The organism is Agrobacterium tumefaciens (assembly GCF_009649785.1).
GTDB classification, from domain to species: Bacteria; Pseudomonadota; Alphaproteobacteria; order Rhizobiales; family Rhizobiaceae; genus Agrobacterium; species Agrobacterium tumefaciens.
Map to the genome: position 1 here is coordinate 283300 of NZ_WJOK01000001.1, position 110871 is coordinate 394170.

Consider the following 110871-nt stretch of genomic DNA (forward strand, 5'->3'; position numbering starts at 1 on the left):
GAAGAACTTTCAGTTCCTGGGCGAGCTTCTTTTGCTCCTGGCGAATGCGTGACATTTCCGCGAGGCGGGCTTCGTCGCCTTCGAGCAGCAACAGGCCGTCATCGGAAACAACGACATCCCAAAGCCAGAAGGCGTTGGTGGCGCGGACAAATGCCTTGAAGCGCGGCATGCTGATGTCGTGGGTGGTCTTGCTTTCGGCGGTGTAGCTGTCGAGAGCGGACTTCGAGACCTTGTCCAGGCCGAGATAGTAGGCCATGCGTGCCGCGATCGTGTCGCGGTCGTACTGGCATTCCCGGATGGCACGCGCCATTTCGCGTTTCAGGGTCGAACGGAAGCGGTCGATATCGAGACGTTCCGATGCAGAGCGCACCGGGAAAACTGTCTCTTTGAAAAAGTCCATCTGGTTGGGATCGCGTTTCGTGCTCATGCTGCCTCCTCGCGGATCGCAGCCATGAGGGCATCCGGCGTGTTCGACATGCCGATGTGCTCAAGGAAGCTGTCGCGGGTTTCCTCGCTCGCCTCGTCCCAGGCGGCGATCAGTTTCGTGAAGATGATGGATTGAGAAGGGGCGGGTGGCGTGGTCACCAAAGCCGGGGGCTTGGTGAAGGCCAGTACCTTTTTCACATCCGGGGTGTGCTTCAATGCGGCGGCCACAGCGATCTGGTCTTCACGAGGAAGCTTTGCCAAGGTCAAAAGCTGCGATTGATCGTTTTCCGCCGTGGTGCCGCGTACCGCCTGTCTCAGCACCGGATCGAGATTTTTCCCGATGCTGGTCACCTTTTCATAGGTGCTCTGACCGAAGCCGAAGCGCTCTTTTACGCGCTCGGAAAGCTCCCGCCCACCAGCGAAGATAACTCCGTAATCGTTACGGTGTTTCTCTGAAGGTCGCCCACCCTTCGGATTGATCTTGCCGTGTTTCTCTTCCCACAGCTCGCGGTACTTCATGACGAAGATGGCGCGATCGAGTGGGTTCAACTCGTTGCGATAGAGGTTCTCGGAGATTTCGAGCAGCTGCGCCTCAACGGCGTCAGCTTTGACGACAATCGCGTCGATCTCCGTCCAGCCGAGCAATGTTGCGGCGGTGGTGCGATAGCCGCCCGCGACCAGCGTGTAAGGTGTCCCCTTTTTCGCGGGCGTCTTGCGGATCATGATCGGGCTGATCTGCCCGTGTTCGGACATCGAGGCGGCAATGGCCTCGGCATAATCCATGTCGATCGGGCGCAGGCGCTCACCGATATGGATGCTGGATACGGCAACGCGAATGAACTCAGCCATATGCTGCGTCCTGTCCGGCTGCTTCGTGCAGCATGGTCATGAAGTTGTCTTTTGCCCGCGCGGCAATCCGCTCGTAAGCTTTGTCAAATACCGGCTCGAAGCGTCGCGCCTCGACGATGCGCACCGCCTGCATCACGGTCCAGCGGGCCACGCCGAGCAACACGACCAGGCGACGGCGCGGCACGTTGAAATCGACATGAAGCACATAGATCGCCAACTGACGGGCAAGCTTCGCATCGAACATTTCGGCAGGGGGATTGATGATATGACGAAGGGGAAGGTGATTGAAGTGAGAGCGTGTGGCGCGGTAGCTGGACGCCACCATCGCCTGCAGGCGCTCTTCATCGGAATACGGATTTACCATCGAAAACCTCGGGTTCGTCGCGCGGCGACGGTATTGCGGCAGATCGATGCCGGAGCGGTGGGGACCGGGATTTTGGCCGCCCCGGCATCTGGCGTCGCTCCATGGGGGTAACAGAGCGACGGTTCGGGAAATCAGCAGGATTTGGCGGCCTCTGACCGCGAGAGGAGGCGGCAAAGCTCGGGCTGCATGTCCATGGTGAGGCAATCGACAAGCTTGGCGTCGATATCTTCATCGCCTTCGCCAAGAAGGAGATCGACCAGCTTGTTTCCGGGTGTCATGTGGACATCGGCGTCCATGACGGTGGCGCTCGCCTCTGCAGAGAGGACTTCCTGCAGGGCTTCCTGCAGGATAGTGTCATCGAGCAGGATGGATGCAGGGGCGTAACCGGCTGCCAGCTTGGCCTGGTTGAATTCGTACGCGGCCTTTACGATGGCGCGGGCCTGCCGCAAACGTTCGGTATCGACAGCTTCAAGATCAACGACGCAGGCAACGGCGTGCGGTTGTTTGACTTCGCGTTCTTCTACTGTTTTCGGCGAAGGCGTGAAAAGAAGCACGTCGGAAGGATGCGGGCGATCGATCAGGCCGTTTTTGACGCGTTCGTGCCAGTGGGCGAAGTCGTCAAACGTTGGCCCTTCGAGATTGCGCTTTTTCACGGCGTTGCCGAAGAAATAATAGGCTTCACGGACTGACTGCCCGCGCTCGACGATGTTGTCGAAAGTGGTGATTACCAAGTCCATGATGCGCGGCGGGACACGGTCAAAGAAAGGCACGGCGACGTAGTTGCGAACTGCTGCGGTCATTGAGCTGCTCCAGAGTTTTTGAGGATGGTGAAAAAGACGGCCGAAACGCCTGCGAACGCAGGACTAAAAATCAGCAGGGTTTCGGCCCACCGGCACACGCGAGAGCGGGCCGGAATGAAAATCGGGGTGTCGAAATTGGCATGCGGTTTCGTCATTGTGGGGTGACTGCTGATCGGCGATTGTCGGGGTGTGGAGCGGTCGAGAGATTGGGACTGACAGCCGGGGCGAACGAACGCCTTGCACTCGTGCGGTAGGCTAGAGCAGCAATCCCGAACCGTTCCACGCTTCATGCTGCGGCTTGCTCCGCTTCGGCGGCACGACGGCCGTTCCGGTAATTCTCCGACGGCTGCGGGCTGAGCCTGCTGCCATCGCCGTGATAACGGGAGAACCAGAGAAGGTGCGGCCGGGTGTTCAGGGCCGCCGCGATTGCGCGTTCACCAGCAGCGTGTGGCTCGTGAACGGCATTGCCGGCTGTGCCGGTCGGCAGGCCATATTTCTTGTCGATCTCGGCAAGCGTGATTTTGGCAACGATGAGCTTGCCTTTAATACGGGCAATTTCTTCCAGCCTTCGGCGTTCGGCACGGCTTGTCTTGCCGCCGTCAGAGACACGGTGCATAAAGGATTCCTTCCAGAAGGGAGGCCCTGACCGGCCTCCTTTTTTGGGGTTATTAATTCTGCGAACACAGAAAGGTATAAGCACTTTTGTGCCTATTGCAAGCACAAAAGTGCTTATCGCGAGCGATGGGTAATACCGCTACGACCGAAATTGGCGCACGAGCTAAACTTGTGCGCGACGAAAACGGACTTTCTCAACAAGAGATGGCCGATAGGCTCGGCATGTCTTTGCGGGGATGGCAGAAAATTGAGAGGGGTGAAGGCACGCCCAACGGAGAAACCCTTCTTTCGTTCGAGAGGTTTGAGATCAATCCTGGATGGGTTTTGACGGGTATTGGCCCAAAACATCTGGGCCGCCCTCAAGAAAAAGGGTTGGTAGCCGAAACGCTGATTAAGCGTGCCGTAGAAGAAATGAAATCAGTAGCCGCGACTGCCACGGAAATGGTTCGTGAAACCTTTGAACCCGTGGCCGCGCCGACGATAAAGTTCCTTCCGCTAAAAGCATCCGCGGGCGGAGGTTCTGCAGTGCTTGATGAGTCTCGGGGTATCGATCTGGATATGGACGCCCTTGCAGCTAAAGTACTCGGCGTTCGTCGGAAGCATCTCCGGCTGCTTGAGATTAAGGGAGACAGCATGCTTCCGGCGCTGGCGAGTGGCGACTTTGCAGTCATTGACACTAGTCAACCAAATACCGGCGAGGACCCCGCTAACGGTCGAGTTTATGTCGTTTCGCTCCACGGCGATATCTTTGCAAAACGCGCATTGTGGGTTGATGCGGAGACCCTACATTGGTGCTCAGATAACAGCGACCCACATTACGCTCCTATAGTGTTGCACGGAGACGACATCAACCAGGTGAAAATTATTGGGCGGGTAATTTGGTCATGGAAACCTATCTGAGGCCTGAGTTTTTGAACTCGCTTGGTGTTGTCCTGCAAGGGTTCGGCACAATATTGGGAGCTCTCGCTGTCTGTTATGCTGGATACGTGGGGTCCAGTACGATCAACAAGTGGCGAACACAGAAATTAGAAGAGAGAAAAATCGAAGAAGCGGAAAAGATTGTCGTCGCTGCGTACAACGCGAGACGTTACCTGTCCTATCTGCGCTCACCCTATATTGCTCCCCAAGAGCTTGCCGAGGCAGAACGGCAACTCGTGACATCCGGATTTGAACTGAGCAATGATCCCTCTCAACGAAAGCGCCTGATAAGCACTCAAGTCTATTACCGTCGGCTTGAAGCCTCGCATGACAAAATAATGGATTTAGATGCTCGATTTCCCATGGCCCGAGCGCTATTTGGCGATGCCTTGGAAGGCGCATTGGAAAAATTGGGGGCACAATTCAACGTCCTAAAGGCGTTCGTTGACAGTCATGCGCAATTTAATCCAGCCACTGACGACATTGAGTTCGGGAAGAAAATCCAGTCTGCTCTGGTGAGAGGGTACCCAACCGAGGACAAAGACGAGATCGCTCGAACCGTCGATGACCAGATCAAGATCATAGAGAGCCTGTGTTTGCCAGTTCTTAGGCTAGTAGCCGGAAAATCTTGAAGGAAAGGGGATCAGCGGAGTTGCGTTCCGACAGTACCCTCTCTCCGATATGATGGGGATCGCTATAATCGTTCGGCAAATTCAAGAGAGAGGAAGATGGGCCAGTCTCGGAAACGTTTGCAGCAGATGAAGGAAAAACATCCGCGATGCGCTTTTTGCGCCGGGCAAGCTGATACAACTAGCGTCGAGCACATGCCATCTCGGATACTGTTTGATGACAAATGGAGACCGCGAGGACTAGAGTTCCCTTCCTGCCAGCCTTGCCAAGATTCAACTCGCAGAGTTGAACCCATTATGGCAATGATCACCCGCTTTTTTCCGGGTCCCAAGGATCAGAGCCATGTTGATGCGTTTCGGAAACTTACTCGTTCTGCGGAATACAATAATCCAGGCATCTTGGCCGAGATGAAAGTCGACCAAGCTTCAGTTTTACACCGCTTAGGTAGCTCTGCGTTCAACCTTCCTAATTGGAACTTTGTGAATCTCGGAGGGCCAATTGTAAGTAAAGCTATTGATGCGTTCTCGCGAAAAATGGCTATGGCTCTTCATTTCGAACTCACTGGCAACATTGTGCCAAAGAGCGCTTATCTCTTCGTGGAGCATTATAGCAATGTTGATGCCCTAACTGACGACCTCCCGGCCGATATGATGGAACATCTTGGACCGGGACGGAGCCTGCAAATGGGTGAGAAGCATGTGTATGACCAGTTCGCCTACCGAAACGCTCAGGTCGATGGGTCAAGCATAACGATCCACATGGTTTTCTACCGGCAAGCGCTTGCCACGCTTCTTATTGTTTATCCCAATGCCAGCGATCTCACCTCTGAAGACCTTGAACACACTTTTCCCTTTTTCCCGACGAGCGATCTAACCAATCTCGTTGGCGCTACGGCGAGTGAGAGCAAAGCCAACTAACGCAAAAAGCCACCTTCCAACTTCTGGAGGATGGCTTTTTCTATAACTAGCTTGATATCACTAGGTATTTTGGAATTTTTGGTAATGATGGTATGAGGTTCCAACTTCAAATTAGAAACCGGAGGCTCTCTCGACCTGTCCGGAAGAGATCAGCCTACGAGTTTAGATTTTCAAAATGGCAAGTTTTCCGGGCTTCAAGGGATATTAAAGGACCGATAAGGTGGTTTTTGAAGAGTTGTTGAGGAAGGCCTGAATTTGCTAGAATATCGCCAGTGCCATCGACAGAACGTTTCGCTGACTTGTCAAACTGGATTTTGATCGGTGGTCACTGAAGCCTTCGAAAGCCCTTGATTTGCAAAGCTTTATCGGCAGTTCCCACATATTCCCGGATATTCCCAGAGATTCCAGTAGGTGGTGACAAAGTACAGCCAAAAAAAGGGAAACCCGCTTGCCGTATCGAAACAGCCAGCGGGTCTCAACCTTTACCCCCTCCCACAAGGGCGAGCGAACAAAAGCACATCAAATGAATTATGACAAGATCAAGGCGACCATATTGTTGCGGTAGAAGACTCTGTTTGCCAGTTTAGCGGCGGATGGCAGAGAGTAACCACTTCCGTATGCCGCTCGTAAGGGGAGCGGTAAGACACGATATTATCGTTGCAGCGTAAGGGCGCGCCGGCAGCATAGACATTTGCAACGGCACGTGGATGATGGTGCACTCTGTATTTCGGGGCCGTTTCCCTTCCGTAAGTGATCATGTCGGCAGCGAAAGAGGCAGCCGGGATGGACAGGACGGCAAATACGGCAACCACACAAGTTCGTCTGAGATTTATGGACATGAGCTATCCCCTCGTGTTGACCAACGCAGGAAAACGCGATGCGCCCGGGAGCTGTTCCCTGTGCCAAATGGTATTTTCACGGGGTGACAAAAAAATGCCCGCTCGCGGCGGGCAATTCAGAGGGGAACTGAGGTTAGGAGCCTCGCGTCAAGAACGGATATCCTCGCCATAAGTTCCGCCTGATTACACGTCGCCCGATAAAAATCATGCACGCCAAGCCGACAGACCGGGAGCGGCGTCTTCATAAGCAATCGAAATAACGCAAATAACTGTGTTCTGGGAAATTTGGAGCGGGCGAAGGGATTTGAACCCTCGACCCCAACCTTGGCAAGGTTGTGCTCTACCCCTGAGCTACACCCGCTCAAATCCATCGGTCCGGGGTAGTGCGCTGAACCGTGGGCCACCGCAATGCGGCGACGGGCGCTATATCGCTCAATCGATTTTGGAATGCAACAGGGAAATGACAAAAACGCGAAAATTTCTTTGAGAAATGCGACAAGCGGCGGAAATGATTGGGAATTTTCGCGCCGTCGCTTTTTCACGCGTTGCCAAGCCGCGGTTGCCCCCTTAATCATGACGGAGAGGATATCGGAATCGGCAAAGGCAGGCGGCAGGATATGGCGGAAAATTCTCCGAAGACGGCAGCGGACTTGTTCGCGTTTCTGGACGGGCTCGGCATCGAGCATAAGACAAAACAGCATGAGCCGGTCTACACCGTTGCTGAATCCCAGTCGTTGCGTGATCTAATCCCGGGCGGCCACACGAAGAACCTTTTTGTGAAGGACAAGAAGGATCAATATTTCGTTCTGACCGTTGAGGAGAACGCGGTCGTCGATCTGAAAAGCGTTCACAAGACGATTGGCGCGGCAAGCCGCGTATCCTTCGGCAGGCCGGAAAAAATGCTTGAATATCTGGGTGTCGTGCCGGGATCTGTCACGGTTTTCGGCGCCATCAACGACACGGGTGGGCAGGTCACCTTCGTACTCGACAGCGATCTTCTGGAAAACGAGCTTATCAACGGTCACCCGCTTTCCAACGACCAGACGACGACGATAGGAAACAAAGACCTCATTCGCTTCCTGGAGGCGACCGGCCACACGCCGCTTGTCTTGAAAGTCAGCGAGTGAGATACGATCTTTGCTTCAACCAAGACAATACGACAGAGATTACGGGAGACCGGCATGAGCGGCACGAACAATCCTTACGGCAGTTCCTATGGCGGGCAGATGTCCGGCAACGCGCAATATAGCGGGGAGCTGAACGGCGCGTCTTCCGGTCACATCAAGGACACCACAACAGCGGCCTTCTCCAAGGATGTTCTCGAGGAATCGCGCCACCAGCCGGTTCTGGTGGATTTCTGGGCACCGTGGTGCGGCCCGTGCAAGCAGCTGACGCCGGTTCTCGAAAAGGCAGTAAACGAGGCGAATGGCCGCGTGAAGCTTGTGAAACTGAATATCGACGATCACCCGTCTATTCCGGGACAACTCGGCATCCAGTCCATTCCCGCTATCGTCGCTTTCCTGGATGGCAGGCCGGTGGATGGCTTCATGGGCGCGGTACCGGAAAGCCAGATCAAGCAGTTCATCGACAAGATCGCCGGACCTGATGCGGGTGATCCGAAGGCTGAGATCGAAGCGGTTTTGGCAGAGGCAAAGCAGCTTCTGGCGGATGGCGATCATAATGGCGCGGCACAATTGTTCGGCGCGGTTATGCAGGCCGATCCCGAAAACGCCGCCGCAATCGCTGGTATTGCCGAATGCATGATTGCCGTTGGACAATATGAACGGGCAAGCGAACTCCTCTCGTCCCTGCCGGCGGAAGTGGCCGCAGATGCTGGCATTCAGCTCGTCTCGAAAAAGATCGCGCAATATGAAGAAGCCCGCAAGATTGGCGACCCGGTGGTGCTGGAACGTGATCTCGCGCTCGATCCCGATAATTACGAGGCTCGTGTGAAGCTTGCCAAGGTCCTCAACGCTCAAGGGCGGCGGGATGAGGCAGCGGATCATCTGCTCTATGTCATGCGCAAGGACAGAACCTTTGATGATGACGGCGCGCGCCGCCAGCTTCTGGAGTTTTTCGAGGCCTGGGGCTTCAAGGATCCGGCAAGTGTGGCCGGGCGCCGGAAGCTTTCGTCGATCTTGTTTTCGTAATGCGGGCATATCCCGGCCATGGCGGTTGATCCGCCGGCCGGGCAGCGGTGAACAGGGGGCTTGATCCCATGCATGTCGGAAATGCGAGATATGTGAAGAACAATGATTTGCCGGAAACTGTGCCGGTATTTCCATTGTCGGGCGCGTTGCTTTTGCCGGAAGGCCACCTGCCGCTCAATGTCTTCGAGCCTAGATACCTCGCCATGATTGATATGGCACTGGCCGGCCACCGGGTCATCGGCATGGTGCAGCCGGCCCTTCACGTCATTGAGGGGGGGCATGATGGTGGTCCTTTGAGCGCTGTCGGATGTCTTGGTCGCATCACTTCCTTTTCGGAGACCGGGGATGGGCGTTATGTCATTTCGCTCACTGGCATCTGCCGCTTCCGCCTGCTGGAAGAGGTGGATGTGGGCAAACCCTATCGCAGTTTCCGGCACGCGCCCTTCATCGCCGATCTTTCCGGCGAGTATGATGAGGACGCTGTGGACCGCGAAAATCTGCTGCGGGTATTCCGTGCGTTTCTGGATGCGAACCAGCTGGAAGCCGATTGGGAAAGCGTGGAGCGCGCAGGCAATCGTGTCCTCGTCAATTCGCTTTCCATGATGTCTCCCTTTGGTCCTGCCGAAAAGCAGGCGCTGCTGGAAGCGCCTGACCTGAGGACGCGGGCCGAAACATTGATCGCCATCACCGAGATCGTTCTTGCCCAGGGCTCGGGCGAGGCCGGTACTGTGCTGCAGTAGGATCGCCGCCATGGACGACAGGATGAGCAATGCCGATCCCAAGCTGCTTGAGCTGCTGGTCTGCCCCTTGACGAAGGGACGTCTTTCCTACGATCGCGCCCGCAACGAGCTTGTGTCCGAAAGCGCAGGGCTCGCCTACCCGATCCGCGACGGGGTGCCGATCATGCTGATTTCCGAAGCGCGCAAATTAGAAGACTAGCGTTAGCCCTGCCTGCCGCTCTCTCCACAGTGTCACGTCGCAAATTGACGATGATGCGTTGACAACCGTGCGTGGATTTGACCAGAGTCCCGCCCGACATGTCTGTTGCGGGGAGAAAACTGATGTCGTTGCGCGCGCTCGTCCGGATCTCGTTGATTGCGGTCTCAACCGCCATTACTTTTATTCCAGCTGTGGCGGCGGAACCTTCCCGCAAGGTGGTTACCACCAAAAATGGCGATTATTTCGGGTTCGATCTCAGAACCGAGCAGAATGTCTCGCTTGAGCAGTGCGGCGAGATTTGCGTCGGCGATACCGCCTGCAAGGCGTTCACCTACAATCCCAAGGTGCAATGGTGTTTCCTTAAATCGGATTTCAATCAGCTCAATGCCTTCCCCGGTGCCGTCGCCGGCAAGATCGTGCAGGTTGTCGCTGAAGCCGATATCGGTGCACCGCAGCGTCTTTCTTTCGTGACTGATAGCCTGCAGCAGGAAGCGCGTCGGCTGAAATCGGGCCTTGCGGCAAGCGCGGAGCAGCAGAGCCAGGGACTGGAGAACCTGCTGCAAACGGCAAGGCAGCAGGCGGCAGCCGACGCGATCGAAACCTACAAGGCGGCTCTTGCGATTTCGCCCGATGACGGTGCTCTCTGGGCCGAATTTTCGCAAAGGGCGGCGCAGGTTACCGACAATTACGCGATTGCGGGCCAGGCCGCTTCCGCTGCCATCAATGCCTATCAGTTGAGCCGCACGGTCAGTGCCCGCACCGAGGCGTTGAACCGGCTGGCCCAGGCTTTCGAAAAGACCCAGAATTATCGTGCGGCGCTTAATGCCTATAAGGAGAGCCTCACACTTTCCGATAATGCGCAGACGAAGGCGGCCTATGCCGATCTGCGCACGCGCCAGGGATTCCGCGTCATCAACAATACGATTGATACGGATAGTGTCAGCCCGCGCGCATGCGTGCAGTTTTCCGAACCGCTGGTGAAGAACGGTGTCGATTATTCCTCTTTCGTCACATTGGATGGTGCTGCACCCAAGGCGATCGAGGCGAAGGGCAGTGAGATTTGCGTCGAGGGGCTGACCCATGGTCAGCGTTACAAGATTGCGTTCCGCGCCGGCCTGCCGTCCTCGGTGGAAGAACCGCTGGAAAAGCAGGTCGATCTCGATATCTACGTGCGTGACCGTGCAGCGAGCGTCCGCTTCACCGGCGAGAACTTCGTGCTGCCGGGCACGGCGCGGCGCGGCATTCCCATCGTTTCGGTCAATGCCGAAAAGGCCGATCTGAAGCTTTACCGTATTGGCGACCGTAACATCACGTCGGTCTTGGCAAACTCGCAGTTTTTGACGCAGATGGACGGTTACAACGCCGACCGTATTGAAAACGAGATCGGCGAGCTGGTCTGGCAAGGTTCGATAGACATTCAGCCGGACCTCAACAAGGACGTAGTGACGAGCTTTCCGGTGGACGAAGCCTTGCCGGAGCGGAAGCCCGGCATCTATGTGCTGACCGCCGTACCGCCCGGCACCGCACCGGAGACATGGGATTCGCGCGCCACGCAGTGGTTCCTCGTTTCCGATACGGGCATCACCACCTATGCCGGCACCGATGGCCTGAACGTATTCGTGCGCTCGCTCGGCAGCGCCGCACCGCTTGGCGGGGTGGACTTGCAATTGCTCGCCAAGAACAACGAAGTGCTCGGCACGGCAAAGACGGATGCAGACGGCAGGGCAGTATTTTCGGCAGGCCTGATGCGTGGCACAGCGGCGCAGGCGCCAGCCATCCTCACAGCGCGCAACGGCGACAAGGACTACGTCTTTCTGGACATGACGCGCGCCGGTTTCGATCTTTCCGACCGTGGTGTGACTGGCCGCGCGGCCCCCGGCGCCATCGACGTGTTCAGCTGGACAGAGCGCGGCATCTACCGCGCCGGCGAGACCGTGCACGCGGCAGCGCTGGCCCGTGATGTTGACGGCAAGGCGATCGAGGATCTGCCGCTGACCTTCATCTTCTCGCGTCCTGATGGCGTCGAGGACCGGCGTTTCGTGAGTGACGGCAAGGCGCTCGGCGGCCATGCGGTCGATCTGCCCTTGCAGGCGAATGCCATGCGCGGCACCTGGACGCTGCGCATTCATACTGATCCGAAAACGGCTGCGATCAGCGAAAAGAGCTTTCTGGTCGATGATTTCGTGCCTGATCGCACCGAGTTTGATCTTTCCAGCAAGGTGAAACAGATCGAGCCGGGCGCGGAAACGCCAATCGACGTCGATGGCCGTTATCTCTACGGCGCGCCCGCAGCCGGCCTGACGCTGGAAGGTGAGGTCGCCGTCAAGCCGACCCGCACGAGTACCGACTTCGAGGGTTATTTCTTCGGTCTGGCCGATGAGGAAAGTGAAGAAGAAAATCGCACCGCGCTTGCCGATCTGCCGGCGCTGGACGAAGAAGGCAAGGCAAGCTTCAATGTCGATCTGACGGATTTGCCTTCCACCACGCAGCTGCTTTCCGCCAACATCATCGTTCGGATGCGCGAGGCCGGTGGCCGCGCCGTCGAACGATCTCTGACGCTGCCGGTGAAGGCGCAAGCACCTGTCATCGGCATCAAACCGCAGTTTTCGGGTGATCTCGCCCAGAATTCCGTTGGCCGTTTCCACATTATCGGCGTGACAGCTGATGGCGCGAAACAGGCGATGAGTGGCCTCAACTGGAAGCTCATCAAGGTAGAGCGAAACTATCAATGGTATCGTCAGGGTAACTCCTGGCGGTACGAACCGGTGGAATATACCAAACAGACCGAAACCGGCACGGTTTCCGTCGATGCCAATGGCGGTGAGATTTCCGTGCCTGTCACCTGGGGCCGCTACAGGCTGGAAGTGGAAGGTGCCGGCAATGGCGCACCGGTTTCGAGCGTCGAATTCGATGCTGGTTTCTACGTCGAGGCAAGCTCGACAGAGACGCCGGATGCGCTGGAAATCGCGCTGGACAAACAAAACTACAAGATCGGCGATACCGCAAAACTCAAGGTATCGTCGCGTTTTGCCGGTCAGCTGATGGTCACGTCAGGTTCGGAAAAGCTGATTTCCGTGCAGAATGCTGAGATCGGTGCGGATGGCGGCGAGATCGACATTCCCGTTACCGAGGAATGGGGCGCGGGGGCGTATGTGACGGCCACGCTGTTCCGTCCGGGCGATGCGCAGGAAAGCCGCATGCCGATGCGCGCCATAGGCATCAAGTGGCTTGCCGTCGATCCCGCCGAGCGCAAGCTTGCGGTAACGCTAGGCGCGCCGCAGAAGACGCTGCCGCGTCAGCCGCTTGAAATTCCGATCAGTGTCGCCGGCGCGGGCGTGGGCGAAAAGGCCTATGTCATCGTCGCGGCTGTGGATGTCGGCATATTGAACCTCACCCGCTATGAACCGCCGCAGCCGGATGAATGGTATTTCGGTCAGCGACGGCTCGGGCTGGAAATCCGCGACCTCTATGGCCGCCTGATCGACGGTTCGCTTGGCGCCACCGGTCGCCTGAGAACGGGCGGTGATGGCGGGGGCGCAGCACTGCAGGGCAGCCCGCCCACCGAAAAGCTCGTGGCCTTCTTCTCGGGACCTGTCGAACTTGACGCAGACGGCAAGGCGACGGTGAGCTTCGATATTCCTCAGTTCAACGGCACGGCCCGCATCATGGCTGTCGCCTGGACGAAGACGGGCGTGGGACATGCGGTCTCCGACGCCGTCATTCGAGACCCCGTGGTAGTGACTGCCAGTGCACCGAAATTCCTCGCGCCCGGCGATGTCTCGCAATTGCGGCTCGATATCGCCAATACCGATGGCGAGGCCGGCGACTACCGGCTGGATGTCACCAGCAACACGGCACTTACGGTCGATCAGGGTGAGATGTCGCAGACCCTGGCACTGCAAAAGGGCGGCAAGTCGTCGCTGACCGTGCCGTTGACAGGCGAACAGCCGGGCAATGGCGCAATCACCATTAAGGTCTCCAACGCCGCCGGTCTTTCGCTGGAGCAGGTATTGAATGTTCCCGTGCGTCCAGCCGTTCTGCCGGTCACGACGCGGCGTGAAATCAAGATCGCGCCCAATAGCAGCCTGACGATCAATGGCGACCTTCTGGCCGATAGCATGCTTCTCGGTTCGTCCGTCGCCGTCAACGTCACACGCTCGCCAGCCTTCGATATTCCGGCGCTGGTGATGATGCTCGACAAATATCCTTACGGCTGCGCCGAGCAGACGACGAGCCGCGCGTTGCCGCTGCTTTATCTCTCGGAAATGACCAAGGATAGCGGCATTGCCGAGGACCCGGATACCCGCCGCCGCGTGCAGGAGGCGATCTACCGGGTGCTGTCCTTCCAGTCGAGTTCCGGCAGTTTCGGCCTCTGGTCTCCCGGTTACGGAGATCTGTGGCTGGATGCCTATATCAGCGACTTCCTGACCCGTGCGCGCGAGCAGGGTTACGATGTTCCCGAACAGGCGATGGTGCAGGCTTTGAGCAACCTGCAAAACGGTCTTTCCTACGATAGCAACGTCAAGGATCGCGGCAACGAGATCGCCTATTCGCTTTACGTTCTGGCGCGCAACCGCAAGGCGGCGATCAACGATCTCAGATATTATGCGGATACGGCGCTTGCCGATTTCCCCACACCGCTTGCCAAGGCGCAGGTTGCCGCAGCCCTTTCGCTTTATGGAGATCAGGCACGCGCGAAGACTGTGTTCGGTGCCTCGCTCGATATGGCGAGCCGTGCCACCAAGGTTAGCTTCGCAAGGGCGGATTACGGTTCCGCCCTGCGTGATGGCGCAGCGACGCTGGCGCTTGCGGCGGAAAGCCGTCCGGTTCCTGCCGTCGTGCCGCAACTTGCAGGTGCCGTGGCGAAGGAATGGGAAAAGAAACCCTATACCAGCACCCAGGAACAGGCATGGATGCTGCTTGCCGCCCGCGCCGTCAAAGGTGAGGACAAGGATATCCGTCTTGATGTGAACGGCGATTTGCAGACCGGCGGTTTCGGCAAGCGGATGACCGGCGACGAATTGCTGGCGGCACCCTTGAAGATCGCCAACGCGTCGGCTGATCCGGTCACGGCGGTGGTCACCACGGTCGCGCCCCCGGCACAACCGCTTGCCGCCGGTGGCGAGGGCTTCACCATTACCCGTACCTATTATTCCATGGATGGCGAGGAGGTGAACGCGAGCGAGGTGGTGCAGAACGAGCGTTACGTGGCGGTGCTGAATGTCACGCCTAAAAATGACTGGCAAGCACGCATTCTCGTGACTGACCTTCTGCCTTCCGGTTTCGAGATCGACAATCCGAGCCTCGTCAATTCTGCCGCCCTTTCGAATTTCGACTGGTTGCCGGAAACCGAAGCTGCGCATACCGAATTCCGCTACGACCGGTTCGTTGCGGCCTTCAACCGCACGGCTGGCGACAGCTCGGAAATCACGCTGGCCTATGTGGTCCGGGCCGTCACCCCGGGCACTTATGATCATCCGGCCGCCTCGGTCGAGGATATGTACCGGCCGCAATTTTCCGCCCGCACGGCAACGGGCCGCATGGAGGTGCGTTCGGCAACCCCATGAGGCGAAAAAAGGCGATCATCGTCGGCATCGTGTCGGCCGCTCTGTTTGTAGGCGGTGCGGCCTTCGGTCTCGATGCGCTGGACAAGGCCTATCCGCCACCGCTGGAGGCTGCGCAGCAGCGGTCCTTCGAGGTGCTGGATAGAGACGGGCGGTTGCTGCGCGCATTTGCGACACCTGATGGCCGCTGGAGGCTGAAAACCAGCGCTGCAGAAGTCGATCCGCAGTTCCTGCGCATGCTGATCGCTTACGAGGACCAGCGTTTTTACGACCATCACGGCATTGACCCTTGGGCGCTGCTGCGCTCCGCCTGGCAATTGGCAAGCAACGGCCGGATCGTCTCCGGCGCCTCGACGCTTTCCATGCAGGTGGCGCGGCTGATCGAACCGCGCACCGACCGGTCGTTTTCGGCGAAATTTCTGCAGGGATTGCGAGCGCTCCAGATCGAAAGACGGCTCGACAAGGCGGAAATCCTCGATCTTTATCTGAATATCGCGCCTTATGGCGGCAATCTTGAGGGTGTTCGTGCCGCAAGCCTCGCCTGGTTTGGCAAGGAGCCCGCCCGGCTCGACACGGCGGAGGCGGCTCTTCTGGTGGCGCTGCCGCAATTGCCGGAGAAACGCCGACCGGACCGCTTTCCGGATGCGGCAAGGCAGGCGCGGGAGAGGGTTTTGCAGCGCCTTGCCGTAGAACGCGTGGTGGGTGAAGGGGAAGCAGAGCGGGCGACCCTTGCAGCCGTTCCCGCCAACCGGCGTGATCTGCCGGCCTATGCACCGCATATGGCGGCTGCCGCACGCGTGAAGTTTGCCAATGCCACCGAGGCGCACTCGACGCTCAGATTGCCGATCCAGCGGGAACTGGAAGCCGTTGCCCGCCATGCAGCGGAAAAACTGACAGAAAAGGTCTCCGTCGCCATCGTCATGGCCGACGCGCAGACCGGTGATATTCTGGCTGAAGTTGGTTCCGCTGATTATCTCGATACTGCAAGGCGCGGTTTCGTGGAGATGAGCCGCGCCGTGCGCTCGCCGGGCTCCACCCTCAAGCCGTTCATCTATGGCCTTGCCTTTGAAAATGGTCTCATCGGGCAGGAAACCATCATCGAGGATCGCCCGGCGGATTTTTCCGGTTACCGCCCGCGAAATTTCGATATGCATTATCAGGGTGATGTCAGCATCAGGCAGGCACTGCAACTGTCGCTCAATGTGCCCGCCGTAAAGCTTCTGGATGCTGTCAGCCCGTCTGCGCTGATGGTGCGTTTTCGCCGCGCGGGCGTGAAGCTCGTGCTTCCCACCACCGAGCCTCCTGGGCTTGCCATTGCGCTGGGAGGTGCTGGTATTTCGCTGGTTGATCTGGTGCAGCTTTATGCGGGCCTTGCCGGCGGCGGCGACTCTGTGCGGCTGGGGGACGGTGTGCGCTCCGCGCCGCAACCGCTTGCCGGAGATCGGCTGTTTGCCGACGCTGCGATCTGGAACGTCTCCGACATCCTGTCCGGTGTGCTGCCGCCACTCGGCATGAAGCAGCGCGGCATCGCCTACAAGACCGGCACCAGCTACGGTTACCGTGATGCCTGGTCGGTAGGTTATGACGGGCGGCATGTCATCGGCGTGTGGGTCGGTCGTGCCGATAACGGCGCCGTCCCGGGCATTGCCGGTTATGCGACGGCAGCCCCGATCCTCTTCGAGGCTTTCGAGAAATCCGGCGTAGCGATCACGCCAATGCCTGCTGCACCCTCTGGCGTCGCGCGGGTGGCCGTGAGCGACCTTCCCGCCAACCAGCGGCGTTTCACATTGACCGCAAGCGGCCTGCTTTCGGCCTCAAGGCGCGAAAGCGCGCCGCGCATCGTCTATCCACCGGAAGGGGCTAGGGTGGAGCTCTCTAGCCAGTCAGGCATTTCGCCGCTAGTGCTGAAGCTGCAAGGCGGCCGCGCGCCCTTCCGCTGGCTCGCCAACGGCAGGCCGCTCCCGGATTCTTCGCTCCGCCGCAACAGCGAATGGCGACCGGAAGGGCAGGGGTTTTCAACGCTGACCGTGATCGACGCCGATGGCCGCGCTTCGAGCGTGCGCGTTTTCATCGAGTGAGTTTTTTACGGCTTGCGCACCACGCGGCTGAACGCCGCGTCGCAGGCAGCTTCTTGCCCGCGTCATAGAAGTTCATTTGCAGAGACCTGATGCAACGTGGAAGGAGGAACGGCGATCACGCAACGTCGAGTGAATGACGATCGATACGCTCCTGAAGTGCGACCACAACCGCATGCAGGAATTCTCTGCATCGAGGGTCGACGGTCTTCGCCAGTGTCATTTCCAGCCGGCTGCGGATCTTGTCCATGAACCCAACATGATCGAAGCTGTCGGCGGCGATATTTACCTCGACTTCTTCCATATAGTGCAACAGGTGCGGTTCCAGTGCGAGATTTGGGTCCATCCGGTATCGGGTGGCCATCTGCTCTGCAAGCGTTCCCATCTGTACGTATGGGCCATATTCGTTGATCATTCTGTCTCCTTCATCGGGTGTGAGCATCTTAGATAGGTGCTGTTTGTGGATGCACGATATGTGTTTGCGATCAAACGCGCAAAAGACCGGAGCTAATTGGTAAAACGAACGTGACCAATCGATGCTTCGCCGTTCGAACATGCCGGTGTGCACGCTGAGCGAAACGGGACAGCTATTATGTTTGTCTAGGACTAGAGCCGCATGGCCAGCAGTGAAGCGGGTCACGACATTCCGCTCTTTTTTATATTATTGTTTTAAACTGAATTTACAGGAAAATGGTGTCCACGAGAGGATTCGAACCTCCGACCCCAGGATTCATACCACTTCGGCTTTAGCCGCCGCCCATCTCCATTGGATAGGACGTTCGTGGTCTGGACTGTCCCTTCACCATGAGCCTTTCGGCTTTTAGGTGCTGCCCATCCAGTCTCTACACCTTCACCGGATTTCTCCAGAGCTTGGCTCGGGATTGGCATGCTGGAAGACCAGCGAAGCTTTCCCCGACTTTGAGCAGATCGATTGCGTCGTTTCCGGGCGCAACCCCCAATTTGTCTTAGGAATCCTGTGCTCTATCCTGCTGAGCTACGTGGACACTGAATTGCTCTTTAACCTGCCGTAGCCGGCGGATCAACCGCGTTCTTTATCGCGGTTGACCTGTTCCTCTGCTTTCTTTGCGTCCCGGTAGTCAGTTCGTCAGGCGTTGCTCGGCAAGTTTCACCCAATAGGAAATGCCGTAGGCGATGGCGTCGTCGTTGAAATCGTATCCAGGGTTGTGAAGGCCGGCCGAATCGCCGTTGCCGATGAAGATGAAGGCACCCGGCCTTTCCTTCAACATGAAGGAAAAATCCTCGCCCGCCATGGAAGGGTCGACATCGGGGTCGACGTTGTTTTCACCAGCCACATCGCGGGCGACGTGGATGGCGTGGTCGGTCTCGTCCGCATGGTTGAAGGTCACCGGGCAATAACGTTCATAGACGACCTCGGCTTCCGCTCCATTGGCAAGCGCTATGCCTTCCGCCATCTGCTTGATGCGATCCTGCGCGAGATCGCGCACCGTCTCGTCCAGACTACGCACCGTGCCGGCAATCAGCGCGTCGTTGGGAATGATGTTGTGGCTGGAGCCGGCGTGAAAGCGGGTGACGGACACGACCACGGATCGGATCGGATCGGCATTGCGCGAGGCGATCATCTGCAGATTGCCGACGATCTGTGCGCCGATCGTGATCGGGTCGATCGTGCGGTGCGGCTGGGCCGCATGGCCGCCACGACCTTTGACAGTGATCGAGAACTTGTCCGGTGCCGCCATGATACCGCCCTTGCGGATGGCGAACGAGCCGAGCGGAATACCCGGCATATTGTGCATGCCGTAGACCTCATCGATGCCGAACCGCTCCATCAGGCCGTCCTCGACCATGGCGAGCGCACCCGCACCGCCTTCTTCGGCGGGCTGGAAGATGACCGCGATGGACCCGGCGAAATTGCGGGTTTCCGCGAGATATTTGGCGGCGCCAAGCAGCATGGCGGTGTGGCCGTCGTGGCCGCAGGCATGCATGGCGCCTGCGGTTTTGGAAGCCCAGGGTTTGCCGGTTTCCTCAAGGATGGGAAGAGCATCCATATCCGCCCGAAAGCCGATGGTGCGATTGCCTGGAATATTGCCTCTGATGATGCCGACCACGCCCGTGCGGCCAAGACCGGTCACGATTTCGTCAACGCCGAAAGATTTCAGCTTGTCCGCAACGAAAGCTGCGGTGTTGTCGACATCATACAAAATCTCGGGATTTTCATGCAGGTGACGCCGCCATTCGCTGACTTCCTGCTGAAGTTCGGCGGCTCTGTTCAAAATCGGCATTCGTTCATTCCTGGGTTCATCGGTGCGGCATGGCGTAAAAGCCTATCCTCCGCGGTGGATAGTGCGCCGCATAATTGACGTAATCAATGTACTTTGCCATTGCTAGGACATATATGGTGAATATTGCCATTCCCTGACTGAAGACGGGAATTCGAGGATAAGCCTTGCCACAGAATCTTAAATCGCCAAACGCCGCCCGACGGCTCTCCGCAGCCATTGCCGTCATGACCGCCGGCCTTGTTGCCGCTGCACCCGTGGCGAATGCCAATCCAAAAATGGTGGTCGATGTCAAAACCGGCAAGGTGATTTCCCACCAGGAAGCGTTCCGCAAGTGGTATCCGGCCTCGCTGACCAAGCTGATGACCGCCTATATCGCCTTTTCGCAGATGAAGGCCGGCAAGCTCAGCCCGCAGACGGAAGTGGTGATGAGCAAGAAGGCCGCCGACCAGCCGGCCTCGAAAATGTATTTCAAGCCCGGCCAGAAGCTGACGATGGACAGCGCGCTGAAGCTGCTGCTCATCAAATCCGCCAATGATATCGCTGTGGCGATTGCCGAAACCATCGGCGGCACCAGCGATAATTTCGTGGCGCAGATGAATGCGCAGGCGCAGCGGCTGGGCATGAGCTCCACCCGTTACATCAACGCCAACGGCCTGCCCGGCAAGGGCCAATATACGACGGCGCGTGACCTTGCGCTTCTGGCGTTGATCATCAAGCGGGAATTCCCGGAATATGCCCATTATTTCTCGCTGGAAGGTGTCACCACCGGCAAGAAGGACTACGCCAACTTCAATATGCTCGTTGGCCGCTTTGATGGCGCAGATGGCATGAAGACCGGCTTCATCTGCGCATCCGGTTTCAACCAGGTGTCCTCCGCCGTGCGCAACGGCCGTTCGGTCATAACTGTGGTGCTGGGGGCAGATAGCCTTGCCGGGCGAACCGACCAGTCCGCTGATCTGCTGCAGATGGGACTGACGGCGCCCTCGGGCCAAGGCGTTTCACTCGCCTCGCTGGCACCCTATGGCGATACCGCCGAGGTAAACGACGTCAGTGCCGAAATCTGCAATCCGAAGGCGGCCAAGGTGCGCAGCGAAAGCCGCGACGAGACCGGCCGCATGGTCATCCATTCGCCCTACGTTACGGAAATGACCCGTCCGCCGGAATATTCTTTCGCGGGTCTCATTCCCGGCAGTGAGACGGTGGCGGTCAACACCGCCAAGGGTGCGAGCGCCAAGGGACAAGTGGCCAACGTGCCGATTCCGATCCCGCGTCCGACATTCTGATTTCGCCTAACCGCACTCTTTATGGATGAGGGCGCGCGCGAAGCCTGAACGCTGCGCGGAATCTGTATTCGCAGCTTCGGTTTGTTATGATATTACAGTGTCGCTCGTGGCCTTCAGGCCCCGGGCGATTTTTTGTGATTATTGCGCGGTTCCGGATCTAATATCGGCCAACGATCTGCCGGAGCGGCCATCAAAATACAGGCAAGACATGTCTCGCGATCGCATACCGGTTTCAATCATCACCGGATTTCTCGGCGCCGGAAAATCGACGCTGCTCAACCGGCTTCTCAAAGACCCCGATATGAGCGACGCCGCGATCATCATCAATGAATTCGGCGATGTCAGCATCGACCATATGCTGGTTGAAAGTGCAGGCGAGGGCATCATCGAACTGGCGGAAGGCTGCCTTTGCTGCACCGTTCGCGGCGAGCTGGTGGATACTCTAGCGGAACTGATGGACGGCATCCAGACCGGCAAGCTGAAGCCGGTGAAGCGTGTCGTGATCGAAACCACTGGTCTTGCTGATCCCGCTCCCGTCATGCAGTCTGTCATGGGCAACCCGGTGATTGCGCAGAATTTCGTTCTGAACGGCATCATTACGGTTGTGGATGCCGTGAACGGCCTGTCCACACTCGATAATCACGAGGAAGCGGTGAAGCAGGCGGCGGTGGCCGATCGGCTGGTGATGACGAAGCGCGCGCTTGCCGATGCTTCCACAATTTCCACGCTGTCGGCCCGCCTTCAGGCGCTAAACCCGCGCGCGACGATCGAGGATGGTGACCGGGCCGACTGGAGTGCTGCCGCACTGCTGGATAACGGTCTTTACGATCCCGGCAGCAAAAATGCCGATGTCGGCCGCTGGCTGGGGGAAGAGGCGGAACACGATCACCACGACCACGACCACGATCATGACCACCACCATCATGGCGACCACGATGGCCACCATCACCACCACGATGTGAACCGGCACGACGCGTCGATCCGTTCCTTCTCGATCATTCACGACCAGCCGATAGCCCCGATGGCAATCGACATGTTCGTGGACTTGCTGCGTTCGGCGCATGGGGAAAAGTTGTTGCGGATGAAGGCCGTCGTCAAGCTGTCGGACAATCCGGACCGACCCCTTGTGCTGCACGGGGTACAGAACATTTTCCACACACCCGAGCGCCTCGCGGCATGGCCGGACCCGTCTGACCAGCGCACGCGCATGGTGCTGATTACCAAGGATTTGCCGGAGGCGTTCGTGCAGGACCTGTTTGCTGCTTTCACCGGCACGCCGGGCATCGACCGTCCGGACAGGCAGGCGATGACGGACAATCCGCTGGCGGTTTCGGGGTTGAGGTTTTAGGTCGCAAAACGGTGGTTGAAACCCGCGGGCGGGGCACCCCTTTACCTTGTCGAGTATCTCACCCTCAAGGGGGAGATCGAGTGGAGTATTCTCGGCAGCGAGGGTAATTACGCTCCCTTCACGATCCTGAATCGGTGTCCTTTGGTCAACGTCGTAGTTTCAACCAGGCTATGCCCATCCTGGTTGCACATATGGGCAATATCGATAACCGCCAGCGGGTCGGTCGTCTCTACAACAAGAACATCGCCCGCCTGCAGGCCAGCGAGTTTTTTACGGCTTCTTAAAACCGGAAGGGGGCATTTAAGCCCCCTCAAGTCGAAAACTATGTCAGCCGTGTCGGTCATTCCTTGGCCCAGAACTTCCAGAACGGCTTCTTTTCCGGTGCTTCCGCTGGCGGTGCTGCGGAAAAAGCGAGCGGGTTCATGGCCGGTACAGGGACCTGGGCGGCAGTTCCGTTCTGACCAGGCCCCGAAGCCGCAGGCGTAGCAGCGGCAACCATTGTCGGGGCCGCCGGGGCAGGGTTCGATTGCGGAGCTGCGGGCTGGGTTGCCGAAGGATGCGGGGTCCGCAGAGAAGACGCGGTTGCGGTGGTCGCCGGCGAAGACGAGGTCACCTGCTGCGCCTTCTTCTCCATCAGCGCGGCATATTCCGTTTCCTTCATCAGCTTGCCGGCCTTCAGCGCCGAGCCGGTCGGAGCATAAGCGGGTTCGCGGCCCTTGCGCTTTTCGGCAACCAGCGCTTTGCGCTCCGCCTCGCTCGGGTCGTACCAGGCCATGCCGTCATATTTCTTCATCGCCTTTTCATAGGCGAGATCATAGGTCTTTTCGTAGCTCGAAAGCGCGCTCACCAGTGCCGGCGGCGTGCTCATGGCCGGGCATTGCGCAGATGCGTTGAACGTGCCGCCTTCGGTCTGCTGGTTGAAGACATATTTCTTCTCGCAGACATTCACTTCCGGCGGGCGTTTCGTGACTTCGAAATTGTCGTAACCGACCTTCAGCATCTTCCAGAAATCGAGATGCTCGCTCTGGCGGTGGCGGGCCATGTTTTCCGCGGTCATGCGGAAGGGAAAGGCCTGCAGCTGAACGGTCTTCTGGCCACCCTTGAAGGCGTCGCGGGCGAAACCGTAGATTTCAAGGATCTGCGCGTCCGTCATCGAATAGCAGCCGGATGACGAGCAGGCGCCATGGATCATCAGGTTGGTGCCGTTGCGGCCGTTGGCGGCATCGTAGCGGTTCGGAAAGCCGGTGTTGATGGCAAGGTAATATTTAGAGTTGGGATTGAGGTGCGCGGGCGTCAGGTTGTAGAAACCTTCCGGCGCCTGCCGGTCGCCCTCTTTCACCTTGGGGCCGAGTTTGCCGGACCAGGCGCAAATCTGGTATTCGGCAATCTTGTCGAAGCGGTTGTCGCGCTTGGCCTTCCAGATTTCCAACGCGCCTTCTTCCTTGAAGATGCGGATCATGATCGGCGAGGTGCGATCCATGTTCTTCTTGTCGATCTCGGCAAGAATGGACGGAGAAAGCGGGTAATCAACCTTGTTTTTAACGTGGGAGACGTCGCGTTCGACGGTTTCGAGCGTATCGTTGCAGCCGCTGAGAATGAGCGCGGTGCAGGCAAGAAGTGCAAAATGTGTCAAACGCATGATCTGATCCGAAAGACGATGGCACGGGCGACGGAGTTCTACACCGTCCCGCGTGTATTTTAAATACGGTATTAACCGTTTACATCTTCTTAACTCAAATCGGACCCGCCCCTGCGGCCGCCGATACATCTGTTGATGTGACCGGACTATGGCCGAGTTGGGGCGAGATTCAAGGAAAATAAGGCTGGAGCTAGATTGTTTTGGCTTCTTTTTGATCCACCAAAAAATCTAACTGCCTCTTTTTGCGCATTTCCGCACGTAAACCGCTGCGCACTTTTACTGGAAACGCTCTAAAGGTTTCTGCCGATATCCAGGAATTTCTGGCGGCGTTCGGCGCGCAGCTGCGTGCCCGAGCGCTGCGAAAGATCGGCGAGCGCCTTGGCGATAACGTCGCCGGTGGCACCAATCACGGCCGCCGGATCACGATGCGCGCCGCCCATCGGCTCGGGAATGATGCCGTCGATGACGCCAAGCGACTTCAGATCTTCCGAGGTGATTTTCATGTTGGTCGCGGCTTCCTTGGCACGGGTCGAATCGCGCCAGAGAATGGAAGCGGCACCTTCCGGCGAAATCACCGAATAGATCGCATGTTCGAGCATGTAGACGCGGTTGCCCGTGGCGATCGCGATTGCGCCGCCCGAGCCGCCTTCGCCGATGACGACGGAGACGATCGGCACCTTGACGTTGAGGCACATTTCCGTCGAGCGGGCGATGGCTTCTGCCTGACCGCGCTCTTCTGCGCCGACACCGGGATAGGCACCAGCGGTATCGATAAGGGTCACGACCGGCAGCGAGAAGCGGTCAGCCAGTTCCAGCACGCGGATCGCCTTGCGGTAACCTTCCGGACGCGGGCTGCCGAAATTGTGCTTCAGGCGGCTTTTGGTGTCATTGCCCTTTTCCTGGCCGATAATGGCGACGGGCTGGCCATTAAAGCGGGCAAGGCCCGCCTGGATGGCAGCGTCTTCGGAAAATTTGCGGTCGCCTGCAAGTGGCGTGAAATCCGTGAACAGCGCCTTGGCGTAATCGACGAAATGCGGGCGCTGCGGATGGCGCGCGACCTGCGTTTTCTGCCACGCGTTCAGCTTGGAATAGATATCCTGCATCGCGTCATTGACGCGTGATTCCAGGCGATTGATCTCCTCCGAGGTGTCTATGCTCTCGTCTTCATCGGCAAGCTTCTTCAGCTCGATGATCTTGCCTTCAAGGTCCGAGATAGGTTTTTCGAAGTCGAGATAATTGTGCATGAGATCCGTTTCCGATCGTTTTGCGCAAGGTTTGAGCCGGATTATCCGGCGGTTCCGGTCGCTCTAATCAAGGTTTTTGCCCTGTTTGGCAAGGGGGTGATGTGTTTGTACCAGCTCTTGCAGGCGTTCTTCCAGCACATGTGTATAGATTTGTGTCGTGGAAATGTCGGAATGGCCGAGCAGTTCCTGCACGGCGCGCAGGTCGGCGCCGTTCTGCAGAAGGTGGCTGGCAAAGGCGTGGCGCAGGACATGCGGTGACACCGCCGAGGGATTGAGGCCCGCGCGAATGGCAATGTCCTTCAGGTCGCGGGCGAAAACCTGTCGCGGCAGATGCCCTTCCTTGCTGTTTGAAGGAAACAGCCACGGACTTTCCGGACTGTCAGCCTTTTTGGGGGACGCGGGCGTCCTGCTTTTCTCAGGTACGAGCGACTTCCTGGCCGCGTCGTATTTTTCCATCGCCTCGATGGCCGCGCGAGACAGCAACACCATGCGGTCCTTGTTGCCCTTGCCGCGGATCATCAGGAAGCGTCCCTCCTGGCGCAAAACCTTGACCGGCAGCGAAACGAGTTCGCTGACGCGCATGCCGGTCGCGTAGAGAAGTTCGAGCAGGAGATGCATGCGGATGCGGGCAAGCTGGCCGGGGCCGGTTAAGGCGGCCTCTTCAGCAGCGATGCCAAGAAGTTTTGTCACGTCCGCGACGCTCATCGTCTTGGGCAAGGTGAGGCCCTTCTTGGGTGCATCGATGGTACCGGTCGGGTCGTCGCCGCGAAGTCCTTCAGAATAGAGGAACCGGTAGAATTGCCGCATGGAAGACAGGCGTCTTGCCTGCGACGTGGCTGCAAAGCCCTGAGTGGAAAGATGGGTCAGATAGGCCGACAGGTCTGCCGTGGCGGCTTCCATCAAGGACTGGCCTCGGCCACCGAGAAATTCACGCAGATCGGAAAGGTCGCGTTCGTAAGAAGAGAGCGTATTGGCGGCGGCACCCCGTTCGGCGCTCATCATTTCCAGAAAACTTTCGAGCCGCGCGCCGTCCCGCCCGCTCATCTCTTTGCTACTCATGGGGTGCGCCTTGCCGGCTCCGCCGACGGCGGGTTCAGCCGCTCGGAAGGAATGCGCACCGTCACCTCGCGATCATTGGGCTTGACGAACATGACCAGCAGCACCATGCCGCCATAGATCAGCCCCGCGATGGTTGCCAGTATCATCGTGAAGCGGAAGAGGGTTGGCATGGCGGCTCCGTGAGGGTGGCTGTCTGAAGGTATATGCGGTGCAGCGAAAGCGGCGACAAGATCAAAAAGCGGTAGTCCGCCGCTGCCGCATGCGGCGATGAATGTGATTCAACGCAATTCAGTCAGCAATTTGGCTTGACGCTTCGTAAACATTTGCAGATATCCATGCCAAACGGGCTTTCAATTTTATGAATGAAAAGAATTTATCTGTCCCGGTCACACTCGGGGAGCAAGCGCGGGCCAAGCTCGCCGGGCGCAACGTCGTCTTTGTCGGACTGATGGGGGCTGGAAAGTCCGCGATCGGTCGCATGGTCGCCCAGCAGCTCAAGGTCTCCTTCATCGACACGGATGTCGAAATCGAGCGTGTTTCCCGCATGACGATAGCCGAACTTTTCGCCACCTATGGCGAGGAGGAGTTCCGGGCGCTGGAAACGCGGGTCGTCAAGCGGCTGCTGCGCGGTGGCCCCAAGGTCATTTCTACCGGCGGCGGCGCTTTCATCAACGACAATACCCGCCGGCACATCACGCGCGGCAGTGTGTCGCTGTGGCTGAAGGCCGATATCGAGGTTTTGTGGGAAAGGGTCAACAAGCGTGATCATCGCCCGCTTCTCAAGACCGAAAACCCCAAGGCCACGCTGGCGGCTCTGATGGAGAAACGTTATCCGATCTATGCGGAAGCGGATCTGACCATCGAATCCCGCGATGTCCGCAAGGAGATCATCGTGACCGAAGTGCTGGCCGCCATCGCCGGCCTTGAACAGAAAGACTGAGCATCATGACGCCTTCCGAAATCCACACCGACGAACGTCTTGTCCATGTGCCGCTCGGTGAGCGCGCTTACGACATTCTGATCGGACCGGGCCTGATCGGCAGGGCGGGCGGCGAGATTTCGTCGCGGCTGAAGGGCAGGCGTGCCGCTATCATCACTGACGAGCATGTTGCACCGCTTTACCTCGAAGGCCTGATGGACGGCCTGCAGACGGATGGCATCGAGGCCGTTTCGCTGACCTTGCCTGCGGGCGAGAAGACCAAGAGCTTCGAACATCTGGTCACTGTTTGCGATGCCGTTCTCTCCGCACGGGTGGAGCGCAACGATGCGGTGATTGCGCTTGGCGGCGGTGTTATCGGCGATCTCGCCGGTTTTGCGGCGGGCATCGTGCGTCGCGGCGTGCGTTTCGTGCAGATACCGACCTCGCTTCTGTCGCAGGTGGATTCCTCCGTCGGCGGCAAGACGGGCATCAATACCCGCCAAGGCAAGAACCTTGTCGGCGTTTTCCATCAGCCCGATCTGGTGCTGGCCGATACGGCGGTGCTCGATACGCTGAGCGAGCGCGAATTCCGCGCCGGTTACGCCGAGGTGGTGAAATATGGCTTGATCGACAAGCCGGACTTCTTCTTCTGGCTGGAAAAGAACTGGGATGAAATCCGCACCGGCGGTCCCGCCCGCATCCAGGCGATTGCCACAAGCTGCCAGGCGAAGGCCGATGTGGTGGTGGCCGACGAGAAGGAAAACGGCGTACGCGCCCTTCTGAACCTCGGCCACACATTCGGCCACGCGCTGGAGGCAGCAACGAATTATGACAGCAAGCGGCTGGTGCACGGCGAAGGTGTCGCCATCGGCATGGTGCTGGCGCACCAGTTTTCCGCCCGCCTCAACCTTGCAAGCCCTGATGATGCCGCGCGCGTCGAAGCGCACCTCAAGGCGGTTGGTCTGCCAGTGTCAATGAAGGATATTCCAGGTGAACTGCCGCCGGTCGAGATGCTGATGGCGGCAATTGCGCAGGACAAGAAGGTCAAGGGCGGCAAGCTCACCTTCATCCTCACCCACGGCATCGGCCAGTCCTTCGTGGCCGACGATGTCGCGACGTCCGAGGTGCAGTCTTTCCTGTCGGAAAAGCATCCCGGCTGAGGCTTAAGGCGCGCGTTACCTAGAACCGCGTCGGCTCCCCCGGCGCCGCCGCCTCGATGGCGAGGGCATGCAGCCCGGCGTCGAGTTCCTGTTTCAAAAGTGCATTGATCGCCCGGTGGCGGTCAATGCGTGACTTGCCTGCGAAGCTTTCAGACACTATCTGAACACGCATATGCGTCTCGCCGGTGCCGGTTATGTCCGGCTGATGGCCGGCATGCATCTGGCTTTCATCGATCACCACCAGGCGTTCCGGCGAAAAGCTTTGCCGAAGCTTTGTTTCTATGCGTTCTCGCAGGGACATGCGATGGGCTCCAATCCTGTTGGCTGGTCTTTAAAAGGGGCTACCTAAAAGCCTGCAACATTCCGCTTTGTCAATTCTTGTTGTGCGCCTTTTCGCACCCCATAATCAGGGCATCATGAAACTGGATTCGAAATATTTCGACCGCATCCGTACACGCAGAAAAAGGGACAGGGAACCTGAGGTTCAGGCCCCGACCTGCCAGTGGGACGGATGCGACAAGCCGGGCGCTCACCGTGCACCTGTCGGCCGCAATGCCGAGGGGCAATTCTTCCTGTTCTGTTTCGAGCATGTGAAGGAATACAATAAGGGCTATAATTATTTCTCCGGGCTGTCTGACACCGAGATCGCCCGTTACCAGAAGGAAGCGATCACCGGCCATCGTCCCACCTGGACGGTTGGCGTGAACAAGACTGCGCGCGACAGCCCGCTGCACTCCACGCTGCGTTCCGGCGCGGCGGGCGCGGCCAATGCCCGCATCCGCGATCCTTTTGGCTTCACGAATGGTTATGCAAACGGGGCAAAGGCCGGCGGCCAGCGCCTGCAGCAGGACCGCAAGTTGAAGACGCTGGAGGCGAAAGCCTTCGATACGCTCGGCCTTTCTGCGGGTGCAAAGCAGGAAGAGATAAAAAGGCGCTATAAGGAGCTTGTCAAAAAGCACCATCCTGATGCTAATGGTGGCGATCGCGGCTCTGAAGAACGTTTTCGGGCTGTTGTTCAAGCATATCAATTGTTAAAGCAGTCAGGTTTCTGCTAAGCCAACGTTCGTGTTTACCGCCTGATTGATGATGTGGCCGGGTGGCCGCCGCCCGCCTTGGAGACGTGATGAGCAAAATCGACCTTGATATTTCCAACCTGCCCGACACGACGGTGTCCGTGCGGGAGGTTTTCGGCATTGATACGGATCTGCGGGTTCCCGCCTATTCGCAGGGCGACGCCTATGTGCCCGACCTTGATCCCGACTATCTTTTCGACCGCGATACGACGCTCGCTATTCTTGCCGGTTTTGCTCACAACCGACGCGTCATGGTTTCCGGCTTTCACGGCACGGGCAAGTCCACCCATATTGAGCAGGTAGCTGCCCGCCTGAACTGGCCCTGCGTGCGCGTCAATCTTGACAGCCACGTCAGCCGTATCGACCTCGTCGGCAAGGACGCCATCGTCCTCAAAGACGGCAAGCAGGTCACCGAATTCAAGGACGGCATTTTGCCCTGGGCCTACCAGCACAATGTCGCGCTTGTCTTCGACGAATACGATGCCGGTCGCCCGGACGTGATGTTCGTCATCCAGCGCGTGCTGGAATCCTCGGGCCGCCTGACGCTGCTCGACCAGAGCCGCGTTATCCGTCCTCACCCCGCCTTCCGCATTTTTGCGACCGCCAACACGGTCGGCCTCGGCGACACGACGGGCCTTTACCACGGCACGCAGCAGATCAACCAGGCGCAGATGGACCGCTGGTCCATCGTCACCACGCTGAACTACCTGCCGCATGAGCAGGAAGTGAACATCATTGCCGCAAAGGTAAAGAGCCTCAACAATCCGAAGGGTCGCGAAACCGTCTCCAAGATGGTGCGTGTGGCCGATCTTACCCGTTCGGCCTTCGTCAATGGCGACCTTTCCACGGTCATGAGCCCGCGTACCGTCATTACCTGGGCGGAAAATGCGGAAATCTTTGGCGATCTCGCCTTTGCGTTCCGCGTGACCTTCCTCAACAAGTGCGACGAACTGGAGCGCACGCTGGTTGCCGAACAATATCAGCGGGCTTTCGGCGTCGAGCTGAAGGAAAGTGCTGCGAACATCGTTCTCAGCGCCTGATCTTCCCCGGCTTGTCCGGAGAACATCACCGATGACTTGAAGACGCCGGCGGGCCGCGCATCCTTGGATGGGCGGCTCCGAAGCGTCGACAACTGACAGGAAAGACAATGGCAGCGCGCGGCGACAATTCCAGAGCAAAACCGGGTACGGCGGTCGATACCGAACCGTTGCGTCAGGCGATTGCCGGATGTGTGCGATCGGTTGCCGGCGATGCAGAGGTTGAGGTCGTTTTCGCCAATGAGCGGCCTGGCCTTGCCGGAGAGCGCATGCGCCTGCCGGAAATTTCCAAGAAACCCACCGCGCAGGAAATCGCCGTCACCCGTGGCCTTGGCGATTCCATGGCGCTTCGCCTTGCCTGCCATGACGCTGACACCCATGCGGTGATGTCGCCGCAGGGTGCCGAGGCGCGGTTGATCTTTGACGCTGTTGAGCAGGCGCGGGTGGAATCCATCGGTGCACTGCGCATGCCGGGCATGGCCTCCAACATTCAGGCCATGAACACGGAAAAATATGCCAAGGCGAATTTTTCGGGCATCAACACGAAGGACGATGCACCGCTTGCCGAAGCCGTCGCCCTTTTGGTGCGCGAGAAGCTGACCGGCGAAAAGCCACCGGCCAGTGCCGGCAAGGTTCTCGACCTGTGGCGCGACTTCATCGAGGACAAGGCCGCCGGCGACCTGAGCGACCTTTCCAAGGTGATTGGCGACCAGAAGGCTTTTTCGCGGCTGGTGCGCAAGATGCTGACCTCCATGCAGATGGCGGAGGAATTCGGCGACGACGATAACGAGCCGGAAAGCCAGGAGGCAGAATCCGACGAGGAGCAGCCGCGCACTAACGAGACCGAAGAAGAACAGGTCGAGGAAGAAGCCGGTTCCGATGCGACGCCCGCTGATGAAAGCGAGGCCTCGCAGGAGGAGATGGAAGAAGGCGAGATGGACGGCGCCGAGATGTCGGACGAGGAAATGTCCGACGATCTCGATGAGGATTCCGAGACGCCCGGCGAGACCCGCCGCCCCAACAGCCCCTTCGACGATTTCAACGAGAAGGTCGACTACCGCATATTCACCCAGGAATTCGACGAGGAAATCCACGCCGAGGAACTGTGCGACGAGGCGGAGCTTGACCGCCTGCGCGCGTTTCTCGACAAACAGCTCGCCCATCTTCAGGGCGCCGTCGGACGTCTGGCGAACCGGCTGCAACGCCGCCTGATGGCGCAGCAGAACCGTTCGTGGGATTTCGATCTGGAAGAGGGCTATCTCGATCCGGCTCGCCTCGTGCGGCTTATCATCGATCCCATGCAGCCGCTCTCCTTCAAGAAGGAGCGCGACACCAAGTTCCGCGACACGGTGGTTTCGCTCGTCATCGACAATTCGGGTTCGATGCGTGGCCGCCCGATCACGGTTGCGGCCACCTGCGCCGATATTCTTGCGCGTACGCTGGAACGGTCGGGTGTGAAGGTGGAGATTCTCGGCTTCACCACCAAGGCGTGGAAGGGCGGTCAGTCGCGCGAGCAATGGCTGGCCAGCGGCAAACCCGGCTCGCCGGGTCGGCTCAATGATTTGCGCCATATCATCTACAAGTCGGCGGATGCACCCTGGCGGCGTGCACGGCGCAATCTTGGCCTAATGATGCGTGAAGGCCTGCTGAAGGAAAACATTGACGGCGAAGCGCTGATGTGGGCGCATAACCGCCTCATCGGCCGCCCCGAGCAGCGCAAGATCATGATGATGATTTCGGACGGTGCGCCGGTGGACGATTCGACGCTGTCGGTCAATGCGGGTAACTATCTGGAGCGGCACCTGCGCGCCGTTATCGAACAGATCGAGACACGTTCGCCGGTGGAGCTTCTGGCGATCGGTATCGGCCATGATGTGACGCGTTATTACCGTCGCGCCGTGACGATCGTGGATGCGGACGAACTGGCTGGCGCGATGACCGAACAGCTTGCTGCTCTCTTCGAGGATACCAATACCGCCAGCTCGTCCCGCAAGGTTCGCCGTGCGGGATAAGCGGGGCCGGGCTTTTCTTTCCTGTAAATCGCTGGCGGTAGCTGCAGTTCTTGCGGTCGCAGCGCTCGTTCCGGTTCCCATCGGCGCGTCGACCATCGATGTTCCGGTCAGCGTCCGTCTGTTGTCAGGCTTCGAGGTCGGCACCAGCGCCAGGCGTTTCGGCAAGCTGGAATTTATCGGCGGCATGGTGATGAGCACGCCGGAAAAACTATTCGGTGCCATATCCTCCATCCGCTTTCGCCCAAACGGGCAGGAATTCGTTGCTGTGCTGGATACCGGCCACTGGCTCACGGGCAAGATCGCACGCGGCCCGTCGGGCGCGCTGTCCGGGTTGGCTGACGTGCGTATCACTGCCATGCTGGATGCCAGCGGCGGTGAACCCTCCCGCAAGATGGAAATGGATGCGGAAGGTCTGGCGCTGCGGGATGGCAAGGTATTCGTCAGCTACGAGCAGCGGCACAGGATCGACGCCTATCCCGATCCGGGGTTCGAGACCTCAAAGCCGCTCAGCCGCCTGCCTCATCTCATTCCCAACAGCGAACTGCGCCACAATGGCGGCATGGAGGCCCTTGCGGTCTCGCCGGCCGATTCGCCGCTTGCCGGTGCCCTTGTCGTGGTGGCTGAGAAAAGCATCGATGCCGACGGCAATCTTCTCGCCGCCATACTGGAAGGCCCGTTGAAGGGCACATTCGCGGTCACCCATCACCCCTCATTCGACGTGACGGACGGTGCTTTCCTGCCCAATGGCGACCTGCTGCTTCTGGAGCGCCGCTTCAATTTCGCTGAAGGGGTGGGGATGCGCATCCGCCGCATCAAGGCTGCCGATATCAGGCCGGGCGCGGTGGTGGATGGCGAAATCCTGCTGGAAGCGGGCATGGTCTACCAGATCGATAATATGGAAGGCATGGATGTGGTGAAGGGGCCTGATGGTTCCACACGCCTCATCATCGTGTCCGATGACAATCACTCATTTCTCCAGCGCAATCTGATGTTGGAATTCAAGCTGGTGGAGTGAAGGTTCACACCTGCTGCGCCGCCTTGTAGGCAGCCATCAGATCCTCGACGGGAATGCCGTCGATCTTCATCCCTGTCATTCGGTATCCTGTTATCTGCGCGCCGGACAGGTTGGCGTTGCTCAGTTTCAGACCGGAAAGATTAACGTCGTCGATCGACCAGCCGGACATGTTGCTGTCGGTAAATGACGCGCCGGAAAAGTTGATCTGGTTGAAGCTGGTTCCGGCGAGATTGACGTCGTTGAACACCGTACCCGACAGATTGACGTCGTTGAAGCTGGAGCCTGAAAGCGTGGCGCTGGCGGCCTCCACAATATCGATAACGTCATTGATCTGCATATCTGCCTGCCTCTGATCTGTGCCACGGACCGCAGACTGCAACGCAGTCGGCTGGTTTGCAAGCGCGATTCGATCCACGCTCTCACCCCAGCCTTAAACCTTGGATGACAATGGTGTCAGCCCGATTTGGCGACCTTTGGCATCGGCTTCAGCGTGTTCATCAGTGCGCCGTAGGGCAGTAGCATCACGAGGCCGACGAGGATCTTCACCGAGAGGTCGCCGAGCGCCCAGGAAATCCAGCGCGGTGCCTCCAGAGCGAAGATGCCGAGCACGGGGGCATTTTCAATGGCGAAGGCATCGTTGGGACCGACGAAGGAGAAACTCGCAGCAAAGGCGATGGAGAAGAACAGCGCGGTATCCAGCACCGAACCCAGCATCGAGCCGGCAAGAGGTGCGTGCCACCAGCGCTGGCGGCGCAGGCGGTTGAATACGGAAATATCGAGCAGCTGGCCAATCAGATAGGCGGTGCCGGAGGCAACGGCGATACGCGGGATCGAGGTCCAGAAGGACAGTGTGACACCAACAATAAAACCGGCAAGTACGACGCGGCGCGCGACTGACGGGCCGAACTGGCGGTTTGTAAGGTCTGTGACGAGGAAGGCGACCGGATAGGTAAAGGCACCCCAGGTCAAAAGATCGCCGAGATTGACGCCGAACAGCGATCCGGAAAGCGGGTATTGCACCAGAATATTGGACGCGACGACCACCAGTGTCATCAGCAGAACGTAAATGAGCGTGTAGCGCAGGTAGGGCATTTTTTTATCCTGGGTGATGCCACCAGTTGGAGCCGAATTAGAACAAGCAAAAGGCTTGAGCGGCAAAAGCCATTCAAGCCTTCTGAATATCAGTGATGTCGAAACCGCTAATTAAGCAGCTTCGGCCGTCTTCTTGGCGATCTGGCGGCGCAGGAGACGAGCGCGCATGCTCAGTTCGTTTTCGCCGGACTTCAGAAGGAAGGCATCGAGGCCGCCACGATGTTCAACGGAGCGCAGAGCTGCTGCGGAAACACGCAGGCGGAAACGCTGGCCGAGAGCATCGGAGATCAACGTAACCTGGCAGAGGTTCGGAAGGAACCGGCGCTTGGTCTTGTTGTTGGCGTGGCTGACGTTGTTGCCCGTCTGGACGCCCTTGCCGGTCAATTCGCATACACGGGACATGGGTACACCTATTTCGTTTGTCTGTTTCACCACTGGCTCGCCACCGGCAAAACCGTGGTGGCAATCCAACTGGCCATGATTGGAAAGTTGCGGTTCTATAGTCAGACGGGACTTAACAGTCAAGCCGCTCGCGAGCAAATGAAAGGAAATTCCGGCGTTTTCAACCGGCATCCGCTTTTTTATTGCCACAAGTCGGCGTATATGATCGCCCCATAAGGCCGCTTCCGCGCCTCTTTTAAGGTGATATCCAAATGATTGCCAGAGGAAAAAGCATTTTCATGGCTGTGACAATGGCGTTTGCAGGCGTATCTCCCTCGCTCGCCGCCGAAGCCCGCCATACAAGCGAATACAGCATCAATCTCGGTATTCTACCAATTGCCAAGGCGAGTTTTTCGACTCGCATGAACGGCCCGAACTATTCGATTTCCGGTTCCTTCAGCTCAGCAGGGCTTGCAAGCGTTCTGGCGGATATTTCCGGCAAGACGACGATTTCGGGTGCCAAACGCGGCCATCGGCTGCAGGCGAATACATATTCGCTTGTTTACAAGGACGGCAAGCGGGTGCGGACCTATGATGTGGTCTATCGTAACGGCAACGTCACATCGACGACGGTGAAACCGGAGCCGAAGGCGCGGCCGGACAATTGGGTGAATGTGAAGGACGGCGACCTGCGCTCCGTCCTCGATCCAATCTCTGGCCTCATCATTCCCGCCGGCGGCCGCATCTGCCCGTCGCGCCTGCCGATCTATGACGGCGAATCGCGGCTGGATCTGGTGTTGAGCCCCAGCGGCACCAAGCCCTTCAAGACGAATGGCTTCAGCGGCGATGCCGTGGTCTGCAAGGCGCGTTACGTGCCGAAGTCGGGTTATCGCCAGGGCCGCAAGGATATCGAATACCTGAAATCCATTTCCATGGAGATATGGTTCGCCAAATCCGACAATATGGATGTCTATGCCCCGGTCTACGCCGTCATTCCGACGCGGGTAGGCCAAGTCTACATCACCGCCACCAAATATGGCGGTTGATGTAGTTACGGGGTATCGCCCGGCGACCATCCGGGTTCGGCCATCACGAAGCTTGAAAAGGCGAAACCCGGCGAGACGGTGCAGCCGACGAGGGTGAAGTCGCCGAGGCTTTCTGCCGATTGCCAGCAATTGGCAGGTACGATCACCTGCGGGCGCTCGCCTTCCAGAATGTCGGGGCCGAGGGTAAAGGTCTGTACCTCCCTGCCATCTTCGGAAAGATGCAGGGTGATCGGAGCGCCGGCATAATAGTGCCAGACCTCCACCGCATCGGTGACGCGATGCCAGTGAGAGAGCGTCCCCTTTTCCAGAAGATAATAGATCGCCGTTGAATGGCCGCGCTCACCACCTGCCTTGTCGCGAAATGTCTGGTGGTAAAAGCCGCCCTCGGGGTGCGGCTCCAGTTCCAGTTCGCGAATGATCGCTGCCGAAGACAGATCGGCGCCCATCAGAAATTGTCCTTGCGTGTGCGGATTTCGGCAAAGACTTCGGCATCGGTTGCCCCTTCAAGGCCAAGATGACTGCGGATGCCGGCATCGGCCACCCGCATATAAGGGTTGGTCTGTTTTTCCAGCCCGATGGTGGTGGGAATGGTGAATTCATTCGCCTGCCGCGCCTTTTCGACGCTTTCGGCGCGCTCGATTAGAGCCGCGTTATCAGGATCGACGGTGAGCGCGAAACGGGCATTCGAAAGTGTATATTCGTGGCCGAAATAGACTTTCGTGTCATCCGGCAGCGCCATTAACTTCTGGAAAGAGTGCCACATATCTGTTGCCGTACGTTCGAACAGGCGACCGCAACCCATGGCGAAAAGCGTATCGGCGGCAAACAGCAGGCCGTCATCGGGAAGGTAGTAGCAGATATGCCCCGCCGTATGACCGGGTGTGGCAATGACCTGAACGCGCCGTCCGGCAAATTCGAACTCGTCGCCATCGGCCTGGGACCGGTCGAGACCGGGGATCGCAATCGCCTCATCATGTGGGCCATGTATTTCGCACTGGAATTTGTCCTTCAGCGCCAGATTGGCTTCCACATGGTCCTGATGGTGGTGAGTGGTAAAGATATGCGTGAGCTTCCAGCCATGCCCATGAAGAGCCTGCAGGATGGGGCCTTCCTCCGGCGCATCGATCGCGGCGGTCGCCCCGCTTTCTGGATCGTGCAGCAGAACGCCAAAATTATCACTGCGGCAAAGAAAGACGTCTATTTCCAAAGGTTTCATCGTGGTCCTCTCCATTTGCCGGCCTTAGCCGGCGCATTTGTCCGCCTGAATTTCAATGTAGGCGCAGACGCCTTGAAGTCCAACCGCCTGATGCTACATTCTCGCCCATGAACACCGATATCGTCGATCTGCGCGAATTCTATCATTCCCCGCTTGGCCGCTCGGCCGAGCAGGCGATCACCATGGCGCTTTCATCGCTCTGGCCGCCTTTGCCGGAGGAAAGGCTGGTCGGCCTCGGTTACGCCGTGCCGTTTCTGGAGCGGTTCCGTCATGACACGGAGCGCACCTTTGCCTTCATGCCGGCGGGGCAGGGAGCGGTGAACTGGCCGGCAGGCGAGCTTTCCTCCACGGCGCTGGTGTTTGACGAGGAACTGCCGCTACCCGATTCGTCGATAGACCGGGTGTTGATGGTGCATGCTCTGGAATTTGCCGAAAATCCGCGCGAAACCCTGAAAGAACTCTGGCGGGTGCTGGCGCCCGGCGGGCGTCTGGTGATCGTGGTGCCGAACAGGCGTGGGGTCTGGGCACGCATGGAACACACACCTTTCGGCTCGGGCCGGCCCTATTCGCGCGGGCAGTTGACGGCGCTTCTGCGCGAGACCAATTTTACGCCGGGGGCAAGCGCCGAAGCGCTTTTCTTTCCGCCCACCACCAGCCGCCCGGTACTGAAATTCCGCCGATACCTTGAGCTTACCGGCCGCAGGCTCTGGCCGCTGTTTTCCGGCGTTATCGTGGTTGAGGCACAGAAACGTCTCTATCAGGGATTGCCCGTTACCCAGCGCGCCTCACGCCGGGTTTTCGTGCCGGTCCTTGCGCCTCAGGGTGTGCCCACCACCCGCACCGCCGCAAAGCACGGAAAGCCGCGCTGACCCTCGACAAAGGGGCCATTCCGGTCTAATGCCTCCGGCATTGCTTTTGCCGGGCTCCCCGGCGCATTTCCGAAGGTCGATCAAATGAGTGCAGAGCTTAGCCAACCTCTTCCGCGTCCGGGTATTCTGGATATCGCCGCTTATGTTCCCGGCAAGGAACATGTGGATGGCGTCGCGAAGGTTTATAAGCTCTCCTCCAACGAAACGCCGCTCGGGCCAAGCCCGAAGGCGATCGAGGCATTCGCCGCCACCGCCAGCCATCTGGAAATCTATCCCGACGGACAGGCGATTGCGCTGCGTCAGGCGATTGCAGACGTGCATGGCCTCAACATAGCGAATATCATGTGCGGTAACGGCTCGGATGAGCTTCTTGGCCTGCTCTGCCACGTCTATCTGGGTACGGGCGATGAGGCGATCATCACCGAACACGGTTTCCTCGTCTACAAGATCCAGATCATGGGTGCGGGCGCAACGCCGGTGACGGTGAAGGAAAAGGATTGCGCCGTCGATGTGGACGCCATTCTTGCCGCCGTCACGCCAAGGACGAAGATGGTTTTCATCGCCAATCCCGGCAATCCCACCGGCACCTATGTTCCGGTCGCGGAAATCCGCCGCCTTCAGGCTGGTCTGCCGAAACATGTCGTGCTCGTGCTTGATGCGGCTTATGCCGAATATGTACGCAAGAACGACTACGAGGCCGGTCTCGAGCTGGTGTCTGGGAACCGCAACGTGGTGATGACGCGCACCTTCTCCAAGGTTTACGGTCTGGCCGCACTGCGCGTCGGCTGGATGTATGGTCCGGCCGCCATCATCGATGCGCTGAACCGGGTGCGTGGTCCGTTCAACATGAGCGCGCCGGCGATCGCAGCGGGTGCCGCGGCCATCCGCGATCAGGCATTCCTGGAAAAGGCGATCTCTCACAACACGCTCTGGCTGGAGAAACTCACGACGGTCTTCACCGGTCTCGGCCTCAAGGTCACGCCATCAGTCACCAACTTTGTCCTGATCCATTTCCCGGACCAGGATGGCAAGCGTGCACCAGATGCGGACGAGTTCCTGAGCCGCCGCGGTTATATCCTGCGTGCCGTGCGCGGTTACGGTTTCCCCAATGCCTTGCGTATGACGGTTGGTTCGGAAGAAGCCAATCTTGGCGTCATCGCCGCGCTCACCGAGTTCATGGGGCAGGCGTAATGGGCGAGATCATGTTTGAGCGCATCGCGCTTGTTGGCATCGGCCTGATCGGCTCGTCCATTGCGCGCGACATCAAGGAACTGGGTCTTGCCCGGCATGTCACGATTTCCACCCGCAGCGCGGAAACGCTGAAGCGGGCAGAGGAACTGGCGCTTGGAAGCGAGTATACGACATCCGCCGCGCAGGCGGTCAGGGATGCTGATCTTGTGATCGTTTCAGTGCCGGTCGGTTCATCCGGGGCGGTTGCCGAGCAGATCGCGCCGCATCTGAAGCCCGGCGCCATCGTCACCGATGTCGGCTCTACCAAGGCCTCTGTCATCGCGCAGATGGCGCCGCATATGCCTGACAATGTGCATTTCATTCCTGGACATCCGCTGGCGGGTACGGAAAAATCTGGCCCGGATGCCGGTTTTTCCGGTCTTTTCCGCGAGCGCTGGTGCATCTTCACGCCGCTGCCGGGCACGGATGCGGAGGCGCTGGAAAGGCTCAAGGATTTCTGGCGGGCGCTCGGCTCGCGTGTGGATGAAATGGATGCCGAACACCACGACAAGGTTCTGGCGATCGTCTCGCATCTGCCGCACATCATCGCCTACAACATCGTCGGCACGGCGGACGATCTGGAGACGGTAACCGAGTCGGAAGTCATCAAATATTCCGCTTCCGGCTTCCGAGATTTCACGCGTCTCGCCGCCTCGGACCCCACCATGTGGCGCGATGTCTGCCTGCACAACAAGGATGCCATCCTCGAAATGCTGGCACGGTTCTCGGAAGACCTTGCTTCGCTGCAAAGGGCGATCCGCTGGGGGGAGGGCGACAAGTTGTTCGAACTGTTTTCCCGCACACGCTCCATCCGCCGCTCCATCATCGAGGCCGGTCAGGACGTCGATACGCCTGACTTTGGGCGTCACGCGCTGGATCAGAAGAAGTAGGGCGCTGAAGTGATATTGATATCGGCGGCGACGGATGACGATATCGAATGGCTGCTGCGGGAAGACAAATGGATCGATGAGGATTGGTTGCGGCGTTGCGTCGGACGCCGCGAATATCTCGTCGCGAAAGAAGATACGATTCTAGTCGGTTTTCTGCGGTTCTCGATGTTCTGGGGTAAGATCCCCTACATGGACATGATCCGCGTCGTTCCCGAGTTTCGGGGACATGGCGTCGGCGCAACGCTTACAGTTTTTTGGGAAACTCTGATGCGTGAGCAGGGTGCCTCACTGGTGATGACGTCCAGCCAGCAGGACGAGCGGGAACCGCAGATGTGGCATCGTCGCAATGGATACAAAGAAGCCGGCATCCTGCATCTTTCAAAAATTCAGGATGCCGCTGAGGTGTTTTTTACAAAAGCTCTCTGTTAAATCGGCGGGATCTTCCCCAGCGGAATGAAACCGCTGACGGTGGCGCGGCCGCGATCCACCACGAGGTCGACGGACGCCCTGTCGCCGCCGCCGGCGAGTGCGCGGAGCATTTTGCGGGCGGTATCGATGGTGGATTGCAGCTGCGGAAACGCCTGCTTGGCATTGTCCGACCAGGCGTCGAGCTTTTCGATCTCCAGCTTGAACTGGCCGGAGAGATAGCCCTCATTATCGAAGGAGAAAGGGCCGCTGATACGCATGGTGCGGCCTTCGCCGATATCAGCGACCAGCCGGCGAAGCTCGCCGCTCGCACCGTAAAGCCCGGCCGTATCGCTGCCGTCTACTATACCCGCCTTGCCGGCAAGGGTGACATCGGCGATGGCGTTGAGGCGCGGCAGAAGTTGCGGCCAATCCTTGATGACGGTTGACGAGTCGGTCAACGTTATCGCGCCGTCTAGATCGGCGCCGTTCTGGCGCAGATGCATTTCCGTCTTGGCGGCATCGAAATCGATCGTCTGGCCGGTAACGGTGGAAACCGCCTGAGCCTTCAGGCCGTCGATGACAAGCGAGGTACGGTCGATACCCCTAAGCTTGGTGACGATGCTCGACTGCATGTTCTGCCAGAGGGCTGAAACCGTCAGGCCGTGCGCGGTACGGATTTCAGCCGGTGCATCCAGTTCCCAGACAATGTGGCCGGGATTGTAGACTTGCGCTGCGGAACGCAATTCTCCGAACGAGGCTGAAACGCCATTCTGCTTGTCGTCCACCGTTACCTTGGAGCAGAAAAGGCCGATGCGGAACGGATAACCCTTGAACGCAATGTCGCCGCATTCGCCGCTGACGTTTCTGGCCTGCGAAGGCGAGATGACGTTCAGAACTGTCTGCTTCAGCTTGTCGGCGGCATAAAACCACCCGGCCGTGTAAAGTCCGATAACCAGCACGACGGCGATACCAAGCCAGAGGAATTTTTTGACCGTGCCGGATTGGCTTGACGATGCCATATTGATCTCCGATGAACAGACTTCAGATAAATTCGATTTGGCTTGGGATATGGACGATTTTTGGGTCTTTGGCTACGGTTCGTTGATGTGGAACCCGGGCTTTGCCTTTGAGGAAAGGCAGCAGGCGCGGCTGCACGGTTATCGACGCTCCCTCTGCATCAGTTCAAATGTGTACCGCGGCACTGAGGAGAAGCCCGGCCTTGTTCTCGGTCTGGAGCGCGGCGGCTCCTGCCTCGGCGTTGCCTTTCGCGTGCGCGGAGCGGACCATGGTCCGGTCATGGCCTATCTGCGCGAGCGCGAGCTGGTAACGAATGTCTACAAGGAACGCGTCGTTGCCATTGCGCTCGCCGATGGCACGCGCGGCAGTGCCGTGACCTATGTGGCCGATCCCGCCCACGAGCAGTATATTGGTGGTCTGGGTGTCGCGGAAGCGGCTACAATCGTGGCTGCCGCATCGGGCCGGTCCGGCCCGAATGCCGATTACGTCTTCAATACCGTGCAGCATCTGCAGGATATGGGTATTCGCGACACGCTGCTGGAAAGCATTGCCGCCAGTGTCGGCACGATCGCGGTTTAGCCGGCGGGAGTGTCTTGCCCCTGAAGTTCTGCGATACGCTTCACGGCGGTCGGTGGCAGCGGCAGGTGCGGATTGTTGCGCGCGGTCTCCAGCAGCAACTCGTCGCTCGCCTTTTCCGTCACCTCGATCAATGTCTTGAAAAACACGTCCGGGTCCAGTCCCGGCTCGATGGCCGGCAAGATCCGCACCTTGAAATGGCCGGGATAACGCATTGTCGAGCGGCGTGGCCAGAAGAGGCCGGGATGCATGGCGACCGGAATGACGGGGACTTTGAGGTCGCGGTAAAGACGTGCGATGCCATAACGATATTCGGGCTCAGCGCCCGGTGGCCGGCGTGTGCCTTCGGGATAGATTATGAGTTCGCGGCCAGCCGCCATCTCCTCTCTCGCCCGCTCCATGACCTTTAGCATCACCTTGCCGCGCGCGGCGCGGTTGACCGGGATCATGCGCTGCTTCATCGCATACCAGCCGAACAGCGGGATCCACAAAAGCTCGCGCTTCAGAATATAGACCGGATCGGGAAGGTTGGGCAGCAGCGCATAGGTGTCCCAGAAGGACTGGTGTTTGGGGGCGAAGATACAGCCGGTTTCGGGAATGTTTTCCAGCCCCTCGATCTCGAAGGTGGTGCCGACAATGGTCTTCATCAGCCAATGGTTGGATCGCGCCCAGTTCTTGGGGATTTCATAGGCTATTCTGCGCGGCAGGATGAAATAGATCGGCGTGAGCACGATCATGCGGACAATCAGATTGAGATAAAACAGCGTATTGAAAAGAAAAGAGCGCAGCTTGAGCATCGACAGAATTCCCGGGTTGCAGCCGTTCCGAAGCTCAGGCGCGCCTCGATGCCGGATGCCGATGCCAGACGCCTACACGAAAACAAGGCTCCGCAGCAAGCGTGTTCTCTCCGTTCTTTCCATTCACGGGGAAGAGGTTGCCGCCTTGATCGTGGGGTGATCGGCGCCCGCCTTGCGCAACCCGTCGCCCTTGCCGAGCCCGGTCAGGTCGCGTCCTGCTGCAATCACGAATTTCATGTATTCGTAGAGCATGGTCCGGACCACATCCGGCTCCGCGAACCAGTTGGTGCGGGCAAGGTCGGCGCTGATAACGGGATAGGCGATGAATTGGGTCTGCGGGCTGGCATTGTGCAGTTCATGCAGGCTGCGATGCATATGGTAATTGTTGGTGACGACGACGATGGAGGAATAACCGTGGTCGCGTATCCAGCTCGCCGCCTCATTGGCGTTGCCGATGGTGTCTATGGCCTTGTAGCCCATGTCCACGCAGCAGGAAAACATGTCCGAAGAGCCTTGCGTCATCTTGCGGATTTGCGTGCGGGTGGTGGCCGGGTTGACGCCGGAAATCAGAAGGCGCTTGCCAACGCCGTCCCGCAGCAGGCCGACCGCCTGTTCGATGCGCTGGTAACCGCCGGTCAGAACGATGATCGCGTCGCCCTTGGCGCCTTCGGGCGGGCGCATGGAGGCGACTGAATCTGCGAACCACAAAAAACCGCCGGAAAAAGCCCCGAGAGTAATGACGCAAAGCAGGATGAGACCGCGAATAAAACGGCGCAGGCGACTTCGCCGCGACAACAGGCCCTTTTTTGCCTGTCGCGTGGTCGTCTGCTCCTGATCATGGTCCGTCCGACTCACAAACATTCCTCCTGAATACTCGCCGATTAAGGCAAGGAACAGGCATTTTTGTCCACCGTCCGCAAGTTACATCCGGCGTGTGAAGGGTGCAGTTTCCTCGCGAGATCCGGGAGACGGCGTCACGATGCGACACCGTCGCTTTTAGACGGATCGGAGCGGACGCGGTCGATATCATCGATCGTGCGGATGACCGTCACACGCGCGGTGATGGTGGTGAGCAGCGCGATGATGATCATCGTCGTGGCGATGCCGATATAACCACTGAGGCCAACGGAAAAGGAGCCGAAAAGCGCACTTGCCTGATCGCTTTGCGGCGTTGCAACCGTGCTCGATTGCCAGAAACCGGCGGCAAGGAAAACTGCCGCTGCGAGGGCGCTGCCCGCTGCCGCACCTTTCAGGCTGATCTTCAGGAAGTGCTTCTGGAATTCCCGCGCGACGAAGCTGCTTTCGGCGCCGACGAAATGCAGCACCTCGACGATGTGCCGGTTGCCGGAAAGCGCGCCGCGCGTTGCAAACACCACCGTCAGCACCATGGCGGTGAAGACGAGGATCAGGACCCCGACGCCGATCATGACGGTGGTCCTGGCCATGGAGACGAGCCTGTCGACCCATGTACGGTGGTCATCCAGAAACGCCTGTGGAATTTCAGCCTTCAGCATATCGCGCATGGCCTGAAAATCGGGCGGGTGGTTTTCATCGATGGTAATCACGACGAGGCGCGGCACCGGCAGTTCGGAAAGATCGAGGCCACTGCCGAGCCACGGCTCCAGAAGACGCGCGGTGGCGGCGTCATCGAGGATCGTGCCATCCCGCGTGCCGACGAAAGTGAGCGCCAGAGAACGTGCCTTGGTGAGCGCTGCATTCATGTCCAGCCCGTCCTCGGGTTTGATCTGAATGGTGATTTCGCGGGAAATCTGGCTCTGCCAGGTGGCGGCGGTGGCACGCACCATGGAAACGGCACCAAGCGTCAGGCAGGCGAGAAAGGCCATGATGGCGATCACCACCATCAGCGCGTTGCCCTGAATGTTGGAGGGCGGCAGAATGGGTGCCATCGGGCGGATACGCATCGGCGGCCGCTTCGGTGCGGTCGCCTCTGGTCTTAACTGTTTGCGGTTGATCTCATTCATAGATGTCGAGCCGCCCTTCGGTGAGGATCATCCGGCGTGCGTCGATCTGGTCCATCAGGCCGAAATCATGGGTGGCGATGACCACAGCGGTACCCAGCCGGTTGAGCTCCAGAAAGAGGTTGAGAAGGCGCTTGGCCATCGGCGGGTCGACGTTGCCGGTCGGCTCGTCGGCCAGCAAAATTTCCGGCTGGTCCATCAATGCGCGGGCAATGGCGGCGCGTTGCTTTTCCCCACCGGAGAGGATGGCCGGAAGCACATTGATGCGCTCGCCAAGCCCGACCCATTTCAGAAGCTCGATAACGTCGTTGCGGTAGGCGCTTTCTTCCTTGCCGCGCACACGCAGCGGCAGGGCGACATTCTCATAGGTCGTCAGATGATCGAGCAGCCGGAAATCCTGAAAGACGATCCCGACGCGGCGGCGCAGCATGGGCAGCTCGCTGCGCGGAATGCGCGACACATCGCGGTTGAACATGCGGATATTGCCGCGTGTGGGCTGCAGCGACATCAGCAGCAGGCGCAGGAACGTGGTTTTGCCGGCACCGGAAGGGCCGGTCAGAAACTGGAACGAACCCTTGGGAATGTCGAAGGTCATGTCCCTCAGGATTTCGGGGCCCATGCCGTAACGCAACCCGACATTTTCGAAATGGATCAACGGACTTCCAGTCTCTTCGTTTCGTGGTGGTTCGCAAACCGCTGGCGCGTGAGGCCCGGATGCGCCGTTTAACCCGGTTCCGGTAGCCTATGCGAGCCGTTTTTGCGAAGCATTAACCAATTAAATTTAAAACTTGGCAGGATTCGTTGCAATGCCCAGTTTTGCGGGCCGGAAAACCTCACCCAAGGAATTCTATGGCTATGTTCCGTTCATCTCGCCGGCAAGCGGCATTCGATTTCGACCTCCTGATGCCGGAAGCGCCAGTGCGCCGTACGGCGCGGGCAACCCACACCGGCCCCGATGTGGTAGACGCGGAATTTGTCACCATCAAGGAAAACCGTGTCCGTCAGCCCGGAAACGATAATCGCGGCGCGATGCGCCGTCAGATGGAAAAACCGCCCGTCACCGCCAGTGCTCTTGGTTACGCGTTCATCGGCTGGGTGGACCGCAAATTGTCGCGCCTGTCTGTGGATGCCTATTCGGCGCTGGTTGCGGCGCTCGTCATTTTTGTTTTCATCTGCTCAGGCGGCCTGTCGGTGGTCGTGCCGGAAAAGCCGATCGTTGCGGCCGCAAACCCGCTTGCCATTTCCCATGTCACCATCACGCCGCAGGAGGCTGGCGGCATGGATGTCCTGCTCATCAACGGTATTGTGGAGAACAACGGTGCCGCTCTGGAAGAGGTGCCGGCACTTCGCGCCGACCTCTTCGTTGCCAAGGGGCAACTGGTCGCCAGCATGGTCATCGAACCGCCGGTCAGGCAGATGCAGCCCGGTTTCAGCCACGGATTTTCGGCAAAGTTGCGCCATCCCGGTGGAAAAACGCCTGAGATCAAGCTTTCCTTCGTCGAAGCGGGTGCTTCCGAACGTTGACTGTGCTAACGCGTGGTCTTCGTATTTTTACTGAAAGGTAAAATCGGCAAGGCGCAGCACAGGAGAAAGAATGCCCGTCGTCCGTGGAAAAAACATTGAGCCGCTTTACACCGCCGAGCAGATTGCCGAGCGCAATCGCGACATGGCCAAGCATATAGCGAGCGGCCCGACCAAGGATTTGCTGGTCATCGCCGTGCTCAAGGGATCGTTCATTTTCGCGGCCGATCTCATCCGCGCGCTGCATGACAGCGGCCTTGCCCCCGAAGTCGAATTCATCACGCTTTCGAGCTACGGTGCCGGCACCGTTTCGCAAGGGGTGAAGATCGTCAAGGATATCGACAGCGACGTGAAGGACCGCGATGTTCTTCTGATCGACGATATTCTCGAATCCGGCCGCACGCTGCGTTTCGCCAAGGAACTGCTTTACGAACGTGGCGCCCGTCACGTCACCATCGCCGTGCTGCTCGACAAGAAGGTCAAGCGCAAGGAAGATCTGGAGGCCGACTATGTCGGTTTCGAATGTCCCGATTATTTCGTCGTGGGTTACGGCATGGATGTGGCTTACGCCTTCCGCGAACTGCCCTTCGTAGGCGTCGTCACGGGCGACGCCTGACGATTTCTGCCGTGCCGGGATGGGACATGCCGGAGACGCCTCATTAACCATTCACCCAGCGAAACCCTGGGTGTTTACCTCTTGAAAAGAGGAGCCTGCGATGTTGCTCACGGCTGGAAATGATGCCCAGGAGCAATGATTAATGGCGAAGATTCTGATTACCGAAGATGAGGATGCATTGCGGGCTTTCGTTGCCCGTGCGCTGCGTCTCGACGGTCACGAGACCCACGAGGCGGCAGACGGCGAGCAGGGGCTGGAGAAGCTTCAGGAAACCAATTTCGATCTCCTTCTTTCGGATATCCGCATGCCGGTCATGGATGGCATCGAGCTGGCGCACCGCGCCGCCGAACGCTTCCCGGCCATGCGCATCCTGTTGATGACGGGTTATGCCGAACAGCGCGAACGCGCTGATGATCTGGCAGAAAAGATCGTGGACGTGGTTTCAAAACCTTTTGCGCTTCCGGATATCCGCAAGGCTGTTGCGCGGGCGCTTGCGGCCTGAGCGATAAGGCTACAGAGATTTGAGAAAGGGCGGCCCTTTGGGCCGCCTTTTTTTGTTGCGGAGTTATCAACTCTCTCCGCCGTCATGCTCGGGACAAGGCCGAGGATGACGTGGAGTGTTTGATAAGCTGGCCTTTCCTAAAAAATGCGCGAGGTTAAACACGCCCGATCGCTAGGAATGGCGGCCTCCATCCTCACCGTATATCCAGCAACCGCTCCAGATAACGCCGCTCGATTTCACCCGGCGGGTTGTTGCCGAGCTTTTCCCGGATAGCCTCGAGAATTTCGCGGGCGCGCTGCACGTCGATCTCATCAGGCACCTTCACCTGGTCGCCGAAATCGGGGCCGGTTGTGCTGCGCGGACGGCCGAGTGGATCGCGGCCGTTCTGTCCGCCTTGGCCCGCCATGCCTTCCTGCCCCTGTCCGGGCTGCTGTCCCTGCTGGCGCATGGCCTGCATGATCTGGCCCATCATATCCTGCGCGCCCTGTCGCAGCGCGTTCAGCGCATTGCCCTGACCTTCGACCGCCTGTTCGCCCTGGCTTTTGCCGAGTGCTTCGCCGGCGCCTTCCATTTCCTGCTGCGCCTTGCCGAAGTTTTCGCCCGGCTCCATGCCGAGATCACGAAGGCCCTGCTGCAATTCGCCCAGCTGCTTGCCCAGCGCGTCCTGCTGCGCCCTCAGATTTTTCAGCGCCTCGCGCAATTGTTCGGCGGTCATCTGCTCGCTCGGCTGTCCGCCTTGCTGGCCGTTCTCGCCCTGCTGGCCCTGCTGGCCCTGTTGCGGTGATTCACCGTTTTCACCCGTCTGCGGGTCCTGACCTTCGCCGCCATCCTGCGGGTCGCCGCGCTGCATGCGGTCACGCAGCGCCTGATCGAGCTTGAAGGTCTCGTCCATCAGCTTCTGCTGCTGTTGCAGAATTTCCCCCAGCTTGTCGATCTGCTGGCGCATCTTGCTGCTTTGCTGCTGCCCCTGCTGGCCCTGACGTTGCGGCCGTCCCGCCTGCAGGTTGTTCATCATGCGTTGCAGCTGCGAGAGCATTTCCTGTGCTGCGTCACGGTTGCCGGAGCGCGCGAGGTTTTCGATCTGGTTCATCATGTTTTCGAGATCGCGCTGCCGCAAGACGTTTTGTGCCTGCTGGTTCATGTTGGCTTGCGGCGCATTCTGCATGCGCTGTGCAAGCTCGCTCATGAACTGCTGCATCGCCTCACGCAGTTCCTGCATCAGCTTGGCGACTTCCTCATCGGAGGCATTGCGCTGAAGCGCCTCGGAAAGCGCTGTCTGCGCATCACGCAGGCGTTTTTCCGCCTGCGAAAGATCACCATCCTCGATGCCGAGCGCGATCTCCCAGAGATAATCGGCGGTGTTCTTCAGCATCTCCTCATTATAGGCGAGCCGCATGCGGGTCTGCGCCGATTGCAGCAGGAGATAGTGCGTGGTGTTGGGAATGGTTTCATCCGGACGCAGACCAACCGCCTCGTTATAGGCGATCGCCTTTGGCATCTGGCGCGTGTCGAGCGAGAATATCTGCCGCTGTTCGGCAACCGAAGCCGCCAGCGGTTCAGAGAAATTGCGGCCCGGCAGCACCATTTCATGCGCGGGGCTGCGGCCGGTCTGGCCGGCACCATCTGTTGCCACCAGCGTGATGCGCACGCGCTTACCTGCCATGGGATGTTCGGTCAGGTTGCGGCTGGTCAGCCCCTTGATCTCGCGGTTGTTCTGCCGCGGCAGGTCGAGCTTGAATTCCGGCGGCGGGTAAAGTGCTGTTGCACCCTCCGCAACGCCAAGCGGCTCGATGATGGCGTGGGCTTCCTTGATGCCATAGTCGTCCTTGGCGGTGAAACCCACCTCCAGCGCACCATTGACGGCGCGGCGCGGCATGTTGTCGAAGCCGATGGTCGGTGGCTGGTCAGGAATGACGTTGAACACCCATTGTTCGCCATTGGCGGTGATCATGCCGCTTTCGGTCACATCCATTGCAAAGGTGCGCGGTGTGACAGGTTGATCCGGCGCGCGTTTTTCTGTCTGTGCCGCCACATCGCCACTTGCGCTGTCGGCGCGCGCCGCTTCGGGGGCAAGCTTCTGCAGGGCGCCGGCGGTCTCAGGCTCGAAGGTCACTTCCTCGCCGCCATCGCCACCGGTCATGCGGATCGTCAGTTTGGAGGATTGCGGCACGGACACCGCGTCGTGGCCAGTCGCATCGCGCCCTGTCAGAAAAATCGGGGCGCGGCCGGTATAGGCGGGCGGCGTGACCCAGGCGTCGAGACGGATATCGGGATTGAGCGGACCGGCTGCCGGCCGGCTACGGAAGGCATCTGCAATCGTGCCTGCACCATTGGAATAGGAAAAACCGAAGGCGACAACCAGAAAAAGGGCGGGAATGGCGCGTAGTGCCGAGCGGTCGTAACGGGCGATATCTGGTTTCGGCAGGCCGGCATTCAGCGCGGCGATGCGTTCCGCCATACGGATCTGGTGTTCTTTCCACAAGGCGCGGGAAATGGGGGTGTCCAACGCCGGTTCGTCTTCCTGCACGCCGACTGGCTGGTGAGCGAGACCATTGCGTTCTTCCAGAAGGCGGGACGCGTCGTTGTCTGTCGGCCATTTCAGCCGGACGATTGGCAGGATGGTGCTGATGAAACCGAAAACCAGCAGGAAAACGATGCCCAGCCGCACGAAGTCAGGCATTTGCCGGTAGAGGCCGAACCATGCGAGCGCTAGAAACGCGGCGGCGATGGAAAGCGGCCACAGCGTCTTCGGTGCTACTCTTTCCGAAAACAACACGATTTTTGCGAAGAAGCGTTTAGCCGCAACCCGGCGGGCAAGATCCGGCCGCTGCGCGAATGCGCCGGTAGGGCGCTTTCTGCCTGTCCTGTCCTCTCCGGCTGTGGTCATCAATCCGTTCTCCCGGTTCTGGCCACGTCAAACGCCATTCCCGGAACGGCGAGCTGCTTGTATTATGAGAAGCAAGGATAACATTCTTTGTGGCGAAGACGAGGGCAAGTGGATGCTCACCCCCATTTTTTAGGCAGCTTCGCTCAATTGTGATCGACCAAGCCGGATGTATGGCGGATCAATCGAGCCAGGCGGGTACTGAATCGAGAGCGATCAGCTCTTCATAGGTTCCGCGCGGGCGGATGACGTGGAACTTGTCACCCTTTACCAGCACTTCCGGCACCAACAGGCGCGAATTATAGGTGCCTGCCTGCACGGCGCCGTAAGCACCGGCGGAGCTGACGGCAATCAGATCACCCGGCTGCGGTGCGGCCATCTCGCGGTCCAGCGCCAGATAGTCACCCGTTTCGCAGACGGGGCCAACGATATCGGCCTTGATGCGAGGGGCGTCTACCGCGGGCTGCACGACAGGGCGGATGCCGTGATAGGCCTCGTAAAGCGTCGGGCGGATGAGGTCGTTCATCGCGCCATCGACAATCACGAAGTTCTTTTCGCCGCCATCCTTCACATAGATCACTTCCGTCACCAGAATGCCGGCATTGCCGACGATCAGGCGTCCCGGTTCGGTGATGATCTTGCAGTTGAGGCTCTTTAGCTCGTTCTTGACGATATGCGCATAGGCATCCGGCAGCGGCGGCGGATTATTGTCCTCGCGGTAGGGAATGCCGAGACCGCCGCCGATATCGACGTGGCTGATCGTGTGCCCGTCCGTGCGCAGGGATTCCACCAGTTCGCGCAGCAAGCGGAACGCATCCTCGAAGGGCTGCAATTCTGTGATCTGGCTGCCGATATGCATATCGATGCCGGTGACTTCGATGCCGGGCAGGGTGGCGGCGTGGGCATAGACCGCACGCGCCCGCTCATAGGAAATGCCGAACTTGTTTTCTTTTTTGCCGGTGGAAATCTTGGCATGAGTGCGCGCATCCACATCCGGATTGATGCGGAAGGACACATGCGCCCTTTTTCCGGCCTTGACGGCGCGCAGGTTGAGGACCTCAAGCTCCGGCTCGGATTCGATGTTGAAGCAGTAGATGCCGGCTTCCAGCGCGTAATCCATTTCCGCCACCGTCTTGCCGACGCCGGAGAACATGATGCGGTTTGCCGGTACACCGGCGCCAAGCGCGCGGCGCAATTCGCCGCCGGATACCACGTCGATACCCGCGCCAAGCTTTGCCAGCGTCTTCAGAACGGCCTGGTTGGAATTGGCCTTCATGGCGTAACAGACCATGGCGTCCACATCGGCGAAAGCGCCTGAGAACACCTTGTAGTGGCGCTCCAGCGTCGCGGTCGAATAGACATAGAACGGCGTGCCGACCGCCTTGGCGATCTCAGGCACGGGCACGTTTTCGGCGTGAAGCACGCCGTCGATATAGCCAAAATGGTTCACAGGCTTTTTCCCGTCAGAGAAGCTTGTCGAGGATGAACGGCCGCTCCGCCGTTGCCGGCTTCGTCTCGGTTCCGTCGGCATTGCGCTTGTTGCGCATTTCGACCGGCGTGCTCGGCGGATCGATATCGCCTTTTCGCCCGCAGGCACTGAGAGCAAGACTGACGGCGAGCGCCATGCCGATGGGAACGATGAGATTGCGCGCGGTTTTTGAAAGCATGAGCCTGTCCAAAGGAAATATGTGCTTCTCTGATAACGAAAAACAGGGCGCTTGTGCACCCTGTTTCTTGTGATCGCAGCGTAACGCAGATTTATGAGGGCGGCGGAGAAAAATGGAATCGTTTCCGCCGCCCATTTTAATTTGTCTGCGCATCGGATTTTCCGAAAACCGCTTCACACTTATCGGTCCGATGCGTTAGTTGCGTCCACGCCACCAGGCGATCTGCTTCTTGACCTCGGAAGGAGCCGTTCCGCCGAAGCTGGTGCGGCTGGCAACCGATGCCTCGACTGAAAGAACGTCGAAAACGCCGCTTGTAATGGCCGGATGGATCGCCTGCAGGTCTTCCAGCGAAAGATCGGCCAGATCGCAGCCTTTCTTTTCCGCCAGTGCCACCGCATTTCCGGTCACATGGTGGGCGTCGCGGAAGGGCAGGCCTGCCTCGCGCACCAGCCAGTCAGCAAGATCGGTGGCGGTGGAATAGCCCGAACCGGCGGCCGCACGCATGCGGTCCTTGCGCACCTCAAGGTCGCGGATCATGCCGGTCATGGCGGCGATGGCCAGTTCCAGGCTTTCGGCGGCATCGAAAACCTGTTCCTTGTCTTCCTGCATGTCCTTGGAATAGGCGAGTGGCAGGCCCTTCATCACAGTCAAAAGCGCCACCAGCGAGCCGTTGATGCGGCCGGTCTTGGCTCGCACCAGTTCGGCGGCGTCGGGGTTCTTCTTCTGCGGCATGATCGACGAGCCGGTGGAAAAGGCATCGGACAGGCGGATAAAGCCGAATTGCGGCGTCGACCAGATGACGATTTCTTCGGCGAGGCGCGACAGATGCGTGGCGCAGATCGAGGCGATCGACAGGAACTCCAGCGCGAAATCGCGGTCGGAAACGGTGTCGATGGAGTTGCGGGTCGGCTCGCGGAAGCCGAGCGCCTTTGCCGTCATGTGGCGGTCGATAGGATAACCGGTGCCGGCCAGCGCTGCTGCACCGATCGGGCTTTCATCCAGATGTTCGATTGCGTGACGCACGCGGGCGCGGTCACGGCCGAACATTTCCACATAGGCCATGCAATGATGGCCGAAGGTGACGGGCTGGGCCGTCTGCAGATGGGTGAAGCCGGGCATGACCGTATCGGCATTTTCCTCGGCGCGGTCGAGGAAGGCGGCGATGAGCGCGGTCAGCATGCCTTCCGTCTTCTGCAGCTCTTCCTTGACCCAGAGGCGGAAATCGAGCGCCACCTGGTCGTTGCGCGAGCGGGCGGTGTGCAGACGCCCTGCCGCCGTGCCGATGAGGGTGGCAAGTCGCGCCTCGATGTTCATGTGAATGTCTTCGAGCTTGCGCGAGAATTCGAAGCTGCCAGCCTCGATTTCTGACAGGATCGTGTTCAGGCCGTGAACGATCTTGTCTTTATCTTCCTGCGAAATAATGCCTTTTTCCGCCAGCATGGTGGCATGCGCTATAGAGCCGCGGATGTCCTGGGCATAAAGCTTCTTGTCGAAGCCGATGGAGGCATTTATCTCTTCCATGATGGCTGATGGCCCGGAAGCGAAACGTCCGCCCCACATCTGGTTGGAGGATTTCTGATCTGTGCCGTCAGCCATGTTCTGCGTGCCCTGGAGTATTCGATGACAGAAAAAAGGCCGTTCAGGCTTCCTTCCGCCAGATTGGTTGCAATTGCTGCCGTTGCCGGTGTCGTGTTCGGCGCGGGTGCGGTCTGGTTCAGGCATATTGGGTCTGAGAGCCCGGTTCAAGGGGCAGCGGTTGCCGAGGCCGGTTTATGTGAAGGTGCGGCAAACCGCATCGCCTCGCTGAAACCCCTCCTGAAGGGCCAGGTGGCGGCCATGTCGGCCACGGATACGCCGCGCGGCATCCCGCTGTCCTTCAAGGGTCCGCAAGGGTCGGACATGTCGCTTGCCGATCTCAAGGGCAAGGCGGTTCTCCTCAATCTGTGGGCCACCTGGTGCGTGCCATGCCGGGAGGAAATGCCTGCGCTGAACGCACTCGAGAAGGAAAAGGGCAGCGATGGCTTTGAGGTTGTTGCGGTCAATATCGACACCGGCGCGGACGAAAAACCGAAAGCCTTCATTGACGAATACAAGATCGACGCGCTGAAACTTTATCGCGACAGCTCCATGGGCGTCTTCAATGTTCTGAAAAAGGAAGGGCTGGCTTTCGGCCTTCCCGCAACTCTTCTGCTGGACGAAAAAGGCTGCCTGATTGCCGCCATGAACGGTCCGGCAGCCTGGGACAGCGAAGATGCCAAGGCGTTGGTATCGGCAGTGAAGGCTAAATAATTGTCCAGTGCGGGAGGGACTTACCTCCCGTCATCTCGAATGATTTCAGAGGAATATCTCTTGCGCCTTAGCGCGTCGGAACAGGTGTCTCGCCACGGTAATCGTAAAAACCGCGACCAGATTTGCGGCCGAGCCAGCCGGCCTCGACATATTTCACCAGCAGCGGGCAGGGGCGGTATTTGCTGTCGGCCAGCCCGTCATGCAGCACCTGCATGATCGACAAACAGGTGTCGAGACCGATGAAGTCGGCAAGCTGCAACGGTCCCATCGGATGGTTGGCGCCGAGCCGCATGGCGGTGTCGATTGCTTCCACCGAACCGACGCCCTCATAGAGCGTGTAGATCGCCTCGTTGATCATCGGCAGCAGGATGCGGTTGACGATGAAGGCCGGGAAATCCTCGGCGACGGTGATCGCCTTTTCCAGCGTCCGCACATAGTCCTTCGCCGCATCGAAGGTCTTTTCGTTGGTGGCGATACCGCGCACCAGCTCCACCAGCTTCATCACAGGCACCGGGTTCATGAAGTGGATGCCCATGAACTGTTCGGGACGATCGGTCGCGGACGCAAGGCGGGTGATGGAGAGGGAAGACGTGTTGGTGGCCAAAAGCGCTTCGGGCTTCAGTACCGGGCAAATCTGCGCATAGATCTTGCGTTTGATTTCCTCGTTTTCGGTAGCAGCCTCAATGACCAGATCCATGGGCGCCAGATCGTTGACGTCAGTCGAACCGCTGATGAGCGCGAGTGCATCTTTGCGGGCGTCGTCGGAGAGCTTGCCGTTGGTGACCTGACGGGCAAGATTGCCGTTGATCGTGGCAAGGCCGGCTTCGATTCCGTCCTTGGAAAGATCGTAAATGTGCACCTTGTAACCGGCCAAGGCGGAAACATGCGCGATGCCGCAACCCATTTGACCGGCTCCGATGATACCGATGTTTTTAAAGGGGGCGGTCATATGCTGGTCTCCTCATGGGATTTCATCTGCGTCATTTGCGGCGATGTTACGCATATCGCCGAAAAAGAGAAGGCGGCGCGTTCAAAAAACGCGCCGCCTTTGGCTAAAGGCTTAAAATCACAGAGCCTTCTGGAGTTCCGGCAGAGCCTCGAACAGGTCTGCGACGAGGCCGTAATCGGCAACCTGGAAGATCGGCGCTTCCTCGTCCTTGTTGATGGCTACGATGACCTTCGAGTCCTTCATGCCGGCCAGATGCTGGATGGCGCCCGAAATGCCGGCAGCGATGTAAAGCTGCGGTGCCACGACCTTGCCGGTCTGACCGACCTGCCAGTCGTTCGGTGCATAACCCGCATCGACGGCTGCGCGCGATGCGCCGACGGCTGCACCGAGCTTGTCGGCAACCGGCAGGATCACTTCGCGGAACTTTTCCGAGGAGCCGAGTGCGCGACCGCCCGAGATGATGATCTTCGCAGAGGTCAGTTCCGGACGATCGGAAGAGGCGAGCGCGTCGGACACAAAGACAGAAACGCCGGGGTTCTCGGCAGCGCCGATGGTTTCCACCGGTGCCGAACCGCCTTCAGCGGCTGCCGCAAACGCGGTGGGGCGCACGGTGATGACCTTCTTGGCGTCGCTTGCCTGCACCGTCTGGATGGCGTTGCCGGCATAGATTGGACGTTTGAAAGTATCCGGGCTGACGACCTCAATGATTTCCGAGACCTGGGCCACATCGAGAAGGGCTGCGACGCGTGGGGCGACATTCTTGGCCGAAGCGGTCGCCGGTGCGATGATGACATCATAGGAAGGGCTCAGCGAGACGATCAGCGCCGCCAGCGGCTCGGCAAGCGCGTTGGCATAGGATGCGTCGTCGGCAAGCAGTACCTTGGCAACGCCGGACAGTTTCGCCGCCGCGTCGGCGGCACCCTTCGCACCGGAGCCGGCAACGAGCACGTGGACGTCGCCGCCAATCTGCGTTGCCGCCGTCAGCGTCTTCGCCGTCAGGTCGGAAAGGGTTGCGTTGTCGTGTTCTGCCAGAAGAAGAATGGCCATGTTGTAATCTCCCTTTTCCGAAACCTTAGAGGACGCCGTCGGCTTTGAGCTTTTCGACCAGCTCAGCCACCGAGCCGACCCTGATGCCGGCCTTGCGGCCTGCGGGCTCCTCGGTCTTCAACACCTTCAGACGCGGCGTGACATCGACGCCGAAATCGGCCGGGGTCTTCTTGTCGAGTGGCTTCTTCTTTGCCTTCATGATGTTCGGCAGCGAGGCGTAACGCGGCTCGTTCAGACGAAGATCGGTGGTCACGACAGCGGGAAGTTTCAGTTCGACCGTCTGCAGGCCGCCATCGACTTCACGCGTCACAGCGACCTTGCCATCAGACGGTACGACCTTGGAGGCGAAGGTGCCCTGGCCCCAGCCGAGAAGGGCGGCCAGCATCTGACCGGTCTGGTTACTGTCGTCGTCAATCGCCTGCTTGCCGACGATGACGAGGCCGGGCTGCTCGGCTTCCGCCACGCCCTTCAAAAGCTTGGCGACGGCTAGCGGTTCGACCGTCTCGTCGGTCTCGATAAGGATGGCGCGGTCGGCACCCATGGCGAGCGCCGTGCGCAGCGTCTCTTCCGCCTTGGCAGGGCCGATCGACACGACCACGACTTCTTCGGCCTTGCCGGCTTCTTTCAGCCGCAGAGCCTCTTCCACCGAGATTTCGTCGAACGGGTTCATCGACATCTTCACATTCGCGAGTTCAACGCCCGAACCATCCGACTTCACGCGGATCTTGACGTTGTAATCAACAACTCGTTTGACAGGGACAAGGATCTTCATCGGCGGTTTTCCTCAAACTCCTGTCCGCGAGGCGACAAGACCGCGCGGACCTCCAAAAACAGGTTGGCGACATGGATAAGCATTTTTCCCGCAAATACAACGGAGCAATGTTCATTATCACATGCACGCAAGGCATACCTTACGTTGACGTTAACGTAAATAATTTATCTCTTCGTCAACGGCTCATCTGCTCCCGTCATAGCCCCGTTCGATTTGCGACAACCCCGCCGTTTGCGACGGATTCTTGAACTGCGCCGCCCTTGGCGGAACAATCGTGCGGTCGAACAGGGGAACGTCCGGCCGGCGCATGAAAATTACCATCACAGCCCCGGCCAATATGCCGCCCACATGTGCCCCCCAGGAAACATTTTCCTCAAGGCCAAGTGCCAGCATCAGAAATTGCTGTCCGATCCATAGCGCCAGCGGAATGAAGGCAGGCAAGGGCAACGGAATGCGCATGAACACCAGAACCCAGACGCGCACCTTGGGATGCAGGAGAAAATAGGCCGCGACGACGCCGGAAACAGCGCCTGATGCACCGATAAGCGGCCCTTCTGACATGGGTGCGACAAAGCCGTGCAACAGCGCGCCGGCTATGGCGCAGGCGATGTAAAAGATAAGGAAACGGAAGTGGCCGAGTGCGTCCTCGACGTTGTCGCCGAAGACCCACAGAAACAGCATATTGCCTGCCATGTGCCAGAAATCCAGATGCAGGAACGCATAGGTGACGACGGTCAGGTCATCCGGCACCACCTGCAAGGCGGGCTCCAGGTAGGCGTAGTCGAACACCACAGCCGGGATGAAACCGAGGCCGAGCGCTGCGGCATTGGCCTGGACGTCACTGGCAAGCACGCCGGTAAATAGCCATACCAGCACGTTGACCACGATCAGGCCGATCGTGACATATTGCAGCCGGATATGTTTGAGGGAATTCGCATCGTGCAGCGGTATGAACATCGAATGCCCTTCGTTTGTGCGAGAGATAGGCTTTAGCGGTTCTTGCCGGGAACCCACAATATGTCAGCCTTGCCCATGTCATTGGCAAACCGGGCGGCAACGAACAGGAAGTCGGACAGGCGGTTGACATATTTCAGCGCTTCCGGGCTGACGATCTCGTTTTCAGCAACCGAGAGTTCCACCATGAGCCGTTCCGCGCGTCGGCAGATCGTGCGCGCCAGATGCAGATTGGCCGCCGCCGCATTGCCGCCCGGCAGCACGAAGGAGGTCAGCGGCTCAATTGCGGAGTTGAGGTCGTCGATTTCGTTTTCCAGCCGCGTGACCTGGCTCTCGATAATGCGCAGCGGTTCGTAGGCTGGCGGCTCGTCGGTTTCCGGGGTCGCGAGATCCGCGCCGAGGTCGAACATGTCGTTCTGGATGCGGAACAGCATGGAATCCAGCTTTTCCATGCTGGCAATATCAGTGTTGGCGGTATGCAGCCGCGCCACGCCGATCGCCGAATTCGTTTCGTCCACCGTGCCATAGGCCTCGACGCGAAGATCGTGCTTCAGGCGGCGGGGACCGGACACCAGCGCCGTCGTGCCCTTGTCGCCGGTGCGGGTGTAGATCTTGTTCAGCTTCACCATGTCAGCGTCCACCGCCGGTGAGCCAAAGGGTCAGCATGATGAGCACGATGGCGATGGCCTGCAACAGAAGGCGAAGCTGCATCAACTTGTTGGAGCGGTTGGCGTCTTGGCCCTTCAGCATGTTGAAAAGGCCTCGTATCAGCACGATGACAACGAGGCCCATAACGATAAGGGCCAGAACAGTGGTGAAGCCGGACATTTAGGGGGTACTCCTCCTCAATCGAATCTGCGCAGCAGACGATAGAACAGTCCGGCAGGCAAGAGCCGTTTCAGCAACAGCCCCTGTTTGGCGGGAACGGTGACGGGATAATGCGGTTTTGGCTTTGCGGCGGTCAGGGCGTGTTTCAGCACGGCATAAACGGCATCGGGGCCAAGCTTGTGGCGGTTGACCGGGCCGGACCCATCCATCCGCGCCAGCTGACGCTTGTATTCCACAGCATGGGCCGAGTTTTCCAGATCGATCTTGTCCCTGACGTGGGCAAGCGCCGTCGTGGTGAATTTCGACGTGATCGGCCCCGGTTCGATCAGGCTCACATGGATGCCGCTGCCCTGAAGTTCCATGCGCAGCGTGACGCCAAGGCCCTCGATCGCGAATTTCGATGCGGTATAGGCACCACGATAACGATAGGGAACGAGGCCGAGAATGGAGGAGCAATGCACGATGCGCCCTGAACCGTGCTGGCGCATGAAGGGAATGACCCGCCGCGTCAGATCGTGCCAGCCGAAGACGTTGGTTTCGAATTGCTGCCGCAGTGCTTCCACCGGCAGATCCTCCACAGCACCCGGCTGGCCATAGGCGCCGTTGTTGAACAGCGCATCGATGCGGCCTCCGGTTCTGGCCGCAACCGTATCCACGAGAGCCGCGATGGTTTCGGGCTTGGTATAGTCCATGATCAGGGTTTCTATGCCCTCATTTTCGAGCGCGGCCATATCGACGATGCGGCGCACGGTGGCAAACACTCTCCAGCCGTCGCGGTGAAGCGCGCCGGCACAATGGGCTCCGATGCCCGAGGAACATCCGGTAATTATGATGACGGGTTTTTCAGGCATCTATGCCGCTCCGGAAAGCCGAATGTTGCGCTGGCCCGATGGTCCGGCCTGTGAAAATTGTATTGCGCAAAATCTGTATGCCTGCGGGAACCGAAAGGCGGGCTTGTGCGCTGTACAAAGTAGAGCTGACTTCCCATATTCGGGGCGAAGTTACAAATGAAATGCCGATGAATGGAGGCGACATGGTTGCCGCAGTGCGCCTGGCAGGCAAGGTTGCCTTCGATGCCTATTCTCATTTTGCCGAGGATGACGGCTGGGCGATGGCGAGCCACATGGCGCTTTCCATCCTGCTGGCGCTGTTCCCGTTCCTGATTTTCGGCACGGCTTTGGCCGGTTTTCTGGGGGCTGACCAGTTTTCCGAGACGGCGGTGCATCTGATTTTTGACACCTGGCCGGAAGCGATCGCAGGTCCGCTTGCTGCGCAGGTGCAGCAGGTCCTGACCATTCCGCGCGGCGGACTGCTGACGATTTCGGTGCTGGCGGCCGCATATTTTGCCTCCAACGGCGTCGAGGCGCTCAGAATCTCGCTCAACCGCGCCTATCGCGTCACGGAAACGCGCTGGTGGTACATCACCCGTCTTCTCAGTCTGCTTTATGTATTGATCGCAGTGGTAGTCTTTACCGGCATCAGTATCGTACTTGTTGCGGTGCCGGTCGCAACGTCCTTTGCCGAACAGCGGTTTCCCTGGCTGACGGATGCGCTGAACACGGTTTCCAGCCTCGGACTTTACGGCACCATCGTCGTTCTGACGGTCGGGCTGGTGGCGGCGCATCTGTGGCTTCCGGCCGGCAAACGCCGCATCTGGGATGTCTGGCCCGGCATTCTGCTGACAATGATCTTCTGGGTCATCGGCGCGGCGATCTTTGCCTATTACCTCTCCACCTTCGCCAATTATGCCGCCACCTACGCCGGTCTGGCCTCGGTGATGGTGGTTCTGGTGTTTCTTTACATGGTGGGTGTCATCTTCATGCTGGGTGCGGAAGTGAATGCCGCTCTGATGAAATACAAGGTCCGGCAGATCATCCGCCGCAATATCTCCGGCAACAGTGCGCGCCGCGAGCAGGTGCTAGAGGAGCCCGACAAGCCGGCGGATATCTGACGGCGTTTTTCCTTCCGCCCGAAGCGCTGAAAGGCCGGTGCTGCCTTCGCTTTTCGAGAGCTTGCGCCCATCAGCACCCAAAATCAGTCGGTGGTGGTGATAGGCGGGTGGCGGCAGGTCCAGCAATTGTTGCAGCAGCCGGTGAATGGCGGTTGCGTTAAACAGATCCATGCCGCGCACCACATGGGTGATGCCTTGCAGCGCGTCATCCAACACCACGGAAAGATGATAGCTCGAGGGGGCGTCGGAGCGCGACAGCACCACATCGCCCCACAGCGCCGGCAAAGCTTCGATTTCCCCGGTCTGCCCGTCGCCGCTCTCGCGCCAGAACAGCTTGCTGTGCAAGGTGCGGACCGCCTTTTCCATGTCGAGCCGCCAGGCGTGTTGCCTGCCTGATGCCAGAAGTTCGGCCCGTTCCGCCTGCGGCCTTTGCCGATCTATTGCGGGGTAAAGCGGCGCGCCGTCGGGATCGCGCGGCCAGAGCCTTCCCTCTGCCTCAAAGGCCCTGACAACGGCTTTCGTCTCACCCCGGCTTAAGAAGGCGGGATAGGCGAGGTCGGCCTCGACCAGCCTGTCGAGTGCTGTGCGATACTCATCGAAGTGCTCCGATTGCCGCCGCACCGGCTTTTCCCATTCCAGTCCCAGCCAGCCAAGATCATCATAGATCGCCTGCTCCAGCTCCGGAGTGCAGCGCGTCTGGTCGATATCTTCGATGCGCAGCAGAAAATGGCCACTGTTTTCCCGCATCATGTCGTGGTTCAGAAAAGCGGAAAGCGCATGGCCCAGATGCAGGGCGCCATTGGGGCTGGGCGCAAAACGATAAACCGGTTTTTGACGGACGGGCGAAGGCATGGTTTCTTCTGCCATGTTTTGAAGCGCCTCGCCACCCGGTGCCGGGCCAACGTGAATATGGGCTGTGCAGACATGAAAATCATCAGGGGCCTCGACGATATCAGCGAAGGTCTGGCGCATCTTGCCCGCCTCGATCCGGCTCTTAGCCTTATTATCGAAAAAGCCGGTCCGTTGGAGTTGCGTATTCACGAGCCCGGCTTTGCGGGCCTTGCCCATATCGTCGTGTCGCAGATGGTGTCGCGCGCCAGCGCCAACGCCATATGGGTCCGTATCCTTGCCGGCACGGGCGGGGCGGTGACGGCGGAAAACTATCTGGCGGTGCCGGAAGAATTGCGCGCCACATTCGGCCTTTCCCGGGCCAAGGCAACAACGCTGGAAGGGTTGGCGCACGCGGTTGCGGATGGCCGCATCGATCTTGATGCCGTCAGTCGCAAGGAAGCGGATGTGGCCCTTTCTGAGCTGGTGGCGCTTCGCGGCATTGGTCCGTGGACGGCGGAAGTATATCTGATGTTCTGCGGCGGCCACCCCGACATTTTTCCGGTTGGCGATGTGGCGCTGCGGGCTGCGGTGGGCCACGCGCTTTCGCTCGAGGCACGGCCGGATGCGAAATGGTTGGCGGCGCGGGCGGAACTCTGGACGCCCTGGCGCTCCGTCGCCGCCCGGCTGTTCTGGGGCTACTATGCAAATATCATGCGGCGCGCGATGGTGCCGCTACCCTGATATGGCCGCGCGGCGCTAGAAGTCTGCGATCCGGTAGGGCAAGGCCCCACGTGAGAGATGATCGACATGTAGTTTGCGTTTTAGCGGCGGTACGGCGCGCTGCACGCAGTCGACCCTTTCGCAAACCCGGCAGGAAACGCCGATGGGCTTGAAGGAGGCGGCATTGGCGAGATCGAGTGTATCGGCATAGACGAAATTCTGCGCATGGGAAATTTCGCAGCCGAGCGCGATGGCATAGCGTGGCCTGTCCGTGTTGAAACCGGCGCCGGCTTTTTCGATCTGTGTGGCGATGGAAAGATAGCGCACGCCGTCAGGTGTTTCCGCCAGCTGGCGTACTATCCTGTCGGAGCTTTCGAAGGCCTGATGAATGTTCCAGAGCGGACAGGCCGCGCCGAAACGGGCAAATTGCAGCCTTGTGGCGCTGTGGCGTTTGGTGATGTTGCCAGCCCGGTCGATCTTGGCGAAAAAGATCGGTACGCCTTTCTGACCAGGGCGTTGCAAAGTGCTGAGCCTGTGGGCCACCTGTTCAAGGCTCGCGCCGAAGCGCACGGCCAGAAGTTCCAGATCGTGGCGCAATTCCTGCGCGGCCCGGTGAAATTGCCCATATGGCAGGATCAGCGCGGCGGCGAAATAGTTGTGAAGGCCGATGCGACAGATTTCCGCGGCTTCGGCGCTACGGAAACCGGCGCCGGCCAGCACTCTGTCCACGGTTGCTCCCGCATGAAGCTGGGCGATCTGAAGCGCAAGCTGAAAACAGCGGGTCGGTACTGCCATGTAGGAACTGAGCGCCAGCGTTTTGCCGGCCGGATCGAAATGCCGGATCAATCCGCCCGCCGCCTCCGTTCTGGTGATATGGACACCGAAGCGGCTGCGTAGATGGGCCGCGAGAATGCCGTAGGTCTCGCCGCCCTCTATCTCCAGTTCGTATGCAAGTTCTTCCGCCAGAAGATCGATCTCGGCAACGTAATTGTCGACGAAGTGGAAGAAATCGCGGACCTCTTCGTAAGGTGTTCTTTCCACCTGCGCGGTTCCCCGCCCCAGCCTGTCATCCAGCTGCACCAGCTGCTCGCTATTTTGCCGGTAGGCCTGGTGGGCGCGCAAAAGCGCATGGGCAAAACCCGGTGCGTTCTGCGCAATCAGCTTCAGCTCCTGCAGCCCGGGCTCGTAATTCAGGAACAGCGGGTCTTTCAGGGCCTCGCGCACAGCGGAAACCAGCCGGTCGTTTTCGCCGGTTGCCAGCTCCGTCACGTCGAGCTGGAATTTTTCCACCAGCGTCACCAGAACGCTGGCGGAAACGGGTCGCTGATTGTTTTCGATCTGGTTCAGATAACTGGCCGAAATGCCGAGCCGTTCGGCAAACTGTGCCTGCGTGGCGCGGGCGTTTTCGCGAAGGCCGTGGACCTTGCGGCCGATGAAGAGCTTTTCCATAGCCATGTTGCAACTTTGCAAAAGTAAATATTGCAAATATTTATGCCACGCATACGCGCACGATCAAGGCTTCTAGGCGAATGTTTTCTAAGCTATTGATTTGAGGAAACGCATGGAGGAAACATGCCCAGCATTCTGGAGCAATTGCAGACGCGCCGCGACGAAGCGCGGCTCGGCGGCGGCGTCAAGCGCATTGAGGCGCAGCATGCCAAGGGCAAGCTGACGGCGCGCGAGCGCATCGATGTGTTGCTGGATGAAGGTTCCTTCGAAGAGTACGACATGTACGTTACCCACCGGGCGGTGGATTTCGGCATGGCCGAACAGAAGGTGGCGGGCGATGGCGTCGTTACCGGCTGGGGCACCATCAACGGCCGGCAGGTCTATGTTTTCAGCCAGGATTTTACCGTGCTCGGCGGTTCGCTGTCGGAAACCCATGCCCAGAAAATCTGCAAGATCATGGATATGGCCGTGCGCAACGGCGCGCCCGTGATTGGCCTCAACGACAGTGGCGGCGCGCGCATTCAGGAAGGTGTTGCTTCGCTCGGCGGTTATGCCGACGTTTTCAAGCGCAACGTCATCGCCTCCGGTGTCGTGCCTCAAATCTCTGTCATCATGGGGCCGTGTGCCGGTGGTGCCGTTTATTCGCCTGCCATGACCGACTTCATCTTCATGGTGCGCGATACCTCCTACATGTTCGTAACCGGGCCGGATGTGGTGAAGACCGTGACCAACGAGATCGTCACGGCGGAAGAGCTGGGCGGCGCCTCCACACACACCAAAAAATCCTCCGTTGCCGATGGCGCCTATGAAAACGACATCGAGACACTTGAGCATGTGCGCCTGCTTTTCGATTTCCTGCCGCTGAATAATCGGGAAAAACCGCCAGTCCGGCCTTTTCATGACGATCCCGCACGGTTGGAAGCGCGCCTCGATACGCTGATCCCCGACAGTTCCAACAAGCCATACGATATGAAGGAACTGATCCATGCGCTCGCCGACGAGGGCGATTTCTTCGAGTTGCAGGAGGCGTTTGCCAGAAACATCATCACCGGTTTCATGCGTCTGGAAGGCCAGACGGTAGGCGTCGTCGCAAACCAGCCGATGGTGCTGGCCGGGTGTCTGGATATTGACAGCTCACGCAAGGCCGCCCGCTTCGTGCGCTTCTGCGATGCCTTCAACATTCCCCTGCTGACACTGGTGGATGTGCCCGGTTTCCTGCCGGGAACGGCGCAGGAATATGGCGGCGTCATCAAGCACGGCGCGAAACTGCTGTTTGCCTATTCTGAGGCGACGGTTCCGATGGTGACGCTAATTACCCGCAAGGCCTATGGTGGCGCTTATGACGTGATGGCCTCGAAACATATCGGCGCTGATGTGAACTATGCCTGGCCGACTGCGGAAATCGCTGTCATGGGCGCAAAAGGGGCCGCGGAAATCCTCTATCGCTCGGAGCTTTCCGATCCGGACAAGATCGCCGCGCGCACAAGGGAATATGAGGAGCGTTTCGCCAATCCCTTCGTGGCGGCAGAGCGTGGTTTCATCGATGAGGTCATCATGCCGCATTCCTCGCGCCGCCGCATCGCCCGTGCCTTTGCTTCGCTGCGGGGCAAGAACGTCGAAACCCGCTGGAAAAAGCACGATACCATTCCGCTCTGACCTGCTCTGGGGCTGGAAAAATACTTTGGCCACCTTACTATAATGATGTTCAGGCGCCCGACCTTCGGTGCCCTCCCGAAACGCACAAGGACTGATTTTTATGGCCGAGAACTCCTCCGCAGATAATTTTCCCGCCGGATATGAAGTGCCCAAGGTCTGGACCTGGGACAAGGGTAATGGCGGCCAGTTCGCCAATATCAATCGCCCGATCGCCGGTCCCACCCATGACAAGGAATTGCCGGTCGGCAAACATCCGTTGCAGCTTTATTCGCTGGCAACGCCGAATGGCCAGAAGGTCTCGATCATGCTGGAAGAATTGCTGGCCGCTGGCCACAAGGGCGCCGAATATGATGCCTGGCTGATCAAGATCGGCGAAGGCGACCAGTTCGGCTCCGGTTTTGTCGGCGTCAATCCGAACTCCAAGATCCCGGCGCTGATGGATCATTCGACGCCCGAGCCGACCCGGGTTTTCGAGAGCGGCTCGATCCTCGTCTATCTCGCGGAAAAATTCGGCGCTTTCCTGCCGAAAGAGGGCAATGCCCGCACGCAGGCGCTGAACTGGCTGTTCTGGCAGATGGGTTCCGCCCCCTTCCTCGGCGGCGGTTTCGGCCATTTCTACGCCTACGCCCCGATCAAGATCAAATATGCTATCGACCGTTACGCCATGGAGGTTAAACGCCAGCTTGACGTGCTTGACCGTCATCTGGCCGACAACCGTTATCTGGCGGGCTCGGAATATACGATTGCCGACATGGCCGTCTGGCCCTGGTATGGCAAGATAGCGCTCGGCCAAGCTTATGGCGATGCCGGTGCTTTCCTTGAAGCGGCCGGTTATAAGAACCTTATGCGCTGGACGCTTGAAATTGGCGAACGCCCTGCGGTCAAGCGCGGCGTGATCGTCAACAAAACCTCGGGCGATCCGTCCGAACAATTGCATGAACGCCACGATGCCTCCGACTTCGAGCAGAAGACGCAGGACAAAATCGGCAAGGCATAACGAAAAGACTAGAGCGCTTCTGGTTTTAATAGGACCATGAAAGCGCTCTAATTATTTGAATTTACGCATATCCGGACGTAAAAGCGGACCTGCTTTTAATGGAAATGCTTCTGGAAGGACAAAAGATGGCGAACCTGCCCGAAATGACCAAACACAAGGGATTTCCCTCCGGCATGCCGAGCACGGGCATCCAGTTCACCATCCGCCGCGCCAATCCAAAAGGGGTAACGCCCATCAAGATGATACCCCGAAGGGCGCGGGACGATTCCAAGGAACACCGCATCGATGCGGCCTTCCTGCACTCGCTCTGGCACCATTTTGGTCCCGAGCCGTTCGAGCGTGGTAATCTCGACGCGGCCCGCCTCAGCCTGCTGTTCGGCCGCGAGGTCTTGCCGGCGGAAAAGAATTTCGATCCGCTTTCCTACCAGGCGATGCTTGTCATCGACGAGCGCGTCGCCCGGCAGAATTTCCCGGAATCCTTCGAGAACTTTTTCGAGATTTGAGGACGGCATACGGCATTTGTCGTGAGGGGAAGAGGGGAGAATAACCGCGTGATCAAGAAAATCCTCATCGCCAATCGCGGCGAGATCGCCTGCCGGGTCATCAAGACGGCGAAGAAGATGGGCATTGCGACGGTTGCCGTCTATTCGGATGCTGATGCCAATGCTTTGCATGTAAAGATGGCGGATGAGGCCGTTCATATCGGTCCGGCGCCCTCGTCGCAGTCCTATATCGTCATCGATAAAATCCTTGCTGCGATCGAGAAGACCGGGGCTGATGCGGTGCATCCCGGCTATGGCTTCCTGTCGGAGAACGCTGCCTTTGCCGAGGCGCTGGAGAAGGCGGGTGTGATCTTCATCGGCCCGCCGGTCGGCGCTATCCAGGCCATGGGCGACAAGATCACCTCCAAGAAGCTCGCGGCGGAAGCCGGTGTTTCCACCGTGCCCGGCCATATGGGGCTGATTGGGGATGCAGATGAGGCGGTGAGGATCGCCTCCGAGATCGGTTATCCCGTGATGATCAAGGCCTCGGCCGGCGGCGGCGGAAAGGGCATGCGCATCGCCTTTAACGATGCGGAGGCGCGCGAGGGTTTCCAGTCGTCAAAAAACGAGGCGAAATCTTCCTTTGGGGACGACCGCATCTTCATCGAGAAATTCGTCACCCAGCCGCGCCATATCGAAATTCAGGTGCTGGGCGATCAACACGGCAATATTCTTTACCTTGGCGAGCGAGAGTGCTCGATCCAGCGCCGCAACCAGAAGGTCATTGAGGAAGCGCCATCGCCCTTTCTTGATGAGGCAACGCGCAAGGCCATGGGCGAGCAGGCCGTGGCTCTGTCGAGAGCAGTTGGTTACCATTCGGCCGGAACGGTGGAATTCATCGTTGATGGCGAGCGCAATTTCTACTTTCTGGAAATGAATACGCGCCTGCAGGTGGAACATCCGGTAACGGAACTCGTCACAGGCATTGATCTGGTCGAGCAGATGATCCGCGTGGCATCAGGCGAAAAGCTGTCCTTCGGGCAGACCGATATAAGGTTGAACGGCTGGGCAATCGAAAGCCGGCTTTATGCTGAAGACCCGTATCGTAATTTCTTGCCCTCCATCGGCCGGTTGACACGGTATCGCCCGCCGCAAGAGGGCGAGCAGGAAAACGGCACCGTGATCCGCAACGATACCGGCGTCTTCGAAGGCGGTGAAATCTCGATGTATTACGATCCGATGATCGCCAAGCTTTGTAGCTGGGCAAAGGATCGTGAAACCGCCATCGATGCCATGGGGCAGGCGCTGGATCGTTTCGAAGTGGAGGGCATCGGCCACAATCTGCCGTTCCTCTCGGCTGTCATGCAGCACGAGCGTTTTCGGGCCGGCCGTCTGACGACGGGTTTTATCGCCGAGGAATTTCCGGAGGGCTTTTCCGGGGTCGAGCCCGATGAGGCCTCCGCGCGCAAGCTCGCAGCCATCGCCACCGTTATCCACCAGCGGCTTCAAAACCGTGCGGTCGAAATTTCCGGTACCATTGGCAATCATCGTCGCATTGTCGGTCAGGACTGGGTGGTTTCGCTTGGTCAATCCCGTCGAAGCGTCAGCGTGGAAACCGGTGCTGAAGGCATGGCAATCCGTTTTGAGGATGGTGCTGCGCTGACGGTCGCTACCGGCTGGCTTCCCGGCCGCAGCCTTGGCCTGTTCACGGTGGCGGGCGAGGTGATCGCCGCCAAGGTCGATCTTGCCGGTGCGGCGGTTCGTCTGCGCTGGCGCGGCATGGATGTTCTCGCCCATGTGCGCAGCCCGCGCGTGGCGGAACTGGCGCTGCTGATGCCGGAAAAGCTGCCGCCCGATACGTCGAAACTGTTGCTCTGCCCGATGCCGGGCGTCATCACCGGGATCTCGGTTGGCGAGGGGGACGAGGTGGAAGCCGGTCAGGCGCTGGCGACGGTGGAGGCAATGAAGATGGAGAACATCCTGCGTGCGGAAAAACGCGGCCGGGTCGCCAAAGTGTCGGCAAAGCCGGGCGATAGCCTCGCCGTGGATGAGGTTATCATCGAATTTGAATAGGGCTTGATACCGTTTTTGAGGAACGGATGAGGGGCGGAGCGGGTTACGGGGTAGGCTGGATTTCGGTCACGATCACCAGTCACAGTACTGAAAATGAAATGCAGAAGGGGAGATATGCATGTCGGGTGAAAAAACGGTGCGGGATTGGCTGCAGCTTGCCGAAAAGGAGCTGAAGCGTTCACCGGATGCACTCGTCTGGCATACGCCCGAAGGCATTGACGTCAAACCGCTTTACACGGCCGATGACCTGAAAAAGGCTTCACATCTCGATGGCCTGCCGGGCTTTGCACCCTTCACGCGCGGCCCGCGCGCCACCATGTATGCCGGGCGGCCATGGACGATCCGCCAATATGCCGGGTTTTCGACTGCCGAAGCTTCCAACGCCTTTTACCGCAAGGCGCTCGCCGCCGGCCAACAGGGTGTTTCGGTCGCCTTCGATCTTGCCACTCATCGCGGATATGACAGCGACCACTCGCGCGTTGAAGGCGATGTCGGTAAGGCAGGCGTAGCGATCGACAGCGTCGAGGACATGAAAATCCTGTTCGATGGCATACCGCTCGAAAAGGTCTCCGTCTCCATGACCATGAATGGGGCCGTCATTCCGGTGCTCGCCAATTTCATCGTTGCGGGGGAAGAGCAGGGTGTCTCGCGTGCCGCACTTTCCGGCACCATCCAGAACGACATTCTCAAGGAGTTCATGGTCCGCAACACCTATATCTACCCGCCCGAGCCTTCGATGCGTATCATTGCTGATATCATTGAATATACGGCGAAGGAGATGCCGAAATTCAACTCCATTTCGATATCCGGCTATCACATGCAGGAGGCAGGTGCCACGCTGGTGCAGGAGCTTGCCTTCACGCTGGCGGATGGGCGGGAATATGTGCGGGCCGCCCTTGCCAAGGGACTGAATGTCGATGATTTCGCCGGCCGCCTGTCGTTCTTTTTTGCCATCGGCATGAATTTCTTCATGGAGGCCGCAAAGCTGCGCGCCGCCCGCTTCCTCTGGTCGCGCATCATGGAAGAGTTCAAGCCGCAAAAGGCGTCGTCGCTCATGCTGCGCACCCATTGCCAGACATCCGGTGTGTCTCTTCAGGAACAGGACCCTTACAATAACATTGTCCGCACCGCTTTCGAGGCCATGTCCGCCGTGCTGGGCGGCACACAATCGCTGCACACCAATTCCTTTGATGAAGCCATTGCCCTCCCGACAGAATTTTCCGCCCGCATCGCCCGCAACACCCAGCTTATTCTCCAGCATGAAACCGGCGTCACCAAGGTCGTCGATCCGCTGGCCGGTTCCTACTACGTCGAAAGCCTGACGGATGAACTGGCGCAAAAAGCCTGGGCGCTGATTGAGGAGGTGGAGGCGCTTGGTGGCATGACCAAAGCGGTGGCCGAAGGCCTGCCCAAGCGATTGATCGAGGAGGCGGCCACGCGTCGGCAGGCGGCCGTGGACAAGGGCGAGGAAGTCATCGTCGGCGTCAACCGCTACCGTCTGGAAACCGAGGAGGATATCGACGTTCTCGATATCGACAACGCCGCCGTACGCGCCGCGCAAATCCGCCGCCTTGAGGACACCAAACGTCGCCGCGACGGCGGGGACCTCTCGAAGGCGCTGGCGGCGTTGTCTGAAATTGCCCGCAGCGGCAAGGGTAATATTCTCGAGGCGGCAGTCGTCGCCGCCCGCGCCCGCGCTACCGTCGGCGAGATTTCCGATGCGCTGCGTGCCGTCTTCGGCGATTACGTTGCCGTGCCGGAAGTGGTGGAGGATATTTACGGAGAAGCCTACAAGGACGAGCCGGAGCTTGCCACGCTCGCTACGCGGCTTTCCGGCGTGGCAGAACGGCTCGGCGTCAAACCGCGCATCATGGTCGCAAAGCTCGGGCAGGACGGGCATGATCGCGGCGCGAAGGTTATCGCGTCGGCCTTTGGTGATATCGGTTTCGATGTGCTGGCCGGGCCGCTGTTCCAGACGCCTGCCGAGGCAGCCGATCTTGCGGTTCAGAACAAGGTGCATGTGGTCGGCATGTCGTCGCTTGCCGCAGGCCACAAGACGCTCGCACCGCAGCTTGTGGAGGCGCTCAAGCAGAAGGGTGCCCAGGACATCATCGTCGTCGTCGGCGGCGTCATCCCACGCCAGGATTACCAGTTCCTGCTGGACCACGGCGTTTCGGCGATTTTCGGACCCGGCACCAATGTCATGGATGCGGCCAACAAGGTTCTCGATCTGCTCGAAGGCATCCGGCGCAACGCGTGAGAGGAATACGGCCATGTTCGGAAGATTGAACCACGTCGCCCTTGCCGTGCCCGATCTTAATGCCGCGGTTTCGCGATACAGGGCGCTTGGCGCTCAAGTTTCCGAGCCGCAATCCCTGCCCGAACACGGCGTGACAGTGGTTTTCGTTCAGGCTGACAATACCAAGATCGAACTTCTTCATCCGCTTGGAGAGAACTCCCCGATTACCGCCTTCCTCGAAAGAAATCCGGGTGGCGGCACGCATCATCTGTGCTTTGAGGTGCCGGATATTCTGGCCGTGCGAGACGATCTCGTCCAAAAAGGCATCCGCATTTTAGGTGATGGCGAGCCGAAGATCGGCGCGCATGGCAATCCCGTTCTCTTCCTGCATCCAAAGGATATGGGCGGCGTGCTTTACGAGCTTGAGCAGGTCACTCCGACACACGTCTGAAACACAGACCCCGTACCGACATCCCGAAACACGCTGGCGACGTGATTCACCGGCAGCAGTTGCCGTTCGCTTGTGCTGAAAACATGGGTTTCGTTTGTTTTCTTTTGACATTCGTTTTGTTTTCGTTTTTATGACGATAATCTTTCAACGTAGGGGAAAATGGTCCCCGGCGCTGTTTTGGGAGGCCCTATGTCCGGCGAAAACATATTCGATCTTTTTGTCATCGGCGGTGGCGTTAATGGTTGCGGCATTGCCCGCGATGCCGTGGGTAGGGGCTATTCCGTGGCGCTTGCGGAAAAGGGCGATTTTGCCTCCGGTACGTCTTCGGCAGCCACCAAGCTCATTCATGGCGGCCTGCGCTATCTCGAACATTATGAGTTTCGTCTGGTGCGCGAAGCCTTGATGGAGCGTGAAATTCTGTGGTCCATGGCCCCGCACGTCATCTGGCCCATGCGCTTCGTCCTGCCGCTCCAGAAAGGCGGCGTGCGTCCGGCATGGATGGTCCGGCTTGGCCTCTTTCTTTACGACAACCTCGGCGGCCGCAAGCTTTTGCCGCCGACGCGCACGGTCGATCTTCGGCAGGACCCGGCAGGCAAACCTCTGAAGCCGGTCTTTGCCAAGGCTTTCGAATATTCCGACGGCTGGGTGGACGATGCCCGTTTCGTAGTTCTGAATGCGCGTGACGCGGCGGATCGCGGTGCGACGATCATGAACCGCACGCGGGTCGTTTCCGCACGGCGCGAAGGCGGCGTGTGGCTTATCGAGACGCTGGACGAAAAGACCGGCCGTTCAGCCACGCACAGAGCGCGCATGCTGGTGAATGCCGCTGGCCCGTGGGTGGATAACGTGCTGTCCGGCGTGTTCGGCCGCAACGATGTGCACAATGTTCGTCTCGTGCAGGGCAGCCACATCATCGTGCGCAGGAAGTTTTCCGATCCGCGCGCCTATTTCTTCCAGAACCCGGATAACCGCATCATCTTCGCCATTCCCTATGAGCAAGATTTTACGCTGATCGGCACCACGGACCGCGACTATAAGGGCGATCCGGCCAAGGTGCGCATCTCTGAGGAAGAGATTTCCTATCTCTGCAATGCCGCCAGCGAATATTTCAGCGAGCCGGTGAAGCCGGATGATATCGTCTGGACCTATTCCGGCGTGCGCCCGCTTTTCGATGATGGCGCTTCAAAGGCGCAGGAAGCCACACGCGACTATGTGCTGAAGGTTGAAGAGGCAGAGGGCGAAGCGCCGCTACTCAATATCTTCGGCGGCAAGCTGACCACCTACCGGCGGCTGGCGGAACATGCTCTGGAAAAGATCGGCGCAGCCATCGGAGAAAAGGGCAAGCCCTGGACGGCGGGATCGTATCTGCCGGGCGGTGACTTCGGGGTGGAGAGATATGACGCCCAGGTGAGGGCGCTTGTCTCCCGTTACCCATTCCTTGATGGACGCCATGCCGAGCGGCTCATCAGAAACTACGGCACGAAGGCTGCGGAACTGCTCGGTGTCGCCACCGATGTTTCCGGCCTCGGTCGGCATTTCGGCGGCACACTTTACGAATGCGAAGTGCGCTGGCTGGTGGAACACGAATGGGCCTTTGCAGCAGAGGATATTCTCTGGCGGCGCACTAAACAGGGCCTGCGGTTGAGCAGGGACGAGGCTGCCGCTCTGGATGAATTCGTTTCCACGCTGACTGGTGTCAAGGAAAAGGGCGAAGCCGTGACGGAGCAGGCCTGAGCTTTTACGAGTTGTCCCGTCAGTTCCCCGAGTTCCTTGCCGCTCTTTCAGGGCCATCGGCGCTCAATATATAGTCGTCGGCGGCGGACAGAGCGTGTTCCATATGCCCTTCGAACACCAGTTCCGGTTCGTTGGGCGCGATGCCGATTTTTGGCATTCCGCCGAAGCGGACCGACTGCGATTGCGCAAGGCCATCGTGAAGGCCGATTTCCAGAAGATCGAAATAGCGTGTGCCGGGGCCAGTGATGAAGACCGGCATATGGCCGTGCAGGCTGAACAGACGTGAAAGGCCGTTGCCGAGTGCAAGCCCGGCTGTGCGGAAGGCAAGCCGCGCCATGCGCCCGCCGGCGCGGGCGGAAGCGGCGATCTTGTCCACTTCGGCAATCGGCACGAATTTTGCCGGTTCCGCCTGCGGCGGGGCCTCGAATGCCGAACGCAGGATTGCATAAAACCCTGAATAGGCCTCGATACAGCCTCTGGTGCCGCAGCGGCAAAGGGCGCCATCGGCCAGATGCAGCATATGTCCGAAATTGGGGGCGCTAACCTCTATCCCTCCACCCGCGGCGCGGGCAATGCCGAGGCCAATGCTGTGGCCGAGCGATAGGGTGACAAGTGCCTCCGGTTTCGGGCCGTCCTTTGCCTGCTCCTGCATCCAGATGGCTTTTGCGGCCAGCAGCGTTTCGTTGTTCAGCGTCACGCGGATGCGGCCGTCCTGAGAAATGAGCTGCTGGAAATCTATCTTTTCGGTGCCGAGCACCGGCGACCAGACGAGCACCGCCGCTGCCGCGTCCACAAGCCCCTTGCTGCTGATCGACACCTGGAGAATGTCGTGCCGGTCGATGCGCGAACGGTCCGCAAGCCGTGCAAGGCCGGAGAGGATCGAGTCGCCGAACGACCCTTTTTCAGCCGTGATCCTCTGCTCGGTGAAGCGGTCCACCAGCTTGCCGGCATAGTCGACCAACGAATATTGCACGCTGTCGGACGAAATGATGACGATGGCGACGTGGCAGAAAGCACCATCAGGCCCAAAGAGGATGCGCGGCCGCCCGCGCCCGGCGGCGGCTAGCTGCTCTTTGCGCAGGATTAGGCCGGCCCGCTCGAGTTCCATGGTGATTGCGGAAACGGTGGCGGAGGCAAGCCCGGTGAAGGAGGACATGTCCGTATGGGATAGGCTGCCATGAAGGCGCAGCGCTGCCATCACCGACAGGCTGTTTTTCTGGCGCACCAGTTCCGTGCTTGCAATGGCGGACATGGGCTGGGGTATGCTCCCTGAACGGCTTTTTTCCTGTCGTGCTTATCCCCTCTGATGGCGCACGCCACGAGCAAGATCAAGGCACCCGGATGCTGCCCGCAGCCGTTGTTGACAGCATGGGGAATCTCTGACATTAATTTTCTCGACTGTCGAGAAAATTGTGAAATCACAGAGCCCGACAGCTTTTTCCGGGCGTTTTCCCTGCATGGAGGTGCAGGCTTCGCCCTTACCGGGAGGACATCATGAATTCGTTTGCCAAGCTTTTGGCGGGTACAGCTGTACTCGTTTCCCTGCACACCGCAGCCATTGCTGCTGATCTCGTCGTTGGCGTTTCCTGGTCCAATTTCCAGGAAGAGCGCTGGAAGACGGATGAGGCGGCAATCAAGGCAGCTCTCGACAAGGCCGGTGCGAAGTATATTTCCGCCGATGCGCAGTCGTCCGCCGCAAAACAGCTGACTGACGTGGAATCGCTGATTTCCCAGGGCGCCAATGCGTTGATCATTCTTGCGCAGGACAGCGACGCGATTGGCCCGGCCGTTGAAAAGGCCGTCGCTGAAGGTATTCCGGTGGTGGGTTACGACCGCCTGATCGAAAACAAGAACGCCTTCTACATCACTTTCGACAACAAGGAAGTCGGTCGCCTTCAGGCCGCCGAAGTCTTCAAGGTCAAGCCGGAAGGCAACTACGTCTTCATCAAGGGTTCGTCTTCCGATCCGAATGCGGACTTTCTTTTTGCCGGACAGCAGGAAGTTCTGAAGGCCGCTGTCGACGCGGGCAAGATCAAGAATGTCGGCGAAGCCTATACCGATGGCTGGAAGCCGGAAAATGCCCAGAAGAACATGGAGCAGTTCCTGACCAAGAATAACAACAAGGTCGATGCGGTCGTCGCCTCGAACGACGGAACGGCCGGTGGCGCAATTGCCGCTCTTGCCGCGCAGGGCCTCGCAGGTTCTGTTCCTGTATCCGGTCAGGATGCGGACTTCGCCGCGCTCAACCGCGTAGCGCTCGGCACGCAGACGGTATCTGTCTGGAAGGATAGCCGCGAACTCGGCAAGGAAGCTGCCGGCATCGCGCTGGAACTTGCGGGCGGCAAGAAGATGACGGAAATCAAGGGCGTTGCCGCTTTTGATGGCGGTCCGAAAAAAGTGACGATGCAGTCAGTCTTCCTCAAGCCCATCGCCATTACCAAGGACAATCTGAACGTCGTCATCGACGCCGGCTGGATCAAGAAGGAAACGGCCTGCCAGGGTGTAAAGGCCGGATCCGTCAAGGCCTGCAACTGAGACCGCTAGGTTGATGTTTGGGCGCCGCGCCACTGATACGTGGCGCGGCGCCTTTCAGATGTAAGGAGGACCGGCAGTCCATGGCCGACATGACACAATCCAATTCCACAGCGTCCCCCAAGACGGAAAAGACGGGCTCGATTTCGCGTTTCATCAGTGCCACGGAGCTTGATACCCGGCTGCTCGGCATGGTCGGCGCGCTTCTTCTGATCTGGATCGGTTTCCATATTCTTTCGGGCGGGCTGTTCCTGACGCCGAGAAACCTCTGGAACCTCTCCGTCCAGACCGCTTCTGTCGCGGTGATGGCGACAGGCATGGTGCTTGTCATCGTTACCCGCAACATCGATCTGTCGGTCGGGTCGATCCTCGGTTTTTCCGGCATGATCATGGGTGTCATGCAGGCGGAAATCCTGCCGCAGCTCCTCGGCTTTGAACATTGGGCGACATGGATCGTCACGCTTCTGGTCGGCATTTTCGTCGGCGGAGCGATCGGCATGCTGCAGGGCTCGATCATCGCCTTCCTGAACGTGCCGTCCTTCATCGTCACGCTTGGCGGTCTGCTGGTCTGGCGCGGTGGCACATGGTTCGTCACCAGCGGCCGCACCGTGGCGCCGATGGATTCCACCTTCCGCCTGATGGGTGGTGGCACCAGCGGCTCGATCGGCGCGACATGGAGCTGGATCGCAGCCATTGCCGCCTGCGTCGCCATTGTCGCGGCAATCCTGAATTCCCGCCACCAGCGTCGCCGTTTCGGTTTTCCGCTGCGGCCCGTCTGGGCGGAATATTTCCTGGTGGCACTTGGCTGCGTCGTCGTCGTCGGTTTCGTAGCTGTCGTCAACAGCTATCCCTGGCCGGTCAACATTGCCCGCAACTATGCCGATGCCAATGGCATTACCTGGCCGGATGGTGGTCTGTTCATTCCGCACGGCATTGCCATTCCGGTGCTGATGGCGCTTGCCGTCGGTGCTGTCATGACCTTCATCGCGACGCGGCTGCGCTTCGGACGCTATGTGTTCGCAATCGGCGGCAACCCGGAGGCGGCGGAACTCGCCGGCATCAAGACCCGCTGGGTCACGGTCAAGATATTCACGCTGATGGGCGTTCTATGCGCCATCGCTGCGGCAATCTCGACTGCCCGCCTCAACGCGGCCACCAATGCCCAGGGTGAACTGGATGAACTTTATACGATCGCGGCGGCGGTCATCGGCGGCACGTCGCTCGCCGGCGGCGTCGGCACCATAGCGGGCGCGATGCTCGGCGCGCTCGTCATGCAATCGCTGCAATCCGGCATGGTGCTTGTGGGCATCGATACGCCCTTTCAGCGCATCGTCGTCGGTGTGGTTCTGGTCGTCGCCGTCTGGCTCGACACCATCTACCGCGCCCGCGCCAAGTAAGAACCGAGGAGAACCCCAATGACGGAACAAGTCACGCCCCTCGTGGAAATGCGCAATATTTCCATTTCCTTCGGTGGTATCCATGCGGTGGAAAACGCCTCTGTCGATCTTTTCCCAGGTGAGGTTGTGGCCCTTCTTGGCCACAACGGCGCCGGCAAATCGACGCTCATCAAGATATTGTCCGGTGCATACCGGCGGGATGGGGGCGACATCCTCATCAACGGCGAGGATGCGGATATCCGCAATCCCCGCGACGCCAAGAAATACGGCATCGAAACCATCTACCAGACGCTGGCGGTGGCGGATAATGTCGATGCGGCGGCCAATCTTTATCTCGGCCGCGAGCTGAAGACGAAATGGGGAACATTGGATGATGTCGCCATGGAAGCTTCGGCCCGCGAGGTCATGGGGCGTCTCAACCCCAATTTCCGGCGGTTCAAGGAGCCGGTGAAGGCGCTTTCCGGTGGCCAGCGGCAGTCCGTGGCAATCGCCCGCGCCATTCTGTTCGATGCCCGCATCCTCATCATGGACGAACCGACGGCAGCACTCGGGCCGCAGGAAACGGCACAGGTCGGCGATCTCGTCAAGGAACTGAAACGGCAGGGCATCGGCATCTTCCTCATCAGCCACGATATCCATGACGTCTTCGATCTCGCCGACCGGGTGTTCGTCATGAAAAACGGCAAGGTGGTCGGCCATGCCCGCACGGAAGATGTGACGAAGGACGAGGTCCTCGGCATGATTATTCTGGGCAAGGTGCCGCCGGGTGCTGTGGCGGGTCCGGGCGCGGTCGTTGCCTGACGACAGAATTCTGTCGTCTTTACTTCCACTACAAATCGAGGCCCGGTAAAAACCGGGCCTCGACAAATGCTGGGAACAAAAGTTCTTGGAGTTGACTAAAAAATATATGCGTCCGGTGTGTTTCAGCCCAGCCGGAACCGCAGACGAAAAATGTCTGCGGCTCTGCGCAATTGCAGACGCGGTCGTTAAAAAGCGGTGTTTTAATGGAGTTCGGCGTGTGCGAAACCGCTGCCGTTCATTTCTGCGCCAGCCGGTAGCGAGCCATGCTGATTGATGTCCTGGGCCAGCGACAGCAATGCCATTTCCAGGAAATAGGTCGACATCCCCAGTTCCAGAGATTTGGAGCGCTGGCAAAGATAGGAAACCATCCGCCCGAGCGCCAGAATCTCGTCTGCATTGTCCTGTTCAAGTATTGCTGCGGTAGACGCCACCATGATTCCCTCTCGACAGTCGACAGTATGAAAACGCGTTGATCCCGCGTTGTTCATTTTCGACCACATCGAGCGTCACGCGAGCGTCACACCTGCGTCAATCGTCGCTCTTGTTTTCCGGCGCGCCGTTATTTTCCGCCGCTTCGGTAGCCGCAAGCGATGTCACGAGGGCAACGATGCTCTTGCGCACGGTTGCGCTCTTGATTCGGGCAAAGGCCTGATTGAGCGAAAATCCTTCATTCGACGCAACGAAAGACTGCATGGCATTGATCGTGCCAAGGGCGGGATTGGCGTTTCCGACATCCGGCGTCGCATTGGCGAACAAAGAGCTGACATCGACGCCGAGAACCGATGCAATGGCTTGCAAACGGGACGCGCCGACGCGATTGGCACCCTTTTCGTATTTCTGGACCTGCTGGAAGGTAATGCCCAACCGGCCCGCCAGCGCGCTTTGACTCATGCCGAGCGACTTGCGGCGCATTCGGATTTGTGTACCCACATGCACATCGATCGGGCTGGGTAGTTTGGCCTGCATCATGAACTCCTCCAGTTGTGAGGTTCTTAAATTGGATATTTATCAATTAATATTGTTGAAGGTAGACATTCAACACAATTTCCACGGGTATTGTGAGGTGTTACTGATAAAGTAAGGCTGTTTTCCGTCGGTATGCTGTGCTGGTTGACGGTTTATCACCTTTGTTGCACATCGCAATGCCCCGTTTCTGCTGGCAAAATGGCTCCAGCCGGCCACGCCGATGGCGTGAAAGCCCAGTCTTTCCCAAATTTTCCTGTTCTCTCGGTCGAAACCGTCGAGCGTTTCCGCATCACCGAAATGGGGAACCCAGACGAATGGCTTCTCTTGGTCGGAGCGCACGATATTTTCAACAAGCACGTTGTTATAAAGCCGAGGCAGGCATTTGTTGGTGTCGATGGTGGGTAAAACCGGAATGGGATTTCGCAGGATTGCGAAGCCCTGCTGTGCCAGCAATAGAACGGAGGCATCCAGTTTACGTTTCAAATCCATCGCATTACGGGCGTTGCATTCATGGGCCACCGGATCGGCAACCAGCAATAGCGGGTGGCCATCGCGTCTTAGACCTGTGACCGAAACGAACTGGTCGACGTGGAAACCGCATTGGTGGATTTTTCCGAAGGTGATCGCCGGAGGCGACGTGTTTGCCGAGGTAAGAGCGATTGAGGCCGAGGCATTGCCGAGGTCTTCCGGCCGATATCCGAAACTGCCCAGGGTTCTGTAGTCGAGTGCCTGAACCCGCTGCCATTGTTGCGGCCGTTCGGTTGCCGCATTGTTTGCCATACCCCTGTCGTCCTGCAGGCTGGAATGGCCCACCAATCGAAAGTCCGGCCCGACCAGCTGGTTACCGCCCGGCAAAGTGACATGCGAAGCGTTGGCGGCAAGCCCGAGACGATTGGCGAGCTCGCCAGTGACGGCGCTTTCCGATGCACAAAGCAGTTCGGTTGCGATTCCATCAGCAGTCCGAACGTGGAACACGTCCTGTATCCACGGGTGCGAAACGCTGCTGGTTGCATCGAGCGGTAACAGTTCTGCGGTGCAGGTGGCTGCCAGCCTGCTGAGCCAGCTTTCAGCGGAGGCGAGACAGGGGCCATCGATAAGAACAAGGGCCGTGACGTCGGAAGGCAGAGCCGAAAGCAGGTTTCCGATCGGGATGAGCGGAGAGACGCCCCCTTCAGCCCTGTCACCCGCAAAAAACGCGGCGGGCAAGGCAAGCGCGATTGTCCGGATCAGTCCTCCGCAGTCGGGCAGCAGAGACGGGTGCGGGGCAGCGGTCAAGACGCTTTTTCTCCCGCCGTCTGCCGCGTGGCCAATTGCTGGAAAAATACCGTGTTCTGTAATTTCCACGATTGCGGCGGCGGGGATGGCAATTCTCCGCTGCCAAGCAGGCCTAAAAGCCGGGCCGCATCGTTGCGTTTGGCGGAAACCGCGTTTCCGGCCAGAAAATTTGCGGTCTCGAGGTTGAGGTTTGCCTCAGTTGCCATTGCACGCCATGTCCTGCGGTTAAAATGCAGCTTGCGGGCGGCGTTCAGCAAGGCGTCGTGTTCCTCTGGGGCGATAGCGGCGCGACACGCTTCGAGCGTCGCTTCGGCATCGACAAGCGCGATTGTAAGCGGGCGGTAGTCGAGTTCGCCGGGCGCGTGGCTGACTGCCACATCGGCGTCGGAAAAACGCAGCCCGTCCCGATAGGCTTCAAAGATTTCGCCGATGCCGATCATGCCGAAGGCCGCGCATTCCGCCGCTCTTAGCGCGCCCATGCTGGCGGCACCGAGAACAGTGACGCCGCCTGACAGCGCGAACAGGATTTCCTTGTGCCACACGGCGGCGCAGTCACCGTAGAGGCCGTCGATCAGCCCGATTGTCCGGGCACCCTGCTTTACCGCGTCGAAAATGTCGCCGCAGGCAGCCGGGCCACGAAGATCGAGGCCGGAAATCTGCGCGGGTGCGATGCCGTGGATGGACGGGCCTGCAAAAACCACCGGCTTCATCAAAGGCCTCCGAGGTTCAGGAACCGGTCGAGCGTGCGCTGGGATATACGTTGAAGGCCACCACCGGCAGGGGTGAGGCCGCTTGCCAGAACCCGGACGACATGCAGACCGGATACGCCCGTTTCCAGCGCAAAGACATAGATGTCGTCGATCCCGGCGGCGAAAAGATGCTCTGCAAGCTGACGCCACGGCGGTAGAGCCGGATCGCTATTCGCAAAATCGAGACTGGCCGGGATCCGGTCCATTGGCCACACCTCGGATGCCGCCGGTCCCGCCGCAAACATATCCCGCTGGTAGCGCAAAGGAGAGAGATCGTCCCTCGCGCCGCTGATGTCAGTCAGTCGCGACTGGATCGCCTCCAGCAGCGCGGCAATTGCCGCGTCATAGGTGCCAAACCGGCACGCTGCGCCGGCAGCGCTGCGGGTGGCAAGTCCGTCCTGCGCGTGGATTGACCGTGGCAGGCTCGCCATGACTACAGGCACGCCGAGCGTATTGGTGAGATCAAAGAAGCGGGGCGGCAGTCCGATATGTGAAAGGTGTTGAACAAGAGCATCGAAGGATGTGTCGACACCCATCGGCAACACGACCGGTTCCGGCGCGATATTGCGGGTTTCGAAGGTATCGACGAGAAAGCAGGCGTCGTTTTCGATGAGTTCGAGCAAGGCGTGCAGAACCGCGTGGTCATGGTCGAAACCCGCCGCAAGACCTTGCGAACTCATGAGAAAGGCCTGCCGGTCCCAGGGGAAATCCGCGCGAAAATCCATGCCCACCAGCTCATAGGGGGCAAAAACCTCCAGCTGCTGGCGTATGGATGTTCCCTTCACCCAGGCGCGTTCGTTTCGCAGATCAAGAGTGTCCGGGTCGACCCGGCCGATCGTTTCGAAAGGAACGAGAGGGGCGCCCTTGTCCCGCATCTCACGAATGGAGCCGAAAGTGGTGATATGTTTGCGGGTGTCTTCGGCGACGGCACCTTCGATCGCTTCCATGATCGCGGAAAGCCGTGCCTGCTCCGCGACAAGCCCCTTGCCCTGGGAGACCGACAGTCCGCGTGAATTGGGCCGCGCCGCGAACCAGACGGGTATGCCGATAATATCGAGACCGGTCACGTCTCCGACGCGGGTAATCCCGAACCGCCGAAGCAGTTCGGGATCGAAGAACGAAGCGTCCGGATGCCCTAAAGCCGCTGTCGCTGGAATATGTGCGCCGTCAGCGGTCAAGGCTGCGGGGGCGCAATCAAGGCGCCGCGTTGGTGTCGTCGGCAAGGATGGCGTCGAACAGTTCGCCGGTGACGGAACCCGCCGGACCAACAGCCTTCAGGGCCGATTCGATCGGCGCCTGCACCATGCGGTTGAAATCCCAGCCGGCGTCGATCACTTCGCCGACAAAGGCGAAATCGGCCTCGGAAACGACAGCGCCGCCGGCGACGAGGGCTTCGATGCCCTGGATCTGGACCTGATCCAGCTCGTTTTCGGGCTGGCCGTCCTGACGAACGAGCATGGATTTTGCTGCCGCAGCAACGCGCGCGTAACCGTCCACACCGGGATGGCTGGCTTCATAGGCGGCAATCGTCTCATGCGAGACGGACGCAACCCTGAGCGGCGCCGTGCGAATGAAGAGAACGCCGAAACCCTTTTTTCCGACAATAAAGAAGTGCGAGGACATAATAACTCCTATTTGATCCCAGCTAATCGAAGTGCGTTATAGAATTTTTCATTCGCTACCGGGTCTCGGTCTGGGGACAGGCTGCTGATTTCCCTCGCCGTCATACCCGGATAGTTTTCCTGAAGCCTGCTGCCGGTTTCCCGGGCAGCGTCCAAATCACCGTGGAGCGCGTGGCTCGCGGTCAAGACGCGCAATGCCGGCTCGTCATTTTCCATGCGCGCGCACAGTTCTACTGCCGCGCCGTAATCCTCACGCTTGAACGCGATGCTGGCGCCCGCCCACCAGTAGATGTCGGGTGCGAGCGGATTGAGGTCGATGGCTTGCTGAAACTTTTCCCATGCGGTTTCGGCATCGCCGAAATGGGCGAGCGCATCGGCATGCTGGAGCAAAAGGTCGGCGGAGTTGGGCGCAAGCGCCTCCGCTTCGAAGAACCTTTCGGCGGATATGTCGAAATCCCGCTGGTAGAGCGCCACGACGGCGCACATCCAGTGGCCGACGCCAAGAGCGGGATCGATTTCGACGGAGGCGTCTGCCTCCGCCTTGGCGCGGTGCAGCAGGTGGGGGTCGTTGCCGCCCAGCATCAGCCATTCCAGCTGCAGGCTCTGCGCCACGCGGGCGCGGGCAACCGCCATGCTGTTATCCAGATCGACCGCCTTGCGGAACATCGAGCGTGCTCTTCGAAGAAGCGGCAGGTCGCACTTGCCGCGCAGAAGCTGCTGGCCCTCCAGCAATTGCCGGTAGGCCTCGCCGCTGTGGTTGCGGTCTGGTTCCACCTGAAGCCGCTCGATCTCGCGGGCAAGCCCCGCGGCCACCTGTTTGGACAGCAGTCGAAAAGCGGCGTGAATATGCCGCGCGGTCAGCACAACCTCCAGCGACCAGACGATTTCTCCGGTCGCTTCCTCGATCAGCGCTACCGACATGCGGGCATCGTCGAAAACCGTGGAGACGATGCGGTAATCCGCCCGCAACATTGCATAACTGTCGTCGGTCCGGTCGTGTGTCGCTACAAAGGTGCTGTGCGTCGAAAGAACGGTGAAGGTCCGGTATCGAACGAGACTATTGGCGACATCCTCGACAAAGGCACTCATCACCGGCGATACCGCAAGCCCGTCCACCCGCACCGGACGGCTGAAGGCGACGCGTGGTTTTGCCATCGGTTTTCGGCGGCTACCCTCATCCGGTTCGGCGGGGGATACTATCGTCGAGGCCAGACTTTGTATCCGCCGTCGAAGCGCCACTGTCTCGGCCTCCGGAGGTCGGTCCTCCTGGCGGAGCTGTTCCATCAGAAGCTGGAAAATTCCCTCGCAGGCGCTGGTGTTTCCCACCCGCGCATAGGCCGCCATGGCGGCGCGGTAGGTTTCCTCGCGCTCCGGCTCGATCTTCAGCGCGCATTCGGCAAGCGATGCGATGTTGTTCGAACTGGCGCGGCCGAACCGCGTCAACTCCTCCAGAAGCGGTGTATAGCTTGAAAAGAACAGGTCCTTGAGACGGCGTCGCTCAGACAGCAGCCAGAGATAAAGGTGGTCCTGCCCAGCCTCCAGCCCCTCCAGCAGATCGCCGCCGAATTCGAGCAGGGCTTGCAGCCTCTGCATCGGGTCTTCTGCTCTCGCGCCGGCAAGAAAGATCGCAAGGTCGGTCCGCTGCGCCAGCTTTCCGGCCTTCAGGTCGTTCCCTTCTGTCAGAAGGATGGCATCGTCATCGCTCGACAGCTTCTGGAGGCGCAGGATCAGCTGCCGCAAATTGCCCAGTGCCCTTTTTTGCTCGACGTTTTCCCATAACAGCGATGCGGCCTGCTGGCGGGAAAGGGACTGATTGGGAGCAAGGATCAGGGCGGCAGTGAGGGCAAAGCCCTTGGACGGGAAAAACGCTTGCCGCACCGCATCGCAGCGCGGGGTGCCAAAAAGCCGGATCGGTATCAGTTCAGCGTTCCCAGCCAATTTCGTTCCCTCATGAATCACCATCTAACAATGTGTCCGGGAAATTGAAAGTCATCATTGGCGTTCCATTTGACGCTGGTGTGACGCCGCTTGCCTATTGTCGTGAATAGAGGCGCGGGCGACGGGCGGAAAACAGCAATCATGCATCAGGCAGGCATCGGGAATTTTCGAAATTGATAGCGTTTAACGGAAGCTACATGGCGTTCGAGCCGCGTACTGAACCTTACCAGCGTGCCGACGACGTCGGTTATGCGGTGTGTGAGTTCATGTGGTTCAAAGGGCGCCCGTTCTATCCGGTCTCGGCGCTGGCCCATGCGAAGGTTGCCCATGCCAGACTGTCGGCATGCGACGACGAAGATGAGGACAATCTCGATATTATTTTCCGCATGCCATTTGCAGCCGGCGGGCATTTTTTCGAGATCGTGCTGCGCTCCAACGAAGGCACTTCTTACGGTGGCTGGCTGTGGGGAGAAGAGCTGGAAATACTGAACGAGGTCGTCAACGGCTATCGCGTTCTGGCGGGGAAGTTCGAAGACAGGCGGATCCGGTTTGAATATTCCAAGCGGTCTCATCGCTACCGGACAGCCGAACCGCTGCCGGTCGAGAAATCCGTCTTCCTGATCCAGCGAGAGGTAAGGCCTTACGCGGGAAGGCACGATTTGCCGGGAAGCCCGGCACGTTAATGGCGGGGCTGATGCCGATGCGTTTCCGGGGGAGCGCAAGAGCGTGGGGCGAGAAGGGGTTCAACTGGCGCGGCGCGTATTGCGCGCATCGCAAATATGCCCGGTAAAGCCAAGGCTTTGTCGGGAGCAGCAGGTGAATTTTTTTATTTTTATTGTGTGGAAGATTTGTGATGCCCAATGGAGGTAACATGCGTAACAGGCGGGTGTCATCACAGCTATTAGCGGTGAGTTGCGCCTCGGGTGACGACGTGCTTTCCCTTGACGGGAGCGCCAACGACGACCCGCGTCCATCAGTTGCGAACGACAGGCTTTATGTCGTGGGCGAGCCGGTTTCCAGGAAGGTGCTGAGATCTCGCCCGCCGGAGAACCGGGTTGAGGAAGAGGCTTTTCGCGTGGCGGAAATCAGCAATACCGTCATCGATGTCGATATCAGGCTTGCAAAATGGGCCTGGGCCGTGCTGGTGATCGGGCATTGCTGGCTGATCTATTTCATGGTGACCAATCTCGGCTGAGGCCTCCCCCGGGACATGCGCTCCGGCCTTTAACGCACTTCTCCGACGCCGTGCAGGATCATCGCCGCCGCACCGAAGGCCACGGGGTCTGTCGCAACCACATCCGGCAGCTGGATTTTCGGCTGTATCACCTTTGCGCCGTCGAACGGGTCCGAGCGTTCGTAATCCAGCCATTCCGCCAGCCGCTGTCGTACGATCCTTGGTAAGGTGCCGCCGACAAAGATTGCCGTGGGCGCCAGAACGGCGCTGACAGCGAAGGCGAGGCGCGCAACCTCCGGTCCCGCCCGTTCCAGCCACGCCTCAAACACGGCGGAGTTGCGCAAGAGGTAATCCGTCCAGACCTCGGGTGCGCGCCCCGAGGGTTTTTCTCCCACATGCTCCACGCACCATGCCGCCAGGTCTTCGAAGGAGGGCCGCGAAGTGCTGCGGCCGCGCAAGGCGCCGATCTCGCCGGCATTGCCGAGATAACCGCGATAAAGCTCATTTTTGATAATGATGCCGCCGCCGATCCCCTCGGACAGATAGAGATAAGCGAAATTTTCGTGTCCGTCCGCATTGCCAAGCGTCAGTTCACCCATGGCTGCGGCATTGGCATCATTTTCTATGATCACCGGACAACGCAGCGCCTCGCGCAGCATGGCGGAAAGGTCAGACCCGGCCCAGGAAATAACCTCTTCGGCAAGATCGAGCGACATGGCTTCCTTGCGAAAGCGGGTCGGCATTGCAATGGCCGCGCCGATCAGTTGGCTCCTGTTGATCGCATTTTTCGTCAGTAGTTCTTCGGATCCGTCCTGAAGCGCCCGTTGGACATCGGAAAACGCGTCATAGGAGCCGCGCATCTGCAATTCTCCAACGATCTCTCCGCCAAAATTCAACAGCGTCAACATCACCGAATAACGGTTGGCGTGCGCACCAAGGGCGTAACCGACAGTTTTTTTGAGCGTGAGGTCGATATGGGGTGCGCCACGGCCTTCCTGCCGGCGTGCACCTTCCTCGATGATACCGCGTTCAAGCAGATTGCGCGTCATCATGCTCACGGCAGCCGGCGTTATGCTGCAATAGTCGGCAAGCTCGACCCGCGAGGCCGAACCCTTGCGCCTGATATATCCCAGAAGCGCACCCTGTGTTGCGCCAATGCCTGCCAACCTGCCCTGCCGTCTCTCAGTCAAAGTTTCACTCTCCCGCGCTTTACCTGGGGAAATGTCATGAAGCTGTTAATTAAGCAACTTAATTAAATAATCAGTTTCAACGGGAATGGATCACATGTTCAAGTCTCTCACCCTGATGGCCACGGTTGCCCTCGGCGCGCTTTTGCCGGCTGTCGCCTTTGCCGAAGACATCAACATCAAGCTCTGGACGCTAGCCGACAAGAATGCGCCCGGTCGCGTCACCAACATCGAAGCTGCCGCCGGCATCATGAACGCGCAGTTCAAGGCAGCAGGCGTCGACAAACGCGTCGTCATCGACATCAACAACAGCGCCGTGCAGGGCTGGGACTCCTTCGCGCTCGATACGCTGAAGGCGTTTTCGGTGGGGCAGGGGCCGGATATCTACATCCTGCCGCATGAATGGATCGGCCAGTTCGCGCAGGACGGCTATGCCATGCCGATGGAAGACAAGATCGCCACTGCTCCCTGGGTCTATGGCGATATCCTGCCGGTTCTGTGGAATTCGGCCAAGGCGACGGACGGAAAGATTTACGGCATTCCGCAGGACGCGGAAATCCGCATGTTCTTCTACAACAAGGACATGCTGCGCAAGATCGGCAAGGACGAAGCCTTCATCGAAGGCCTTCCGGCCAAGGTCGACGCCGGCGAATTCACGCTCGACGATCTGACGACCCTGTCGAAGGAAGTGGTAGACGGCAAGGCCGCACAATACGGCATGCTGCACCGCCCGAATGTCGGTATCGACTATCTGATGGTGTTCCAGTCCTATGGCGTGAAGTTCATGGACGAAAAGACCGGCAAGCTGATGTTCCCCAAGGCCGAAATGGCCAAGGCGCTCGGCTGGTATGAGCGCAATGCCAAGGAAGGCGTGACGCCCGTCGACAATACCGCCATGAGCTGGGAGGCGATCCAGACGGCCTTCAAGCAGGAAAAGGCCTTCATCTTCCATCAGGGTGTCTGGGCGGTTGCCTGGCAGGTGGGTGACAAGAACGGCGCGACCTGGCCGACAGACGGCAAGGGATACTTCAACAAGATCGGCTGGATTTCCGCTCCGGCAGCCGAAAAAGGCGGCAAGCCGGCCAACCTGTCGCACCCGCTGCTCTACACCCTCAATCCGAAGAGTGCCAATGCCGATATCGCCGCCGATCTCGTGGCGCTTGCGACATTGCCCTATTTCAACAACGAACACGCGGTGACATCCTATCATACGGCCATCAGCAACGCCCAGACGGCCATGCCGAAATACCGCGATAACTGGGTACTCTCCGCTGCTTCGCCGATGATGAAATACGCGCAGTTTGTGCCCAACCACACCAAGTTCGGCAGCTACAACAAGGTGCTGTTCAGCGGTCTGCAAGCGGTTGAGACCGGCAAGATGACGGCCGCGCAGGCGGTCGATTTCATCGCCGACGAGCTTGAGCTGCAATTTGGCGCAGAGATCGAAATCCGCGACGCCGCAAGCAACTGAGTTTGCCCGAAACCATGCCGCCCGGTTCTGCCGGGCGGCTTTTCCGCGTTCCCACCGGTATATCGTAATGTCTCAATTTCAGCTTCGGGCGCGTCGCCCGGCCCGGCCGATCTTTTATCTGGCTCCGGCTCTCGCCTTGCTTGGCCTGTTCTTTCTTGCCCCGATCGTCGTCAATCTGGTGATCGCCTTTACCGATATGGGCGCAAACCTGAGGGTGGGCAAATTCACGGTCGAGAATTTCCAGCGCATGTTTCAGCGCGACGTGCGCCTGCCGATGGTGTTGCTGACGACGCTGATCTATGTCGGCGCAACGCTGTTCATCTTCAATATCGGGCTTGGCGCGCTTCTGGCCGTAACGACCACGGCGATACCGGACCGGCTAGGCAACTTTTTTCGCGGCCTCTGGCTGCTGCCGCGCATGAGCCCCGCCGTGCTTTACGGCGTGCTGTGGATATGGATCGCCGATCCGACGTCTTCCGGCCTGCTCAACCAGTTTCTTGGCGCGCTCGGCGCACCCGCTCTCAACCTGCGCAACGACTTTCCGCTGTTTCTGGTGGTGGTGGCGAACGGTGTCGTCGGCGCGTCTTTCGCCATGGTCATCCTCACATCGGCCATCCGCTCCATACCGTCGCATCTGGCCAATGCCGCGCGCGTCGATGGCGCCAGCGAATGGGGTGTGCTTCGCCATGTCGTCGCACCCGCGCTCTCGGCACCGATCCGTTTCATCACGCTCTATCAGGCGCTCTCACTGATGACGACCTATGAATATATCCTGCTCATCACCGGCGGTGGGCCTGTCTACGATTCCACGACCTATCCGCTTTATATCTACCGGCGCGCCTTCGAAAACGGCGCCTATGCCTATGGTGCTGCACTTGCGCTTGGCCTGATGGCGATAGGCGTTGCCATCACCCTCATTCAATGGCGCATCAGCAATATGCGCTCGACTTTTGCTCCCGCCAAAATCGAGGTGCTGTGATGACGCTCGCCCACACCCACTCGCATGCCCACAGCAGGTGTGCCCTTGATCTGAAGCCGGACTGGACGCGTCTTGAAAGGCGCAGCCTTGCCCATCGCGCCGGTTTCGTTCCCGTCATTCTTGTGTTCCTGACGGTGGTTTCGGTGCCGGTTCTCCTGCCCTACCTGTGGCTGCTGGTGAAGTCGCTTACGACTTCCGACGACAATCTCAGCCGACTTGTGCTGTGGCGCAGCGGCGCAATCGCCGCTTTTGCCTATGGCGGGGCGATAGCAGTTGCGCTTCTTTCCGCGCGCCTGCGCAATCCCGCGCTGCTATGGCTGGCATTTGGTGCCGTGGTCGCGGCGCTCGTCTTCGCGCTGGTGCTGCCGCATCTGACTATCGACAACTACAGTTTCCTCTGGAGCCGCGATATCGAGAAAACCGGCACCACGCGCATGGCGCTGATGCCGTCCGTCTGGACCGCCATGCGCAGTTCACTGCTGTTTGCCGCTTCCCAGACGCTGATCGTCGCGCTGGTCGCCACGCCGGCCGCCTATGCGCTGTCGCGCTTCACCTTCGCCGGGCGTGAAAACGTGCTGCGCGGGCTTTTGCTGCTGCATGCCTTTCCGGCGCTCGCGCTCACCGTCGCGATCTTCGTGCAACTGCATTACATGGGCCTGCTCAACAATCTCTTCGGCGTCGTGCTGGTCATGAGTGCGCTTGAGCTGCCGTTTGCAATTTTTGTTCTCAAGGGCTTTTTCGATAACGTTCCCTGGGACATCGAAATGAGCGCCGTCACCGATGGCGCGACCCGCTTCCAAGCCTTTCGCATGGTGGTTCTGCCGCAGGTAAGAAGCGGGCTGATCGCGGTTGCCACCTTCACCTTTCTGCGTGGCTGGGAAGAATATGTCTTCGTCCAGACCCTGCTCATCGAAAAAAGCCAGATGACGATGAGCCTCTATCTCTTCTTCGTGGCACAGGACAGCGCCGGCGTGAACTACGGCATGATCGCTGCCGTAGGCATCATCTATCTGTTGCCTGTGCTGATCATTTACATCTTCACGCAGAAATACATCACCCAGATGAGTTTCGGCGGGATCAAAGGATAATCGCCATGGCCAGGATCACCCTCGACAATGTCACCAAAAGCTGGGGCGACACCCGCGTTCTGCAACCGATGACCCTCTCCATCGAAGACGGCGAATTCGTCGCCGTTCTCGGGCCGTCCGGATGCGGAAAGTCGACCACGCTTTTCCTGCTCGCCGGGCTCTACGCGCCGACCGCGGGTCAGATTTCTTTCGACGGCCACAACGTCAATCGCATCGATGCGCGCGACCGCAATGTCGGCATCGTCTTCCAGTCTTATGCACTTTATCCCAACCTGACAGTGCGGCAGAACATCGCCTTTCCGTTGCGTTTCAAGAATGTTCCGCGTGAGGAGGCAGCGCGACGGGTGGAGGAGGCGGCAAGCCTCGTGCAGATCAGCGCGTTGCTCGACCGACGGCCCTCGCAGCTTTCCGGCGGCCAGCAGCAGCGTGTGGCGCTTGCCCGCGCGCTGGTCAAGGAACCGAACATCCTGCTACTGGACGAGCCGCTTTCCAATCTCGATGCGACCCTGCGCATCACCATGCGCGCCGAGCTGAAAAGCCTGCAGAAGCGCCTGAAGATCACCACGCTGATCGTCACCCATGACCAGATCGAGGCGATCACCATGGCGGACAGGATCATTTGCATGAACAACGGCGCCATTGCCCAGATCGGCACGCCCGATGATCTTTATCGCAGGCCCGACAATCTGTTCGTGGCCGGTTTCATCGGCACGCCGCCAATGAATCTCTTGAAAGGATGGGCGCAGGGCGGGCAGTTGCAGATTGGCGATGCCCTGCTCGACCTCAATGCCCGCTGTGACGGCGAAGTCACCTTTGGCCTGCGCCCGGAAGATATCGCCCTCGTCACATCGTCCGAGGCGCGGCTTGAGGGGCAGGTTACCACCGTCGAGCCCATGGGGCGCGAGGTATTCTACACGATCGATACGCCCGCAGGCATGATCCACGCGCTCGAATATGGCGAGACGATACGCCACGCGCCGGGAGATCGTGTCGGGATCAGCTGCAAATCGGCGCTGACGCTCGTGTTCGATGCCGCCGGTAACCGCATCGCCGGGCTGCATGCCGATCTTTCCCACCATTCGACTATTCCGGCGCGTGAACCGGAAGCCGTAAACTGACAGGAATTTCCATGCCTAAAATCGTCTCCCATCGCGGCGCCAACCATTTTGCGCCCGAAAACACCTTTGCCGCCGCCGACCTCGCCTTACAGCAGGGAGCGGATTACATCGAGCTCGACGTGCGCGAGAGCGCGGACGGCGTGCTTTATGTCTTTCACGACGAAACGCTGGATCGTACCACCAATGGCACGGGTCCCATCGGCCACATGCTGTCGAGCGAGATCGATGCATTGGACGCCGGCAGCTGGTTCGGCGAAAACTTCAAGGGTGCGGCTGTACCGCGGCTCGATGCCTATCTCAGCCATTTGCGCGGCCGCTGCGGCGTCTATGTCGAGCTGAAATATTGCGATCCCGTCAAGGTGGCGGCACTGGTACGGAGCCTCGGCATGGTGCGCGACACCTTCTTTTTCTCTTTCTCCGAAGAAATGCGCCGGGGCCTGGCCGCCGCCGCGCCGGAATTCCGCAAGATGATGACGCTCGATATCGCCAAGTCGCCTTCGCTGGCTGCGGCTGTTCACCATGCCTCGATCATCGAGATCACACCTGCGCAGATGCGCAAGCCCGGCCTTGTCGCGGCATGCCGCAAGGCGGGTCTGGAAATCATGGTTTATTATGGCGGCGATGATGCCAACCTTCATAATGAGATCGCATTGGCCGGGGTAGACTACGTCAATATCGACCGCCCGGACCTGTTCGATACGGCGCGCCGCGCCGTACGGCAGCCTGAACTCGCATGACCTTCCTTACCCCTGGAGATGATGACATGAGCAATCTTATTGGAACCGGCTTCAACGCCAGCTCGGACGACGGTGAACTGGCCACACTCGAAAGCGATCTTCGTGCGCTTGCCGAAATTGGCTGCGACACCGTTGAAATCGCCGCAACGAGCCTTGATCTGATCGCAGGCGGTCGCATCATCGAGGAGCGCGCTCAACGGTTCGTGGCGCTCGCCAAAGAATTCGACTTCCGTTACACGGTGCACGGTCTTGTTTCGTCCAATTTCATGGACCCGGTAACGTGCCGCTACCAGATAGATGCAGCCAAGGCGCTGGCCGTCCTGTGCGATCGCATCGGCGCGGGCATCCTCGTTCAGCATGGTGGTGCCCTGCGTGCCGACCAGATCGCCGAGCGGGCCGATGCCGACAGCCGCGAGCGGGAAGCGCTTTTCGAGCTGGCGGAATTCTGCAAGCGCTATGGCGTGCGGGTCGCGCTTGAGAATATCTTCTCCACCGAACCCGGCCAATATCGTCAGACGCCTGCCGAGGTGGCCCAGACAGTTAAGGCCATCGGCCATGATAACGTCGTGGCGCTGATCGACTTTAGCCACGCCTATCTCGAATCCACCTATCGCGGGCTCGATTTCCGCGAGCAGCTTCGCGCCATGGCGCCGGTCGCCGGCCATCTGCATGTGCACGATTCCTTCGGCCGGCCGCAGGGCTTCTATCAGCCGTATTTCGACCAGGAAAATACCGCTCTCGGCATCGGCGATCTGCATATGCCGCTCGGCTGGGGAGATATCGACTGGCAGGGCATTTTCTCGGAGCTGACCTTCCTGCCGGATACTGTGCTGATGATGGAAATCGGCCGCCGCTACCGGGCCGAACAGCCCGCGAGCCTTGAAACGGCGCGTCATCTCATGTCGCTCTACACTGAGCGGATGCAGATCGCGGCTGAATGACTGAACTGAACAAGGCCCAGCCGACAGGCTGAGGTCTGAAGCGCCGGCAGTTCTGAACGCAACTGCCGGCGTTTTTCGTTACGCGGCCCAGTCGGAAAGCGAATAGGCTTTGATGTAATCGATCATCATTTGCGAACCGTCGCTGAAATCAACCGCCGACGGCGTTCCTGCCATGCCGCCGACAGCAAGATTGACGACCATATACATGGGATCGTGCATATCATCAGGCGTATCCGTCTGCGCCACGGCGACGTCGTCGAAATACCAGGTAATATGCTCCGCATCCCACAACACGCCATATGTGTGGAAACCTTCCGTGCTCGGCACGCTGACATTGTTTATGACTGATGTCTGTTCTCCCGTTGCATTGGAGTGGGTGGACATGATCAGCGTATTGGGGTTTTGCCCACGCATCTCCACGACATCGAGTTCCGGTGGCCAGGAGCCGTCCTCAGGCAAAAGCCAGAAGGCCGGCCAAGCGCCCCGGTCGGTCGGCATGTCGGCGCGCATTTCGAAATAACCATAGGTCTGGCTGAACGACGAATAGGTGTTCAGCATACCCGAGGTATAATCATAGCCCTCAACCTCGTTGGCGATCGATTGCGGGGTTTCCGCGGCGGTGATAGTCAGGACACCGTTGTTTATGCTGAAGGGATTTACCTCTGATGTGCCGGCATAAGCGGGGTTGATGTACCATTGCGCCTCGCCATTCGTCGTCAGCGAGCTTCCCTTTTCCGGTGCCCACCAATATTTGGCATCCCAAGTCCCCTGATCGCCGCTGCGAAGTGAAAGTGCATCGAATTCGTCGGCAAAGGTCTGGGTGAGGGATGATCGGTCGAGGCTGAGCTCGAACTGGTCGGCCTGAAGATCGTCGATGGTCGTTCCGGCAAGAACGACGGCCTCGCCGTTGGCGAAGTTCAGCCAGAGATTATCGCCCTGTTGGGTGGCATTGCTGACGAGCTGCTCGAAGGACGTGATGCCGTAACCGTTAAGCCGGATCGTGTCGTTGGCGCTGAAATCCATGATGAGATCGGTGCCGTTGCCGCTCGTAAAAACGAATGTATCCGCACCGCCACCGCCGATCAGCACGTCGTTACCGCCCCCGCCATCAATGGTCTGGCTGCCCGATCCGCCGGTTATGATGTTGTCCAGCTCATTTCCGAAGGCATAACGACCATCTCCGGTTACCCGCAGGTTTTCGAAATTGTCGGGCAAGGTATAACTCATCCAGGTGTCGATGGTGTCGATACCCTCCCCGGCATTTTCGACGGCGCGGTTAATGCTGGAATAGAGGTAATAAATATCGTCGCCCGTGCCGCCCGCCATTGTCACATTGACGGAACTGTCGCCCCACATGGAATCATTGCCGGCAGTGCCTGTCAGCAGCGGTCCGGAACCCGTGGCGGAAAAAAATCCGGTGGAATTGTCGCTGTAGTAGAGTGTGTCTCCAAGCGCATTCAATACTGTCCGGGCCATTGACCGTCTCCTGTCCGTTAGCGTTGGCTTTCTCACTCCTCTTGGGCAATACCCTAACAGGGCGAAAAGCCTCCTGTTAGAGCCAGAAATGAGGGGTACATGGGCGGTTTGTGTGGTGCACGCTATTGCAGCATTGCGATGGGCGGTGGCAGGATTGGACGGCAAGGGAGATGCTCAAAGCGGCATCTCACGGGAATGGAGTGCCAGAATTGAGTGTAGCCTTTACCAAGGAAGATAGTGCCGAAACCGCAGCCGAAACGGTTCTGCCGGACCGGGTGATTTCGCCTCATCCCAATCTGGTGACGGAAGCTGGGCTGAAAGCGCTGGAGCAGCAGCTGCAATTGGCGCGCGAAGCCTGCGAAACGGCCAATGCCGTCGAAGACGTCAATGAAAGACGTCGGCTTTCGGCCAATCCTCTGCGGGACATTCGGTATTTCGCGGAGCGCGTTCGCACCGCCCAGCTGATGCCGAGCCCTCCTGCTGATGGCACCGTTGCCTTCGGCAGCGTGGTAACATTCAGCCGTGATGACGGGAGGACGCAACGGTTCCGGATCGTAGGCGAGGATGAAGCCGATCCGGCCACTGGATCGATGTCTTATGTCTCCCCGGTCGCAGGAGTGTTGATGGGAAAATCTGCCGGTGATGTTGTCAGCCTGGGTGACAAAGAGATTGAAATCATCGAAGTGACCTAAAGCGCCCACTTGAAAACGGAACAAACTTTGGCAGCAAGGATGTGCGGTTTGGAGCGAGAGAACCTCACCGTAATTTACGCCGGTCGTGCCGTCGCCAAAGCGTCCTCTTCTGCCATTCCAGCCATCCGCATCATCGTATTTTTCAGAAAGAACCTGAAATCCAGATCAATGAAAGTATAGGCGAGTACGAGCCCCATATAGGCCATGAAAACGGGATTGAAATTCAGCTCTTCAAATTGATAGACGATAACGATTGCGATCGCCGAATAGGCGAAGAAACCGACTTTTCGTTTCCGGAGGATCGCGTAAACAAGCGCAAAGGCGCTGAGAAGGCCAAATCCTATGCCGGACGCATAGGCCGTGGCGAGAAAGCCACTATGCGGTGTTCCGATTCTCGATATTCGCGACAGTTCTTCATATCGAGCGGTAAAACCGATGCCGAAAGGATGATGGAGCATAACCTGAAAGCCGCCAGTGAGCGTATCCCAGCGCTCCTGCGCATTGTTGCTGCTGTTGCTGTCCTCGAGAAACCGTTTTGAAAATATCTGTTCCGCAAAATCGAAAGCACCCAATGGCAAAACCGCTGCGATGACAAGGGCGGACAAGGCAAAACCAAAATAGGTGCTGAGCAGCATTTTGATGGAAAAATTTCTGATGTAGAAATAGACCCCGATCGCAAGAACGGCAAATACTCCGGACCGGTTGAGAGTAAGTGTGAAGCTCGCGAGATAGACCAGCAGAAATACGGCAAACAGCGCGGGACGTTTTTGCCTTTCGGCAAGATAGGCGACTGCCGCACCCGCCAACGCAAAGGCAGGTCCGGCTGTGTTGCCCACCGGCCAGATGCCACCCGCTTTTTCGACACGCAAAAGCAACGGGCTCAATTCGCCTTTTGCCGCAGCTGCCAGCACGGCGGTTTCATCGAACATGAAAGAGAGGCCAAGGGAGGCGAGCTGGTCGTGAATGACGATGTCCAGAAAAAGCAGGATCGTCACCGCGATGAAGCCGGCGAAGATGCCCCAGCAGAACAGCTCGAGAAGGTTCTCCTTAAACAGCATATAGGCAAAAAACAGAAAATAGACCGCGTAAAAATATGCCATCGCGGTGGTGTAAAATTCACCTTCGCCACGTTCGTCGGCAAAGACAGCCGAAAGTGCAAAAAAAATGGTTAGCGGAACGAGATAAAGCAGGATGATCGAGGGCGTCAGACAGCGAATGTAAAGCAGGGCAATAACGGGTAGCGTCATCAGGACAAGCATGTCGGTGATGTTGAGGAAGCGCAGGCCCAGATTGCTGGTCAGCACATTGCATTGAATGAAAAAGCCAATGGAAAAAACGAAGATCGCCAGAAAGAGACCGGGCACCTTTATGGTTTTTGAAGGATAAAGAGGCATCGCCAAAACGAAACCCGGCAACGGCGATTGATGCGATGCCGCCATATTTGTGCTTCTGGTCATTCCCGGCCTGTATCCTTCACTGGCGGACCTTGGTGCGGCCCTGTGGGAGAGGACGTCATCACCATGAGGCGACAGGGTGATGACGATGAATAGTGGTCTTGATGACGTTGCCGCGCAAGACAATTTTCTATGGTTTTCAGTCGCTCAGATTGCCTTTTGGCAGAGCGCCCTCAACGGCGATCACCCGCTGTATGTAAAGCGGTTCGTTGGAAACCGGCGCGCTCATGCCGAATGCCGGCATGATCCTCACATAGAAACCATATCCGCTGGGGCTGATATCAGGATCGATCGCGATGTCGTTGGCTGTCGCCCACATCCAGCCGCTATTGTCGAGGGCGTTCGCACCACCAAATTGAAGCGCGGAGCAACTGATCGTCCGGACTGCGCCGCCGCTTTTTGAAACCAGTGTGACATAGGGCGCACGCTGTCCCTCGGTATTTTTATAAAGCACTGCAAATGAAACGGTTTTGCCGATCATCGCGGCGGCCTCCGCATTGCGAAAATAACGAACCAGTGCGGCCGACTGGTTGCCATTCGCACGCAAACCGAGGCTGTGAGCGAAAGCCGGAGAAAAGGTGACTTCTGCGGCTTTTATGGCGGAACCCGACGCCGCCAGGCTCCAACCCGATGGAGCGGACCCCGTCCAATCGGTGAAATCGCCGTTGACGATAAGATTGGCGGCGGGAAGTTTTGGCCAACAAGGTGTCTGAAAGACGTTATCGGGCGCCGATCCCAGATAACAACTGAACAAGGTTCGGGCGATGAGCTGAGATCCGGCATCGTTCGGATGGACGTTGTCGCGGTAAAGCGCATGGTCCTTGCCTCTCGCTACAAATGACGCGTGTGTATCCACCAGCGTGAGGCCCGGGTGCGCTCGGGCAAGGTCAAGGATCGCATTATAGACCTTGTCGTAACCGGTGCTATCGCGCCAGGGGTTCTGGGTGGTGATGAGTTGGGGGGCACCCGGCCATTGCCATTCGATCATGCCAAGCGGTCCGAGCAGGGCGGCTCGTCCGGAGCTTAGGATACCACCCGGCGTCTCGAAACTCTGCATATTATGCCCATGATGCGTGATGCACAGGTCGGGACGCGGAATCTTCAACGCCGCCGCGCGCTGGTCCGCGAGCATGTAACCGGCCATGCCGCCGGGCAGTGCCGCAAGATAGACCGTGAGCGTTGGCCCCATGCCTGCGCGCAGCGTAACCGAATCCGCATAGGCCTTTGGCCCGGTGGGGGCGTTTGTCTGCCATTCTGCCCAGCGGTGCAGCACAACCCTTGTGTCGTGCAGATCGCCAAGCATCATGGCGAACTGCTGGAATGGTCCGGCATCGGCATAGGCGGTGCTGTCACCATTCACGAAGATCGTGGCATTCTGACCCGCAGTCAAACGCGCGCGCAAGGGTGAGAGCGCGTTCAGGGAAGGGACCATGGTGGGGATGTTTCGGGAGGTGATGCCGAGCGATACGCCGATCATGCCGGCACCTCTTCCGTTCCGGTCGTATATATGCATATGTTGCGTTTGAGCGGTGTCATCGTTCGTTCTCCTCGTCTGGCCCTAGGATAACTCCGCCGAAAGGCCGGGGGACAAAACGCAGGAAACGGGACGGCGAAAAGCAGTAAAATTATACGTCACGAATTTTTCTTCGATCTCTTTTAAAATATATAGATAGAATATTTTTCTTTTAATTTACGTATATCGGATTCTTATCCGCATAAAGGTTTGAATGTTATTTTTTCTAACCACAATCAAGCATTGTTGTTCTTATACTGAAATTGCCGGTGAAAATATCCCTGCCGTTGGCAAGTGCACTCGTCATTTTCACGGGCTGTCCATTCATGCCCGCAATTTAGGGCAATGGCAACTTGGGTGCTCTGATACTTCACAGGTGATGTCATGACATCCGCTCTATTTGTCAGTCACACAGGAGAGAAGGGTGGCGCCGAGCTTTTTCTGACGGACCTCGTCAAGGCCGGACCGCATTCCTGGCGAGCTTGTTTTCTCAGTGGCGGTGGTGCTGCTGATGATCTGGCAGCGGCCGGGAGGCCTCCGGTCATGTTATCCGCTGGCGAAAAAATGCTGTCGATCCGCCGTGACTCACCGTTTGGCGCAATGCTGCGTGGCGCGGCCGATGTTGTCGCCGTCGCTTGGCAATTGAGCCAGCAGGCGAGACATTACGACGTAATCTGCGCCAATTCGCAGAAGGCGCTGTTCGTTTGCGCGCTTGCCGCGAAACTCAGCCGCCGCCCACTTGTCTGGGTTTTGCACGATATAGTCACCGATCCCGCATTCAGCTCCGCCAATCGCCATGCCTCGCTGGCATTCGCGCGCCTTTTCGCAAGGCTCGTGGCCGTCAATTCGCAGGAAACCGGCCGGGCTTTCGTTGAAGCCGGCGGGCAGGCAGAAAAGGTCCGCATCGTTTATAACGGCTTCGACCCCGCAAAGGCTGTGGCCCACGATCCCGGCAGAGCTACGCGGTTGCGTATGGAATTGGGCCTTGGTCCTGAACCGCTTGTCGGATTGTTCGGCCGGCTGAGCGAATGGAAGGGGCAACACGTCTTTCTGGACGCGATCGCGGCGATGGATGGCGTTCAGGCCGTCATCGTTGGCGGAGCGCTATTCGGGCAGGACGCCTATGAGACGCGCATCCGCGAGCAGGCATCCCGTCTCGGTCTGGATGGTCGTGTCCGCTTCCTCGGTTTCCGGTCGGATGTACCAGAGCTGATGGCATCGATGGATGCCGTTGCCCACACCTCTGTTGTCGCCGAACCGTTCGGGCGGGTGGTGGTGGAGGCCATGATGTGCGGGCGGCCAGTTGTCGCTACACGCGGTGGTGGGGTTACCGAAATCATTAGGGACGGCGAAACGGGTCTTCTGGTGCCGCCGGGCGACGCATCGGCGCTTGCGGCAGCACTAGGCTGCATCCTGTCGCAGCCGGCTCTGGCGGAAAGGCTGGCGCAGCAGGGCCGCGAGGATGTGAGCCGGCGTTTTTCGCTGGAGGAGACCTGCCGGTCCGTTTCCGCTTTGCTGTCGGAAGCAGTGTGAGGGGCCTCTTGGCGATCAATTCGGGCAGAAAGTGCAGGCAAGCGGAAGGGTCAGGATGCGTATTCTCGTAAACATGCCGAGCCAGTATGGCGGCAAACCTTCCGGCGTCGCCCGCGTGACCTTCAGCCTGCTGGAGCGGCTGCTGGATCAGACGCGGGACGACTACATCCTGCGCTCTCCCTGGACGCGGGCACAGCTGCCCGAAAACCTGCGCGAAAGCCGCCTTCAGCTGATTGAGACGCCGCGGCCGCGTATCATGGTGTTTGATGTGCTGCGTCAGGCTATGACGTTGCCGGCACTTTGCCGCAAGCTCGGCATCGATGTGCTGTTCAACGCCGATCCCTTCGGAAGTCCCAGCGGCGGCAAACGGCGCGTCACCCTGGTTCACGATCTTTATTTCAAGACCATCCCCGAACAGATCGGCTGGCGGGCGACGTTGACGACGGATTTGATCTTTCGACTGATGATGGCTGGTTCGAACCGGATCACCTGCGTATCGGAAGCGACGCGAAAGGATCTGGCGCAGTTTTATCCATCGGCTGCTGGAAAAAGCCTGACTATCCATTCTGACAGCACCCTGAATGTCGATCTAGCGAGTTTAAACGGCCCGCCGCCAGTTGCCGCGCCCTACATACTGGCGGTCGGAAACGCGACGTCGAATAAAAACTTTTCGCTTCTGGGCAAGGCTTTTGCCGTGATTGGCAAGGTTAGGCCTGATTTGCACGTCGTGCATGTTGGCCGCGACGATGCCGAGGAAATCGGCAGCGTGCTCGATGATCCGGAGCTGAAGGCGCGACTGATCCGGCTTTCCGGCATAGACGACCATCAACTGGCAGACCTTTACCGCCACGCCGCCTGCCTTTGCGTGCCTTCCACATATGAAGGGTTCTGCCTGCCGGTGCTGGAGGCGCAGCAACTGGGGTGTCCGGTCGTCTGCTCCAACCGTTCCGCAACGCCGGAGATCGCCGGAAAGGGCGCACTCACCTTCGATCCCGCGGACTCTGACAGCCTTGTCGCGGCACTTGAGCGGCTTTTTCGGGAGCCGGATCTGGCAAGCGATCTTCGCCAGGCTGGTTATGAAAACCGCAAGCTGTATTCATGGCAGAAGGCGGCGGAAAGCTATGCGCAGATTTTCCATGAACAGACCTGACGTCTAGAAGTCATGTCCCCGGGGTGAAATCTTACGGCTCATGCCCTGATGCCGCTGCGCAGCTCCGAATAGAGAGCTTCGTATGCCCCGATTACCCGTTCGGGCGCGACGCCCTGCGAAATGCGCGCTTTGGTTTCCGGTGTTTCCGCGAGAATGGCGGGGTTGCACATCGCGTTAGTCATGCGGGCGGCAAGCTCGGCGGCGCTGCCCGGCGTGAAAAGGCGTTCCGGCCGGTCCCGACCGATCTGTTCGGCGACACCGGCGAGATTGGCGCCGAGAACCGGCACACCGCGTAGAATAGCTTCAGCGACAGTGCGCCCGAAAGCCTCTGGCCAGAGTGGTGGAACGATCAGACAATCTATACCGGCGAAGAAACTATCGGCGTCCACGTAGCCGGGAAATTCGACCGGAAGGTTGGCGGTTTTTTGCTCGTAGGCTTCGATGCCGCCCGGCGCGCGACCCGCCATGACCAGTCGCCAGCCCTTCGGCGGCAGGAGCGGCAGCGACTCGATCAGGAGATCTGCACCCTTGGGCGCCTCGATGCGGCCCAGATAGCCGAAAACAAGCGGGTCCCCAGGCGCGCGTGGAATGCGCTGTGTCTGTGAAGCTGGCGGCGCGATGGCATTCCAGATGACCGTGCGGCGGCTTTCCGGTACATGGGTGAAAAAGCCGGCCTGCACATGGCGCTCGACAATATCGTGGCCGACACCGGCGACAGCGTCGACGGCGCATTGGCAACGCCGGTGCAGGTAAGAGAAGGCGCGGCATTTTTTGCTGGTGCCGTCGCAGATGTGCCCGTCGTGAAACAGGGAGCCGTTGGTGCACATGCTGGTGAAATCGTGCAGGGAATGGACGAGCGGAATGCCGCGCTTGCGGATCATCGGCCAGATCAGCGGTGTCAGCTCCGACAGCGAATGGGTGTTGACGACATCAGGCCGGAAATCATCGATGACGCGGGCAAGCCGGCGCAGGAGACCCGGATCCAGCTGCACGGCGATCTTGTAGTATTTTCGCTTCCATCCGGGTTGCTCTTCCCAGTCCCCGATAAAAAACGGCGTGGTATGTCCGAGGCGGTAAACGGCAAAATCATCCCGCAGCTCCACGGCCTGTTGTTTGCGTGAGATCGCCGCCACCGCTACCGTGTGTCCATTCTCCGCCAGCCCGCGCGCTAGGTCTTCCACGAATATCTCCGCGCCGCCGACCCGGTCCGGAGAAAACAGCGACGTTATTTGCAATATCCGCATGCCCAAATTCTCGCGTCTTTGTGTGGTTTGTAATCGTTACAACTATTGCGCATCAGCGAAATGATGGCTGCTGCCCATCCGGACTGATCTAGGCCGGCATTGCGGGATCGCTTGGAGATGGTTCGCGCCGCCGCGAACGGTCCCGTCCAACCCCTGGGGGGTTGAGACAAAGCGTGACGACGGGCGCAAGGAATACGGCGTAAGCCATTGCGAAGCCGGGGATCTGCAGCGAAAAATCGAGTGTCGAATGCAATGCGACGAGCAGCAGCCCGGCAAGCCCGAGATGGGAGGCGTAACGGTAGTTTTTGCGTTTGCGCGCCCCGCGAATAAAAATGGCGAGTTGGACGAGCACGAAAAAAGCCGCATAAAATGGAAATGCGAGGCCGAGCGTCAGCAGTCCCTCGGCATAGACATTGTGGGCGTGGGTGACGATGGCGTCCACCCCGCATTGCGCCGCATGATAGGGCGCGTAGGTTTCCGTAAAACTTGCTAGGCCGGTTCCCCAAGGCCAGCTGTCAGAAATGGCACGCGCGATGCCCGGCATGTAGCAGAAGCGCATGTCGTCTTCCAATCGCGTTTCCATGCGAAGCGCCACGCGATTGGCGAAGAGCAGGAACAGGCCAAGCGTAATGGCGAGCACGATCGCCGCGCGGCGCTTCGTGCCGCGCCGCTTGCGACGCAGGGCAGCCGCGTTGCGGCCTGTTTTGATGGGTGAGTTGAAGACGGTCAGAAGAATGAGGAAACTCAGTGCCGCAAAGCTTGATGCGATGCCGGCGCGCGATCCGGTCAGCATCAGGGCGATGAAGCAAAAGGCAGTGAGCACGCCGATGAAGGCGGCCTTGCGGATGAGGCGTTTCTGGCCGACTGGAACGGTCAGGCGATTTGCCACCAGCGCCCTGACCATTCCCCAGTCTGGAGCTGTCAGCCGTTTGTGCAGCATCACGACGAGGGTCAGGAGAATGAGACCGAAGAAGGTGGCGGCGGTATTACGGTTGACGAAAAGGCCGGTCAGGCTGCCGAGATAGAAGCGCTTCTGAATGAAGCCGAGTGTTTCTGGAAAAAGCAGAAATTGCACGATTGACAACAGTGCCAGCCATCCGCCGGCAATTGCGAACCATCGCAGCGCTTTTGCCGCGCGCTCGTCGGTATCGAAAATGACGAGGCCGGCCATGAAGGCGCCGAAGGGCAGGGCGGCGCTTAACAGGCCGAGCCAATCATCCGCCGGGGTGAGCGAAACCGTGGCGTCGGGGGCGAACTGCACAAACATGGCGGCGGTCGACCAGGCGGGATTGGGTGGAGCAATACCCGGCACAGATGATTGCAGCCACATCTGGATGATGAGTGCCCCCAGCAAAAGGCAGGTCGCCACAAGCGCCACGCTTGCACCAGCCCGGGGCTGCCCGAACAACAGGATGGCGGGCACGAGCAACAAATAAATTGCAACGGTGACGACGATACGGCTCTCGATTTCAGTTGCGCCGCGATTGAGAAGCGCAAGCAGGAAGATAGCCCAGAAGATGACTATGGCGGCCGTCCGAAAATAGTCTGGAAACGCAACCGGTCGCGGTGGCGATGAGGATAGCGGTTCTGATTGGGCTTCGATGGACGACATTGGCTTTCGGCTTTGCAATAACTGTTGCTGCGACGATGTCTAAGGTAGAGGACGAGGCAGGCCGCTATGTCACGGAAGCGGCATGGTGCGTTTCATGCCGGCCTGCGGCTGCTGCGGACAGATCTTCCGCAGGGTCCAGCGCAGGATTTCCCCCTCCTTCCCGCAGACGACTGCCGTGTCCGCATTGCGGGCCGCATCGGCCTGAGGCAGTGTGTCTTTTGGAAATTGCTGCCACATCACGAAGCGCCCGCGTATCAGGTTGGCGTCTGCAGGCCCGTAAAGTTGGGAAAAATTCATCAGAACGGCGATTTCCATTGGCGAGGCGTTACGCAGCGAACGAACCATGGCAAGACGCAGCCACACATCGCCATTTGCAGGCAAACAGGAGAGCGCGTGACGAATATAGCTTTCGGCAAAGCCGAGACGCGCCGTACCGGCCTCCGACGTCGCATCTTGGCCATTTGCATCGAGATCTGCGAGAACGAGCCGTAACCCGGCCTTGACGATATCCGAACGGCAGATTTTCTCCGCAACGACGGGGTGCAGCCCATCGACCGTCTTCGCCAGAAGATCGTGCGCCAGGCCGCTTTTGTCGTCGGCAATTCTTGCCAAGGCGACGACATCGGAAAACCGCCGAGTTTCGGAAAACGCCTGTGCGGCGACGGATAAAACAAACACGGAAAGGATGAGAACCGGCACGACCGCGAAGAATTTACGCAGGCCCGCCATTCCGTCCCGCCTAATCATGGTAATATCGCGTGTAGCGCGCGTGATAATATTCGCTTGAACCGTAAGCCCGGTAAAGCTTCAGCTTTTCCGTGTCCACCTTGTTGAGGATGACACCGAGACACTTCTTGCGGATCTGGACTTCGTTTTCAATTGTATTGCGTACCGCCCTGCGGGCGGTTTTGCCCCACTCTGTGACGAAGACGAAACCGTCGATCCGGCCGGCCATCGCGCGGGCGTCCACCACCGGCCCGAGAGGCGGCAGATCGACGATGATGTAGTCGAAGAGACTGCTCGCTTCGGCCAGCAATTTGTACATTTGCGCCGATGTCAGCAGCTCGGAGGAGTGCGGTACGCGCTGCTTGACGACCGTTGGCAGGAAAGCGAGCCGCGTCTTTTCGTCGTGCAGCAGCACATCGCGCATATTGCGGCCTTCTAACAGCACTTCGAGCAGGCCTTCTGCAGCATGGCGCCCCAAAGCGCGCGTGGCGCCCGGGTTGCGAATATCCGCATCCAGCAGAAGAACCCTTGCTCCTTGTCCGGCCAGAAGCTGAGCCAGATTGATGGAGATCGTCGATTTGCCCTCGCTCGGCAACGCCGATACGACGCCCACCACCCGCGCGCCGGTTTTCGGGGGAATGCCAAGATCTATCGCAAGCCGTGTGCTGCGCAGCGTTTCGGCGAAGGACGACAGCGGGTGATCGACAGTGTAGCGGGCAACGCTGGACGGGCGTGTGGCGGTAGGCGGCCCCTCCTGTCCCTTTGGCAACACATCCGTGCCCGGCTTGTTCTGGACGAGCGGGGTGTTGCCCAGAAATTCCAGCCCGAGAACGTCGCGAACCTGTTCTCCGGTGCGGAAGAAACGGTCGCGGAACTCGCGAAACATGGCGATGCCACCGCCGGCCGCGGCGCCCATGATCATGAACAGCGCCAAAAGTAGCGGTTTGTTCGGTTTGCTTGGAATGTTGGGCGGAACTGCCCTCGAAATCACGCGTGCTTCCGTTACGGGGAAGGATTGCTGCTGCATCGCTTCCTGATAACGCTGCAGGAAGGTCTGATACATGTTCTTGTAAGTTTCCGCCTCACGCTGCAATTCGCGGAGCTGAACCTGGGTCTGGCTGGCCGAGTTGCTGACGCTGGTAGCCTTGGCAACGCTCTCCGCAAGTGATTTCTCTCTTGCTTCCGAAACCTCCAAATCGCTCTTGTAACTTTGCGCAATACGGCTGATTTCCTGGAACATCAGCCGGCGGTATTCTTGCATTTCGTTGCGCAGACGCACCGCCTGAACATGGTTGCTGCCAAGCCTGCGGGTGATTTCCGTTTCGATCTTCGAGGATTCGAGATATTTCTTGCGCAGATCGTTCGCGACCGAGCTCTCGAGAATATCGGTGACGACGGCGTCGACATCGTCTGTGGCAAGGATATGTTCGATGCGTTGTACCCGCGCTCGCGACCTCGCCGTTTCCGACTGCGCCAGAATAAGCGCGCTGTTGGACTCGGCCAGTTGCTGATCGGAAAGCAGGCCGTTATTGCCGGTCTCGATCAAGCCGTGTTCAGCGCGAAATTTCTGTACGGCAAGGTCGGTGTCGAGTGCCCGCTGACGCAACTCGGCAATACGGTCGGACAACCAGTCGCTGGCCCGCTTCGTCGCCTCGTATTTGGAGTTCAGCTTGTCCACCAGATAGGCCGACGCCACCGCATTGACGATCTGGGCGGCTAGAACCGGTGATGTCGAGTTGTAGGTCAGTTCCAGCGCGTAGGTCCGGCCGATACGCTTGACGCTGAGACCGTCCAGCAGCCGGTCCGACAGCGCCCGCTTCAGGGTGCCGTCATCGATGACGGTCTCTTTCGCCGGTGAGAACCATTGCGAAACGTTGACGAGCGAACGGATGGTGCCGAATATCGAACTCAGAAGCGAGGCGCGGTTTGCCCTGAATTCCTGATTTTCCGTCAGGTTCAAACTGTCGACGACGGCAATCCCGATGGTTTCCGATTGCAGGACCTCGACCTGGCTGAGAATGGAAGCCTCGTCCTCCACGACGCCGCCGATTGTCGAAAGCTGCTCGACGACCTGGCTGTTGTTGCGGTCGATCAAAAGGGTAGCCGAAGCTGAATAGATCGGAACGGCCGTCGCGGCGTAAGCGAGACCGATTGTCCCGGCAATGGCGACTGCCGCGAGAACGACGCGCCACTGTCGGCGGACCGTGGCAAGAACGGCGTCTATATCGATAAAGTCGGCTGTAAATCCGCTTTTGTCGATATCGGCCATAGTCAGGGGATCGTGCCTTTGCAACAACTGTCAGCCTCGCTCTTTTTGGCGGGCGTGGCACCCGCCAAGTCTCGGTTGCATGGTAGGACAGGCGGCCGCCATTCCCGCAGGAAGGGCGGCAAAACCGGGTTCAAACGGGACTTGTGCTGACTGGCGTGCTGGTGCTGCCGGTTGAAAGGGGCGCGGCAAAGAAGTTGTTGGTTGTGGTGGTTCCGCCGCTGCCGGTGCTGCCACCGCTGCCGCCACCGCCAACCGGTGCGGCTCCGCCGCCGGCCTGTGCCGTACCTGCTGGTGAGCCCGCCGCTCCCGAGCCGCCAATGCTGTTGCCGCTTGCAGGTGAAGAGCCAGCCCCACCGATCGGTGAGGCAGCAGCTGCAGCTGCCGCAGGCGCTGCCGGACCCGCCGCCGTTCCCTGAATATTTTCGCTAAAGGCGATCAGAAGATCGGAGGGCACGCCGACACCCTTGGTCTGCAACTGGATTGCGGCGGCAAGTATCGTGTTGCCCCTCTGCATCGCCGTAGAATAGGCGAGTGCCAGACCTTCGCCGACAACTTCGGAGAAGTCCTTGTTGCCGACCTTCTGGGCCAGTGCGACGATGGTGGGCAACTGGCTGGAGTCGCTCAGGATCAGGCCAGAAAGCTGTTCGGAGAACTGCGCCGCGCTGGTGGAAACGGCAATGATCGGAAAGCCGTTCGTCACCTTTCCCGCCATGTCGGCGTTTGCCGCATCGGTGCTGGAAGCGATGCCGGCCAGATCCTTGACCGTTGCCTGCGTCGGAGACTGCTTGAACAGTTCCGCGGCAGCAAGGGAAACCGTGTCCGGATTGGAGCTGTTAACGCGAGCCAGAAATGCGGCGTTGGTTTCGTCGGCGGCCTTTACGGGTGCGCCAGTTGTCGCAGTCTGTACCGGCGGCGTCTGCTGCCCGGCAGCTGGCGGCGCTGGTTCCACGTTCTGGGCGTTGGCGACTGCGGAAAAAAGACCGAGGCTGGTGATCAATACCGCACCAGTGAGCGCCGAGCCAATACGAAGGCGGGACATCACAACTCTCCAAATTTTTAAAAAATACGATTTTAAGTAAGCTGAAATGCTGAATATGGTTATCCAACATCTAAAATTTTCTTTTTAAATCGCACAGCCTTAGCTAACGATCAAGTGCTAAAATAAACTTGTGAACGGAACTTCGGGGTATACTTAACAGCAGACACGCGGACTTTTCTCTGGGCGTCAGGACACGGCGACTTTTCGCCGGGGTGTTATCAGCCGGTCACGAAGCCAGATATTTGCGGGCGTTTCGACAAGGACGTGAAATGCGTGGGCGATGGCGATGGTGCTGGCGACGACGATGAGATAGACGACATTTTTCCACTCCTGCGGCCAGGTGATGCCGCCGGAAGCAACCAGGAATGCCCGAAAGATGAACGGGTGCAGCAGGTAAAGCGCGTAGGAGGAATCGCCCAGTTTCGCCAGCGGCTGCGCAAAACGGGGCAGGGAGATGCCCCTGGTCAGGGTTGCCGCGGCCATCAGGAAAATCGCGCCACCGCCAAAAACGAGCAGCCGGGTATAGGAATAACAGCCCGGATTGCATTGGAATTCGAACCTTTTCAGATCGATAAGCGTCCAGATCGCCACGCCGCAAAGGGCCACCGCAATCCCCAGCAAGGGCGGCAGGCGCACGCCGCGCAGGAAAAGCACGGCGAGCAACATTCCCGCCACGAACTCCAGAATGATGGGCTGAAACCAGAAACTGAACGGCAAGGCGAGACTGAAGTTGGAGCCGATGAGCACTGCGGCGAGCAGCACAGCCGCTGTTGTCAGCACGGCGCGTTCCAGCGGCAGGAAGATAAAAACCGCGAATACGACATAAAAAAACATCTCGTAATTCAGCGTCCAGCCCAGATCGATGATTGGAAACGGATAGGCGTCACCATAACCCATGCTGTCATAGGGAATGAAGAGGTAGGAGGTTAGGACGGCCTGCAAGGACGGGAAGGCCTTGGCGCTGAGAAGAACGGCGACCGCGGCCATGGCGAGCCGCATGGTCAACACGAACCAGTAAAGAGGAAGGATGCGGAGAAGCCGGCGCACAAGAAAGGCCGAGCGCCCTCCCTCCGCTGCGAAATACGGCCGGGAGGCATAAACGATGACAAAGCCGGAAATGACGAAAAACAGATCGACGCCCGCACCCAGCCTCAGGAGATGGAGGTTGACGAGCGAGAACTCCCAGTTCACCTGCGCGTGCAGCGCAACAATCATGATTGCCGCCAGGGCACGCATCATTTGAAGAATATCGAGACGCTGCGCCCCGGAAACAGGCGCTTTTTCAATTTTTTGCATCGTCATCATCTATAAAAAGAAAAAATTTATACAGTAATATTTTGCGCTCGCAGCAGCGAGCAAAAGTGGTCTATTTCAGAAGGCTATCATGCAATAGGCTGACACGATATATAAAATTTGTCGGCCGGAAATTTTCGCCCGCACGCCGTTCAGAAAACCTCCAGCACCGTAAGCTGGTCGCTGACGGAAAGCCGGTATTGCCCACCTTCCTTTGCGATCACCCGCTGGCTTACGGAACCGTCATCGCCGAACCGGTGCGCGATGACTTGGCTATGCGGGCCGGTTACCGAAAAGGCCGTTGCACGTTCGGCTGGCGGATTTTCGATCCGCGCCGGCCATTGCCAGCCGCGTATGCCAAGCCACACCGGGGCGAGCAGCGCGCCGTCTGGTCTTGTCAGGCGCAGGGAAAACCTTTCGGAATCATCGTTGAGGAAAGCGAGGCTGCGTTCCGCTGGCTCTGTTTGCCGACTTGCCTTGCAAAGGGCAAGAAGGGCACGAACGGCCCCGTAAGCAGGAGTCCGGCTCAGATCGTGGCGCAGCAGGCCGAAGGACGATTCCGGATTTGTCTCGTCTTCGGCAAAGCTGGAGACCATTTCATAGATGTAAGCCCGGCGGATGCCGCTGATGAAGGACCACAGGAGCGTGCGCGGCATGTAGCGCGCCTTGATGCCTTCGGTGACGGGAAAATGGAAGGTCTTTGGTTGCAGTGAGGTGTGGTACCCGATCTCAGTGGCGAGCACCGGCCGGCCGGCTGCTATATGCGCCGAGGCCGCGACAGATTTGGAGAGCGCCCCCGGCCCAGTGGTTTCGGGATGTTCCATTCCGGCGTAGGGGTGAATATTGCCGAAGTCGCATACGTTCTGCAGGTTTAGCGCCAGCGCCGTATTCGCCTGGATATAGCTTGGCGCGACAAGCGGTACGTTGCTCACGGCCGGAGTTGAGCGGATCGTTGCAAAAAGTGCAGCCTGATGCTCTGCCGAAATGCGCGGCGCATTGGCCGGGTCTTTCGTCAACGTCGGTTCATTGCTGCCTTCGAAAACTTCGATGCCGCCGTCGCACCAGTCGTAGAAATCGGCAATCCTGTTCAGTGGCGTTGAGACGTAGGGGTTGAGATCGTCGTAACAGATGATCGTGAGGCGAACGTTGGCCGCCACAATCCTGCGCAGGCGCTGGAAAGCCGGGCTGTTGCGGCTGTCCCTTGCGGTAATCAGTCCCTCGTCACGCAGGTGGCCCACACCAAGGGCTTCCAGTTCAGGCAGGATGCGCTCGAAGCTTTCCGGATAAATGCCGTTCGTGCGGGCGAAATGGCCACACACGCCCACACTGTCCAAAAAGGCTTCCGTGCTGGCCGAAAAAACGGATTGAGTCTGCGCGAAAGCGGGGCGCACACCCGTGGCGGCAACCAGTGCGAAAGGTGCGGCTGAAAGCAGGCCGCGCCGTGTCAGGTGGCCCATGGTGATCGGCTGTTTTCCGTTCATCTGCGTCTCCTGGTCATTCCGGCGAGATTATAAAAAGCAGCCGCGATCATATCGGCGGCGCCTCTCAAGATGTCAGATTGTCCTGGAAGTTTTTGGCATCTTCATTCGCCATCAAATCCATGTTTCTGAAATGAAATAAATATATAAATTAATGATATTATATGC

Annotated in this window: 105 protein-coding genes and 1 tRNA gene (1 of these 106 only partly in view); 50 read left to right on the top strand and 56 right to left on the bottom strand. The window is 59.0% G+C overall.

Features of this window, described 5'->3' with window-relative positions; translation table 11 throughout:
* From GH784_RS01345 to GH784_RS01365, 5 genes are all read right to left on the bottom strand, one after another.
* Positions 1–427, bottom strand: partial view of a hypothetical protein gene (locus GH784_RS01345; RefSeq protein ID WP_112285854.1) — the 5' portion only. It extends 38 nt beyond the left edge of the window; the window shows 427 of its 465 coding nt (coding positions 1–427); its start codon is at positions 425–427; its stop codon lies off the left edge, out of view.
* Complete coding sequence (locus GH784_RS01350) at positions 424–1275, bottom strand: ParB/RepB/Spo0J family partition protein (protein WP_112291953.1); 852 nt, start codon at positions 1273–1275, stop codon at positions 424–426. The genes GH784_RS01345 and GH784_RS01350 overlap by 4 nt, the downstream gene beginning before the upstream one ends.
* Positions 1268–1639 carry a hypothetical protein gene (locus GH784_RS01355; RefSeq protein WP_112191594.1) on the bottom strand — a complete coding sequence of 124 codons (372 nt, stop codon included), beginning with the start codon at positions 1637–1639 and terminating at the stop codon, positions 1268–1270. The genes GH784_RS01350 and GH784_RS01355 overlap by 8 nt, the downstream gene beginning before the upstream one ends.
* 131 nt (positions 1640–1770) lie before the next feature.
* Entirely contained in the window at positions 1771–2439 is a 669-nt protein-coding gene (locus tag GH784_RS01360; RefSeq protein ID WP_112285852.1) for a hypothetical protein, read from the bottom strand.
* Positions 2440–2725: 286 nt separating this feature from the next.
* Positions 2726–3055 (bottom strand): helix-turn-helix domain-containing protein, encoded by a 330-nt coding sequence (locus tag GH784_RS01365; protein ID WP_153793177.1) that lies wholly within the window; start codon positions 3053–3055, stop codon positions 2726–2728.
* A 125-nt stretch (positions 3056–3180) separates the two neighbouring features.
* On the opposite strand from GH784_RS01365, the gene GH784_RS01370 reads away from it, so the two are divergent.
* The 3 genes from GH784_RS01370 (at position 3181) to GH784_RS01380 (ending at position 5519) form a co-directional block, all read left to right on the top strand.
* Positions 3181–3954, top strand: a complete 774-nt coding sequence (locus GH784_RS01370; RefSeq protein WP_153793178.1) for an XRE family transcriptional regulator — start codon at positions 3181–3183, stop codon at positions 3952–3954.
* Positions 3939–4604, top strand: coding sequence for a hypothetical protein (locus tag GH784_RS01375; protein ID WP_153793179.1), 666 nt, complete (start codon positions 3939–3941; stop codon positions 4602–4604). The genes GH784_RS01370 and GH784_RS01375 overlap by 16 nt, the downstream gene beginning before the upstream one ends.
* Before the next feature lie 294 nt (positions 4605–4898).
* Entirely contained in the window at positions 4899–5519 is a 621-nt protein-coding gene (locus GH784_RS01380; RefSeq protein ID WP_153793180.1) for a hypothetical protein, read from the top strand.
* A gap of 1125 nt (positions 5520–6644) precedes the next feature.
* Here GH784_RS01380 and GH784_RS01385 read toward each other — a convergent pair.
* Positions 6645–6719 (bottom strand) — tRNA-Gly (locus GH784_RS01385).
* Between the two features lie 256 nt (positions 6720–6975).
* Here GH784_RS01385 and GH784_RS01390 point away from each other — a divergent pair.
* The 6 genes from GH784_RS01390 (at position 6976) to pbpC (ending at position 17089) form a co-directional block, all read left to right on the top strand.
* Positions 6976–7485, top strand: a complete 510-nt coding sequence (locus GH784_RS01390) for a prolyl-tRNA synthetase associated domain-containing protein (RefSeq protein WP_013761810.1) — start codon at positions 6976–6978, stop codon at positions 7483–7485.
* A 54-nt stretch (positions 7486–7539) separates the two neighbouring features.
* Positions 7540–8508: a thioredoxin gene (gene trxA, locus GH784_RS01395; RefSeq protein WP_065704430.1), complete on the top strand. Its 969-nt coding sequence runs from the start codon at positions 7540–7542 to the stop codon at positions 8506–8508.
* A gap of 68 nt (positions 8509–8576) precedes the next feature.
* Positions 8577–9248, top strand: coding sequence for an LON peptidase substrate-binding domain-containing protein (locus GH784_RS01400; RefSeq protein WP_003511372.1), 672 nt, complete (start codon positions 8577–8579; stop codon positions 9246–9248).
* A gap of 10 nt (positions 9249–9258) precedes the next feature.
* On the top strand, positions 9259–9447 hold the full coding sequence (locus GH784_RS01405; RefSeq protein WP_003511371.1) for a Trm112 family protein: 189 nt from the start codon (positions 9259–9261) through the stop codon (positions 9445–9447).
* A gap of 122 nt (positions 9448–9569) precedes the next feature.
* Complete coding sequence (locus GH784_RS01410) at positions 9570–15014, top strand: alpha-2-macroglobulin family protein (protein ID WP_065704429.1); 5445 nt, start codon at positions 9570–9572, stop codon at positions 15012–15014.
* The gene (pbpC, locus tag GH784_RS01415; RefSeq protein WP_065704426.1) at positions 15011–17089 is read left to right on the top strand and encodes a penicillin-binding protein 1C; all 2079 of its coding nucleotides are present in this window, start codon (positions 15011–15013) and stop codon (positions 17087–17089) included. Before GH784_RS01410 ends, pbpC begins: the two co-directional genes overlap by 4 nt.
* 115 nt (positions 17090–17204) lie before the next feature.
* On the opposite strand, the gene GH784_RS01420 is transcribed toward pbpC, so the two are convergent.
* Both GH784_RS01420 and GH784_RS01425 read right to left on the bottom strand, forming a co-directional pair.
* Positions 17205–17501 carry a hypothetical protein gene (locus GH784_RS01420; protein ID WP_013761805.1) on the bottom strand — a complete coding sequence of 99 codons (297 nt, stop codon included), beginning with the start codon at positions 17499–17501 and terminating at the stop codon, positions 17205–17207.
* Positions 17502–18183: 682 nt separating this feature from the next.
* Positions 18184–19347: a M20 aminoacylase family protein gene (locus tag GH784_RS01425; protein WP_035199638.1), complete on the bottom strand. Its 1164-nt coding sequence runs from the start codon at positions 19345–19347 to the stop codon at positions 18184–18186.
* 224 nt (positions 19348–19571) lie between these two features.
* Here GH784_RS01425 and GH784_RS01430 point away from each other — a divergent pair, with 224 nt between their 5' ends.
* Positions 19572–20630, top strand: a complete 1059-nt coding sequence (locus tag GH784_RS01430; protein ID WP_046205618.1) for a D-alanyl-D-alanine carboxypeptidase family protein — start codon at positions 19572–19574, stop codon at positions 20628–20630.
* 208 nt (positions 20631–20838) lie between these two features.
* Positions 20839–21978: a CobW family GTP-binding protein gene (locus tag GH784_RS01435; protein ID WP_065704424.1), complete on the top strand. Its 1140-nt coding sequence runs from the start codon at positions 20839–20841 to the stop codon at positions 21976–21978.
* A 107-nt stretch (positions 21979–22085) separates the two neighbouring features.
* On the opposite strand, the gene GH784_RS01440 is transcribed toward GH784_RS01435, so the two are convergent.
* From GH784_RS01440 to GH784_RS01460, 5 genes are all read right to left on the bottom strand, one after another.
* Positions 22086–22322: a sulfurtransferase TusA family protein gene (locus tag GH784_RS01440; RefSeq protein ID WP_003511363.1), complete on the bottom strand. Its 237-nt coding sequence runs from the start codon at positions 22320–22322 to the stop codon at positions 22086–22088.
* Positions 22319–23617: a L,D-transpeptidase family protein gene (locus GH784_RS01445; RefSeq protein WP_025595405.1), complete on the bottom strand. Its 1299-nt coding sequence runs from the start codon at positions 23615–23617 to the stop codon at positions 22319–22321. Before GH784_RS01445 ends, GH784_RS01440 begins: the two co-directional genes overlap by 4 nt.
* A 290-nt stretch (positions 23618–23907) precedes the next feature.
* Positions 23908–24861, bottom strand: a complete 954-nt coding sequence (locus GH784_RS01450) for an acetyl-CoA carboxylase carboxyltransferase subunit alpha (RefSeq protein ID WP_003511360.1) — start codon at positions 24859–24861, stop codon at positions 23908–23910.
* A 63-nt stretch (positions 24862–24924) separates the two neighbouring features.
* Positions 24925–25905, bottom strand: a complete 981-nt coding sequence (gene xerD, locus GH784_RS01455; protein WP_003511359.1) for a site-specific tyrosine recombinase XerD — start codon at positions 25903–25905, stop codon at positions 24925–24927.
* Positions 25906–25916: 11 nt separating this feature from the next.
* Entirely contained in the window at positions 25917–26090 is a 174-nt protein-coding gene (locus GH784_RS01460; protein WP_003511358.1) for a hypothetical protein, read from the bottom strand.
* Positions 26091–26278: 188 nt separating this feature from the next.
* Between GH784_RS01460 and GH784_RS01470 the strand changes: the two genes are divergently transcribed.
* Together GH784_RS01470 and aroB are read left to right on the top strand one after the other, a co-directional pair.
* Complete coding sequence (locus GH784_RS01470; RefSeq protein WP_003511357.1) at positions 26279–26860, top strand: shikimate kinase; 582 nt, start codon at positions 26279–26281, stop codon at positions 26858–26860.
* Positions 26861–26865: 5 nt separating this feature from the next.
* Positions 26866–27999 (top strand): 3-dehydroquinate synthase, encoded by a 1134-nt coding sequence (aroB, locus tag GH784_RS01475; protein WP_003511355.1) that lies wholly within the window; start codon positions 26866–26868, stop codon positions 27997–27999.
* Positions 28000–28018: 19 nt separating this feature from the next.
* On the opposite strand, the gene GH784_RS01480 is transcribed toward aroB, so the two are convergent.
* Entirely contained in the window at positions 28019–28300 is a 282-nt protein-coding gene (locus GH784_RS01480; protein ID WP_065704422.1) for a BolA family protein, read from the bottom strand.
* A 115-nt stretch (positions 28301–28415) separates the two neighbouring features.
* Here GH784_RS01480 and GH784_RS01485 point away from each other — a divergent pair, with 115 nt between their 5' ends.
* The 4 genes from GH784_RS01485 to GH784_RS01500 all read left to right on the top strand — a co-directional run bounded on the left by GH784_RS01485 (position 28416) and on the right by GH784_RS01500 (position 33136).
* Entirely contained in the window at positions 28416–29054 is a 639-nt protein-coding gene (locus tag GH784_RS01485) for a J domain-containing protein (RefSeq protein ID WP_065704544.1), read from the top strand.
* 68 nt (positions 29055–29122) lie between these two features.
* Positions 29123–30112, top strand: coding sequence for a cobaltochelatase subunit CobS (gene cobS / locus GH784_RS01490; RefSeq protein WP_003511352.1), 990 nt, complete (start codon positions 29123–29125; stop codon positions 30110–30112).
* Between the two features lie 107 nt (positions 30113–30219).
* Positions 30220–32121, top strand: coding sequence for a cobaltochelatase subunit CobT (cobT, locus tag GH784_RS01495; RefSeq protein WP_013761798.1), 1902 nt, complete (start codon positions 30220–30222; stop codon positions 32119–32121).
* On the top strand, positions 32111–33136 hold the full coding sequence (locus GH784_RS01500) for an esterase-like activity of phytase family protein (RefSeq protein ID WP_065704420.1): 1026 nt from the start codon (positions 32111–32113) through the stop codon (positions 33134–33136). Before cobT ends, GH784_RS01500 begins: the two co-directional genes overlap by 11 nt.
* A 4-nt stretch (positions 33137–33140) precedes the next feature.
* Here the strand turns inward: GH784_RS01500 and GH784_RS01505 are convergent, their stop codons facing one another.
* The 3 genes from GH784_RS01505 to rpmB all read right to left on the bottom strand — a co-directional run bounded on the left by GH784_RS01505 (position 33141) and on the right by rpmB (position 34630).
* Positions 33141–33473 carry a pentapeptide repeat-containing protein gene (locus tag GH784_RS01505; RefSeq protein ID WP_065704542.1) on the bottom strand — a complete coding sequence of 111 codons (333 nt, stop codon included), beginning with the start codon at positions 33471–33473 and terminating at the stop codon, positions 33141–33143.
* Positions 33474–33589: 116 nt separating this feature from the next.
* Positions 33590–34228, bottom strand: a complete 639-nt coding sequence (locus GH784_RS01510) for a queuosine precursor transporter (protein WP_003511348.1) — start codon at positions 34226–34228, stop codon at positions 33590–33592.
* A 111-nt stretch (positions 34229–34339) separates the two neighbouring features.
* On the bottom strand, positions 34340–34630 hold the full coding sequence (gene rpmB, locus GH784_RS01515) for a 50S ribosomal protein L28 (RefSeq protein WP_003509888.1): 291 nt from the start codon (positions 34628–34630) through the stop codon (positions 34340–34342).
* Positions 34631–34881: 251 nt separating this feature from the next.
* Between rpmB and GH784_RS01520 the strand changes: the two genes are divergently transcribed.
* Complete coding sequence (locus GH784_RS01520; RefSeq protein WP_013761795.1) at positions 34882–35655, top strand: DUF3108 domain-containing protein; 774 nt, start codon at positions 34882–34884, stop codon at positions 35653–35655.
* Positions 35656–35660: 5 nt separating this feature from the next.
* On the opposite strand, the gene GH784_RS01525 is transcribed toward GH784_RS01520, so the two are convergent.
* Positions 35661–36101 (bottom strand): cupin domain-containing protein, encoded by a 441-nt coding sequence (locus GH784_RS01525; RefSeq protein ID WP_065662475.1) that lies wholly within the window; start codon positions 36099–36101, stop codon positions 35661–35663.
* Complete coding sequence (gloB, locus tag GH784_RS01530) at positions 36101–36871, bottom strand: hydroxyacylglutathione hydrolase (protein WP_003511345.1); 771 nt, start codon at positions 36869–36871, stop codon at positions 36101–36103. The genes GH784_RS01525 and gloB overlap by 1 nt, the downstream gene beginning before the upstream one ends.
* Positions 36872–36978: 107 nt before the next feature.
* On the opposite strand from gloB, the gene GH784_RS01535 reads away from it, so the two are divergent.
* The 4 genes from GH784_RS01535 (at position 36979) to GH784_RS01550 (ending at position 40289) form a co-directional block, all read left to right on the top strand.
* Entirely contained in the window at positions 36979–37740 is a 762-nt protein-coding gene (locus GH784_RS01535) for a class I SAM-dependent methyltransferase (protein WP_003511344.1), read from the top strand.
* A gap of 84 nt (positions 37741–37824) precedes the next feature.
* Positions 37825–38931 carry a histidinol-phosphate transaminase gene (gene hisC, locus GH784_RS01540; RefSeq protein WP_003511343.1) on the top strand — a complete coding sequence of 369 codons (1107 nt, stop codon included), beginning with the start codon at positions 37825–37827 and terminating at the stop codon, positions 38929–38931.
* Positions 38931–39860, top strand: coding sequence for a prephenate/arogenate dehydrogenase family protein (locus GH784_RS01545; RefSeq protein WP_003511341.1), 930 nt, complete (start codon positions 38931–38933; stop codon positions 39858–39860). Before hisC ends, GH784_RS01545 begins: the two co-directional genes overlap by 1 nt.
* A 9-nt stretch (positions 39861–39869) precedes the next feature.
* On the top strand, positions 39870–40289 hold the full coding sequence (locus GH784_RS01550) for a GNAT family N-acetyltransferase (RefSeq protein WP_013761790.1): 420 nt from the start codon (positions 39870–39872) through the stop codon (positions 40287–40289).
* On the opposite strand, the gene GH784_RS01555 is transcribed toward GH784_RS01550, so the two are convergent.
* Entirely contained in the window at positions 40286–41287 is a 1002-nt protein-coding gene (locus tag GH784_RS01555; RefSeq protein WP_153793181.1) for a DUF2125 domain-containing protein, read from the bottom strand. The genes GH784_RS01550 and GH784_RS01555 overlap by 4 nt on opposite strands.
* A 49-nt stretch (positions 41288–41336) precedes the next feature.
* On the opposite strand from GH784_RS01555, the gene GH784_RS01560 reads away from it, so the two are divergent.
* A complete protein-coding gene (locus tag GH784_RS01560; RefSeq protein WP_065704540.1) occupies positions 41337–41864 on the top strand; it encodes a gamma-glutamylcyclotransferase in 528 nt (175 codons plus the stop codon).
* On the opposite strand, the gene GH784_RS01565 is transcribed toward GH784_RS01560, so the two are convergent.
* The 4 genes from GH784_RS01565 to ftsE form a co-directional block, all read right to left on the bottom strand.
* Complete coding sequence (locus GH784_RS01565) at positions 41861–42658, bottom strand: lysophospholipid acyltransferase family protein (RefSeq protein ID WP_025595414.1); 798 nt, start codon at positions 42656–42658, stop codon at positions 41861–41863. The two genes, GH784_RS01560 and GH784_RS01565, sit on opposite strands and share 4 nt — an antisense overlap.
* Positions 42659–42781: 123 nt before the next feature.
* On the bottom strand, positions 42782–43519 hold the full coding sequence (locus tag GH784_RS01570; protein WP_003511336.1) for a YdcF family protein: 738 nt from the start codon (positions 43517–43519) through the stop codon (positions 42782–42784).
* Positions 43520–43632: 113 nt separating this feature from the next.
* Complete coding sequence (locus tag GH784_RS01575; RefSeq protein WP_065687913.1) at positions 43633–44640, bottom strand: cell division protein FtsX; 1008 nt, start codon at positions 44638–44640, stop codon at positions 43633–43635.
* Positions 44633–45292, bottom strand: a complete 660-nt coding sequence (gene ftsE, locus GH784_RS01580; RefSeq protein ID WP_003511334.1) for a cell division ATP-binding protein FtsE — start codon at positions 45290–45292, stop codon at positions 44633–44635. Before ftsE ends, GH784_RS01575 begins: the two co-directional genes overlap by 8 nt.
* 200 nt (positions 45293–45492) lie before the next feature.
* Between ftsE and GH784_RS01585 the strand changes: the two genes are divergently transcribed.
* The 3 genes from GH784_RS01585 to GH784_RS01595 all read left to right on the top strand — a co-directional run bounded on the left by GH784_RS01585 (position 45493) and on the right by GH784_RS01595 (position 47276).
* Positions 45493–46161, top strand: a complete 669-nt coding sequence (locus GH784_RS01585; RefSeq protein ID WP_065704418.1) for a hypothetical protein — start codon at positions 45493–45495, stop codon at positions 46159–46161.
* A 70-nt stretch (positions 46162–46231) separates the two neighbouring features.
* Positions 46232–46774, top strand: coding sequence for a hypoxanthine phosphoribosyltransferase (gene hpt / locus GH784_RS01590; RefSeq protein WP_003511330.1), 543 nt, complete (start codon positions 46232–46234; stop codon positions 46772–46774).
* 142 nt (positions 46775–46916) lie between these two features.
* Entirely contained in the window at positions 46917–47276 is a 360-nt protein-coding gene (locus tag GH784_RS01595) for a response regulator (RefSeq protein ID WP_003511329.1), read from the top strand.
* A gap of 193 nt (positions 47277–47469) precedes the next feature.
* Here GH784_RS01595 and GH784_RS01600 read toward each other — a convergent pair whose 3' ends face one another.
* The 4 genes from GH784_RS01600 to argH all read right to left on the bottom strand — a co-directional run bounded on the left by GH784_RS01600 (position 47470) and on the right by argH (position 53423).
* On the bottom strand, positions 47470–50163 hold the full coding sequence (locus tag GH784_RS01600; protein ID WP_065704416.1) for a TIGR02302 family protein: 2694 nt from the start codon (positions 50161–50163) through the stop codon (positions 47470–47472).
* A 178-nt stretch (positions 50164–50341) separates the two neighbouring features.
* Positions 50342–51610 (bottom strand): diaminopimelate decarboxylase, encoded by a 1269-nt coding sequence (gene lysA / locus GH784_RS01605; RefSeq protein WP_019564865.1) that lies wholly within the window; start codon positions 51608–51610, stop codon positions 50342–50344.
* A 13-nt stretch (positions 51611–51623) separates the two neighbouring features.
* Positions 51624–51827, bottom strand: coding sequence for an LPS translocon maturation chaperone LptM (gene lptM / locus GH784_RS27075; RefSeq protein WP_035199619.1), 204 nt, complete (start codon positions 51825–51827; stop codon positions 51624–51626).
* A 195-nt stretch (positions 51828–52022) separates the two neighbouring features.
* Complete coding sequence (gene argH, locus GH784_RS01615; RefSeq protein ID WP_025595424.1) at positions 52023–53423, bottom strand: argininosuccinate lyase; 1401 nt, start codon at positions 53421–53423, stop codon at positions 52023–52025.
* Positions 53424–53447: 24 nt separating this feature from the next.
* On the opposite strand from argH, the gene tlpA reads away from it, so the two are divergent.
* Entirely contained in the window at positions 53448–54116 is a 669-nt protein-coding gene (tlpA, locus tag GH784_RS01620; protein ID WP_065704415.1) for a thiol:disulfide interchange protein TlpA, read from the top strand.
* A gap of 67 nt (positions 54117–54183) precedes the next feature.
* On the opposite strand, the gene GH784_RS01625 is transcribed toward tlpA, so the two are convergent.
* The 7 genes from GH784_RS01625 to GH784_RS01655 form a co-directional block, all read right to left on the bottom strand.
* Entirely contained in the window at positions 54184–55065 is an 882-nt protein-coding gene (locus GH784_RS01625) for a 3-hydroxybutyryl-CoA dehydrogenase (protein ID WP_013761782.1), read from the bottom strand.
* A 117-nt stretch (positions 55066–55182) separates the two neighbouring features.
* Complete coding sequence (locus tag GH784_RS01630; RefSeq protein WP_003511321.1) at positions 55183–56112, bottom strand: electron transfer flavoprotein subunit alpha/FixB family protein; 930 nt, start codon at positions 56110–56112, stop codon at positions 55183–55185.
* A 25-nt stretch (positions 56113–56137) separates the two neighbouring features.
* The gene (locus GH784_RS01635) at positions 56138–56884 is read right to left on the bottom strand and encodes an electron transfer flavoprotein subunit beta/FixA family protein (protein WP_013761780.1); all 747 of its coding nucleotides are present in this window, start codon (positions 56882–56884) and stop codon (positions 56138–56140) included.
* 183 nt (positions 56885–57067) lie between these two features.
* Positions 57068–57841 (bottom strand): rhomboid family intramembrane serine protease, encoded by a 774-nt coding sequence (locus GH784_RS01640; RefSeq protein WP_003511318.1) that lies wholly within the window; start codon positions 57839–57841, stop codon positions 57068–57070.
* Between the two features lie 32 nt (positions 57842–57873).
* Positions 57874–58467: a cob(I)yrinic acid a,c-diamide adenosyltransferase gene (locus GH784_RS01645; RefSeq protein WP_065704414.1), complete on the bottom strand. Its 594-nt coding sequence runs from the start codon at positions 58465–58467 to the stop codon at positions 57874–57876.
* Position 58468: 1 nt separating this feature from the next.
* Positions 58469–58666, bottom strand: coding sequence for a twin transmembrane helix small protein (locus GH784_RS01650; protein ID WP_003497428.1), 198 nt, complete (start codon positions 58664–58666; stop codon positions 58469–58471).
* Between the two features lie 17 nt (positions 58667–58683).
* Positions 58684–59517, bottom strand: a complete 834-nt coding sequence (locus GH784_RS01655; protein WP_035199614.1) for an SDR family oxidoreductase — start codon at positions 59515–59517, stop codon at positions 58684–58686.
* A 182-nt stretch (positions 59518–59699) separates the two neighbouring features.
* Here GH784_RS01655 and GH784_RS01660 point away from each other — a divergent pair, with 182 nt between their 5' ends.
* Positions 59700–60617 (top strand): YihY/virulence factor BrkB family protein, encoded by a 918-nt coding sequence (locus GH784_RS01660; RefSeq protein ID WP_013761775.1) that lies wholly within the window; start codon positions 59700–59702, stop codon positions 60615–60617.
* Here the strand turns inward: GH784_RS01660 and gluQRS are convergent.
* A complete protein-coding gene (gene gluQRS, locus GH784_RS01665; RefSeq protein WP_162632826.1) occupies positions 60585–61469 on the bottom strand; it encodes a tRNA glutamyl-Q(34) synthetase GluQRS in 885 nt (294 codons plus the stop codon). The two genes, GH784_RS01660 and gluQRS, sit on opposite strands and share 33 nt — an antisense overlap.
* A gap of 72 nt (positions 61470–61541) precedes the next feature.
* On the opposite strand from gluQRS, the gene GH784_RS01670 reads away from it, so the two are divergent.
* Positions 61542–62189 (top strand): DNA-3-methyladenine glycosylase family protein, encoded by a 648-nt coding sequence (locus GH784_RS01670; RefSeq protein ID WP_013761773.1) that lies wholly within the window; start codon positions 61542–61544, stop codon positions 62187–62189.
* 15 nt (positions 62190–62204) lie between these two features.
* Here GH784_RS01670 and GH784_RS01675 read toward each other — a convergent pair whose 3' ends face one another.
* Positions 62205–63623, bottom strand: a complete 1419-nt coding sequence (locus GH784_RS01675; RefSeq protein WP_153793183.1) for a helix-turn-helix domain-containing protein — start codon at positions 63621–63623, stop codon at positions 62205–62207.
* A gap of 117 nt (positions 63624–63740) precedes the next feature.
* Between GH784_RS01675 and GH784_RS01680 the strand changes: the two genes are divergently transcribed.
* The 7 genes from GH784_RS01680 (at position 63741) to GH784_RS01710 (ending at position 73249) form a co-directional block, all read left to right on the top strand.
* On the top strand, positions 63741–65273 hold the full coding sequence (locus GH784_RS01680) for an acyl-CoA carboxylase subunit beta (RefSeq protein ID WP_035199610.1): 1533 nt from the start codon (positions 63741–63743) through the stop codon (positions 65271–65273).
* A 100-nt stretch (positions 65274–65373) separates the two neighbouring features.
* On the top strand, positions 65374–66270 hold the full coding sequence (gene yghU / locus GH784_RS01685) for a glutathione-dependent disulfide-bond oxidoreductase (protein ID WP_003511310.1): 897 nt from the start codon (positions 65374–65376) through the stop codon (positions 66268–66270).
* A 125-nt stretch (positions 66271–66395) separates the two neighbouring features.
* The gene (locus tag GH784_RS01690; RefSeq protein ID WP_013761770.1) at positions 66396–66773 is read left to right on the top strand and encodes a hypothetical protein; all 378 of its coding nucleotides are present in this window, start codon (positions 66396–66398) and stop codon (positions 66771–66773) included.
* A gap of 48 nt (positions 66774–66821) precedes the next feature.
* Complete coding sequence (locus GH784_RS01695) at positions 66822–68825, top strand: acetyl-CoA carboxylase biotin carboxylase subunit (protein WP_065704409.1); 2004 nt, start codon at positions 66822–66824, stop codon at positions 68823–68825.
* A 118-nt stretch (positions 68826–68943) separates the two neighbouring features.
* Entirely contained in the window at positions 68944–71085 is a 2142-nt protein-coding gene (gene scpA / locus GH784_RS01700) for a methylmalonyl-CoA mutase (protein WP_065704407.1), read from the top strand.
* 13 nt (positions 71086–71098) lie between these two features.
* Positions 71099–71515 carry a methylmalonyl-CoA epimerase gene (gene mce, locus GH784_RS01705; protein ID WP_003511303.1) on the top strand — a complete coding sequence of 139 codons (417 nt, stop codon included), beginning with the start codon at positions 71099–71101 and terminating at the stop codon, positions 71513–71515.
* Between the two features lie 189 nt (positions 71516–71704).
* Positions 71705–73249 carry a glycerol-3-phosphate dehydrogenase gene (locus tag GH784_RS01710; RefSeq protein WP_065704406.1) on the top strand — a complete coding sequence of 515 codons (1545 nt, stop codon included), beginning with the start codon at positions 71705–71707 and terminating at the stop codon, positions 73247–73249.
* A 19-nt stretch (positions 73250–73268) separates the two neighbouring features.
* Here the strand turns inward: GH784_RS01710 and GH784_RS01715 are convergent, their stop codons facing one another.
* Positions 73269–74501, bottom strand: a complete 1233-nt coding sequence (locus GH784_RS01715; protein ID WP_065704405.1) for an ROK family transcriptional regulator — start codon at positions 74499–74501, stop codon at positions 73269–73271.
* A gap of 242 nt (positions 74502–74743) precedes the next feature.
* On the opposite strand from GH784_RS01715, the gene xylF reads away from it, so the two are divergent.
* The 3 genes from xylF (at position 74744) to GH784_RS01730 (ending at position 77979) form a co-directional block, all read left to right on the top strand.
* Positions 74744–75784: a D-xylose ABC transporter substrate-binding protein gene (xylF, locus tag GH784_RS01720; RefSeq protein WP_003511300.1), complete on the top strand. Its 1041-nt coding sequence runs from the start codon at positions 74744–74746 to the stop codon at positions 75782–75784.
* A gap of 80 nt (positions 75785–75864) precedes the next feature.
* Positions 75865–77178 carry a sugar ABC transporter permease gene (locus tag GH784_RS01725; protein WP_065662488.1) on the top strand — a complete coding sequence of 438 codons (1314 nt, stop codon included), beginning with the start codon at positions 75865–75867 and terminating at the stop codon, positions 77176–77178.
* Between the two features lie 18 nt (positions 77179–77196).
* The gene (locus tag GH784_RS01730; protein ID WP_003511297.1) at positions 77197–77979 is read left to right on the top strand and encodes an ATP-binding cassette domain-containing protein; all 783 of its coding nucleotides are present in this window, start codon (positions 77197–77199) and stop codon (positions 77977–77979) included.
* A gap of 200 nt (positions 77980–78179) precedes the next feature.
* Here GH784_RS01730 and GH784_RS01735 read toward each other — a convergent pair whose 3' ends face one another.
* The 7 genes from GH784_RS01735 to GH784_RS01765 form a co-directional block, all read right to left on the bottom strand.
* Complete coding sequence (locus tag GH784_RS01735) at positions 78180–78413, bottom strand: hypothetical protein (protein ID WP_013761765.1); 234 nt, start codon at positions 78411–78413, stop codon at positions 78180–78182.
* Between the two features lie 94 nt (positions 78414–78507).
* On the bottom strand, positions 78508–78945 hold the full coding sequence (locus GH784_RS01740; protein ID WP_025595440.1) for a helix-turn-helix domain-containing protein: 438 nt from the start codon (positions 78943–78945) through the stop codon (positions 78508–78510).
* Between the two features lie 69 nt (positions 78946–79014).
* Positions 79015–80220, bottom strand: coding sequence for a hypothetical protein (locus GH784_RS01745; protein ID WP_065704403.1), 1206 nt, complete (start codon positions 80218–80220; stop codon positions 79015–79017).
* Positions 80217–80930, bottom strand: coding sequence for a TfuA-like protein (locus GH784_RS01750; RefSeq protein ID WP_019564847.1), 714 nt, complete (start codon positions 80928–80930; stop codon positions 80217–80219). Before GH784_RS01750 ends, GH784_RS01745 begins: the two co-directional genes overlap by 4 nt.
* Complete coding sequence (locus GH784_RS01755) at positions 80930–82126, bottom strand: YcaO-like family protein (RefSeq protein WP_323131462.1); 1197 nt, start codon at positions 82124–82126, stop codon at positions 80930–80932. Before GH784_RS01755 ends, GH784_RS01750 begins: the two co-directional genes overlap by 1 nt.
* A gap of 37 nt (positions 82127–82163) precedes the next feature.
* Positions 82164–82592 (bottom strand): hypothetical protein, encoded by a 429-nt coding sequence (locus tag GH784_RS01760; protein ID WP_003511290.1) that lies wholly within the window; start codon positions 82590–82592, stop codon positions 82164–82166.
* An 8-nt stretch (positions 82593–82600) separates the two neighbouring features.
* Positions 82601–84553, bottom strand: coding sequence for a BTAD domain-containing putative transcriptional regulator (locus tag GH784_RS01765; protein WP_019564845.1), 1953 nt, complete (start codon positions 84551–84553; stop codon positions 82601–82603).
* Positions 84554–84726: 173 nt separating this feature from the next.
* On the opposite strand from GH784_RS01765, the gene GH784_RS01770 reads away from it, so the two are divergent.
* Both GH784_RS01770 and GH784_RS01775 read left to right on the top strand, forming a co-directional pair.
* Complete coding sequence (locus tag GH784_RS01770) at positions 84727–85212, top strand: hypothetical protein (protein WP_065704399.1); 486 nt, start codon at positions 84727–84729, stop codon at positions 85210–85212.
* A gap of 188 nt (positions 85213–85400) precedes the next feature.
* Positions 85401–85724 carry a hypothetical protein gene (locus tag GH784_RS01775; RefSeq protein WP_162632817.1) on the top strand — a complete coding sequence of 108 codons (324 nt, stop codon included), beginning with the start codon at positions 85401–85403 and terminating at the stop codon, positions 85722–85724.
* Positions 85725–85753: 29 nt separating this feature from the next.
* Here GH784_RS01775 and GH784_RS01780 read toward each other — a convergent pair whose 3' ends face one another.
* Positions 85754–86893 carry an ROK family transcriptional regulator gene (locus GH784_RS01780; RefSeq protein ID WP_065704396.1) on the bottom strand — a complete coding sequence of 380 codons (1140 nt, stop codon included), beginning with the start codon at positions 86891–86893 and terminating at the stop codon, positions 85754–85756.
* Positions 86894–86987: 94 nt separating this feature from the next.
* On the opposite strand from GH784_RS01780, the gene GH784_RS01785 reads away from it, so the two are divergent.
* The 6 genes from GH784_RS01785 (at position 86988) to GH784_RS01810 (ending at position 93224) form a co-directional block, all read left to right on the top strand.
* Positions 86988–88361, top strand: a complete 1374-nt coding sequence (locus tag GH784_RS01785; RefSeq protein WP_065704394.1) for an ABC transporter substrate-binding protein — start codon at positions 86988–86990, stop codon at positions 88359–88361.
* A gap of 67 nt (positions 88362–88428) precedes the next feature.
* Complete coding sequence (locus GH784_RS01790) at positions 88429–89340, top strand: carbohydrate ABC transporter permease (protein WP_019564841.1); 912 nt, start codon at positions 88429–88431, stop codon at positions 89338–89340.
* The gene (locus tag GH784_RS01795) at positions 89340–90428 is read left to right on the top strand and encodes a carbohydrate ABC transporter permease (RefSeq protein WP_065704392.1); all 1089 of its coding nucleotides are present in this window, start codon (positions 89340–89342) and stop codon (positions 90426–90428) included. Before GH784_RS01790 ends, GH784_RS01795 begins: the two co-directional genes overlap by 1 nt.
* 5 nt (positions 90429–90433) lie before the next feature.
* A complete protein-coding gene (locus tag GH784_RS01800; protein ID WP_019564839.1) occupies positions 90434–91546 on the top strand; it encodes an ABC transporter ATP-binding protein in 1113 nt (370 codons plus the stop codon).
* 11 nt (positions 91547–91557) lie between these two features.
* Complete coding sequence (ugpQ, locus tag GH784_RS01805; RefSeq protein ID WP_019564838.1) at positions 91558–92283, top strand: glycerophosphodiester phosphodiesterase; 726 nt, start codon at positions 91558–91560, stop codon at positions 92281–92283.
* Positions 92284–92309: 26 nt separating this feature from the next.
* Positions 92310–93224, top strand: a complete 915-nt coding sequence (locus GH784_RS01810; RefSeq protein WP_065659654.1) for a TIM barrel protein — start codon at positions 92310–92312, stop codon at positions 93222–93224.
* Between the two features lie 78 nt (positions 93225–93302).
* Here GH784_RS01810 and eglC read toward each other — a convergent pair whose 3' ends face one another.
* Complete coding sequence (gene eglC, locus GH784_RS01815; RefSeq protein ID WP_065662496.1) at positions 93303–94700, bottom strand: endo-1,3-1,4-beta-glycanase EglC; 1398 nt, start codon at positions 94698–94700, stop codon at positions 93303–93305.
* Between the two features lie 209 nt (positions 94701–94909).
* On the opposite strand from eglC, the gene greA reads away from it, so the two are divergent.
* Complete coding sequence (gene greA / locus GH784_RS01820) at positions 94910–95392, top strand: transcription elongation factor GreA (RefSeq protein WP_065704390.1); 483 nt, start codon at positions 94910–94912, stop codon at positions 95390–95392.
* Between the two features lie 74 nt (positions 95393–95466).
* Here greA and GH784_RS27080 read toward each other — a convergent pair whose 3' ends face one another.
* Together GH784_RS27080 and GH784_RS01830 are read right to left on the bottom strand one after the other, a co-directional pair.
* A complete protein-coding gene (locus GH784_RS27080; RefSeq protein ID WP_065704388.1) occupies positions 95467–96849 on the bottom strand; it encodes an O-antigen ligase family protein in 1383 nt (460 codons plus the stop codon).
* 136 nt (positions 96850–96985) lie between these two features.
* Entirely contained in the window at positions 96986–98323 is a 1338-nt protein-coding gene (locus GH784_RS01830; RefSeq protein ID WP_065704386.1) for an SGNH/GDSL hydrolase family protein, read from the bottom strand.
* Positions 98324–98743: 420 nt separating this feature from the next.
* Here GH784_RS01830 and GH784_RS01835 point away from each other — a divergent pair, with 420 nt between their 5' ends.
* Together GH784_RS01835 and GH784_RS01840 are read left to right on the top strand one after the other, a co-directional pair.
* Positions 98744–99892 carry a glycosyltransferase family 4 protein gene (locus tag GH784_RS01835; RefSeq protein WP_065704384.1) on the top strand — a complete coding sequence of 383 codons (1149 nt, stop codon included), beginning with the start codon at positions 98744–98746 and terminating at the stop codon, positions 99890–99892.
* Positions 99893–99947: 55 nt separating this feature from the next.
* Positions 99948–101042, top strand: coding sequence for a glycosyltransferase family 4 protein (locus GH784_RS01840; RefSeq protein WP_065704382.1), 1095 nt, complete (start codon positions 99948–99950; stop codon positions 101040–101042).
* Between the two features lie 38 nt (positions 101043–101080).
* Here the strand turns inward: GH784_RS01840 and GH784_RS01845 are convergent, their stop codons facing one another.
* The 7 genes from GH784_RS01845 to GH784_RS01875 all read right to left on the bottom strand — a co-directional run bounded on the left by GH784_RS01845 (position 101081) and on the right by GH784_RS01875 (position 110706).
* The gene (locus GH784_RS01845) at positions 101081–102286 is read right to left on the bottom strand and encodes a glycosyltransferase family 4 protein (RefSeq protein WP_065704380.1); all 1206 of its coding nucleotides are present in this window, start codon (positions 102284–102286) and stop codon (positions 101081–101083) included.
* 88 nt (positions 102287–102374) lie between these two features.
* Positions 102375–103898 carry an O-antigen ligase family protein gene (locus GH784_RS01850; RefSeq protein WP_065704378.1) on the bottom strand — a complete coding sequence of 508 codons (1524 nt, stop codon included), beginning with the start codon at positions 103896–103898 and terminating at the stop codon, positions 102375–102377.
* Between the two features lie 69 nt (positions 103899–103967).
* The gene (locus GH784_RS01855; protein WP_065704376.1) at positions 103968–104627 is read right to left on the bottom strand and encodes a hypothetical protein; all 660 of its coding nucleotides are present in this window, start codon (positions 104625–104627) and stop codon (positions 103968–103970) included.
* A 10-nt stretch (positions 104628–104637) separates the two neighbouring features.
* On the bottom strand, positions 104638–106893 hold the full coding sequence (locus GH784_RS01860; RefSeq protein WP_065704374.1) for a polysaccharide biosynthesis tyrosine autokinase: 2256 nt from the start codon (positions 106891–106893) through the stop codon (positions 104638–104640).
* 130 nt (positions 106894–107023) lie between these two features.
* Complete coding sequence (locus GH784_RS01865; protein WP_065704372.1) at positions 107024–107932, bottom strand: hypothetical protein; 909 nt, start codon at positions 107930–107932, stop codon at positions 107024–107026.
* A 186-nt stretch (positions 107933–108118) separates the two neighbouring features.
* Positions 108119–109237: an acyltransferase family protein gene (locus GH784_RS01870; protein WP_035199581.1), complete on the bottom strand. Its 1119-nt coding sequence runs from the start codon at positions 109235–109237 to the stop codon at positions 108119–108121.
* Positions 109238–109377: 140 nt separating this feature from the next.
* Positions 109378–110706 carry a hypothetical protein gene (locus GH784_RS01875; protein WP_065704370.1) on the bottom strand — a complete coding sequence of 443 codons (1329 nt, stop codon included), beginning with the start codon at positions 110704–110706 and terminating at the stop codon, positions 109378–109380.
* Positions 110707–110871: the final 165 nt, after the last annotated feature.

Bases quoted from the DNA above. Each gene is read 5' to 3' on its own strand.
- GH784_RS01350 (WP_112291953.1), bottom strand. From the start codon at position 1,275: ATGGCTGAGTTCATTCGCGTTGCCGTATCCAGCATCCATATCGGTGAG.
- GH784_RS01355 (WP_112191594.1), bottom strand. From the start codon at position 1,639: ATGGTAAATCCGTATTCCGATGAAGAGCGCCTGCAGGCGATGGTGGCG.
- GH784_RS01360 (WP_112285852.1), bottom strand. From the start codon at position 2,439: ATGACCGCAGCAGTTCGCAACTACGTCGCCGTGCCTTTCTTTGACCGT.
- GH784_RS01365 (WP_153793177.1), bottom strand. From the start codon at position 3,055: ATGCACCGTGTCTCTGACGGCGGCAAGACAAGCCGTGCCGAACGCCGA.
- GH784_RS01370 (WP_153793178.1), top strand. From the start codon at position 3,181: ATGGGTAATACCGCTACGACCGAAATTGGCGCACGAGCTAAACTTGTG.
- GH784_RS01375 (WP_153793179.1), top strand. From the start codon at position 3,939: ATGGAAACCTATCTGAGGCCTGAGTTTTTGAACTCGCTTGGTGTTGTC.
- GH784_RS01380 (WP_153793180.1), top strand. From the start codon at position 4,899: ATGGCAATGATCACCCGCTTTTTTCCGGGTCCCAAGGATCAGAGCCAT.
- GH784_RS01390 (WP_013761810.1), top strand. From the start codon at position 6,976: ATGGCGGAAAATTCTCCGAAGACGGCAGCGGACTTGTTCGCGTTTCTG.
- trxA (WP_065704430.1), top strand. From the start codon at position 7,540: ATGAGCGGCACGAACAATCCTTACGGCAGTTCCTATGGCGGGCAGATG.
- GH784_RS01400 (WP_003511372.1), top strand. From the start codon at position 8,577: ATGCATGTCGGAAATGCGAGATATGTGAAGAACAATGATTTGCCGGAA.
- GH784_RS01405 (WP_003511371.1), top strand. From the start codon at position 9,259: ATGGACGACAGGATGAGCAATGCCGATCCCAAGCTGCTTGAGCTGCTG.
- GH784_RS01410 (WP_065704429.1), top strand. From the start codon at position 9,570: ATGTCGTTGCGCGCGCTCGTCCGGATCTCGTTGATTGCGGTCTCAACC.
- pbpC (WP_065704426.1), top strand. From the start codon at position 15,011: ATGAGGCGAAAAAAGGCGATCATCGTCGGCATCGTGTCGGCCGCTCTG.
- GH784_RS01420 (WP_013761805.1), bottom strand. From the start codon at position 17,501: ATGATCAACGAATATGGCCCATACGTACAGATGGGAACGCTTGCAGAG.
- GH784_RS01425 (WP_035199638.1), bottom strand. From the start codon at position 19,347: ATGCCGATTTTGAACAGAGCCGCCGAACTTCAGCAGGAAGTCAGCGAA.
- GH784_RS01430 (WP_046205618.1), top strand. From the start codon at position 19,572: ATGACCGCCGGCCTTGTTGCCGCTGCACCCGTGGCGAATGCCAATCCA.
- GH784_RS01435 (WP_065704424.1), top strand. From the start codon at position 20,839: ATGTCTCGCGATCGCATACCGGTTTCAATCATCACCGGATTTCTCGGC.
- GH784_RS01440 (WP_003511363.1), bottom strand. From the start codon at position 22,322: ATGACCGACACGGCTGACATAGTTTTCGACTTGAGGGGGCTTAAATGC.
- GH784_RS01445 (WP_025595405.1), bottom strand. From the start codon at position 23,617: ATGCGTTTGACACATTTTGCACTTCTTGCCTGCACCGCGCTCATTCTC.
- GH784_RS01450 (WP_003511360.1), bottom strand. From the start codon at position 24,861: ATGCACAATTATCTCGACTTCGAAAAACCTATCTCGGACCTTGAAGGC.
- xerD (WP_003511359.1), bottom strand. From the start codon at position 25,905: ATGAGCGGGCGGGACGGCGCGCGGCTCGAAAGTTTTCTGGAAATGATG.
- GH784_RS01460 (WP_003511358.1), bottom strand. From the start codon at position 26,090: ATGCCAACCCTCTTCCGCTTCACGATGATACTGGCAACCATCGCGGGG.
- GH784_RS01470 (WP_003511357.1), top strand. From the start codon at position 26,279: ATGAATGAAAAGAATTTATCTGTCCCGGTCACACTCGGGGAGCAAGCG.
- aroB (WP_003511355.1), top strand. From the start codon at position 26,866: ATGACGCCTTCCGAAATCCACACCGACGAACGTCTTGTCCATGTGCCG.
- GH784_RS01480 (WP_065704422.1), bottom strand. From the start codon at position 28,300: ATGTCCCTGCGAGAACGCATAGAAACAAAGCTTCGGCAAAGCTTTTCG.
- GH784_RS01485 (WP_065704544.1), top strand. From the start codon at position 28,416: ATGAAACTGGATTCGAAATATTTCGACCGCATCCGTACACGCAGAAAA.
- cobS (WP_003511352.1), top strand. From the start codon at position 29,123: ATGAGCAAAATCGACCTTGATATTTCCAACCTGCCCGACACGACGGTG.
- cobT (WP_013761798.1), top strand. From the start codon at position 30,220: ATGGCAGCGCGCGGCGACAATTCCAGAGCAAAACCGGGTACGGCGGTC.
- GH784_RS01505 (WP_065704542.1), bottom strand. From the start codon at position 33,473: ATGCAGATCAATGACGTTATCGATATTGTGGAGGCCGCCAGCGCCACG.
- GH784_RS01510 (WP_003511348.1), bottom strand. From the start codon at position 34,228: ATGCCCTACCTGCGCTACACGCTCATTTACGTTCTGCTGATGACACTG.
- rpmB (WP_003509888.1), bottom strand. From the start codon at position 34,630: ATGTCCCGTGTATGCGAATTGACCGGCAAGGGCGTCCAGACGGGCAAC.
- GH784_RS01520 (WP_013761795.1), top strand. From the start codon at position 34,882: ATGATTGCCAGAGGAAAAAGCATTTTCATGGCTGTGACAATGGCGTTT.
- GH784_RS01525 (WP_065662475.1), bottom strand. From the start codon at position 36,101: ATGGGCGCCGATCTGTCTTCGGCAGCGATCATTCGCGAACTGGAACTG.
- gloB (WP_003511345.1), bottom strand. From the start codon at position 36,871: ATGAAACCTTTGGAAATAGACGTCTTTCTTTGCCGCAGTGATAATTTT.
- GH784_RS01535 (WP_003511344.1), top strand. From the start codon at position 36,979: ATGAACACCGATATCGTCGATCTGCGCGAATTCTATCATTCCCCGCTT.
- hisC (WP_003511343.1), top strand. From the start codon at position 37,825: ATGAGTGCAGAGCTTAGCCAACCTCTTCCGCGTCCGGGTATTCTGGAT.
- GH784_RS01545 (WP_003511341.1), top strand. From the start codon at position 38,931: ATGGGCGAGATCATGTTTGAGCGCATCGCGCTTGTTGGCATCGGCCTG.
- GH784_RS01555 (WP_153793181.1), bottom strand. From the start codon at position 41,287: ATGGCATCGTCAAGCCAATCCGGCACGGTCAAAAAATTCCTCTGGCTT.
- GH784_RS01560 (WP_065704540.1), top strand. From the start codon at position 41,337: ATGGACGATTTTTGGGTCTTTGGCTACGGTTCGTTGATGTGGAACCCG.
- GH784_RS01565 (WP_025595414.1), bottom strand. From the start codon at position 42,658: ATGCTCAAGCTGCGCTCTTTTCTTTTCAATACGCTGTTTTATCTCAAT.
- GH784_RS01570 (WP_003511336.1), bottom strand. From the start codon at position 43,519: ATGTTTGTGAGTCGGACGGACCATGATCAGGAGCAGACGACCACGCGA.
- GH784_RS01575 (WP_065687913.1), bottom strand. From the start codon at position 44,640: ATGAATGAGATCAACCGCAAACAGTTAAGACCAGAGGCGACCGCACCG.
- GH784_RS01585 (WP_065704418.1), top strand. From the start codon at position 45,493: ATGTTCCGTTCATCTCGCCGGCAAGCGGCATTCGATTTCGACCTCCTG.
- hpt (WP_003511330.1), top strand. From the start codon at position 46,232: ATGCCCGTCGTCCGTGGAAAAAACATTGAGCCGCTTTACACCGCCGAG.
- GH784_RS01595 (WP_003511329.1), top strand. From the start codon at position 46,917: ATGGCGAAGATTCTGATTACCGAAGATGAGGATGCATTGCGGGCTTTC.
- GH784_RS01600 (WP_065704416.1), bottom strand. From the start codon at position 50,163: ATGACCACAGCCGGAGAGGACAGGACAGGCAGAAAGCGCCCTACCGGC.
- lptM (WP_035199619.1), bottom strand. From the start codon at position 51,827: ATGCTTTCAAAAACCGCGCGCAATCTCATCGTTCCCATCGGCATGGCG.
- argH (WP_025595424.1), bottom strand. From the start codon at position 53,423: ATGGCTGACGGCACAGATCAGAAATCCTCCAACCAGATGTGGGGCGGA.
- tlpA (WP_065704415.1), top strand. From the start codon at position 53,448: ATGACAGAAAAAAGGCCGTTCAGGCTTCCTTCCGCCAGATTGGTTGCA.
- GH784_RS01625 (WP_013761782.1), bottom strand. From the start codon at position 55,065: ATGACCGCCCCCTTTAAAAACATCGGTATCATCGGAGCCGGTCAAATG.
- GH784_RS01630 (WP_003511321.1), bottom strand. From the start codon at position 56,112: ATGGCCATTCTTCTTCTGGCAGAACACGACAACGCAACCCTTTCCGAC.
- GH784_RS01635 (WP_013761780.1), bottom strand. From the start codon at position 56,884: ATGAAGATCCTTGTCCCTGTCAAACGAGTTGTTGATTACAACGTCAAG.
- GH784_RS01640 (WP_003511318.1), bottom strand. From the start codon at position 57,841: ATGTTCATACCGCTGCACGATGCGAATTCCCTCAAACATATCCGGCTG.
- GH784_RS01645 (WP_065704414.1), bottom strand. From the start codon at position 58,467: ATGGTGAAGCTGAACAAGATCTACACCCGCACCGGCGACAAGGGCACG.
- GH784_RS01650 (WP_003497428.1), bottom strand. From the start codon at position 58,666: ATGTCCGGCTTCACCACTGTTCTGGCCCTTATCGTTATGGGCCTCGTT.
- GH784_RS01655 (WP_035199614.1), bottom strand. From the start codon at position 59,517: ATGCCTGAAAAACCCGTCATCATAATTACCGGATGTTCCTCGGGCATC.
- GH784_RS01660 (WP_013761775.1), top strand. From the start codon at position 59,700: ATGGTTGCCGCAGTGCGCCTGGCAGGCAAGGTTGCCTTCGATGCCTAT.
- gluQRS (WP_162632826.1), bottom strand. From the start codon at position 61,469: ATGCCTTCGCCCGTCCGTCAAAAACCGGTTTATCGTTTTGCGCCCAGC.
- GH784_RS01670 (WP_013761773.1), top strand. From the start codon at position 61,542: ATGAAAATCATCAGGGGCCTCGACGATATCAGCGAAGGTCTGGCGCAT.
- GH784_RS01675 (WP_153793183.1), bottom strand. From the start codon at position 63,623: ATGGCTATGGAAAAGCTCTTCATCGGCCGCAAGGTCCACGGCCTTCGC.
- GH784_RS01680 (WP_035199610.1), top strand. From the start codon at position 63,741: ATGCCCAGCATTCTGGAGCAATTGCAGACGCGCCGCGACGAAGCGCGG.
- yghU (WP_003511310.1), top strand. From the start codon at position 65,374: ATGGCCGAGAACTCCTCCGCAGATAATTTTCCCGCCGGATATGAAGTG.
- GH784_RS01690 (WP_013761770.1), top strand. From the start codon at position 66,396: ATGGCGAACCTGCCCGAAATGACCAAACACAAGGGATTTCCCTCCGGC.
- scpA (WP_065704407.1), top strand. From the start codon at position 68,944: ATGTCGGGTGAAAAAACGGTGCGGGATTGGCTGCAGCTTGCCGAAAAG.
- mce (WP_003511303.1), top strand. From the start codon at position 71,099: ATGTTCGGAAGATTGAACCACGTCGCCCTTGCCGTGCCCGATCTTAAT.
- GH784_RS01710 (WP_065704406.1), top strand. From the start codon at position 71,705: ATGTCCGGCGAAAACATATTCGATCTTTTTGTCATCGGCGGTGGCGTT.
- GH784_RS01715 (WP_065704405.1), bottom strand. From the start codon at position 74,501: ATGTCCGCCATTGCAAGCACGGAACTGGTGCGCCAGAAAAACAGCCTG.
- xylF (WP_003511300.1), top strand. From the start codon at position 74,744: ATGAATTCGTTTGCCAAGCTTTTGGCGGGTACAGCTGTACTCGTTTCC.
- GH784_RS01725 (WP_065662488.1), top strand. From the start codon at position 75,865: ATGGCCGACATGACACAATCCAATTCCACAGCGTCCCCCAAGACGGAA.
- GH784_RS01730 (WP_003511297.1), top strand. From the start codon at position 77,197: ATGACGGAACAAGTCACGCCCCTCGTGGAAATGCGCAATATTTCCATT.
- GH784_RS01735 (WP_013761765.1), bottom strand. From the start codon at position 78,413: ATGGTGGCGTCTACCGCAGCAATACTTGAACAGGACAATGCAGACGAG.
- GH784_RS01740 (WP_025595440.1), bottom strand. From the start codon at position 78,945: ATGCAGGCCAAACTACCCAGCCCGATCGATGTGCATGTGGGTACACAA.
- GH784_RS01750 (WP_019564847.1), bottom strand. From the start codon at position 80,930: ATGAAGCCGGTGGTTTTTGCAGGCCCGTCCATCCACGGCATCGCACCC.
- GH784_RS01760 (WP_003511290.1), bottom strand. From the start codon at position 82,592: ATGTCCTCGCACTTCTTTATTGTCGGAAAAAAGGGTTTCGGCGTTCTC.
- GH784_RS01765 (WP_019564845.1), bottom strand. From the start codon at position 84,553: ATGGTGATTCATGAGGGAACGAAATTGGCTGGGAACGCTGAACTGATA.
- GH784_RS01770 (WP_065704399.1), top strand. From the start codon at position 84,727: ATGGCGTTCGAGCCGCGTACTGAACCTTACCAGCGTGCCGACGACGTC.
- GH784_RS01775 (WP_162632817.1), top strand. From the start codon at position 85,401: ATGCGTAACAGGCGGGTGTCATCACAGCTATTAGCGGTGAGTTGCGCC.
- GH784_RS01785 (WP_065704394.1), top strand. From the start codon at position 86,988: ATGTTCAAGTCTCTCACCCTGATGGCCACGGTTGCCCTCGGCGCGCTT.
- GH784_RS01790 (WP_019564841.1), top strand. From the start codon at position 88,429: ATGTCTCAATTTCAGCTTCGGGCGCGTCGCCCGGCCCGGCCGATCTTT.
- GH784_RS01795 (WP_065704392.1), top strand. From the start codon at position 89,340: ATGACGCTCGCCCACACCCACTCGCATGCCCACAGCAGGTGTGCCCTT.
- GH784_RS01800 (WP_019564839.1), top strand. From the start codon at position 90,434: ATGGCCAGGATCACCCTCGACAATGTCACCAAAAGCTGGGGCGACACC.
- ugpQ (WP_019564838.1), top strand. From the start codon at position 91,558: ATGCCTAAAATCGTCTCCCATCGCGGCGCCAACCATTTTGCGCCCGAA.
- GH784_RS01810 (WP_065659654.1), top strand. From the start codon at position 92,310: ATGAGCAATCTTATTGGAACCGGCTTCAACGCCAGCTCGGACGACGGT.
- eglC (WP_065662496.1), bottom strand. From the start codon at position 94,700: ATGGCCCGGACAGTATTGAATGCGCTTGGAGACACACTCTACTACAGC.
- GH784_RS27080 (WP_065704388.1), bottom strand. From the start codon at position 96,849: ATGACCAGAAGCACAAATATGGCGGCATCGCATCAATCGCCGTTGCCG.
- GH784_RS01830 (WP_065704386.1), bottom strand. From the start codon at position 98,323: ATGATCGGCGTATCGCTCGGCATCACCTCCCGAAACATCCCCACCATG.
- GH784_RS01835 (WP_065704384.1), top strand. From the start codon at position 98,744: ATGACATCCGCTCTATTTGTCAGTCACACAGGAGAGAAGGGTGGCGCC.
- GH784_RS01840 (WP_065704382.1), top strand. From the start codon at position 99,948: ATGCGTATTCTCGTAAACATGCCGAGCCAGTATGGCGGCAAACCTTCC.
- GH784_RS01845 (WP_065704380.1), bottom strand. From the start codon at position 102,286: ATGCGGATATTGCAAATAACGTCGCTGTTTTCTCCGGACCGGGTCGGC.
- GH784_RS01850 (WP_065704378.1), bottom strand. From the start codon at position 103,898: ATGTCGTCCATCGAAGCCCAATCAGAACCGCTATCCTCATCGCCACCG.
- GH784_RS01855 (WP_065704376.1), bottom strand. From the start codon at position 104,627: ATGGCGGGCCTGCGTAAATTCTTCGCGGTCGTGCCGGTTCTCATCCTT.
- GH784_RS01860 (WP_065704374.1), bottom strand. From the start codon at position 106,893: ATGGCCGATATCGACAAAAGCGGATTTACAGCCGACTTTATCGATATA.
- GH784_RS01865 (WP_065704372.1), bottom strand. From the start codon at position 107,932: ATGTCCCGCCTTCGTATTGGCTCGGCGCTCACTGGTGCGGTATTGATC.
- GH784_RS01870 (WP_035199581.1), bottom strand. From the start codon at position 109,237: ATGATGACGATGCAAAAAATTGAAAAAGCGCCTGTTTCCGGGGCGCAG.
- GH784_RS01875 (WP_065704370.1), bottom strand. From the start codon at position 110,706: ATGAACGGAAAACAGCCGATCACCATGGGCCACCTGACACGGCGCGGC.